This window comes from Arthrobacter sp. AB6, assembly GCF_031844545.1.
Classification (GTDB): domain Bacteria; phylum Actinomycetota; class Actinomycetes; order Actinomycetales; family Micrococcaceae; genus Arthrobacter.
In genome coordinates, this window is record NZ_JAUZVL010000007.1 from 112,767 (window position 1) to 202,832 (window position 90,066).

Annotated in this window: 92 protein-coding genes and 3 tRNA genes; 35 read left to right on the forward strand and 60 right to left on the reverse strand. The window is 66.8% G+C overall.

Annotated elements, in window-relative coordinates; genetic code table 11:
- Positions 1–146: 146 nt before the first annotated feature.
- Complete coding sequence (locus Q9R30_RS07995; protein ID WP_396136711.1) at positions 147–1,262, reverse strand: M14 family zinc carboxypeptidase; 1,116 nt, start codon at positions 1,260–1,262, stop codon at positions 147–149.
- Between the two features lie 303 nt (positions 1,263–1,565).
- On the opposite strand from Q9R30_RS07995, the gene Q9R30_RS08000 reads away from it, so the two are divergent.
- On the forward strand, positions 1,566–2,207 hold the full coding sequence (locus Q9R30_RS08000; RefSeq protein ID WP_104999593.1) for a uracil-DNA glycosylase: 642 nt from the start codon (positions 1,566–1,568) through the stop codon (positions 2,205–2,207).
- 189 nt (positions 2,208–2,396) lie between these two features.
- On the opposite strand, the gene Q9R30_RS08005 is transcribed toward Q9R30_RS08000, so the two are convergent.
- From Q9R30_RS08005 to Q9R30_RS08015, 3 genes are all read right to left on the reverse strand, one after another.
- Entirely contained in the window at positions 2,397–2,819 is a 423-nt protein-coding gene (locus Q9R30_RS08005; RefSeq protein ID WP_104996682.1) for a DUF3151 domain-containing protein, read from the reverse strand.
- A 2-nt stretch (positions 2,820–2,821) separates the two neighbouring features.
- Positions 2,822–3,841: a class II fructose-bisphosphate aldolase gene (fbaA, locus tag Q9R30_RS08010; protein WP_104996681.1), complete on the reverse strand. Its 1,020-nt coding sequence runs from the start codon at positions 3,839–3,841 to the stop codon at positions 2,822–2,824.
- Positions 3,842–3,983: 142 nt separating this feature from the next.
- On the reverse strand, positions 3,984–4,643 hold the full coding sequence (locus tag Q9R30_RS08015; RefSeq protein ID WP_234005638.1) for a TrmH family RNA methyltransferase: 660 nt from the start codon (positions 4,641–4,643) through the stop codon (positions 3,984–3,986).
- An 80-nt stretch (positions 4,644–4,723) separates the two neighbouring features.
- Between Q9R30_RS08015 and Q9R30_RS08020 the strand changes: the two genes are divergently transcribed.
- Complete coding sequence (locus tag Q9R30_RS08020) at positions 4,724–5,554, forward strand: HAD-IIA family hydrolase (protein ID WP_104996679.1); 831 nt, start codon at positions 4,724–4,726, stop codon at positions 5,552–5,554.
- On the opposite strand, the gene Q9R30_RS08025 is transcribed toward Q9R30_RS08020, so the two are convergent.
- The 4 genes from Q9R30_RS08025 to pyrE all read right to left on the reverse strand — a co-directional run bounded on the left by Q9R30_RS08025 (position 5,551) and on the right by pyrE (position 8,883).
- Complete coding sequence (locus tag Q9R30_RS08025; protein ID WP_311217264.1) at positions 5,551–6,591, reverse strand: alpha/beta fold hydrolase; 1,041 nt, start codon at positions 6,589–6,591, stop codon at positions 5,551–5,553. The genes Q9R30_RS08020 and Q9R30_RS08025 overlap by 4 nt on opposite strands.
- An 82-nt stretch (positions 6,592–6,673) precedes the next feature.
- Positions 6,674–7,297, reverse strand: coding sequence for a hypothetical protein (locus tag Q9R30_RS08030; protein ID WP_311217265.1), 624 nt, complete (start codon positions 7,295–7,297; stop codon positions 6,674–6,676).
- A gap of 103 nt (positions 7,298–7,400) precedes the next feature.
- The gene (locus tag Q9R30_RS08035) at positions 7,401–8,168 is read right to left on the reverse strand and encodes a GAF and ANTAR domain-containing protein (RefSeq protein WP_104996676.1); all 768 of its coding nucleotides are present in this window, start codon (positions 8,166–8,168) and stop codon (positions 7,401–7,403) included.
- Positions 8,169–8,298: 130 nt separating this feature from the next.
- Positions 8,299–8,883 (reverse strand): orotate phosphoribosyltransferase, encoded by a 585-nt coding sequence (pyrE, locus tag Q9R30_RS08040; RefSeq protein WP_104996675.1) that lies wholly within the window; start codon positions 8,881–8,883, stop codon positions 8,299–8,301.
- 74 nt (positions 8,884–8,957) lie between these two features.
- On the opposite strand from pyrE, the gene nadE reads away from it, so the two are divergent.
- A complete protein-coding gene (gene nadE / locus Q9R30_RS08045; protein WP_104996674.1) occupies positions 8,958–9,812 on the forward strand; it encodes an ammonia-dependent NAD(+) synthetase in 855 nt (284 codons plus the stop codon).
- A 101-nt stretch (positions 9,813–9,913) separates the two neighbouring features.
- Here the strand turns inward: nadE and Q9R30_RS08050 are convergent, their stop codons facing one another.
- Complete coding sequence (locus Q9R30_RS08050) at positions 9,914–10,705, reverse strand: IclR family transcriptional regulator (RefSeq protein ID WP_311217266.1); 792 nt, start codon at positions 10,703–10,705, stop codon at positions 9,914–9,916.
- Between the two features lie 180 nt (positions 10,706–10,885).
- Here Q9R30_RS08050 and Q9R30_RS08055 point away from each other — a divergent pair, with 180 nt between their 5' ends.
- From Q9R30_RS08055 to Q9R30_RS08070, 4 genes are all read left to right on the forward strand, one after another.
- Positions 10,886–11,602 (forward strand): CoA transferase subunit A, encoded by a 717-nt coding sequence (locus tag Q9R30_RS08055; protein ID WP_311217267.1) that lies wholly within the window; start codon positions 10,886–10,888, stop codon positions 11,600–11,602.
- A 47-nt stretch (positions 11,603–11,649) separates the two neighbouring features.
- Complete coding sequence (locus Q9R30_RS08060; protein WP_104996671.1) at positions 11,650–13,089, forward strand: short-chain fatty acid transporter; 1,440 nt, start codon at positions 11,650–11,652, stop codon at positions 13,087–13,089.
- A 70-nt stretch (positions 13,090–13,159) separates the two neighbouring features.
- Positions 13,160–13,849, forward strand: a complete 690-nt coding sequence (locus tag Q9R30_RS08065; RefSeq protein ID WP_104996670.1) for a CoA transferase subunit B — start codon at positions 13,160–13,162, stop codon at positions 13,847–13,849.
- Complete coding sequence (locus Q9R30_RS08070; RefSeq protein ID WP_104996669.1) at positions 13,846–15,036, forward strand: acetyl-CoA acetyltransferase; 1,191 nt, start codon at positions 13,846–13,848, stop codon at positions 15,034–15,036. Before Q9R30_RS08065 ends, Q9R30_RS08070 begins: the two co-directional genes overlap by 4 nt.
- A gap of 69 nt (positions 15,037–15,105) precedes the next feature.
- On the opposite strand, the gene Q9R30_RS08075 is transcribed toward Q9R30_RS08070, so the two are convergent.
- Entirely contained in the window at positions 15,106–15,789 is a 684-nt protein-coding gene (locus tag Q9R30_RS08075; protein WP_311217268.1) for an ankyrin repeat domain-containing protein, read from the reverse strand.
- A gap of 15 nt (positions 15,790–15,804) precedes the next feature.
- The gene (locus Q9R30_RS08080; RefSeq protein ID WP_311217269.1) at positions 15,805–16,368 is read right to left on the reverse strand and encodes a heme-binding protein; all 564 of its coding nucleotides are present in this window, start codon (positions 16,366–16,368) and stop codon (positions 15,805–15,807) included.
- 192 nt (positions 16,369–16,560) lie between these two features.
- Here Q9R30_RS08080 and Q9R30_RS08085 point away from each other — a divergent pair, with 192 nt between their 5' ends.
- The 5 genes from Q9R30_RS08085 (at position 16,561) to Q9R30_RS08105 (ending at position 20,086) form a co-directional block, all read left to right on the forward strand.
- Positions 16,561–17,805: a histidine kinase gene (locus Q9R30_RS08085; RefSeq protein WP_311217270.1), complete on the forward strand. Its 1,245-nt coding sequence runs from the start codon at positions 16,561–16,563 to the stop codon at positions 17,803–17,805.
- Positions 17,802–18,428, forward strand: a complete 627-nt coding sequence (locus Q9R30_RS08090) for a response regulator transcription factor (protein WP_311217271.1) — start codon at positions 17,802–17,804, stop codon at positions 18,426–18,428. Before Q9R30_RS08085 ends, Q9R30_RS08090 begins: the two co-directional genes overlap by 4 nt.
- Before the next feature lie 133 nt (positions 18,429–18,561).
- The gene (locus Q9R30_RS08095) at positions 18,562–18,765 is read left to right on the forward strand and encodes a cold-shock protein (RefSeq protein ID WP_013599688.1); all 204 of its coding nucleotides are present in this window, start codon (positions 18,562–18,564) and stop codon (positions 18,763–18,765) included.
- Between the two features lie 145 nt (positions 18,766–18,910).
- Positions 18,911–19,267 carry a hypothetical protein gene (locus tag Q9R30_RS08100; protein ID WP_311217272.1) on the forward strand — a complete coding sequence of 119 codons (357 nt, stop codon included), beginning with the start codon at positions 18,911–18,913 and terminating at the stop codon, positions 19,265–19,267.
- A gap of 33 nt (positions 19,268–19,300) precedes the next feature.
- Entirely contained in the window at positions 19,301–20,086 is a 786-nt protein-coding gene (locus Q9R30_RS08105) for a TipAS antibiotic-recognition domain-containing protein (RefSeq protein WP_311217273.1), read from the forward strand.
- Between the two features lie 30 nt (positions 20,087–20,116).
- On the opposite strand, the gene Q9R30_RS08110 is transcribed toward Q9R30_RS08105, so the two are convergent.
- Positions 20,117–21,325 (reverse strand): acyl-CoA dehydrogenase family protein, encoded by a 1,209-nt coding sequence (locus tag Q9R30_RS08110; protein WP_311217274.1) that lies wholly within the window; start codon positions 21,323–21,325, stop codon positions 20,117–20,119.
- Between the two features lie 90 nt (positions 21,326–21,415).
- Here Q9R30_RS08110 and Q9R30_RS08115 point away from each other — a divergent pair, with 90 nt between their 5' ends.
- Positions 21,416–21,922 carry a MarR family transcriptional regulator gene (locus Q9R30_RS08115; protein WP_311217275.1) on the forward strand — a complete coding sequence of 169 codons (507 nt, stop codon included), beginning with the start codon at positions 21,416–21,418 and terminating at the stop codon, positions 21,920–21,922.
- A gap of 29 nt (positions 21,923–21,951) precedes the next feature.
- Here the strand turns inward: Q9R30_RS08115 and Q9R30_RS08120 are convergent, their stop codons facing one another.
- The 5 genes from Q9R30_RS08120 to Q9R30_RS08140 form a co-directional block, all read right to left on the reverse strand.
- Positions 21,952–22,605, reverse strand: coding sequence for a DedA family protein (locus tag Q9R30_RS08120; protein ID WP_311217276.1), 654 nt, complete (start codon positions 22,603–22,605; stop codon positions 21,952–21,954).
- Positions 22,606–22,680: 75 nt separating this feature from the next.
- Positions 22,681–23,457, reverse strand: a complete 777-nt coding sequence (locus Q9R30_RS08125) for an enoyl-CoA hydratase (RefSeq protein WP_104996660.1) — start codon at positions 23,455–23,457, stop codon at positions 22,681–22,683.
- On the reverse strand, positions 23,454–24,479 hold the full coding sequence (gene mmsB / locus Q9R30_RS08130) for a 3-hydroxyisobutyrate dehydrogenase (protein WP_104996659.1): 1,026 nt from the start codon (positions 24,477–24,479) through the stop codon (positions 23,454–23,456). The genes Q9R30_RS08125 and mmsB overlap by 4 nt, the downstream gene beginning before the upstream one ends.
- Entirely contained in the window at positions 24,472–25,602 is a 1,131-nt protein-coding gene (locus Q9R30_RS08135) for an enoyl-CoA hydratase/isomerase family protein (protein ID WP_396136706.1), read from the reverse strand. Before Q9R30_RS08135 ends, mmsB begins: the two co-directional genes overlap by 8 nt.
- Entirely contained in the window at positions 25,602–27,101 is a 1,500-nt protein-coding gene (locus Q9R30_RS08140) for a CoA-acylating methylmalonate-semialdehyde dehydrogenase (protein WP_311217277.1), read from the reverse strand. The genes Q9R30_RS08135 and Q9R30_RS08140 overlap by 1 nt, the downstream gene beginning before the upstream one ends.
- A 242-nt stretch (positions 27,102–27,343) precedes the next feature.
- Between Q9R30_RS08140 and Q9R30_RS08145 the strand changes: the two genes are divergently transcribed.
- Together Q9R30_RS08145 and Q9R30_RS08150 are read left to right on the forward strand one after the other, a co-directional pair.
- Positions 27,344–28,150: an exodeoxyribonuclease III gene (locus Q9R30_RS08145; protein WP_311217278.1), complete on the forward strand. Its 807-nt coding sequence runs from the start codon at positions 27,344–27,346 to the stop codon at positions 28,148–28,150.
- Positions 28,151–28,184: 34 nt separating this feature from the next.
- A complete protein-coding gene (locus tag Q9R30_RS08150) occupies positions 28,185–29,081 on the forward strand; it encodes a hypothetical protein (protein ID WP_311217279.1) in 897 nt (298 codons plus the stop codon).
- A gap of 24 nt (positions 29,082–29,105) precedes the next feature.
- Here Q9R30_RS08150 and Q9R30_RS08155 read toward each other — a convergent pair whose 3' ends face one another.
- The 5 genes from Q9R30_RS08155 to Q9R30_RS08175 all read right to left on the reverse strand — a co-directional run bounded on the left by Q9R30_RS08155 (position 29,106) and on the right by Q9R30_RS08175 (position 33,765).
- A complete protein-coding gene (locus Q9R30_RS08155; RefSeq protein ID WP_104996654.1) occupies positions 29,106–30,158 on the reverse strand; it encodes a LacI family DNA-binding transcriptional regulator in 1,053 nt (350 codons plus the stop codon).
- A 134-nt stretch (positions 30,159–30,292) separates the two neighbouring features.
- A complete protein-coding gene (locus Q9R30_RS08160; protein ID WP_104996653.1) occupies positions 30,293–30,541 on the reverse strand; it encodes a hypothetical protein in 249 nt (82 codons plus the stop codon).
- Positions 30,538–31,434 carry a carbohydrate ABC transporter permease gene (locus Q9R30_RS08165; RefSeq protein ID WP_104996652.1) on the reverse strand — a complete coding sequence of 299 codons (897 nt, stop codon included), beginning with the start codon at positions 31,432–31,434 and terminating at the stop codon, positions 30,538–30,540. The genes Q9R30_RS08160 and Q9R30_RS08165 overlap by 4 nt, the downstream gene beginning before the upstream one ends.
- A complete protein-coding gene (locus tag Q9R30_RS08170) occupies positions 31,431–32,465 on the reverse strand; it encodes a carbohydrate ABC transporter permease (protein ID WP_104996651.1) in 1,035 nt (344 codons plus the stop codon). The genes Q9R30_RS08165 and Q9R30_RS08170 overlap by 4 nt, the downstream gene beginning before the upstream one ends.
- A 7-nt stretch (positions 32,466–32,472) precedes the next feature.
- Positions 32,473–33,765, reverse strand: coding sequence for an ABC transporter substrate-binding protein (locus tag Q9R30_RS08175; RefSeq protein WP_104996650.1), 1,293 nt, complete (start codon positions 33,763–33,765; stop codon positions 32,473–32,475).
- Positions 33,766–33,903: 138 nt separating this feature from the next.
- On the opposite strand from Q9R30_RS08175, the gene Q9R30_RS08180 reads away from it, so the two are divergent.
- On the forward strand, positions 33,904–35,721 hold the full coding sequence (locus Q9R30_RS08180) for a glycoside hydrolase family 13 protein (protein WP_311217280.1): 1,818 nt from the start codon (positions 33,904–33,906) through the stop codon (positions 35,719–35,721).
- A gap of 4 nt (positions 35,722–35,725) precedes the next feature.
- On the opposite strand, the gene Q9R30_RS08185 is transcribed toward Q9R30_RS08180, so the two are convergent.
- The 8 genes from Q9R30_RS08185 to Q9R30_RS08220 all read right to left on the reverse strand — a co-directional run bounded on the left by Q9R30_RS08185 (position 35,726) and on the right by Q9R30_RS08220 (position 38,556).
- Entirely contained in the window at positions 35,726–36,337 is a 612-nt protein-coding gene (locus Q9R30_RS08185) for a hypothetical protein (RefSeq protein ID WP_311217281.1), read from the reverse strand.
- Complete coding sequence (locus Q9R30_RS08190) at positions 36,334–36,990, reverse strand: hypothetical protein (protein WP_396136707.1); 657 nt, start codon at positions 36,988–36,990, stop codon at positions 36,334–36,336. Before Q9R30_RS08190 ends, Q9R30_RS08185 begins: the two co-directional genes overlap by 4 nt.
- On the reverse strand, positions 36,987–37,367 hold the full coding sequence (locus Q9R30_RS08195) for a hypothetical protein (protein WP_104996646.1): 381 nt from the start codon (positions 37,365–37,367) through the stop codon (positions 36,987–36,989). The genes Q9R30_RS08190 and Q9R30_RS08195 overlap by 4 nt, the downstream gene beginning before the upstream one ends.
- Positions 37,364–37,555, reverse strand: coding sequence for a hypothetical protein (locus Q9R30_RS08200; protein WP_104996645.1), 192 nt, complete (start codon positions 37,553–37,555; stop codon positions 37,364–37,366). Before Q9R30_RS08200 ends, Q9R30_RS08195 begins: the two co-directional genes overlap by 4 nt.
- The gene (locus Q9R30_RS08205) at positions 37,552–38,007 is read right to left on the reverse strand and encodes an Asp23/Gls24 family envelope stress response protein (protein WP_311217282.1); all 456 of its coding nucleotides are present in this window, start codon (positions 38,005–38,007) and stop codon (positions 37,552–37,554) included. The genes Q9R30_RS08200 and Q9R30_RS08205 overlap by 4 nt, the downstream gene beginning before the upstream one ends.
- Positions 38,008–38,194: 187 nt before the next feature.
- A tRNA-Phe gene (locus Q9R30_RS08210) sits at positions 38,195–38,270 on the reverse strand.
- Positions 38,271–38,318: 48 nt separating this feature from the next.
- Positions 38,319–38,392: transfer RNA gene (locus Q9R30_RS08215), tRNA-Asp, on the reverse strand.
- A gap of 91 nt (positions 38,393–38,483) precedes the next feature.
- Positions 38,484–38,556, reverse strand: a tRNA-Glu gene (locus tag Q9R30_RS08220).
- 164 nt (positions 38,557–38,720) lie between these two features.
- On the opposite strand from Q9R30_RS08220, the gene Q9R30_RS08225 reads away from it, so the two are divergent.
- Entirely contained in the window at positions 38,721–39,767 is a 1,047-nt protein-coding gene (locus Q9R30_RS08225) for a PHP domain-containing protein (RefSeq protein WP_311217283.1), read from the forward strand.
- 19 nt (positions 39,768–39,786) lie between these two features.
- Here Q9R30_RS08225 and Q9R30_RS08230 read toward each other — a convergent pair whose 3' ends face one another.
- Positions 39,787–40,470, reverse strand: a complete 684-nt coding sequence (locus tag Q9R30_RS08230) for a thioredoxin domain-containing protein (protein ID WP_311217284.1) — start codon at positions 40,468–40,470, stop codon at positions 39,787–39,789.
- Positions 40,471–40,596: 126 nt separating this feature from the next.
- Here Q9R30_RS08230 and Q9R30_RS08235 point away from each other — a divergent pair, with 126 nt between their 5' ends.
- The 4 genes from Q9R30_RS08235 to Q9R30_RS08250 all read left to right on the forward strand — a co-directional run bounded on the left by Q9R30_RS08235 (position 40,597) and on the right by Q9R30_RS08250 (position 44,625).
- The gene (locus Q9R30_RS08235) at positions 40,597–41,580 is read left to right on the forward strand and encodes a DMT family transporter (protein WP_311217285.1); all 984 of its coding nucleotides are present in this window, start codon (positions 40,597–40,599) and stop codon (positions 41,578–41,580) included.
- A 9-nt stretch (positions 41,581–41,589) separates the two neighbouring features.
- Positions 41,590–42,018: a metallopeptidase family protein gene (locus Q9R30_RS08240; protein WP_104996641.1), complete on the forward strand. Its 429-nt coding sequence runs from the start codon at positions 41,590–41,592 to the stop codon at positions 42,016–42,018.
- 10 nt (positions 42,019–42,028) lie between these two features.
- Positions 42,029–42,949, forward strand: coding sequence for a cation diffusion facilitator family transporter (locus Q9R30_RS08245; protein WP_104996640.1), 921 nt, complete (start codon positions 42,029–42,031; stop codon positions 42,947–42,949).
- Between the two features lie 209 nt (positions 42,950–43,158).
- A complete protein-coding gene (locus tag Q9R30_RS08250; protein WP_311217286.1) occupies positions 43,159–44,625 on the forward strand; it encodes a C40 family peptidase in 1,467 nt (488 codons plus the stop codon).
- A 40-nt stretch (positions 44,626–44,665) separates the two neighbouring features.
- Here the strand turns inward: Q9R30_RS08250 and Q9R30_RS08255 are convergent, their stop codons facing one another.
- From Q9R30_RS08255 to Q9R30_RS08275, 5 genes are read right to left on the reverse strand one after another with little or no spacing between them, the layout of a single operon-like run.
- Complete coding sequence (locus Q9R30_RS08255) at positions 44,666–45,550, reverse strand: ABC transporter permease (protein WP_396136708.1); 885 nt, start codon at positions 45,548–45,550, stop codon at positions 44,666–44,668.
- Positions 45,537–46,535, reverse strand: a complete 999-nt coding sequence (locus tag Q9R30_RS08260; protein WP_311217287.1) for an ABC transporter ATP-binding protein — start codon at positions 46,533–46,535, stop codon at positions 45,537–45,539. Before Q9R30_RS08260 ends, Q9R30_RS08255 begins: the two co-directional genes overlap by 14 nt.
- A complete protein-coding gene (locus Q9R30_RS08265) occupies positions 46,532–47,803 on the reverse strand; it encodes a hypothetical protein (protein ID WP_311217288.1) in 1,272 nt (423 codons plus the stop codon). Before Q9R30_RS08265 ends, Q9R30_RS08260 begins: the two co-directional genes overlap by 4 nt.
- Positions 47,804–47,862: 59 nt before the next feature.
- The gene (locus Q9R30_RS08270) at positions 47,863–50,649 is read right to left on the reverse strand and encodes a PEP/pyruvate-binding domain-containing protein (protein ID WP_396136709.1); all 2,787 of its coding nucleotides are present in this window, start codon (positions 50,647–50,649) and stop codon (positions 47,863–47,865) included.
- A 27-nt stretch (positions 50,650–50,676) separates the two neighbouring features.
- On the reverse strand, positions 50,677–51,708 hold the full coding sequence (locus tag Q9R30_RS08275) for a universal stress protein (RefSeq protein WP_104996636.1): 1,032 nt from the start codon (positions 51,706–51,708) through the stop codon (positions 50,677–50,679).
- Positions 51,709–52,132: 424 nt separating this feature from the next.
- Here Q9R30_RS08275 and Q9R30_RS08280 point away from each other — a divergent pair, with 424 nt between their 5' ends.
- A complete protein-coding gene (locus tag Q9R30_RS08280; protein WP_104996635.1) occupies positions 52,133–52,759 on the forward strand; it encodes an FAD-dependent monooxygenase in 627 nt (208 codons plus the stop codon).
- A 28-nt stretch (positions 52,760–52,787) separates the two neighbouring features.
- Here Q9R30_RS08280 and Q9R30_RS08285 read toward each other — a convergent pair whose 3' ends face one another.
- The gene (locus Q9R30_RS08285) at positions 52,788–53,426 is read right to left on the reverse strand and encodes a copper resistance CopC family protein (protein ID WP_104996634.1); all 639 of its coding nucleotides are present in this window, start codon (positions 53,424–53,426) and stop codon (positions 52,788–52,790) included.
- Positions 53,427–53,537: 111 nt separating this feature from the next.
- On the opposite strand from Q9R30_RS08285, the gene Q9R30_RS08290 reads away from it, so the two are divergent.
- Positions 53,538–54,977, forward strand: coding sequence for an NCS2 family permease (locus Q9R30_RS08290; protein WP_311217289.1), 1,440 nt, complete (start codon positions 53,538–53,540; stop codon positions 54,975–54,977).
- A gap of 49 nt (positions 54,978–55,026) precedes the next feature.
- Here Q9R30_RS08290 and Q9R30_RS08295 read toward each other — a convergent pair whose 3' ends face one another.
- Positions 55,027–56,331, reverse strand: coding sequence for a cation:proton antiporter (locus Q9R30_RS08295; RefSeq protein ID WP_311217290.1), 1,305 nt, complete (start codon positions 56,329–56,331; stop codon positions 55,027–55,029).
- A 179-nt stretch (positions 56,332–56,510) separates the two neighbouring features.
- Here Q9R30_RS08295 and hutG point away from each other — a divergent pair, with 179 nt between their 5' ends.
- The gene (gene hutG, locus Q9R30_RS08300; protein WP_104996631.1) at positions 56,511–57,485 is read left to right on the forward strand and encodes a formimidoylglutamase; all 975 of its coding nucleotides are present in this window, start codon (positions 56,511–56,513) and stop codon (positions 57,483–57,485) included.
- A 19-nt stretch (positions 57,486–57,504) separates the two neighbouring features.
- Here hutG and Q9R30_RS08305 read toward each other — a convergent pair whose 3' ends face one another.
- Complete coding sequence (locus Q9R30_RS08305) at positions 57,505–58,173, reverse strand: response regulator (RefSeq protein ID WP_104996630.1); 669 nt, start codon at positions 58,171–58,173, stop codon at positions 57,505–57,507.
- Positions 58,170–59,747, reverse strand: a complete 1,578-nt coding sequence (locus Q9R30_RS08310; protein ID WP_311217319.1) for a sensor histidine kinase — start codon at positions 59,745–59,747, stop codon at positions 58,170–58,172. The genes Q9R30_RS08305 and Q9R30_RS08310 overlap by 4 nt, the downstream gene beginning before the upstream one ends.
- A gap of 362 nt (positions 59,748–60,109) precedes the next feature.
- On the opposite strand from Q9R30_RS08310, the gene Q9R30_RS08315 reads away from it, so the two are divergent.
- The 4 genes from Q9R30_RS08315 to Q9R30_RS08330 are packed head-to-tail and all read left to right on the forward strand — an operon-like array spanning position 60,110 to position 63,671.
- On the forward strand, positions 60,110–61,120 hold the full coding sequence (locus Q9R30_RS08315; RefSeq protein ID WP_104996628.1) for a tripartite tricarboxylate transporter substrate binding protein: 1,011 nt from the start codon (positions 60,110–60,112) through the stop codon (positions 61,118–61,120).
- Positions 61,117–61,620, forward strand: coding sequence for a tripartite tricarboxylate transporter TctB family protein (locus tag Q9R30_RS08320; protein WP_311217291.1), 504 nt, complete (start codon positions 61,117–61,119; stop codon positions 61,618–61,620). The genes Q9R30_RS08315 and Q9R30_RS08320 overlap by 4 nt, the downstream gene beginning before the upstream one ends.
- Entirely contained in the window at positions 61,620–63,221 is a 1,602-nt protein-coding gene (locus Q9R30_RS08325) for a tripartite tricarboxylate transporter permease (protein ID WP_104996626.1), read from the forward strand. Before Q9R30_RS08320 ends, Q9R30_RS08325 begins: the two co-directional genes overlap by 1 nt.
- 57 nt (positions 63,222–63,278) lie before the next feature.
- Positions 63,279–63,671, forward strand: coding sequence for a universal stress protein (locus Q9R30_RS08330; protein ID WP_104996625.1), 393 nt, complete (start codon positions 63,279–63,281; stop codon positions 63,669–63,671).
- 69 nt (positions 63,672–63,740) lie between these two features.
- Here Q9R30_RS08330 and Q9R30_RS08335 read toward each other — a convergent pair whose 3' ends face one another.
- Positions 63,741–64,082 (reverse strand): hypothetical protein, encoded by a 342-nt coding sequence (locus Q9R30_RS08335; protein WP_311217292.1) that lies wholly within the window; start codon positions 64,080–64,082, stop codon positions 63,741–63,743.
- Positions 64,083–64,146: 64 nt separating this feature from the next.
- Here Q9R30_RS08335 and Q9R30_RS08340 point away from each other — a divergent pair, with 64 nt between their 5' ends.
- Both Q9R30_RS08340 and Q9R30_RS08345 read left to right on the forward strand, forming a co-directional pair.
- Entirely contained in the window at positions 64,147–64,272 is a 126-nt protein-coding gene (locus Q9R30_RS08340) for a hypothetical protein (RefSeq protein ID WP_311217293.1), read from the forward strand.
- A gap of 114 nt (positions 64,273–64,386) precedes the next feature.
- Positions 64,387–64,647 (forward strand): hypothetical protein, encoded by a 261-nt coding sequence (locus Q9R30_RS08345; protein ID WP_104996624.1) that lies wholly within the window; start codon positions 64,387–64,389, stop codon positions 64,645–64,647.
- A 96-nt stretch (positions 64,648–64,743) separates the two neighbouring features.
- On the opposite strand, the gene Q9R30_RS08350 is transcribed toward Q9R30_RS08345, so the two are convergent.
- From Q9R30_RS08350 to Q9R30_RS08370, 5 genes are all read right to left on the reverse strand, one after another.
- Positions 64,744–64,980 (reverse strand): hypothetical protein, encoded by a 237-nt coding sequence (locus Q9R30_RS08350; RefSeq protein WP_104996623.1) that lies wholly within the window; start codon positions 64,978–64,980, stop codon positions 64,744–64,746.
- 162 nt (positions 64,981–65,142) lie between these two features.
- Entirely contained in the window at positions 65,143–66,735 is a 1,593-nt protein-coding gene (hutH, locus tag Q9R30_RS08355; protein WP_311217294.1) for a histidine ammonia-lyase, read from the reverse strand.
- Positions 66,736–66,737: 2 nt separating this feature from the next.
- On the reverse strand, positions 66,738–68,435 hold the full coding sequence (locus Q9R30_RS08360; RefSeq protein ID WP_311217295.1) for a urocanate hydratase: 1,698 nt from the start codon (positions 68,433–68,435) through the stop codon (positions 66,738–66,740).
- A 217-nt stretch (positions 68,436–68,652) separates the two neighbouring features.
- Entirely contained in the window at positions 68,653–69,459 is an 807-nt protein-coding gene (locus Q9R30_RS08365; protein WP_311217320.1) for an IclR family transcriptional regulator, read from the reverse strand.
- Positions 69,460–69,860: 401 nt separating this feature from the next.
- A complete protein-coding gene (locus Q9R30_RS08370) occupies positions 69,861–70,730 on the reverse strand; it encodes an SDR family oxidoreductase (RefSeq protein ID WP_104996620.1) in 870 nt (289 codons plus the stop codon).
- 99 nt (positions 70,731–70,829) lie between these two features.
- On the opposite strand from Q9R30_RS08370, the gene Q9R30_RS08375 reads away from it, so the two are divergent.
- Entirely contained in the window at positions 70,830–71,222 is a 393-nt protein-coding gene (locus Q9R30_RS08375) for a helix-turn-helix domain-containing protein (RefSeq protein WP_311217296.1), read from the forward strand.
- A 191-nt stretch (positions 71,223–71,413) separates the two neighbouring features.
- A complete protein-coding gene (locus Q9R30_RS08380; RefSeq protein WP_104996618.1) occupies positions 71,414–71,677 on the forward strand; it encodes a hypothetical protein in 264 nt (87 codons plus the stop codon).
- A gap of 44 nt (positions 71,678–71,721) precedes the next feature.
- On the opposite strand, the gene Q9R30_RS08385 is transcribed toward Q9R30_RS08380, so the two are convergent.
- On the reverse strand, positions 71,722–72,471 hold the full coding sequence (locus tag Q9R30_RS08385) for a 3-hydroxybutyrate dehydrogenase (protein WP_104996617.1): 750 nt from the start codon (positions 72,469–72,471) through the stop codon (positions 71,722–71,724).
- A gap of 79 nt (positions 72,472–72,550) precedes the next feature.
- Positions 72,551–73,933, reverse strand: a complete 1,383-nt coding sequence (locus tag Q9R30_RS08390) for an MFS transporter (RefSeq protein ID WP_311217297.1) — start codon at positions 73,931–73,933, stop codon at positions 72,551–72,553.
- A 132-nt stretch (positions 73,934–74,065) separates the two neighbouring features.
- On the opposite strand from Q9R30_RS08390, the gene Q9R30_RS08395 reads away from it, so the two are divergent.
- Positions 74,066–74,983: a LysR family transcriptional regulator gene (locus Q9R30_RS08395; RefSeq protein ID WP_104996615.1), complete on the forward strand. Its 918-nt coding sequence runs from the start codon at positions 74,066–74,068 to the stop codon at positions 74,981–74,983.
- Positions 74,984–75,011: 28 nt separating this feature from the next.
- On the opposite strand, the gene Q9R30_RS08400 is transcribed toward Q9R30_RS08395, so the two are convergent.
- From Q9R30_RS08400 to Q9R30_RS08450, 11 genes are all read right to left on the reverse strand, one after another.
- The gene (locus tag Q9R30_RS08400) at positions 75,012–75,947 is read right to left on the reverse strand and encodes a fused MFS/spermidine synthase (protein WP_311217298.1); all 936 of its coding nucleotides are present in this window, start codon (positions 75,945–75,947) and stop codon (positions 75,012–75,014) included.
- A 47-nt stretch (positions 75,948–75,994) separates the two neighbouring features.
- Entirely contained in the window at positions 75,995–77,533 is a 1,539-nt protein-coding gene (gene rfaE2 / locus Q9R30_RS08405) for a D-glycero-beta-D-manno-heptose 1-phosphate adenylyltransferase (protein ID WP_311217299.1), read from the reverse strand.
- Positions 77,530–78,945 carry an aldehyde dehydrogenase family protein gene (locus Q9R30_RS08410; RefSeq protein ID WP_311217300.1) on the reverse strand — a complete coding sequence of 472 codons (1,416 nt, stop codon included), beginning with the start codon at positions 78,943–78,945 and terminating at the stop codon, positions 77,530–77,532. The genes rfaE2 and Q9R30_RS08410 overlap by 4 nt, the downstream gene beginning before the upstream one ends.
- 41 nt (positions 78,946–78,986) lie before the next feature.
- The gene (locus tag Q9R30_RS08415; RefSeq protein WP_104996611.1) at positions 78,987–79,703 is read right to left on the reverse strand and encodes an SDR family oxidoreductase; all 717 of its coding nucleotides are present in this window, start codon (positions 79,701–79,703) and stop codon (positions 78,987–78,989) included.
- 56 nt (positions 79,704–79,759) lie between these two features.
- On the reverse strand, positions 79,760–81,280 hold the full coding sequence (locus Q9R30_RS08420) for a PfkB family carbohydrate kinase (RefSeq protein ID WP_311217301.1): 1,521 nt from the start codon (positions 81,278–81,280) through the stop codon (positions 79,760–79,762).
- A complete protein-coding gene (locus tag Q9R30_RS08425; RefSeq protein ID WP_311217302.1) occupies positions 81,277–81,987 on the reverse strand; it encodes an SIS domain-containing protein in 711 nt (236 codons plus the stop codon). The genes Q9R30_RS08420 and Q9R30_RS08425 overlap by 4 nt, the downstream gene beginning before the upstream one ends.
- Positions 81,984–83,237, reverse strand: a complete 1,254-nt coding sequence (locus Q9R30_RS08430) for a glycosyltransferase (protein ID WP_311217303.1) — start codon at positions 83,235–83,237, stop codon at positions 81,984–81,986. The genes Q9R30_RS08425 and Q9R30_RS08430 overlap by 4 nt, the downstream gene beginning before the upstream one ends.
- Complete coding sequence (locus Q9R30_RS08435) at positions 83,234–84,268, reverse strand: glycosyltransferase (protein ID WP_311217304.1); 1,035 nt, start codon at positions 84,266–84,268, stop codon at positions 83,234–83,236. The genes Q9R30_RS08430 and Q9R30_RS08435 overlap by 4 nt, the downstream gene beginning before the upstream one ends.
- Positions 84,265–85,353: a glycosyltransferase family 9 protein gene (locus Q9R30_RS08440; protein ID WP_311217305.1), complete on the reverse strand. Its 1,089-nt coding sequence runs from the start codon at positions 85,351–85,353 to the stop codon at positions 84,265–84,267. Before Q9R30_RS08440 ends, Q9R30_RS08435 begins: the two co-directional genes overlap by 4 nt.
- Entirely contained in the window at positions 85,353–85,889 is a 537-nt protein-coding gene (locus tag Q9R30_RS08445; RefSeq protein ID WP_104996605.1) for an HAD-IIIA family hydrolase, read from the reverse strand. The genes Q9R30_RS08440 and Q9R30_RS08445 overlap by 1 nt, the downstream gene beginning before the upstream one ends.
- Positions 85,890–86,066: 177 nt before the next feature.
- Positions 86,067–87,032, reverse strand: coding sequence for a sigma-70 family RNA polymerase sigma factor (locus Q9R30_RS08450; protein ID WP_311217306.1), 966 nt, complete (start codon positions 87,030–87,032; stop codon positions 86,067–86,069).
- Between the two features lie 148 nt (positions 87,033–87,180).
- Between Q9R30_RS08450 and Q9R30_RS08455 the strand changes: the two genes are divergently transcribed.
- On the forward strand, positions 87,181–88,236 hold the full coding sequence (locus tag Q9R30_RS08455) for an NAD-dependent epimerase/dehydratase family protein (RefSeq protein ID WP_311217307.1): 1,056 nt from the start codon (positions 87,181–87,183) through the stop codon (positions 88,234–88,236).
- On the opposite strand, the gene Q9R30_RS08460 is transcribed toward Q9R30_RS08455, so the two are convergent.
- Positions 88,233–88,889, reverse strand: a complete 657-nt coding sequence (locus Q9R30_RS08460) for a hypothetical protein (protein WP_311217308.1) — start codon at positions 88,887–88,889, stop codon at positions 88,233–88,235. The two genes, Q9R30_RS08455 and Q9R30_RS08460, sit on opposite strands and share 4 nt — an antisense overlap.
- A gap of 187 nt (positions 88,890–89,076) precedes the next feature.
- Here Q9R30_RS08460 and Q9R30_RS08465 point away from each other — a divergent pair, with 187 nt between their 5' ends.
- On the forward strand, positions 89,077–90,066 hold the full coding sequence (locus Q9R30_RS08465; RefSeq protein ID WP_311217309.1) for a hypothetical protein: 990 nt from the start codon (positions 89,077–89,079) through the stop codon (positions 90,064–90,066).

Genomic DNA, 90,066 nt, shown 5'->3' on the forward strand with positions numbered 1-90,066 from the left:
CGGCGCAACGACGCAAGAGTTCCGGGGCTCTTACCACCCAAGTTTAGCCGATGAGGGACTTTGTCCACTCGTTGGCCGCCGCGGTCCTTCCTGCAGGGTAAAGGGCTCCCGCAGGGAGGACCGCGGCGCACTGTCAGCGCGGGCTGCTACTCGTCGTCGGCTTCCTCTCCCGGGCGGGAGGTCTGGGTGGCGAGGCTGTCCCAGAAGGAGGTGTCGGCGTCGGCAATTGAACCGTCAGCAATGGCAGCGGCGGTGGCGGTCAGCGTGGTCACCGTCTGCTTGATCAGGTAGCCGTTGCTCCGGAGCCCCAGGGCGTAGCCGTCCAGGTAGTGGTCGGACATGCCGCGCATCTCGAACAGGAGCGTTGCGATGCCGTATTCCACTGCGATGCCATTGCGGCTGATGGTTTCGGCGCTGCCGCCCAAGTACTTGCCCAGGTGGCCCCAGCCCGTGGAGTCAACGTTGTGGAACACCACGGCGCCCAGCTGCTTGGACTTTTCCACCACGGCCGGATCAGCGTTGGGGGTGGTGGGGTACAGGATGGACCCCGACACCAGTTCACCGTCCCGCTGGCTGCGGGTGCCCTGGTGGTGCAGGTCGATCATGTAGTCCACGTTGTACTTGCGCATCACGTTGTTGTGCAGCGCCTGGGTCTCAGGCTGGACCTTGGCCACGTGGTCCCGGTTGAGGTCAACCTCCTCCGCGTTGTAGCGGGTCATGTTCCGGTCGCCCTTGGCCAGGTAGTCGTCCAGCGGGAAGTTCACATCGCCCATGGCGCCGTCCGCATTAAGCATGGGCACGATGAGGATGTTCACGCCGTCCAGGACATCCTGCGATTTGCCGGTGCCAAGGTGCTTGACGAATTCCAGCGCACCTTCGGTGGTGAGCTGCTCGTTGCCGTGCTGCTGCGTCAGGTAGAGGATGGTGGGCTTGGCCGGGTCTGAAATGTACTTGACCAGGTGGATGTCCCGGCCCTTCACCGTTTGGCCGATGACTTCAAGCTCCATGGCCGACTGGCGGGCGTCCTGGTCTTTGAGGAACGAGACCATCTGGTCATAGGTGGCAAGCTTCGATGTGGTGATCTGGCCGTTGCCGTCATAGTTGGGGCCTTCGCCGACGGCGAGCGCGGGTGCGGGCGCAGCTATTGCTGCAAGGGCCAGGGCCCCCGATACTGCCAGGGTCCTGAAGGTTGCCAGGGTATTTCTCACGGTGCTGTACCTCTTCCGGTGCAATTGGGTGCGACCAGCCCGCCATGTCCCCATCACGGGCTGTGACAAAAGCCAACCAAGCTGGATTAATCCTGTCAATGGACGTGACTGGATCCTGCAGGCAGTTATTACGTTCTGAAAGATACGCGCCTGAAGCCGTCCCCAGGGGCTCCGGCGACCTGTCCATGCGTTTTGGGTCCGGGCGACCGGCGTTTCGTTTGGCGGGGCTTGCTAAACTGGCAAAGGCCGACCAGGAATCGGCCCACCCCAAATAACCGCCGTTGATGAGCCATGCCGCCGTGCGCCCATTTCCACCGGCGGAAGCACCATCAATCCCCGCAGGAGATCAAGCACTTCATGACAGCCCTGGCACCCGAATCCTTCCATGAGCAACTCCTGAGCCGCCGCTACGAACCCAACGTTGCTGCCGTTAACGAACTGTGCGATTCCCTGCAGGACGCCAAGCCCGGCACTATGGTGCCCTACGTCGATCCCATGCACGATGTGGACGAGTGCCGCATCATCAGCCTGTACTCGAACATCGGGGAGGCAGACAAGTCAGGCTTCATCACACCCGGGGACGACGACGCCGCCACCCGGATGCTGGGTATCCAGTGGAAGCTGGGCCTGCGTCCCGAGTTCGTGATGCCGTGGAATGTCCACCCCTGGCACATCCCCGGCGAGGCAAACGGCAAATTCACCCCGGACCAGATCTCGGCAGGCCTCAAGCCGCTGCTCAAGTTCCTGGCGGTGGTTCCCCGCGCCTCGGTCATCGTTGCCCACGGCACTGAAGCCAACCGCCTGGCCAACCTGCTCCTGAAGACCGAAGTCCCGCTGCTCTGGCGCCGTGGCCTGAAGACGTACAAGGTGCGCTCCCTCAGCGGCCGTGCCTTCGCCGGTTCGCCTGCCCGCCAGGAGGAATACCTCGAGGACATGCGGGTCGCCTATGCGGACGCGATGGCGCGGACAGGGCTGCAGAAGTCCCCATCCGCCCCCTAACCTCGCAAGCTCGGCCAGGGAACCCTGGGGACGTGGGCCCATACCACCAGAATCACCGCTTACGACGGCGGGCGGTCACCTTTGGCGAAAAAGGTGACCGCCCGCCGTCGTTCGTTAAACCAACGCGGGGTCACTAAACGCCGTCTCCGAGTCCCGGAAAGGGCGTTAAGTGACCCCGCGTTGCTGTTGCTAGGAAGCTTCGATGGCTGCCTTGGCCGCAGGGTCGGAATCATTGAGGAACTTCTCGATCCGTGCCGGCTCTTCCGCTTCGCCAATCGCAGCCGAGGCGCGGCCGAGCGAGTACAGCGCCCGCAGGAAGCCGCGGTTGGGCTCGTGCTCCCACGGGATCGGACCCACACCGCGCCAGCCGTTGCGGCGCAGCGAGTCCAGGCCGCGGTGGTATCCGACCCGCGAGTAGGCGTAGGAATCGATGGTGCGTCCCTCTGCCCATGCCTCTTCGGCAAGCACGGCCCACAGCAGCGAAGATGTGGGGTGCTTCTCCACGAGGTCCAGTGCTTCCCGGCCCGCTTCCAGCTGCTCGTAAACCTCTGTCTCGGCGGGCAGGAGCGTGGGCTCCGGGCCCATCAGGTTCCTGCGGAACTCGTCGGACATTCCTAGAAGGTCTTTCCGGCGGAGCCGAGCTGCTTGGTGGCTTCCACAACGCGGGCTGCCAGTCCGGCTTCGGCGGCTGCGCCCCAGACGCGGGGATCGTAGGTCTTCTTGTTGCCCACTTCGCCGTCCACCTTCAGGACGCCGTCGTAGTTCTTGAACATGTGGTCCGCCACGGGACGCGTGTAGGCGTACTGGGTGTCGGTGTCGATGTTCATCTTGATGGTGCCGTAGGAGACGGCGTCGGCGATTTCCTGGTCCGAGGAGCCGGAACCGCCGTGGAAGACGAGGTCGAACGGGCTGTCCTTGCCGATCCTGGCGCCCACCTGGGCCTGGATGTCCTTGAGGATCTCCGGGCGCAGCTTGACGCCGCCGGGCTTGTAGACGCCGTGGACGTTGCCGAACGTCAGTGCGGTGATGTAGCGGCCGTTCTCGCCGGCGCCCAGCGCCTCGACGGTGGCCAGGGCGTCTTCGACGGTGGTGTAGAGCTTCTCGTTGATCTCGTTCTCAACCCCGTCCTCTTCGCCGCCCACGGTGCCGATCTCCACCTCGAGGATCATCTTGGCGGCAGCGGTGCGCTCCAGCAGTTCACGGGCGATGCGCAGGTTCTCCTGCAGGGTCTCGGCGGAGCCGTCCCACATGTGGGAGTTGAACAGCGGGTTGCGGCCGGCCTTGACCTCAGCCTCGGACGCCGCAAGCAGGGGCAGGACAAAACCGTCCAGCTTGTCCTTCGGGCAGTGGTCGGTGTGCAGCGCGATGTTGACGTTGTAGCTCTTCGCCACTTCGCGGGCGAAGGCCGCGAAGCCCAGCGAACCGGCAACCATGTCCTTGGTGGACGCGCCGGACCAGTACGCTGCGCCGCCGGTGGAGACCTGGACGATGCCGTCGGACTCAGCCTCGGCGAAGCCGCGGAGAGCGGCGTTCAACGTCTGCGAGGACGTCACGTTCACGGCCGGGAATGCGAAGCCGCCCGCCTTTGCGCGGTCGATCATCTCGGAGTAGATCTCTGGGGTTGCAATGGGCATGCTGACTCCTATGCTGAGGTTCGTCTGTGGGCTGGTAACCCTGGAGTACCGCTTACGGCTAGCACCATCCTAGTCATTTCCGTCCAGCCTGTGCTCTGGGTTACGCCCGCCCCTCCCCCTGGCCCCGCAGGCTCGGCGTCCGCTACACGTGCTGGTTGAACACGTGCCGGCGCACCCAGGCGTGCATGGCGATGGCCGCGGCGGACGCTGCGTTGATGGACCGGGTGGAGCCGAACTGCTCGATGGACAGGGTGGCCACGGCAGCCTCATGGACCTCCGGCGTCAGCCCGGGTCCCTCCTGTCCGAACACCAGCACGCAGTCCCTGGGCAGTTCATAGGTCTCCAGCGGCACCGAGTCCGGGAAAATGTCGATCCCGATGATCGCCAGCCCCTCTCCCTGTGCCCAGGCCACGAAGTCCGCCACAGTTGGGTGGTGCCGGACATGCTGGTAGCGGTCGGTGACCATGGCGCCCCGCCGGTTCCACCGCCGTCGTCCGATGATATGCACTTCCTTGGCGAGGAACGCGTTGGCAGTGCGCACCACGGTGCCGATGTTGAGGTCGTGCTGCCAGTTCTCGATGGCGACGTGGAAGTTGTGGCGCCTGGAGTCCAGCTCCGCCACAATCGCCTCGTGCTTCCAGTAGCGGTACTTGTCAAGCACGTTGCGGCGGTCGCCGTCGGCGAGGAGATCGGGGTCCCAGTGGTCGCCTTCGGGCAGTTCACCCTCCCAGGGCCCGACGCCGACCTCCGGCTTTTCAGGGGCAGCCTCCTCAGGTTCGGGCTGCTGGGGGTGGGACGTCATGCCGGGCGTTTGGTTCACCCCTCAACACTAGACTGGACCTTTCGGGCTTTTCATCACAGTCATCACAGGCGGAGGTAGGCATGGCAGACGAGGACAAGGTCAAGGGATCACCGGCGGTATACCGCAGCGGCCAGGAGATTGAATGCTGGCTGACGGACATGGACGGCGTGCTGGTCCATGAGAACCAGCCGATCCCCGGCGCCGCTGAGCTCATCCAGCGCTGGGTGGATACCTCCAAGCGCTTCCTGGTGCTGACCAATAACTCCATCTTCACGCCGCGGGACCTTGCTGCGCGCCTGCGCTCCTCCGGCCTGGAAATCCCCGAAGAGAACATCTGGACCTCCGCCCTGGCCACCGCGCAGTTCCTCAAGGACCAGGTGCGGGGCTCGGATTCCGGAAACCGCGCGTACACCATCGGCGAGGCAGGACTGACGACCGCGCTGCACGAGGCAGGTTTCATCCTCACCGACCAGAACCCTGACTTCGTGGTGCTCGGCGAGACGCGCACATACTCTTTTGAAGCCATCACCATGGCCATCCGCCTGATCCTCGCGGGCGCCCGCTTCATCGCCACCAACCCGGATGCCACCGGCCCTTCCAAAGACGGCCCCATGCCTGCCACCGGAGCAATCGCCGCCCTGATCACCAAGGCCACCGGCCGTGAGCCGTACATCGTGGGCAAGCCGAACCCCATGATGTTCCGCTCGGCGATGAACCAGATCGACGCCCATTCCGAAACCACCGCCATGATCGGGGACCGGATGGACACGGACATCATTGCCGGCATGGAGGCGGGCCTTCACACCGTCCTGGTCCTCAGCGGCATCACCCAAAAGGACGACATCGCAGCGTTTCCCTTCCGGCCGAACCAGGTCCTGAACTCCGTGGCTGACCTGAAGAACCAGATCTAGAACACCGTCACCCGGGAGCCGCCGCGGGGCAGCGGGAAGTGCTCATCCAGCAGTTCCTCCAGGACCGGCCGGTAGACGTTGGGGTTCCAGCCCGGGCTCGCATGCGCCGGCCTGGCGCCTTCGGTTTGAAGGGAGCTCGACACCATGTTCGCCTTGTAGGCTACGGCCCAGGCCTCCGCCGCCGTCTGGTAGCGGACAGTGCGGTCGCCGGGGTTGCCGATGTAGGCCATCTTGGCGCCGCCCAGTTTGTCCGCGAACCTGCTGCCCTCGAAGTGGTAGATGTACGCGGACTCGGACTGGATGAGCACGCTGGACGGGGCGATTGGCGACAGCTGCTCCAGGGTCTGGTCAAGGATTTGGCGCCAGCTCCGTTCGTCCTTGTGGATGACCCGTTCCCCCAGCTCGTAACCGCCGCGGAGGGTGGACGGGAACCGGAACCCGCGCTCATAAAGGAACACCACGCCGTCGAACCAGCTCTGGTCCAGGACGTCATGCTTACTGTAGGGGCTGGAATCGAGAACGATGAACTGCACCTCCACGCCGTGGATCTCCAGCAGGCGCGCGGCCACTTGGGTAGCCACCATCCCGCCGAAGCTATGGCCGTAGAAGAACAGCTTGGTGAGCTTCTGCGCCCGTACATGTTCGATGACCGCAATCACGATCTCGTCAATGTCCAGGCCCTGGTTTGAATACCCGACGGCGGAAAGCCGGGCGCGCTTGTTCAGCGCCCCGCGGAGGGAGTTGAGGATCCACTGGGCTTCCTCCCAGCTCGTCTTGTAGCCGGGAAACAGGAACCAACTGGCATCGGGGTAGTAGACATCGGCGAAGCCGTCATCAACGGGCAGGATCCGATTGATCCGCCGCTGTGACTGCACCTGGCGGGTCAGCAGCATGTCCGCGGCCAGCAGTCCCGACGCGCCGGCTCCCGACAGGAACCCGCGCCGGGAGAACTGCTTGAGGGCAGCACCTTCCGCCAGCAGCCGGGCCCCTTGGACCTCGGGCCGGTCCTGCGGACTTACCTCCCCCTCATACGGCACGCCTCTACCGTAGGCACACCTGAACTTACCGCCGCAAGAAGGCTGCGGTAACCATTGAGTGACGCCCGGCCAGCGGCAACGCTCAGCTGGCCGCCTGCCCCTCCGAGGCGGGAAGAGGTGCGCCGGCCTCATGCTGGCGCCGCCGCAGCTCGTCTCCGATGTCGTTGTAGCGGCCCAGCAGGTCCGAGCCCGGGAACGCTTTCGGGCTGTCCAGCAGGGCAAAGATGGAGTCGCTCGCGGCCAGCAGTTCCGCGTCCGAATACTCTGCCAGCGGCTGGCCGCACAACTCATCGAGGCGGCCGGCGGGCACCAGCGCAAAACCCTCGGCAAGGTCCCCGGCGTCCCCGCAGCCGTCGGCTAGCCCGTCGATGAGTGCAAGCCCAGGTCCATCTAGGTCGTGGCCCGCGGCCCGCTCCCCTGTGCCGCGGGAGAACTCCAGGGAAACGCCGCCGCCATAGATTCCGGGCAGCGTACCGGTGTCGATGGCATTCAGGTCGCTCCGCAGGCCGGCGAGGGCGGTCGACTCCACGAGTACAGCCCCGGAAAGGTCAATACGGACATGGGAGCGGATGCCCATCCGCCTGATCCGCCGGATAATGTGGGCGAGTTCGGGCCTGGAGACCTGGTTGAGGCTTCCCCGGACATCGATCCGGACAACATCGGCGGGAACGTCGAGGTTAACAAAGGCATTTAAGGCGCGGTCCATAGGTACTCCAAAAGAGGTGTCTATGGCCGACGGCTCAACCTCCGTAAGCGTAACCTCCCCCCAAGCCCCTGCACAACCCGCCAGTAACAAGGAAGGGAGCCTACTAAGCGCTCTGGTCCGCCTCGACCTTCCCCGGTTCCTGGAAGTGGGTCCGGGTGCCAACACCGCCCACCGAATCAACCAGGGACTTGGCGATGTCCCTCAGCTTGGTGTTCGTGTTGCTGGACGCCTCTGTCAGGATGGCGACTGCAGCCTCCTGGCTGCACCTGTTCTGAGCCATCACAATGCCGATGGCGATATCGATGATGGTGCGGGATTCCAAGGTGGCCCGGAGGTTTGCCGCGCTGTCGGTGTGGAGCGAGAACCGTACGGCCAGCCGCAGCGCCTGGGAGATCTCCCGGGTGAATTCACGGGCCCTGGCAGTCGCACGCTCATCGAACTTGCGCGGGGCGTCGGAATACAGGTTCAGGGCCGCTTTTGCTTCCCCCTGCAGGTTGAAAGGCAGGGACAGCACGGACCGCAGGCCGTGGGAAGCCACGGCTGTTGCGTAGTCCGGACCCCAGCGGTTCTCCTCGAACAGGTCCGGAACGTGGACCTCGCGCTCCTCTTGGGCAGCAGTGAGGCACGGTCCCTGCGAGAGCGAATACTGGATCTGGTCCACTTCCCGGGCCGAATCGCTGCTCCAGCCGATGGTGGCAGCCTTGCGGTCCCGGAGCAGCGTGATGCCGCAGAGCGCGTCGTCGCCGCCGCCGGCCATCTGGTGCGCGGAAAAGCGGGCAAGCTCGTTGAGGAAGTCCTCGAAGTCGGCACTTTCCAGGATCAGGTTCTGGACCTGATCGGTGGTGCTCAAAGGCTGTTCAGGGGGGAGCATGTGCACGTTCTCCGTACGGGATAGAGGGTTACCGCAAATGATAGAGCAGCCCCACGGCCCGGTCCACACCGCCACCGGCCACCGCGGGCGGCCCAAGGCCGGCCCGCGATGGCGAATGGACCGCGAAGGACTAGGAAAGCCCCAGCTCATCCTTGCCGAAGGCGAACAGGTAAGGCACACCCGTTTCCGCTTCGATCTTTTCCTTGGCGCCCGTATCGCGGTCCACAATGACGGCCACAGCCACTACGTTGCCGCCTGCCTTCCGGACGCCCTCCACGGCGGTCAGGGCCGAGCCGCCGGTAGTGGACGTGTCCTCCAGGACCAGGACTTTCCGTCCTTCAACAGACGGGCCCTCCACCTGGCGGCCCATGCCATAGGACTTCTGCGCCTTGCGGACCACAAATGCGTCGACGGTCCGTCCGGCATCCACTGCCGCGTGCATGACCGCGGTGCCCACCGGGTCCGCGCCCATGGTGAGTCCGCCGGCGCACTCAAAATCGATTCCGGCGTCGTCCGCAAGCGCCAGCATCACCTGGCCCACCAGCTTGGAGGCCTCGTGGTGCAGCGTGATGCGGCGCAGGTCGATGTAGTAGTCAGCCTCGGCTCCGCTGGAGAGGATCACCTTGCCGCGGACCACGGCGAGTTCCTTGATCAGTTCCAGCAGTCGGGCGCGGGCGGCTGCAGTATCCACTGCAGCGTCACTGGGGGAAGTCATGGACTCCAGTTTAGTGGGGGCGGCCCGGTGTGGATGCTTGAGCGTTGTTGACACTGCTGGCTAGGCTGGTGCACATGCGCGAACTCCAGGCCAGCATCATCAGGGAAATGGGCGTACAGCCCCGGATCGATCCTGCCGGGGAGGTGCGCAAGCGCGTCACATTCCTGAAGGACTACCTGAAGGCCACCCATACCAAGGGCTTTGTCCTGGGCATTTCCGGCGGGCTGGACTCTTCCCTGGCGGGAAGGCTGGCCCAGCTCGCAGTCGAGGAGCTTGAGGCTGAAGGGGTGGCAGCCGACTTTGTGGCAGTGCGTCTGCCCTACGGTGTCCAGCATGACGAGGAAGACGCCCGGGCTGCCCTCGACTTCATCAAGCCCAAGACGGAGTGGACGTTTAACATCTCCGCGGCGGTTGACGGTTTCGAGGATGAGTTCGAAAAAACCGTTGGAACGGAAATTTCCGACTTCCACAAGGGCAATACCAAGGCGCGGACCCGCATGATTGCCCAGTACGCCCTGGCGGGAGAACACAATTACCTGGTAATTGGCACGGACCACGGCGCCGAGTCCGTAACGGGCTTCTTCACCAAGTACGGCGACGGCGGGGCGGACATCCTCCCGCTGTTCGGCCTGAACAAGCGGCAGAACCGGGCCCTGCTGGCCGAGCTCGGCGCCCCGGCCCGTGTCTGGGAAAAAGTGCCCACCGCGGACCTGCTGGACGACAAACCGGGCCGCACCGATGAGGACGAGCTGGGCCTGAGCTACGACCAGATCGACGACTACCTCGAAGGCCGGGATGTTCCCGAGTCCGTCGCCGAGTCGATCGAACAGAAGTACCTGCGCACCCGGCACAAGCGCACGGTCCCCGTGACCATTTTTGACACCTGGTGGAAGAGCGAGGGCCCGGAGGAGCCGCGGGCGGGGCTGTAGCGGCTCCCGTGGCATCACCCACGTCAGGGGAAGCATGACGGCGCGCCGACCCGCCGAGGGACGGCGCGCCGTCGTGCTTTGCCCTGCAAAGCAGCAGTGGCTCAGCGGGGCAGGCGGGCCTTCTCGCCGCCCAACTGCTGCGTGATCCGGTGGGCCTCCGCCATCAGCAGGCTGCCCAGTTCTTCCTGCCGGTCCGGCTTGAAGCGTGGCTCGATTCCGGTGAGTGAGAGGGCCCAGGCCGGCCGGCCGGACGGGTCGAACACCGCCGCGCCCATGCCCCAGCTGCCTTCCAGGACCAGCCCGGGATTCACCGAGTAGCCCGCCAGCCGGGTCCGGGCAAGGTTGGCCCGGACCAGTGCCTCCGTGTGTGCGGCGGCGAAATCGCCGGCGTGTTCCACCCAGTGGCTGAACAGCTCCTCCTGCTCGGCCCCGGGCAGGAAGGCCATGATTGCCGTGCCCGCGGAGGCCACACCGAGGGGGAACCGCACGCCCTCGTGCAGCACGAAGGACCGGACCGGAAAGCTGCCTTCCTCACGCAGCAGGCACACCGTTTCGGAACCACGCCGTATTGAGAAGAACGCACTCTCGCCGGTGGCTTCGGCAAGCCGGCGAAGGCTCGGCCTGGCGATGTCCTCAAGCGGAAACCGGGCCGACGCCACTGATCCCATCAGGAGGATCTCGGGCCCTAAAACCCAGTTGCCGCTTCCGGCATCGTGGTCCAGCAGCCCCTCGGAAGCAAGGGAGGAGAGAAGCCTGTGGACCGTGGGCCGGGTGAGGCCTGATTCCCGCACCAGTGCGGCCAGGGCCATCCCCTCCGCGCTGCGCCCGACCAGCCGCAGCAATCCGGCGATGCGGCTTACCACCTGGGCTCCCTGCACAGGCAATTGGCTCATGTCACTCTCCTAAGTGTCCATAATATGGATACCGATTACAGTACCGTCCACACTATAAAACAAGCCAATTTGCACGGCTTCTATACTTCTTGACACCCCCTAAAACTCCCCGTACTGTCCCTTTTCAGACCTTTTGTCCACAAAGTGGATGACTTGCCGGACACTCAACGAGGAGACGCCATGACCAAACTCCAGCCAACTGCCGCCGCCGCACTGGAAGGGGGCCTGCGGGACGGCATAACCCTGGCTGTGGGCGGATTTGGCCTCAGCGGCATACCCGCAGACCTGATTGAAGCGGTCCGCGATTCCGGGGTGAAGGACCTGACGGTGGTCTCGAACAACATGGGGGTGGACGGCAAGGGCCTGGGCATCCTGATCGAGGCGGGCCAGGTCCGCAAGGTCATCGCAAGCTATGTGGGCGAAAACAAGCTCTTTGCGGAGCAGTACCTCGCCGGACGCCTCGAGGTTGAGTTCACGCCGCAGGGAACCCTGGCCGAACGCCTGCGGGCAGGGGGCGCCGGCATCCCTGCCTTCTACACCCGGACCGGAGTGGGAACCCTGGTTGCCGAAGGCAAGCCGCACGAGGTGTTCGACGGCGAAACGTACGTCCAGGAGCGCGCCATCCGGGCCGACGTCGCACTTGTCCACGCCCACACCGCGGACACCGACGGTAATCTCACCTACCGCTACACCGCCCGGAACTTCAACCCGGTGGTTGCCACGGCGGGACACCTCACCATCGCCGAAGCGGAAGTGATCGTGGCGCCCGGGGCACTCGACCCGAACCATATCGTCACCCCCGGCGTCTTCGTCCAGCAGCTGGTCCAGGCCACGGCACGGGTGAAGGACATCGAGCAGCGGACTGTCCGGCCGCGCGCCGGCGTCGTTTCTGCCTGAGCCCGCCTGACGCGCCGCATCCCACTCAACGGAGAACAAGACCAGTTATGAATTCAGTGCAGCTTCAAGACCAGGACGTCCGCCAGAAGGGCCTTGCCCGGATGGCGGAAAGCCTGGCCGGATGGACCCAGAAGTGGTTCCCGGACGCCTATATTTTTGCCCTGGCCGGGGTGGTCCTCGTGGCCGCCGCAGCGCTTGCCATCGGGGCTCCGCCCAAGGCCGTGGTGGATTCGTTCGGTAACGGATTCTGGGATTTGACGGCCTTCACCCTGCAGATGGCCATGGTGGTGCTGACGGGCTACGTCGTGGCCACGTCGCCGCCCGTTGCCCGGCTGATCGAACGCCTGGCGCAAATTCCCGGGTCGTCCCGCACGGCGGTGAGCTTTGTCGCCGTCATGGCCATGTCCGTGTCGTTCATCAACTGGGGCCTGAGCCTCATCTTCGGCGGACTCCTGGCCCGGGCCATCGCCCGACGCACAGACCTCGCCGTGGACTACCGGGCCCTGGGCGCGGCCGCCTTCATGGGGCTCGGTGCCGTGTGGGCACTCGGGCTCTCTTCCTCGGCGGCGCAGCTGCAGGCAACCAAGGCCTCCCTTCCTCCGGCCCTGCTGGAAATCACCGGCGTCCTCGACTTCGGCACCACCATTTTCACGTGGCAGTCACTGCTGACGCTGGTGATCCTGATGCTCCTGACGACGGTCATTGCCCATTTCTCCGCCCCCACCGGCGGGGCCATCAGGACGGCCGCCGACCTGGGCGTTGACCTGGATGACCAGCCCGAGGCTCCGGCTGAGAAGTCGCGCCCGGGTGAGTGGCTGGAGTACAGCCGGATCCTCCCCGTTATCGCCGGAGTCCTGACGCTGGGCTGGCTGGTTTCCCAGCTGCTCACGCTGCCGCTCCTCACCGTAGTCAGCTCCCTCAACGGGTATCTGCTGGTCTTCCTGATGCTTGGGCTGGTGCTGCACGGCACCCCGCGCAAGTTCCTCCAGGCAGTCACCAAGGCGGTCCCCGCCACCGCAGGCATCCTGGTGCAGTTCCCGCTCTACGCCGCGATGGCCGCCATCCTGACGAAAGCCGCCGGCGCAGGCGGCCTCACCGTTTCCGAGCACCTGGCCCACTTCTTCACCAGCATCGGTGGCAACGGCGCCTTCGCAATCGTCATTGCCATCTACACCGCCTTCCTCGGCATGTTCGTTCCGTCCGGCGGCGGAAAGTGGCTGGTTGAGGCGCCGTATGTGATGCAGTCCGCCACTGACGTGAACATGAACCTCGGCTGGACTGTGCAGATCTACAACATGGCCGAGGCGCTGCCCAACCTCATCAATCCCTTCTTCATGCTGCCCCTCCTGGCCGTGCTGGGGTTGCGTGCCCGGGACCTGGTGGGCTTCACCTTCCAACAGTTCCTGTTCCACCTGCCCGTGGTTCTACTGCTCGCCTGGCTTCTGGGGATGACCTTCGAATACGTTCCGCCGGTGATACCCAAGTAGCCCGGCCACCGGGCCTGCGCGGGCCGCCCAAACAATGACAACTGTGCAGTGAGATGTGAAGGAGAAAACCATGGCTTGGACCAGGGATGAAATGGCTGCCATCGCAGCCGAAGAACTGAACGACGGCGACTACGTCAACCTGGGCATCGGCATCCCCACGCTGGTGGCCAACAACCTGCCCGCAGGCGTGCGGGTTGTGCTGCAGAGCGAAAACGGCCTGCTGGGCATGGGCCCGTTCCCCTACGAGGGCGAGGAGGACGCCGACCTCATCAACGCCGGCAAGCAGACCGTCACCGTACTGCCGGGCGGAAGCATCTTTGACTCAGCCACGTCCTTCGGCATGATCCGTGGCGGCCACGTGAAGGTCGCCATCCTCGGCGCCATGCAGGTTTCCGGCAGCGGCGACCTTGCCAACTGGACGATCCCCGGCAAGATGGTCAAGGGCATGGGCGGGGCCATGGACCTCGTCGCCGGCACACCCCGCGTGGTGGTGCTAACCGAACACAACGCCAAGGACGGCGCCGCCAAGATCGTCACCGAATGCACCCTGCCGCTCACCGGCCTGAGCTGCGTGGACCGGATCATCAGCGACCTCGCAGTGTTTGACCTTGTGAAGAACAAGCAGGCACCAGGAGGCGGTCGGCAGCTCACGCTGACCCGCCTCGCGCCAGGGGTCACCGTGGAGGAGATCCGCGACAGGACGGAAGCGGAGTTCGCTGTCGCGCTGGAAGAAGCAGCCCTGGAAGGAGCCTCAGCATGAGCCTCAAGGAACAGTTCGGCAAGGATGTCCTGCTCACGGGCTGGGGCCACAGCCGCTTCGGCAAGCTGACGGACGAGACCCTGGAATCCCTGATCGTCCAGGTGTCCAGCGAGGCCATCAGCAATGCCGGCATCGAGCCCGGCCAGATCGACGAGATCTACCTCGGGCAGTTCAACTCCGGCATGATGCCGCTGGCGTTCCCGTCGTCGCTGGCGCTGCAGGTCTCCCCCGACCTGGCGAACGTCGCCGCCACGCGCGTGGAGAACGCCTGCGCCTCTGGTTCCGCTGCCTTCCAGCAGGGCACCAAGGCGCTGCTGGCAGGAACGGCGAAGACGGTGCTGGTGATCGGCGCGGAAAAGATGACCCATGCGGGCGCCGAGGTTGTGGGGGCGGGCCTGCTGGGCGCCGATTATGACATGGCCGGCAAGGCGTCCACCACTGGATTCACCGGGCTCTTTGCCGAGGTGGCCAAGCACTACGGGAAGCGGTACGGCGACGCGAACCTGGGCTACGTCCTGGGCAGTATCGCCGCCAAGAACCACCGCAACGGCGTGGACAATCCCTACGCCCAGCTCCGCAAGGACCTCGGCGAGGACTTCTGCCGCACCGTCTCGGACAAGAACCCCATGGTGGCCGATCCCCTGCGCCGCACGGACTGCTCCCCCGTGTCCGACGGCGCCGCCGCCGTCGTGCTGTCAACCTCCCCAACCGGCGGTGCCACTGCGCCCGTGCGGCTCGCAGGCTTCGGCCACGCGAACGATTTCTTCCCCGCGGCCCGCCGTGACCCCGTGGCCTTCGAGGCCACCCGCGCCTCGTGGCAGCGCGCGCTGGCGATGGCCGGCGTCGGGCTGGCAGACCTGGACTTCGCGGAGGTGCACGACTGCTTCACTATCGCAGAACTGCTGATGTACGAGGCCATGGGCTTGACCGAGCCCGGCCAGGGCGCCCGCGCCATCGAAGAAGGCTGGGTGTACAAGGACGGCAAGCTGCCCGTCAACGTCTCTGGCGGCCTCAAGGCGAAGGGCCACCCCGTGGGCGCAACCGGAGTCTCCCAGCACGTCATCGCCGCCATGCAGCTCGCGGGGACTGCGGGTGACATGCAGCTTCCCGCCCCCCGCCGGGCTGCCGTCCAGAACATGGGCGGCGTGGGCATCGCCAACTACGTCAGCGTGCTCGAGGCCTCCTAACAGCAACGCGGGGTCACTTTAGGCCCTTGCCGGTCGGATTATCGGGCCGAATCTGACCCCGCGTTGAATTTATTTCCGGATCAGGGCCGCAATCTCCGCGAAGCCCAGGCGTTCCGCGTTCTGGAAGGCGGTCCGGCCCTCGGGATCGCGGATTTCCGGGTCGGCGCCGGCTTCCAGGAGCAGCCGAACCACCTCCTGCTGGCGGGGACCGCCGTTGTTCAGCAGGATGGCCTCCTGCATGGCGGTCCAGCCCAGGTTGTTGACGTGGTTGACAGGCACGCCGGCGCCGATCAGGATCCGGACTGTTTCCACATGGCCGTGCTCGCTGGCCGGGATCAGGGCGGTGCCGCCGTAGCGGTTGGTGCTGTCCACGTCGGCTCCGGCCGCCAGCGTCAACCCGAGCACCTCGTTGAATCCTTCGGCCCCCGCGTACAGGAAGGCCGAGTCCTGGAGGGCGTCCCTGGCGTTGACGTTCCCCCCGCGGCTAATCAGCTCCCTGACCAACGGGACGTTGTTGGCCTTGGCGGCAGCGACGAGGTCCTGGTCGAGTTGCGCCTGTTCCCCGGCGGACAGGGCCGGCGGGGATGACGCCTCGGGCGCCGTAGCAGGAGGCCCCCCTTTCGTGCTTTCAGCGGACGACGGCGGAGCAGCCTGCGGCGGCCGGGCCTCCTTCGGCCCCGCCTGGCACGCCGTTAGGAACAGGGGTAGGGAAAGCACCAGGACAAGCGCCCCGGACCTTAGAACCGGCATCATCCCGCGCGGCCCAGCCTACTGGCCGGCAGCAGCGATGGCATCAGCGCCGGCTGCGGCACAGGCTTCATCCAGGGCACCATCCGGAGCACCGCCGACGCCGATGCCGGCGACCGAAGCACCGTTAACCTTCAGCGGGACGCCGCCGGCCAGGAACAGCGTGCCCGGAAGGTCCGCGATGCTGGGGCCCGTTCCATTGATCCGCTTGGCGAGCTCGCTGGTGGGGATACCGAAGGCTGCCGCCGTATACGCCTTCTCCCGGGCGGCCTCAATGGTGTGTTCTGCCGCATTGTCGCCGCGCAGGAGTGCCTGCACGGTCCCGAAGCGGTCCACCACCGCCACCGTCACGAACGGCAGCTTGTCCGCCTGGCACTTCGCCAGCGCCGCCTGGACAGCCTTGGCCGAGGCGCCCACCGAAATGCGGTTCTGCTGCACCACGTTGTCGGGCACAGGCTGGATGTCGGCGGCGGGGACGGCCGCGGGTGCCGGGCCGGTCCCGGCATTGGCTGCCGCGGTTGCGCCAGCGGTAAGGACGAGTGCGCCGGCGGCTGCGGCGGCAAATGCTTGGTGTGACTTCTTCACGGTGTCTCCTTGGACGGGCAGGATGGGTACGCATCAATCCTTCCGGGGGCAGCCGCACAGGGCATCGGGCCTTCGTCTGCTCCCTGCTCCACCACAAGGCCAGCCGTATCAGCCAAAAGGCTGAGGGACCAGCAAGGGCGGGGGCAATAGCATGGAAGGCAGCGTTGCCTACCACCCAGAACGGGACATCCCATGCCTACCCCAGTCCCCGGCACTGCGCCGGTCACAGCTGCCGCCGGTGGCAGCGGACCTCGCCTGCCTGCAGCCCGCACCGGCTTGGGCAGCATCGACACGGCGGTGCACCTGGGCTTTGCGGTGCTCCTGGTGGCTTCCTTAGTCCGGTACGTCATGCGCCACAGCCCAGCCGACAACCTGCTGGTCCTCGGACTGGCCGCCGTCGCCTGCCTGTTGTACGCCGTCGTGGCCGTGCTGGCCCGGCGCGGGCGTCCCGGGGCTCCATGGATGTTCGCCCTGGTGGCAGTCTGGGCAGTCCTGGTGGTCGCTGCGCCGAGTTTTGCCTGGTGCTCGTTTGCGCTCTTCTTCCTCAGCCGCAGCGCCCTGGCCGGCGCCGCAGCGTACGCCGCGGCTGGTATCACCGCCGCTGCCACCGCTGCCGGCCTGTTCCGGATGAGCGCCGGCACGGACCTGGCCATGCTCCTTGGCCCGCTGGCCGTGGGCGCCATGCTGACGCTCATCTATGACCGGATCCAGCAGGATGCTGAGGAGCAGCGCCGCCTGCACGCCGAGGTTTCCGTGGCCCAGGAACAACTGGCAGCCAGCGAGCGGCGCGCGGGCACCATTGCCGAGCGGGAACGGGTCTCCCGGGAGATCCACGACACCGTCACCCAAGGGCTGGCCAGCAGCCTGCTCCTGCTCGAGGCCGCCGGGCGGGCCTGGCCAAGTGACGCGGCGCGGACAGGTCTCCGCGAGGCCACGGTGCTGCTGCGGGGCAATCTGTCCGAAACCCGCAGCCTGGTGCACGAGCTCGCCTCCCCGGGCCTGGACGGCTGTCCGCTGCCTGAGGCCCTCCTCCTCGCGGCCAGGCAATATGTCCCGGCGGCCAGGCTCCTGGTCACCGGGGAGCCCCGTCCTGTGCCCCCGGAGGTCCGCCATGCGCTGCTGCGGGTAATGCAGAGCGCCGCCTCCAACATCCGGCTGCACGCCTCCGCGGCCGGAGTAGCCGTGACCCTCGGCTTCCTTCCGGAGGCGGTCACCCTGGATATTTACGACGACGGCGCAGGCTTCGACCCGGCGGCGGCGGCCCCGCCGTCGGACGCCGGCGGTTATGGGCTGCGGGCCATGCGGCAACGGGTGGAGCAACTGGGTGGCGTTTTTTCGGTGCAAAGCGCAGCCGGCGAAGGAACCATCGTGGCCGCCCAGTTGCCTTTGCCCTCCGCGGGGCGGGGCACTCCCGGCACTGCGGGGGTGCAGGCATGAGCACGATCACCGTCCTGCTGGTGGACGACCACCTGGTGGTGAGGAGCGGGCTGCGGGCGCTCCTGGGGACGCAGCCCGACCTGGAGGTCGTCGGAGAGGCGGCATCCGGGGAAGAAGCGGTGGAGCGGGTGCGGGAGCACTCCCCTGCCGTGGTGGTCATGGACCTCGCCATGGGCTCCGGAATGGACGGGATTGAGGCCATCAGGAAGATCCGCCAGCGCAACAGCGGCCAGGCGATCCTCGTCTTCACCACATACGACTCCGACGCGGATATTGTGCGCGCAGTCGATGCCGGCGCCATGGGATACCTCCTGAAGGATGCAGCTCCGGAGGAAATCTTCGCCGCTATCCGCGGCGCGGTGCAGGGCAAGAGCGTCATGAGCCCGCCCGTGGCGTCGCGGCTGTTCCAGCAACTGCGGAATCCGGAGGAAATCCTCACCCCGCGGGAGGCCGAACTGCTGAGCCTCCTCACTGAGGGGCTGAGCAACCGCGAACTCGGCAGGCGCCTTTTTATCTCGGAAGCCACGGTGAAAACGCACCTGGCCCACATCTACGCGAAGCTCGGGGTGGACACCAGGGCGGCCGCAATTGCCACCGCCATCCGGCGCGAAGGGATGCGCTGACCTCGCCAAATGTTGCCCAACCCTTGCAAGCGCGGCTTCCGCCCCGTACGTTGGGGACTGCGGGGGACGTTCTCCGCGCACTTCGGGCCTATTGCCCGGGGAGAGAATCAGAGTCACACGAAGGAATGCAGCCATGGCAACAGGCACAGTTAAATGGTTCAACGCCGAAAAGGGTTTTGGCTTCATTGCCCCCGATGACGGGTCCGCTGACGTTTTCGCCCACTACTCGGCAATCGCCAGCAGCGGATACCGTTCACTCGATGAGAACCAGAAGGTTGAATTCGATGTGACGCAGGGCCCCAAGGGCCCGCAGGCAGAGAACATCCGCCCGCTCTAAGGCTTAGGTGACCTCCGGCTCTGCCGGGGGAACCCCGTACCAGGCAGCGGCCCCTTCAGCATCATGCTGGAGGGGCCGCTGTTTTGCTCCCAGCTCCGTCGCTACTCCCCCGGTGCCGATTGGGTTTTGGGACAATTGGAGGGTGATGGGACAGGACCAGGGCCAGGATCCCTGGGATGAGTTCGACAGGCTGGGACCGGCGGCGCCCGACCGCGTTCCCGGGCGCCCCGGCGGGGAACCCCTCGGCTTCGGTTTCCGTACCGGCGTGCGCAGCGCACGCGTCGCCATCGGATTTGCCGTCTACACCCTCGCGCTGGGGACCATCCTGGCCCTGACGGGATGCATCTTTTTCGCTGCCCGCGGGCAATGGCTTCTCGTGGGACTGATGCTGGCCATCGAGGCAGTCTTCATTTTCGCGTTCAGAAGGCTTGTGGCGCAGGCCCGGAACCGGTCAGCACGTCACCGGCCGCGCGGCCATGGTTTTCCCGAAAAACCTGCTTGACCTTGACGCAGCGTCAACCCCTACGCTCGAAGCATGGATGCAGCGGAAGGTAGGGCCGGCCCGGACTGGGCCATCCAGGACATCGCCAGGATGGCCGGAACCACCAGCCGTACGCTGCGCCATTACGACGACATTGGGCTGCTAAAGCCCAGCCGCGTGGGCAGCAACGGCTACCGGTACTACGATGCCGCCGCCCTCTTGCAGCTGCAGCGGATCCTCCTCCTGCGGGAGCTTGGGCTGGGCCTGCCGGCCATTGCCGAGGTGTTCCGCCGGCAGACAGACGCGGTCGAGGCGCTCAGCCACCACCTGGAGTGGCTGGGCCAGGAACAGGACCGGCTTGCGCGGCAGATGGCGTCCGTCCGGCAAACAATCGAAACAATGAAAGGAGGAGGCGAGGTGGCGGCGGAAAAGATGTTCGACGGTTTCGACCACACACAGTACAAGGACGAGGTGGAAGAGCGCTGGGGCAAGGATGCCTACGCAAAGAGCGACGCCTGGTGGCGGGACATGGATGCAGCAAGGAAACAGGAGTGGAAGTCCGCTGCTGAAAGGCTCGGCAGCGACTGGATCGCCGCGGCAGGTTCAGGGGCCGCCCCGGATGGAGCTGAGGCGCAGGACTTGGCCAGGCGGCATGTCGATTGGCTGTCAGCAATTCCCGGGACACCCGCAGCCGAGCAAGGCGGGGACCTCAAGGGGTACGTGACCGGACTGGCGGAAATGTATGTGGCCGATGCCAGGTTCGCCGCCAATTACGGGGGTGATGCGGGGGCGGCGTTTGTTCGTGCCGCACTGCTGGTCTACGCCGACAGGAACCTCTAGTACCCGGCCCCGCCAAACAGGAGGGCCCCGCTAGACGAAGGCCGACTTCCCGGTGACGGCACGCCCCACAATGAGGGAATTGATCTCGTAGCTGCCCTCGTAGGTGTAGAGGATTTCAGCGTCACCGAAGAGCTTGCCCATCTCATAATCGGCGCTGATTCCGTTGCCGCCCAGCAAGGACCGCCCCATGGCCACTGATGCCCGGGCAAGCCTGGTGGTGGTGGCCTTCGCCATGGCAGCCTGCGCCATCTCCAGCTTCCCCTCCTCCTGGACGCGGGCCAGCTGCACCATGAGTGCCAGCGAGGCGGTGGCATTGCCCAGGATGTCCGCGAGCTGTTGCTGGACCAGCTGGAACCGCGCCAGTTCCCGGCCGAACTGCCGGCGGCTCAGCGAGTAGGCCCGCGCAACGTCGAACGCGGCAAGCTGGATTCCGGCGGCCTGCCAGCCCACCCACGCGCGGGAGTCCCGGAGAAGGTCGTTCGCCTTGGCGAAGCCGGTGGCCCCGGGCAGCAGGTTGGCAGCCGGGATGCGGACGTCGCGCAGGGTGATGTCTGCGTTCTGCATGATCCGCAGGCCTATCTTGTTGCAGATCTTGGTGGCTGCATAGCCGGGCCGGTCCGTCTCTACAATGAAGGCCTTGACCTGCTGGTCAGCCATGTCCCGCGCCCACACCAGGGCAAAGTCGGCGATGGTGCCGGCACCGATCCAGCGCTTGGCGCCGTTGAGGATCCACTCATCTCCGTCCAGCCTGGCGGACGTCTCCAGCCCTCCGGAAATGTCGGAACCATGGGCGGGTTCCGTCAGGGCAAAGGCCCCCAGGCTGGTAAAGGCTTCCAGTCCCGGCAGCCAGCGGTGCTTCTGCTCCTGGGATCCCAACTCGTTGAGGGTGCCCACGATCAGTTCGTTGTGGATCCCGGCCAGGGCCGAGAGGGACACATCCGCCCGGGCCATTTCCACGTACATGAGCCCCTTGAAGAGAACCGAACTGCCGTCCACCTGAAGCGCGCCAAGGCCATGCCTGCCCAGCTCCGCCAGCAGGCCGAAGGGGAACTCTTCACGGTTCCAATACTGGATGGACTGTTGGCGCACCCGTGCCTGCAGGAATTCGCGGACACTGAGGTACCGCTCGCGTTCGTGGTGGGGCAGGAGGTCCGCCACGTACATCAGGTCCGCGTCAGGAAAAGGCAGTGCATCGGCGGCACCTTGCGGCTGCACTGGCTGCACTTGCTGCACGGGCATAAGTCCCTTCCGCTCACGTAACCGTTGGATGTCCTAGTATATTCACAAGGCTAGGAAAAGTGAGCCACGTCACCACGAGGAAAGGCATCCATGGCTGCGCCGCTGCCCCGCGATCCCATTGCCGAAGCCCAGCGGAACTGGGAAGAACACGGCTGGGGGGATGTGGCCGCTCCAATGGCGGCCATAACGGCCATTATGCGCACCCAGCAGATCCTGCTGGCCAGGATCGAGTCCATCCTCAAACCCTTCGGCCTCACGTTTGCCCGGTATGAACTCCTGGCGCTGCTGAGTTTCACCAGGAAGGGTTCGCTTCCCATGAACAAGGCGAGCGCCCTGTTGCAGGTCCATCCCACGTCAGTCACCAATGCAGTGGACAGGCTTGAACGCGCCGGCCTGGTGGCCCGCTTCCCGCACCCCACGGACGGCCGGACCACGCTGATCGGACTCACCACCGAGGGACGCACCCTGGCCAAGCGTTCGACGGCGGCCCTCAATACCGAAGTGTTCAGCGCACCCGGGTTTGATCCCGGCGACGTGGAGCACCTGATCCGGATCCTCCGCGACTTCCGCCGTAACGCCGGCGATTTTGAGGATTGAAGACTGTGCGGGCCCAGGGGAAGTCCGGGTCAGCGGCGGTATTTCTCCCGCTTGAACCGCCGGACCACGAGGGCGGCCACGGCAATCCCCAGGGCAGCGTAGACCGCGTAGTTCAGGAATTTGGAGTACTGCTCGATGAGCTGGTACTGGGTGCCCAGGAGGTATCCCAGGCCAATCAGTGCTCCGTTCCACAGGCCGCTGCCGGCCAGGGTGAACAGGCTGAAGGTGCCCATGGGCATGCGGGATGCCCCTGCCGGGAGCGAGATCAGGCTGCGGATGCCGGGGAGCAGCCTGCCGAAAAAGATCGATGACCTGCCGTGGCGGCGGAACCATCCTGCCGCGTGTTCAAAATCCTCCCGGTCCACCAACGGAAGCCTGGACAACCCCCGGATGGAACGCTCCAGGCCCAGCCTGGCGCCAAGCCAGTAGAGGAACAGGGCACCGAGGTAGGCCCCAAGCGTGCTTGCCACGAACACCAGCACCAGGTTCAGGGACCCCTGCTTGGCAAGGTAGCCGGCCAGGGGCAGGATCACCTCACTGGGGATGGGCGGCACCACAGTTTCCGCAAGGGTAAAAGCACCTACGCCCCACTCGCCAAGCTGCTCTATGGCGCGGGCTGCCACACCTACCAGGCCGGTGAGGTTATCTGTCGAGCCGCCCGTGTCCGCCAACGTTGCCCACATACAACTCCCCCATCCGGTTCAAGGTTGCCCTGCCTTGTCTACCTTACGTACCTGTAAACAAGCTGGGACGCATCCTTACCGGTGCCTGAACTCCGGCTGGCGCTTCTCGCTGAATGCCGCCATGCCTTCCTTCTGGTCCTCGGTGGCGAAGAGGGAATGGAACAGCCTGCGCTCGAACAGGACACCCTGGGCCAGCCCGGTCTCGAAGGCGGCGTTTACGGCTTCCTTCGCCACCATGGCCGCGGGCTTGGACTTCGACGCGATCACTTCTGCGGCCTTGAGGGCCTCCTCCACAACATCCTCGGCAGGCACCACCCGGGACACCAGGCCGCAGCGGTCAGCCTCCTCCGCTCCAATGAACCGCCCGGTAAGGATCAGGTCCATTGCCTTGGCCTTGCCCACCGCGCGGGTCAGCCGCTGCGAACCGCCCATGCCCGGCAGGACGCCCAGGTTGATTTCCGGCTGGCCGAACTTGGCGTTATCCCCGGCGATGATGAGATCGCACATCATGGCCAGCTCGCAGCCGCCGCCCAGTGCGAATCCGGAGACGGCGGCAATGGTGGGAATGCGGAGCCTGGTGAAATCCTCCCAGCCGCGGAACCAGTCGGCTGCATACATATCGATGTAGCCCTGGGCCGCCATCTCCTTGATGTCCGCCCCGGCGGCAAAGGCCTTGCCGGAACCCGTGATGACCACGGCTCCCACGCCCGGATCGGCGTCCATGATCCTCACGGCGGACACGAGTTCCTCCATGGTGGCCTTGTTGAGGGCATTAAGCGCCTGCGGCCGGTTCAGCGTCACAAGGCCTACGCGGCCCCGCTGTTCCACGAGGATGTTCGTGTATTCCGTCATTCCGGGCTCCCGTCGTCCTGCGCTGCTCTGCGTGATGCGCCTGGTGGTGCACCACCTGACGCGTCCTGTGGTGCACTGGTTCTTGAGTTGTCTGGTTCCGCGCCGTCCGGCCCCGCGGACTTGTTGCGGATGTCCGTGATGATGCCCGAGAAGTCCCGGCCGGCGCCCTCCCCCGCGGCAAACGTATCGTAGATTTCTGCTGCGAGCGGGCCCATCCGCGCCGCCACCCCGGTGCTTTTCAGCGCGTTGAGGGCGAGGTTGAGGTCCTTTGCCATGAGGGCTCCGGCAAAACCGGGCTGGTAGTCGCGGTTGGCAGGGCTCGAGGGAACGGGGCCGGGGACCGGGCAGTTGGTGGTGAGCGCCCAGCACTGCCCGGACGCCGCGGACGCCACATCGAACAGCGCCTGATGGCTCAGTCCGAGCTTCTCCCCGAGGACGAAGGCCTCGCTGACGGCGATCATGGAAACACCGAGGATCAGGTTGTTGCAGATTTTGGCAGCCTGGCCCGCGCCGTGCGCCCCGCAGTGCACCGCGCGCTTGCCCATGATCTCCAGCAGCGGACGGACGTATTCGAAGCCTTCGGCCTCCCCGCCAACCATGAACGTCAGGGTGCCGGCTTCCGCGCCCACCACCCCGCCCGAGACCGGAGCGTCAACTGACCGGTGGCCTGCGCCCACAGCGAGGGCTGCTGCTTCGCGGGCCTCATCGACGTTGATGGTGGAGCAGTCCAGGAACATGGTTCCGGGCTTCGCCGCCGCCAGCAGCCCCCGTTGTCCGGCGTTCCCGCGGTAGGCATCCAAGACATGCCGGCCGCCGGGGAACATCGTGAGGACCACATCCGCGCCGGATACCGCTTCCTCCGCGCTCGCCGCAGTGGGGACGCCGGCGGCTTTGGCGGCGTCAAGGGCTGCCGGCACCACGTCGAAGCCGGTCACGGGGTAGCCGGCCCTGACCAGGTTCACGGCCATGGGCCCGCCCATATGGCCGAGGCCCAGGAACGCGACAGTGTACTTTTCAGGCATGGTCAGGCTCCTTTAGCTGCAGGTCCACGCCGTTGAGGTCCAATTCCCTGTTCCCCAGCGGCTCAAAAAAGCGGTCCACCAGGCCCGGTTCCACCTCGGCCAGGGTGGGTGGTTTCCAGCGGGGGTTCCGGTCCTTGTCCACCACCTGCGCCCGGATGCCCTCACGGAAGTCCGGCGCAGACAGGAACCGGAGGCCCACGCGGTATTCCTGGACCAGGGCCTCATCCAGTGTCCGGCCCTTGACCCTGCGCAGGGAGGCCAGCGTGACCTTGACCGACGTGGGCGACTTCGCCTCGATGGTATCGGCTGCGGCAGCGGCTTCAACGCCGCCGTGTGCCCTAAGCCGCCGGACAATCTCCTCGGCGTCGTCCGAGGCGTAGCAGCTGTCGATCCAGTCCCGCTGCCCCGCCAGCACGGAGGGCGGGGCCTCCTCCCGGTAACGCTCGACGGCGGCGTCCGCCGTTTCGTCGTCCAGCGCCGCCACCAGGGCAGGCAGCTTTTCGGACGGGACAAAGTGGCTGGCCAGGCCAAGGAACAGGGCGTCCGCCGCGGTCAGGTGCGCGCCCGTCAGTGCGGCATGGGTTCCGGTTTCCCCGGGGGCGCGGGACAGGAGGAAGGTCCCGCCCACGTCGGGGGCAAAGCCGATGGTTGTTTCGGGCATCCCCGTCCGGGTGCGTTCGGTGACCACCCGGACGGACCCGTGGGCGGAAATTCCAACACCCCCGCCCAGCACCAGCCCGTCCATCAATGCCACGTAGGGCTTGGGATACCGGGCAATGAGGGAATTGACCTGATACTCCGTCTCCCAGAAATGCGCCGTCCTGTCACCGCCCGCCAGCATGTCTTCGTAGATCGCCACAATGTCGCCGCCGGCACAGAGGCCACGGCTGCCGGCGCCCTGCACCAGGACCGTGGCAACGCCGTCGTCGTCCGCCCACAGGGTGAGCTGCTCCAAGAGCGCGCCAACCATCCCCGCCGTGAGCGCATTCACCGCCTTGGGCCGGTTGAGGGTCACCACCCCCAGCCGGCCTCGGCGCTCGAACAGCACCTCCGCGTTGCTGCCTGCAGCTCCAGAGGGGCTCCCCGCGCCGTTCACTGCGTTATTTGCCATGTTGGCAGTCATCAGCTTCCTTCCGGCATCACGAAGTTGGCTCCGTGCCGTATTCCTGAGGGCCACCGCGTGGTCACCGTCTTGGTCTTGGTATAGAAGCGGAACGCGTCCGCGCCGTGTTGATTGAGGTCGCCAAATCCTGACGCCTTCCAGCCGCCGAACGTGTAGTACGCGATGGGCACGGGGATGGGAACGTTGATGCCCACCATGCCCACGTCCACCCGGGTGGCGAAATCCCTGGCGGCGTCACCATCGCGGGTGAAGATCGCCACGCCGTTGCCGAACTCGTTTTCAGTGCACAGCCGCAGGGCTTCGTCGTAATCAGCCGCCCTGACAACGCTGAGGACGGGACCGAAGATCTCATTGCGGTAGATGGCCATGTCCTTGCTGACGTGGTCGAAAAGGGTAGGCCCTATCCAGAAGCCGCCTTCGTGTCCCCGCACGCTGAAGCCCCGGCCGTCGGCCAGGAGCGTGGCGCCCTCATCCACCCCGGCCTTAATGTAGCCCTCGATGCGTTCCTTGGCGGCAGCCGTGACTACCGGGCCAAAGTCCGTTTCCTTGTCCAAACTTGGGCCCACCTTAAGCGCCGCGACCCGTTCCTGGAGCCTGGCCACTAGCCGGTTGGCCGTCTCCTCCCCTACCGGCACGGCCACCGAAACAGCCATGCAGCGCTCTCCGGCTGACCCGTATCCCGCGCCGATGAGGGCGTCGGCCGCCTGGTCCAGGTCCGCATCAGGCATGACCACCATGTGGTTCTTGGCGCCGCCGAAGCACTGCGCCCGCTTTCCGTTAGCCGCCGCCGTGGCGTAGATGTACCGGGCCACCGGGGTGGAGCCCACGAACCCGACGGCTTTGACCCGGTGGTCCTCAAGCAGCGCGTCCACTGCTTCCTTGTCTCCGTTCACCACATTGAACACCCCGTCCGGAACGCCCGCCTCGGTGTACAACTCAGCCAGGCGGAGGGGCACCGAGGGATCGCGTTCGGAGGGTTTCAGGATGAACGCGTTGCCGGCCGCCAGGGCGGGGCCTGACTTCCACAGCGGAATCATGGCGGGAAAATTGAACGGCGTGATGCCCGCCACCACGCCAAGGGGCTGGCGCAGTGAGTGGATGTCAATCCCCTGGCCCGCGTCGCTGGAGAACTCGCCCTTGAGCAGGTGCGGCGCGCCGGCAGCGAACTCCACCACCTCGAGGCCGCGCTGGATGTCGCCTTTGGAATCGGCGAGGGTCTTCCCATGCTCTGAGGAGAGCAGCCGGGCGAGCCCATCGATGTCCCGGTTGACCAGGTCCACGAACCGCAGCATGATCCTGCCGCGCCGCTGGGGGTTCATGGCCGCCCACTCCACCTGCGCCTTCTCGGCAACGGCTATTGCGTTCTGCACCTCGTCCCGGCCGGCGAGCGGCATCCGGGCCTGGACCTCGCCGGTACACGGATCAAAGACGTCGCCAAATCGGCCTGACAGTCCGGCAGCATGGTGGCCGCCGACAAAATGGGACAGTTCGCGGACCATGGCTGCAGGCTCCTTCGCATGTGATCCAAGTCATTCCTGGTTGCGAATATACTCGGACTTCCTACTAAGTTCCATACGCGCTGCCCCGGCAATGTGGCACTGTGGCGGACGCCGCCGTCGTGCCGCACATTGATGCCCTGTTCCGCGGAACCGGGCTAACGGCTGGGCGTGTCCGCGCCGTTGTGCCCCGTTTCGGAGCCCGCCCCCGCCGCATTTCCGGCGCTCAAGGTAGGTTAGGAACTGTGAAGATTGCTACCTGGAACGTGAACTCCCTCCGTGCCCGCGCCGACCGCGTCGAAGCCTGGCTTCAGCGCAGCGACTGCGATGTCCTGGCCATCCAGGAGACGAAGTGCAAGGACGACAACTTCCCGTGGGAACTCTTTGAGCGGATGGGCTACGAGGTTGCCCACTTCGGCGTCAGCCAGTGGAACGGGGTGGCCATCGCTTCCCGCGTGGGGCTGGACGACGTGGAGCGCACCTTCCTGGACCAGCCCTCGTTCGGCAAGGCCGGCAAGGACCCCGTGCAGGAAGCCCGTGCCATGGCTGCCACCTGCGCCGGTATCCGCATCTGGAGCCTCTATGTCCCCAACGGCCGTTCCCTGGACGACGAACACATGCCGTACAAGCTCAAATGGCTGGAGAGCCTGAAGACGCACGCCCAGGAACTGGTCACGCAGAACCCCGAAGCCCAGGTGGCGCTGATGGGCGATTGGAACATCGCCCCGTTCGACGAGGACGTCTGGGACATCGACCTCTTCGTCAACAACCGGTACACCCACGTCAGCCCACCCGAGCGTGCTGCCTTCCATGCCTTCGAGTCGGCAGGCTTCACCGACGTGGCGCGCCCGTACACCCCGGGCCCGGGCGTCTACACGTACTGGGATTACACCCAGCTGCGCTTTCCCAAAAAAGAGGGGATGCGGATCGACTTCGTACTGGCCAGCCCGGCCCTGGCGGCGCGCGTGACCGGCGCTTCGATCGACCGCGAGGAGCGCAAGGGCAAGGGCGCCTCGGACCACGCCCCCGTGCTGGTGGAACTGGCGGACTAATGTCAGCATCCTGGACCCACAATAGGAGGCCGAGATGACCGGAAACCTCTACCGGGGACAGGCCGGCCTGCCTTTCTCGTCCACCCTGCGCGTCTACGAGCCGCTGGAAGCCTTCCCGGAGGAGCAGCGCCAGGCAATCCAGGCGGAGGGGGCGCGCTCGGCCTCCCGCGCCGCCGTCGAAAACGCCGAACTCCTGGCCTCGCTGGGGCGCATCACGCGCTCCGGCGGTGATCCCTTCCCCACGGGACGAACGGACCTGGTCCGTGTCACCACTGCCCCGGCGTCATCCGGCGGAACTGCCGGCGAAGCATCCGACGACGGTGCTGACGCGGAGCCGGTGCTGCTGTACTGCCCCAGCCAGCTGGTGCTGCGGGCCGGACTGGCGGCCAACGCCCTGATGGAGGGCATCCACGGTCCGCTGGCCGAACTGCTGATCCCCGAGGAGCAGCGGGACAAGCATCAGGAACGGATAGACCAGGTCAAAGCCCGCGACGGATCCGTCCGGGTGCACACCCGTGCGTCCACCTGGGGGATCCCCTTCAGCTGGTTCTCCCTGTTCATGGAGTCGGACCACAAGGACGTGGTGGAGGCGGGCGGCCGGATCGTCACCGTCCGGGTGTGGGCGCCCATTACCGACGCGTTGGAGCGGGCACGCTACGCCGTGGCGAACCTGGCCCTGGCCGCGCCGGACCTGGACATGCTGGACGACCTCGCCCAGCTCACCGAATGGCTCGAACTGTTCCACGTTAATTCGATGGTGGAACTTGATTACGGGGCTGTTGCCGACAAGGTGTACCCGGACGATTCGCCCATGGACATCCGGCTGGGCATTGAGTGCCTCGCCGAGGGGGACATGACCGGCGCCGCGGCAGCCTACCGCCGCCTGGCGTCCCGCTGGATCCCCATCCGCCAGCTGGCCCGCGCTTCCTGACGACGGCCCGCTTAGGCCAGGCGTTCAGGACTGGGGCGGCGCCGTGGTCCTTCGGACAATCAGTTCATGGGACGCCACGGCGGACCGTACGGAGCCGATCTGCCCGTCCAGTTCGTCCAACAGCATCTTGGTGGCCAGCTCTGCCTGCTCGTCGGGCCGCTGGCCGACGGTGGTCAGCCCCATGGCGTCGGCGAAATCGTGGTTATCGATGCCCACCACGGAAAGTTCCTCCGGAACCCGTACGCCAATGCGGGCGGCTTCAAAAATGACGCCCATGGCCATCTCGTCCGAGGCGCAGAAGATGGCAGTCGGCTTTTTCCCCGGCTTGGACCAAAGACGGCGCAGGGCTTCCTGGCCGCTGCGGACCGTGAAGTCACCCCATTCATCCCATTCGGGGCGGGTACGGAGGCCGGCCGCCGTCATGACGTCCTTGAACGCAAGGATACGAACACGGGGAACATCAAAGTTCAGGTCTGTCTCGTCGTCTCCGTGCAGCAGGGCAATATCCCGGTGGCCCAAGTCGATCAGGTGGCGGACGGCAGCAGATGCCGCGGCATAGTCGTCAATGCCGATGTAGGCGCATTCCTCGACATGGCCGCCCACTACCACCAGCGGAATGTCGATCTTCTGCAGATGGTCCAGCTCTTCGTGGGTCAGCGCCATACACAACACCAGCAGGGCGTCGATCTGCTTATAGACCATGGTCTTGCTGAAAAGCCGCTCCCTGTTGCTCCCGTGTCCGCCAAGGTTGAAAAGCGAAAGATTGTAGTTGCGGGCGTGCAGCTCGCGGTCCGCGCCCTCGATGGCCTTGGAAAAGAACCAGCGGCTCACGAACGGGGCAAGCACCCCGATGGTCCTGGTGCGTCCGGTGGCCAGGCCGGACGCAGAGGAGGAGGCAACGTAGCCCAGGTTTCCGGCGACCTCCAGGATCTTCTGCCGGGTGGCCGGCGATACCCGGGGCAGCCCCCGGACTGCCCGGGAGACGGTGGCAGTGGACACTCCTGCTGCTGCTGCCACATCCTCGATGCTGACACCGCTGTGGCCTCCCCGTTGAGACCTTTCAGTTGTGCGTGCCACGGCGTCCCCTCATGTACTCCCTGCAGGTGTCAGCCCTGCTTGAAGCGATACCACCGTGCCAATCGTATTTTGAACACAGTCGTGCATCGCAGTGTTACCGCGCCGGATAGACTCCGGCAGCGGATCCAGCCGTGCTACCTCCGGCCCGGCAGCCGCCGCCGCAGCCGCACCATTCCGTACAGCGCCAAAAGCGTTGCCAGCAGGCCCAGTGCCCAGCCGAGGGCGGGCTGCGCAGTCACCTCCATCCATACGGTGACCACAAGAAGGACCAGTGCCCAGAAGCCGAGGAACCCGATGATGATGTCGAAATCCTCGCCGGACCTCAGGAGCCGGCGGCTGCCCCCCGCCCCCGGAGTCCGGGAGCGGGAAGCGTCGCGTGTCACTTGACCGCACCAGCCGTCAGGCCGGCAACGATCTTGCGCTGGAAGACAAGCACCAGGATCACCAGAGGAATGGTGACAATGGTGCCCGCGGCCATGATGGCGGTGTAGGGGATCTGGTTGGGCTGCGCGCCGGCGAAGCTGGCGATGGCAACCGTGACAGGCTTCGTTGCCTCATTCGACAACTGGCTGGCGATAAGGAATTCATTCCAGGAGGAGATGAAGGCCAGGATCGCCGTGGTGAAGATGGCCGGGGCCGCCAGCGGCATGATCACTTTCCGGAACGCCTGGCCCTGCGTGCAGCCGTCAACACGGGCTGATTCCTCAAGCTCCCACGGCATCTCGCGGAAGAAGGAGGTCAGGGTGTAGACGGTAAGCGGCAGGACGAAGGAGATGTTCGGGATGATCAGGGCCTGGTAGGTGCCCATCCAGCCGATGTTGGTGAACAGCTGGAACAACGGGGTAATCAGGGCAACGCCCGGGAACATGGACGCACCCAGGATGAATCCCAGTACCAGGTACTTGAACCGGAAGTTCAGGCGTGCCAGTGCATAGGCGGCGAAGACGCCGATCACCAGGGAAATCACCGTGACGGTCACGCCAATGAAGATGCTGTTGATGAGCGCCTGGCCGAACTTGTTGCCAAAGGAAGTATCGAAAGCCGTGATGAAGTTGTCCATGGTCACGTGCGTCGGCCAAGGCGTTGTGTCGTAGGTGAAGCCGACCTCGCGGAACGCCGTCACCACCATCCAGTAAGCCGGTGCAAGGCACCAGATCAGGATCACGGCGGCGCTGATGTAAGTACGGGCGCTCGCCCATTTTTCCCGGGTCTGGGCAGCCTTGCGGCCTTTGTCCTGCTGCGCCCGCAATGCCGTGGAGGCAGTTGTGGTTGTCATTTCTTCCCCTTACCGGTGGCTCCGCTTTGTTCCACGACGTTCGCCCCAAGGAACCGGACGAAGATGAATGCGACCAGGAAAATGATGATGAACGTAATGGTGGACAAGGCAGCTGCCGAGTTGAACCCTTGCCTGATCTGGTTGATCACCAGGATGGACAGCGTTGTGGTGTTGTTGGCACCGCCGGTCAGGATGTAGGGAAGGTCGAACATACGCAGGGCGTCCAGGGTACGGAACAGGATTGCCACCATCAGCGCGGGCTTTACCAGCGGAAGCGTGATAAGGCGGAAGCGCTGCCAGGCGCTCGCTCCATCGACCTTTGCAGCCTCATAAACCTCCGCCGGAATCATCTGCAGGCCGGCCAGGATCAGCAACGCCATGAACGGCGTGGTTTTCCAGGTGTCTGCGATGATGACTGCCCACTTCGCCGGCCATTCGCTGCCGGTCCACAGAATGGAGACGTTGAACAGCTTGTTGATGATGCCGTTGAAGTCGAACATGAAGAGCCACAGCTGGGCCGTGACGGCGGTGGGGATGGCCCACGGAACGAGGACGGCTGCGCGGACCAGGCCGCGGCCCTTGAACGTCCGCGCCATGATCATGGCCATCCAGAAGCCAAGCACTGTCTCAAAGGCCACGGTGATGACCGTGAAGAGGAAGGTGGTCCCGGTGGCGGTCCAGAACTGGCCGCCTAGGGTGCCCGGCGGGCAAGCGACGGTACCACCGCCCGGGGCGGCACACTGCTGCCCCAGCCAGTTGACGTAGTTTTGGATACCTGCCGGGCCCCCGGCCGTGAACAGGCCGGTGACCGGGTCCAGGCCCGCGTCCTTCTGGAAGGACATCACAATTGCGCTGATGATGGGGTAAACAATGACGATGCCCAGGGCAATGATGGTGGGAGCCAACAGCCAGGAGGCCCATTTGCCTTGGCTGAGGATCGCGTTGTCTTCGCCTACGCCCTTGGGACCGTGGTGTACATCGGGGGCGCCCGACGCCGGCTTTACCGGCGTCGGGCCCAATTCGGTTGCCATAGCTAAACTACGATCCTGCGCCAGCGGACTCGATGGACTTCTGCATGTCAGACAGCGCGTCCTTGGCAGGCTTCTCACCCTTCAGTGCAGCGTAGGCGTTTTCCTGGATCGCCTGCGTGACAGCCGGGTAGAACGGGGTTACCGGACGCGGAACAGCGTTCTCGATGGAGGTCTTCAGCACCGGCAGGTACGGCAGCTTGGCAACCAGTTCCTGGTCTTCATAGAGTGCGCTGAAGACCGGAGCCAGCGAGCCCTGCGTGGCGAAGAACTTCTGCTGCTCTTCCTCGATCAGGAACTTCACGAAGTCCAGGGAAGTGGCCTTGTGGTCCGAGTAGACGCTGATGGCCGCGCTGTGGCCGCCGAGGGAGGAGGCACCGGGGCCGTCCTTGCCCGGCAGGGCAGCCATGCCCAGCACGTCCTTCACCTTGGAGGAACCCTCAGTGGTGGCCAGGTTGTAGACGTAGGGCCAGTTGCGGAGGAAGAGCAGCTTGCCTTCCTGGAAGGCCCGGCGGCTTTCCTCTTCCTGGTAGGTGATGGCCTCGGCCGGGATGTTCCCGTTCTTGAAGGCTTCAACCAGGTTGTTCAGGCCTTTTTCTGCCTCAGGGGTGTTCAGGTTCGGCTTGCCTTGGTCATTAAGGACGGATCCGCCGGCCGAGTTGATGGCCTCGGAGGCGTTGACCGTAAGGCCTTCATACTGCTTGAACTGTCCTGAGTAGCAGCCCATGTTGTTCTGCTTTGCGATGGAGCACATCCCCATCATCTCGTCCCATGTTTTGGGTGCTTCCGGCACGAGGTCCTTGCGGTAGTAGAGAATGCCGCCATCGGAGGACACCGGGGCTGCGTAAAGAGTGCCCTTGTACGAACCGGCTTCTACCGTGGGCTCAAGCATCCCCTTGGTTTCTACGGCCATCTTGTCCTTGAGGGGCTGCAGCCATCCCTTGGCTGCGAACTCGGCGGTCCATACGACGTCAACGCTCGCTACGTCGTAATCGGCGTTCTTGGCCTGGAAGTTCTGTACCAGGTCGTCATGCTGCTGGTCCGCCTGGTCGGTCTGCTCCTTGAACGTGACCTTCTCGTCCGGGTGGGCTGCATTCCACTTGTCGATCAGCGGACGCACCACGTTGCTGTTGTCTTTGCCTTGGACGTACGTAATGGGGCCCCGGCTGTCCAGGTTTTTTTCGGCATCGCCGCCGCCGCCACCACCAGTGGTCCCGCCGCCGCCCCCGCCACCGCATGCGGTCAGGGAAAGGGCCAGGACGCCGGCGGTCGCAGCCGGAAGTAGGAATCTAGGGGTTTTCATGCTTGAGGCTCCTCGCTGAGTGACAAGTAAGTCGGCAGTGCGTTATCTAGGTGAGGTTGATGTGGTGACCATCACACTAGTAAGGTTGCTCGTGGTTATGCAAGCGTTTACATCAAAAAGTTATCTGAGAGGAACCAAATGTCCAACCCGGCCGTTCCTGCCTCCGACGCTTCCCGTGAATGGTGGACTGACGCCGTCGTCTACCAGATCTATCCCCGGTCCTTCGCAGACGGCAACGGCGACGGCATGGGCGACCTGCCCGGGGTCATGGACCGCTTGCCCTATCTGGAACGGCTGGGCGTGGATGCCATCTGGCTCTCCCCGTTCTACAAGTCGCCCCAGGCCGACGGTGGCTATGACGTGGCCGATTACCGCCAGGTTGACCCCCTGTTCGGGTCCCTGGCTGACTTCGATGCGATGTTGCAGGAAGCTCACCGCCGTGGCATGAAGGTCATTGTTGACCTGGTCCCCAACCACACTTCTGACGAGCACGCATGGTTCCGGGAGGCCCTTGCGGCGCCGCCGGGGTCCCCTAAACGCGACCGCTACATCTTCCGCCCCGGGAAGGATGGGGTACCCGGATCCGGCGACGGCAACCGGGCACCAAACAACTGGAAATCGATTTTCGGAGGACCGGCCTGGACCCGGATCACGGAAGCGGACGGCTCCCCCGGCGAGTGGTACCTCCACCTGTTCGACACGAAGCAACCGGACCTGAACTGGGACAACCAGGAAGTACAGGAGGAGATGCGCTCCGTACTCCGCTTCTGGCTGGACCGCGGAGCGGATGGTTTCCGGGTGGACGTTGCCCACGGCATGGTCAAGGAGGCCGGCCTGCCCGACTGGGACGGGGTGGCGGCAATGGTTGAAGGCACCTCGGTTGAGGGCAAAGTGGAGGTGCACAGGGAACCGTCCCTTCCCGGTGACGCGCCCGGCGCACACACCGATGCGGAGGAACCGCACCGCGCCGTCTCCCCCGTTTATCCGCCGTCGCCCTTTTTCGACCAGGACGGCGTGCATGCGATCTACCGTGACTGGCACCGCGTCCTGTCGGAGTACGGCGGCGACCGGATGATGGTGGCCGAAGCCTGGGTGGAACCAGCGGAGCGGCTGGCCCTTTACGTCCGGCCGGACGAAATGCAGCAGGCTTTCAACTTCGACTTCCTGATGGCCGGGTGGGATGCGGAACGGATGTCCGAGGCAATCGACGCGTCCCTGAAGGCCGCCGCAGCCGTGGGGGCACCGTGTACCTGGGTGCTGAGCAACCATGACACCGTCCGCCATTCCACCCGCTTCGGCCTCAAGGATCCCACCACCTTTCCCAAGGGCATCGCGGCGGACGATGAGCAGCCGGACGCCGCCCTGGGACTGGCCCGGGCCCGGGCCGCCACCATGGTGGAGCTGGCGCTGCCGGGTTCCGCCTACCTGTACCAGGGCGAGGAACTGGGGCTCCCTGAGCACACCACGCTTCCGGCAGAAGCCCGCCAGGACCCTACCTTTTTCCGGACGCAGGGGGCAGAAACCGGCCGGGACGGTTGCCGGGTCCCGCTGCCCTGGGCGGCGGAACAACCCGGCTATGGCTTCTCAGGATCCTTCCAGGGCGAAGCGGCTCCGCCCTGGCTTCCGCAGCCCGAAAGCTTCGGTCCGCTTGCTGTCGACCAGCAGGAAATCGAGGAGGGGTCCACCCTGGAACTGTACCGGGCTGCATTGGCGTTCCGGTCCGCCCGGAGCCTGGGCAAGGGTTCCCTTGAATGGGCCGAGGTCCACGCACCGGAAAGCGGGCTGCTGGGATTCCACAACGGAGATGTGCTGGTCCTGTCCAACATGGGCTTTGCCTCCGCCCCTATCCCTGAGGGCTATTCCGTGCAGCTGTCCAGCGGCACGGCGCCTGCCTCGGAATGGGGAGAAATGCATGAGGTGCCCGTGGACTGCGCCGTCTACCTCACCCGGAACTAGGCGTTCAGCGGACGCGCTCGGCCCTGCCGAAGCGCGTCCGCGCCCCGGCGCCGATGTGGATGAGTACAGGAATTTTCCTGCCCACTACAGCTTCAAGGGAATCGAGCAGCTCGGCCACCTCGGCGGCGAGCAGGTGCGGCGCCACGCCCTGCCGGGGCAGGAGCCGCACCTTCAAGGCCGGGGACCCCTTGACGTCATAGGTGACCACAGTGGCACCGGCCAGGTCCGGCCGGCCGGCGAGGGCCTGCTTTAGGGCTTGCTCCGCCACTCCCCCGCTGATCCGGACGTCCCCGGGAACGTCGCCGGGATCGTACTCGGCTGCCAGCAGGTTGGAGCGGCCCTTGCCCTGCTGCGCGATCCAGGCGACCATGAGGCCGATCAGCAGCAACAGGGCCAAGGCCACCACAATCCATAGCCAGCTCTCCGAACGGCCAGGGAACCGGGTGGCGTTGAAGGCGCTGTTGGCTGCGTCCCAAAGGCCCGCGGACCAGGAATGCCACCACGGCCTGACCGCCGGCACCGCTGCCAGCAGCATCAACAGCACTCCTATTGCCAGCAGCTTGAGGCCCAGGACAGCGAGCAGGACCCGGTTGAGGAGGCGCGGCGTGCTGTTCATGCCCCGATCACCCCGGAGGGCGCCACGTTGATGCGGACCCCGGGTGCGGGCTCGAGCCCCATCTCGTTGAGCTCGTCCTGGACAGCGGCGAGCACGTTTTCCTCCCGGACGGGCACGCCGGACGTTGGCCGGACATTCACCACCACCTGCCGCTGGGAGACCACCACCATCACCTGTTCGGGCGTGACGTTGGCGGCCAGCCGGGCACGCCTGGCAAGCGAGGATGCGATGACCTCATCATCCACCACCACAGCCGGCCCGGCCCCGCCGCGTCCGCCGGGCGTAAGAAGGTGCCGGGCGCGCCGTCCGGGCAGTACACCGTTGAGGAAGAAAAGCAGGCCAACCATCGCCAGCACGGCACCGATCGCGCCCAGCAGCAGCGGGGAAATCCCTGCGGGCAGGGCCACGATGCGCTGTGCCGCCGCTTGGGGATCGATGAGCCACGGAGGTTCGCCGATGGCGTGCACGGCCGCTTCCAGGAGGCCGTACGCGGCAAGCACCATGACGACGACGGCGGCGACAGTCGACATTACTGCCCGTGATGAATGGGTTTCCCGCCGCAAAATGCGGTCCATGTCAGGCCCATCCGCCCTGCGGACGCGGGCCTGCGGGCTCGAAGCTTCCGCGCTGCTGCCCTGCCGGGTGCGGCTCACTGGACCCTCCCCGCATGGCTGATCCTGACGCCGCTGATCCTGATATCCACCCGGCTCAGCTGTGCGCCGCTTAGCTCTGCCACGGTAGTAAGGATGTGGGCTTTGGCGCTGACGCCGCGGTCCCAGATGGAGCCTCCGAAAGCCTCCAGCCGGTTGGGGTCGAGGGCTGCCGCCCGCAGTGGCGGTGCGCTGATCGGCGCGACGAGGGACAGTGCCAGCAGGCCGTCGTCGTCAGTCCAGTCCGCCCTGACGTCCTGGGCGTCGACGCCCAGTGCCTGGGCGGCGGCCGCCTTCGCGAGGCTCGTCAGCGCCTGCGTACTGATCCGGTTATGGCCGTTGAGCACCTGCGCCCGCACGGCCGGCGCAGGCGAACTCATGAGGATGAGCGCCGGCCGATGATGGCATCCAGCACGCCGCGCAGGTCCAGTTTGCCCTCCGCGGCACGGCCCAGCAACGCCCCGACCGCCATGAAGAGCAGGGATATAAGGAAGCCCCACAGGCCGAACTGCAGGGACATAAAGGCGACGAACGCGCCCATGGCCATACCGGCTACGGTGAGGTTCACAGCAGTGCCTCCCTTTCGGTGGGGCCGGGCGTTGTTGCCTTTACGGGAGGCGGCACGTAGACGTCAGTGACCTCCACGTTGACCTCGATGACCTGGAGTCCCACCAGTTCCTCCACCGCACGGTAGACGGCGGCCCGGACCTGGTCTGCGAGGGAGTGGAGGGGGGTCCCGTAGCTTGCCACCAGGCTGATGTCCACGGCCACCTGGGTTTCGCCGACTTCCGCATGCACTCCGGCAGCATGGTCCGAATTGCCGACGGCGTCCCGGATGGCGCCCAGTGCGCGTGATGGTCCGGACCCCAGGGAATAGACCCCGGGGACAGCGCGGGCGGCGATCCCCGCCACCTTGGCCACTGCTGTTTCGGAGATCACGGTGCGGCCCAGCGCGGAAGCCGGGACCGGCACGGCGCGGGCCTGGATGGCCGCCTCGGGTTGTGGGTTCTGGTATTCCATCAGGCACTCCCCCTTCTGTTGCTCCCAACCCTATCCCTTGGCCGAGGGTTACGGCAGAAGGCAGGAGCCGCGGGGAGGTCCGCGGACAGGCGGGGCACGTCAGGTCAAGGCTGGAACAGCGGGGCAAGCGTAAAGGGGCAGCCGTTAAGCAGAAAAGCACCAGTTCCGAAGAACTGATGCTTCCCAGTGGTGGCTCCGACCGGCGTCGATCCGGTGACCTTTCGATTTTCAGTCGAACGCTCTACCAACTGAGCTACAGAGCCTAGGTGACTAGTCACCATGAGAGCCGGAATTGCTTCCAACAATCAGAGCGACCCTGACGGGACTTGAACCCGCGACCTCCGCCGTGACAGGGCGGCGCGCTAACCAACTGCGCTACAGGGCCTTGCGTTTCTTGCTTTCGCGGTATCTCTACCGCTTTTTTCAAGGCTTCCAGCCTACCAGACATTTTCTGCCTGCCTGACCAGTTCCTTGCGTACCCCCAACGGGATTCGAACCCGTGCCGCCGCCGTGAAAGGGCGGTGTCCTAGGCCGCTAGACGATGGGGGCCAGAACCCGTTCGGAACAAAATAAAAGGCGTCAAGCGATGCTTTCCGTCTTTGTCCTTTGCGTTTCTCCGAACTGGACTCTAAAACTATAGGGCCTAGGCAGGAATTATCCAAAATCGGCCAAAACACCGCCACAGGGCAGGCTGGACGGGTCAAGATGGACGGATGGATGCCGTAGCAGCGCTCAATGAGATCGCCTTCTGGCTGGAGCGCGGACGCGCTGCCACCTTCAAGGTCCAGGCGTTCCGCAAGGCGGCGGCTGCCATCAGCCCGCTGCCGCCGGAGGAATTGGCTGCCCGTGCACGGAACGGCCGGCTGAAGTCAATGAAGGGCATCGGCGACCGGACGTACCAGGTGATCCGGCAGGCAGTGGAGGGAGAGGTCCCGGATTACCTCGCCGACCTCCGCGAGAAGGGCGTCCAGCCGCTGGCTTCCGGCGGGGCTACCATCCGGGAGGTCCTGAGGGGCGACCTGCACAGTCACAGTGAATGGTCCGACGGCGGCTCCCCCATCGAGCTGATGGTGGCGGCCGCCGGGGTGCTGGGCAGGGAATACCTTGCACTGACGGACCACTCCCCCAACCTCACCATCGCGAACGGGCTCTCGGCGGAACGCCTCCTGCAGCAACTGGATGTGGTGGACGCGATCAACGACGGCACCCACCCCGCGATCGAAGCTGCCCGGGCTGCCAACCCTGTGCGGCTGCTGGCCGGCATCGAGGTGGACATCCTGGAGTCCGGGGACCTGGACCAGGAACCGGAACTGCTGGACCGCCTGGACATTGTGGTGGCCAGTGTCCATTCAAAGCTCCGCTCGGACGGCAGGACCATGACCCGGCGGATGCTCGGCGGCATCCAGGACGCGCACACAAATGTCCTTGGCCACTGCACCGGACGCCTCGTGGAGGGATCCCGGGGTACGCGCCCGCCGTCGGATTTCGATGCCAAGGAGGTGTTCGCCGCCTGCGCCGAACACAACGTGGCAGTGGAGATCAACTCCCGCCCGGAACGGCAGGATCCGCCGGACGCGCTGATCCAGCTGGCGCTCGATGCCGGCTGCTTGTTCTCGATCGACAGCGACGCCCATGCACCGGGCCAGCTGGATTTCCTGCAGTACGGGGCGGAGCGTGCCGAACGGAACGGGGTCCCCGCTGACCGCATCATCACCACCTGGCCGGTGGAACGCCTGCTGGAATGGGCGAACGCCCGGTAGCCCCGGCTGAAACCCGGTCCTACTTGGCGGCGTCCGCGAGCTTCTGCCGGAAATCGGCCTTGCTAGTGAGCGTGAGCTTTTCGCCGTCCAGGAAAAAGGTGGGCGTTCCAGTCACGCCCAGCGCCTTGCCGTCCGCAACGTCGGCAAGGATGCGCTCCTCCGTCCTGGGATCGGCGACGGCGGCATCGAAGCGGGAAAGGTCCAGCCCCAACTGCTCGGCAAAGGTGCGGAACAGCGGGGCCTGGGATGCCTGGTTCCCGGCCCACTGGGACTGGGTTTCGAACAGCTTGTTGGCCATCTGCTGGTACTGCCCCTGCTGGCCCGCGGCCTCGGCAGCCAGGGCCGCCTGCCCCGAGTTCGGGTGGGCCGACAAGGGGAAGTGCCGGTGGACGAACGTGATCCTGTCGCCGAACTCCGCCTTGAATTCCTCCACCACCGGATGAATGGAGCCACAGGACGGGCATTCGAAGTCAAGGAACTCCACCAGCTGCGCCTTCTCCACCGCCGGGCTGGTCAACCGGTGGCTGTCTGTCCGGACAAGCTGCTCGGCGCCGCCTGGCTGGGAGGCAGGATCCGCTGACTTCCCCAGCGTCAGTACCGCGTACCAGGCAACAAAACCCGCCACGACCAGCGCGAGGATGATCCAGATGACTTTCCTTGTAAGGCGTGCAGAATCGCGGGGTGCAGCCGGGTTTGAGACCATAAACCGCATCCTAGCCGAGGAGCCTGTTCCCGGGGCTGCACGGAGGCCCGCCTTTTGGCAGGAACTTGACCAGACATGGCTGATTTCCGCCAGCCAGTGCTGCCGGCCCGCAGCTAGATTTGCTTCATGCCTTCAACCAGCCCCGCCAGCCGGACCGCCTCCGCACCTCCCCAAGCAGCCGCCAGCCGGGTGAAGGCGCTCGGAGTGGCCGCCATGGTGGTGACAGTGGTCCTTTGGGCATCGGCCTTTGTGGGTATCCGGGCGATAGGCCCGCACTTTTCCCCCGGCCCCCTGACGCTCGGCCGGTTGGCGATTGCCGCCGTCGTCCTGGCCCTGCTGGTCCTCCCCCAACTGCTGAAGAGCAGGCTGCTGCCGCGGGGACGGGAATGGTGGCCCATCCTCGCCTACGGAGTGATGTGGTTCGGCGGGTACAACGTGGCGCTGAACGCCGCAGAGCACGTGCTTGACGCCGGCACCAGTGCCTTGCTGATCAATGTCAACCCCATCCTTGTGGCCATCATGGCCGGCGTCTTCCTCAAGGAGGGCTTTCCGCGGTGGCTGATCATCGGGAGCCTGGTTGCCTTCGCCGGGGTGGCGTTGATCGCCTTCGGGTCCGGCCAGGCTTCCACGCCAGGGGAACGCACGACGGCGGACGTGGCAGGGGTGCTGCTATGCCTCCTTGCCGCCGTGCTCGCCGCAGTCAGCGTCATCATCCAGAAGCCGGTGCTGCGGAAGTTTCCCGCCGCGCAGGCCACGTGGTTCGGGATACTTGTGGGCGCGGCGTGCTGCCTGCCCTTTGCCGGCCAGCTCATGGCCGAGGTCCAGGCCGCGCCGCCGCAGGCAACCTGGGGCCTCGCCTACCTTGGCGTCTTTCCAACAGCGATCGCCTTCACCACCTGGGCCTACGCGCTCTCACTGGTGGATGCGGGGAAGCTGGCCGCCACCACGTACCTGGTGCCCGGAACCACCATCCTGATCTCCTGGCTGCTGCTCGGTGAAATTCCCGGCGCCTTGGGCCTGGCTGGCGGACTGGTGTGCCTGGTTGGCGTGGGGCTGACCCGGCGCAGGAGCAAGGCTGCGCGCGGGGCCGGGCCGTCCGCTTCCCGCTAGAATCCAGGTATGCCAGCCAGCCTGCCGCCGGGACTGCCGACCGTTCCTGAAGGCCCCAGCGAGCCCCTTCGCTTCACCATGCCCGAGGACGAGTTCGAGGCCGCCGTCCAGGACGCCCTGGACAGCATCCCGGAAAAACTGGCCGGTGCCATGGACAACGTGGCGGTCTTCATCGAGGACGACTACGTGCCAAAACCCGGAGAGGACCCGGATACGGTCCTGCTGGGGCTTTACGAGGGCGTGCCCCTGACTGAACGTGATTCCTGGTGGGACGCCGGCTCGCTGCCGGACAGGATCACCATCTACCGCGAACCCATCCTGGAAATCTGCTCCTCACGTGAGGACGTCATCCACGAAGTTGCGGTGACAGTGGTGCACGAAATCGCCCACCACTTCGGGATAGATGACCACAGGCTGCACGAGCTCGGCTGGGGCTAGCCTTGTAGGCATGGGACACGACCACAGCCATACCCACGGAATCACCGCGACCGGCCGGCACCGGAAACGGCTGGTGGCCGTCCTGGTGATCACGCTTACCGTGGTCCTGGTCCAGGTGGTGGGCGCCGTCCTTTCCGGATCGTTGTCCCTGCTGGCAGATGCAGGCCATATGCTCTCCGACGCCGCGGGGGTGACCATTGCCCTGCTGGCCGCGTGGATAGCGGGACGGCCTGCCAGCGACCAGAGAACCTATGGCTACCAGCGCGCAGAGGTGCTTGCCGCGCTGGCCAACGCATTGATCCTGGTGGTGATCTCCGTGGTCATCTTCACCGAAGCGGTGCGCCGGATCGGTGCGGCGCCGGAAGTGCAGACCAACATCATGCTGTTCGCCGCCGTCCTTGGCGCGGCAGCGAACGTGGTGTCGCTCCTGATCCTGCGCGGCGCCCACCAGGAGAGCCTCAACGTGCGCGGCGCCTACCTGGAAGTGCTGGGTGACCTGCTGGGTTCCTTCGCCGTCATAGCTGCCGCCGTGGTGATCATGGTGACCGGCTTCCAGGCCGCGGACACCATCGCGTCCGTGGTGATCGCCCTGCTGATCCTGCCGCGGGCCTGGTCGCTGCTCCGCGACGTGGTGGATGTTCTGCTGGAGGCCAGCCCCAAGGGGGTGGAAGTACAAATGATCCGCGAGCACATCCTGTCGGTCGAGGGCGTCACGGACGTGCACGACATCCACATCTGGACCATCACATCCGGTGTTCCGGTCTTTTCCGCGCATGTGGTGGTGGAGGACGGGGTGCTCAACGCCCGCGGCGCGGACCAGCTGCTGGACAAGCTGATCACCTGCCTGGGCTCGCACTTCGACACGGACCACTGCACCTTCCAGCTGGAACCAGCCAGCCATTCCGAACACGAGGCCCATCAGCACGCCTAGCCAGGCCGCGCCGGACTGTCCTGTACAGCCAGGGCGACACGCCGTTCCGCTGGTCCAGCAAATGACACTGTTGTGTTTTATGTTATTGATGTGGCTCTTGTTGCCAAAGTGCAAGAGGTCACGTAACCTCGGACTGCTGGCGGGCATCAGAGGGGCACTGTTGTGCCTCCACCAGGACCTCCAGCCCTACCGCTTCGAGGTTCCCGCAGATGGTTTCAGACAATTCCTTGCGCAAGTCACTGCGCACTTCCCTTGGCAAGTCCGCTGTGGTGTGTGCCGCCGTCGTGATGATGGGGACTGCCGCAGCGCCCGCAGCCGCCCTGTCCGCGCCGCAACGGCCCTCCTTTTCCGTGCCGGCCTCGCCGGAAGTCCCCTCGGCAGAGGACATCGCCGCCGCCAAATCCAGCGAGGCCGCTGCCGCGGACCAGGTGGCCGCGATCGAACAGATCCTTGGCTCCGCGGCAGAGTCCCGGCAGGCCGCGTTTGCCGCGGCCATGCAGGCCAACAACGCCTACAGCGAAGCCCTGGTGGAGCTGCAGCAGCGCAGCTCCACAGCGGCCGCGGCCTCAGCCAGGGCTGCGACGGCGCACGAGCGGCAGGACAAGACCCGCCGGCAGGTGGGGCAGCTGGCCGGCGACCTCTACCGTAACGGCGGCCTGAACCCCACGCTGGGCACGTTTGCCAGTGGCGGCGGCGAAACCCTTCAGCAGGCAGCCACCCTCCAGGCGCTCTCGGCCGGCCGGAGCCGGGCCTTTGAGGCTGCAGACGCCGCCGCTGAGGCAACACGTTCCCTCACCGCGGCAGCCGGGGAGGCCACCAAGGCCGCGGATGAGGCAGCACGAACTGCCGAAATCCGGAAGTCCCAGGCGGACGAAGCCAACGCAGCCTCCGCCAAGGCCGTAGCGGACGCCAAGGCACAGCGCACCGTCCTGGTGGACCAGCTGGCCCAGCTGCGGAACACCACCGTGGCACTGGAATCGGCCCGGGTGGACGCCCTGGACCGGCAACGGGAAGAGGCCCGGCTGGCGGCGCTGGCGGTTGCGGCCGATAAACCGGCGGCAGCTGCGGCAGCCCGGGAGCAGCGGACCACGGCGGGCGACCGGCCCGCCGCTGCAACACCGGCGGCGCCGGCAGTCCCCGCTCCCGCGGCTCCCCCGCCCGCAGCTGCCCCAGCCCCTGCGCCCGCCCCGCCTGCTGCCGCGGCTCCGGCACCGGTTCCAGCACCGGCGCCCGCCCCCGCTCCGGCGCCCGCCCCGGCACCGGCACCAGTCCCCGCTCCGGCGCCCGCCCCGCCCTTGGGCGGAGGAACCTATGAGGCAGCCATCTCTGCGGCCCTGGGGAAGGTAGGCGCGCCCTACTACTACCAATGGGGCGGAACCGGCCCCTACGGTTTTGACTGCTCGGGCCTGGTGCAGGCGGCGTTCGCGGCCGCCGGAAAGAACCTTCCGCGCACGGCCGCACAGCAGTACGCCTCCGCCTCCACGCACGTACCCCTCTCCCAGGCACGGCGCGGGGACCTGCTGGTGTGGGGCTCGCCGTCGAACTTCTACCATGTAGCCATTTACCTGGGGAACGGGCAGGTGGTCCACGCGCTGAACCCGCAGGAGGGCATCGGGGTGACCCGGCTCAGCGCCATGGCCGGGATGCAGCTCTACCCTTACGCCGCACGCTACTAGGCGGACGGCTACTAGGCCGGCCGCCTAGTAGGCGCGCAGTTCAGCTCAGGACGTCCTTAGTGACAAACCGGCCGTAGGCGAGCGCGCCGAACACGGCCACGTATCCCGCCTGCAGCAGGGCGTTGCTGGCGAACGAATCCCACAGGACGGGCTGGCGGAGCAGGTCCCCGAAGCCCAGCCAGTAGTGGCTGAACAACCACGGGTGCAGCCATTCGAGCTGTGGCAGTTGGTCGAGGACCTGGGACACCACGGAGAGCACTACCGTGGCGGCCATGGCACCCACCGGAACCACGGTGAGGGTGGACAGGAACAGCCCAATCGCGGACAGCCCGGCCAAGGAGACGGCCAGGTATGCGGCGATCAGGAGGACGCGGAGCGCGGCCTCCGGAGGCTGGATGACGTCCCCTGACAGCAGGGTGACCGGCCCCACGGGGAAAAGCGCGGCCCCGATGGCGGCCCCTGCAAGGGCCACCGTGACCGGCGCAGCCACGCAAAAGGCCAGCGCTCCTGCGTACTTCACCAGGAGCAGCCGGACACGGCCCGTCGGCGCAACCAGCAGGTACCTGAGCGTTCCCAGGTTTGCCTCGCCCGCGATGGTGTCCCCCGCCACCACCCCCACCGTGAGCGGCAGGAATAGCGGGACGGACACCAGCATGGCGGTGAACGCCACGAACAGCCCGTTCTGCGTAATGCGGTCCAGGAAGGCCGGCCCCCGCCCGGGAGGAACGGCAGAGGAGACCCGGACGGCCACCGCAATCAGGACCGGGATAGCGGCCAGTGCCAGCAGCAGGGCCCAGGTTCGCCGGCGCCGGAACAATACCGCCATTTCCGAGCACAAAAGGGACCAGCCGGCTCCGCGCGGGGGCGCCGCTGCCCTGCCGGCGGATGTTTCCAGGTCCTGCTCCGGAACGCTACTGGGCAACATCGAACCCCTCCCCCGTCAAGGCGACAAACCGCTCCTCGAGGCTCTCCCGTTCCACCGCAAAGCCGCGGACCCGGACGCCCGCCTGCACCAGCTCGGCCACCAGCTCCTCCGGGGAAGGGTGTCCCGCCCCGGGGCCGTGGCGGGCAAGGTCGGCGGTCAGCACCTGCCCGTCCGGACGGGCCGGTCCTTCCTCCGGCGCCAGCCCCAGCCGGGCCAGGACAGTGGACGCCTGGCCCGGATCCGGGGTCACCAGGCGGATGCGCGAACTGCCGGACCGGCGCAGGTCCGAAAGGGGACCCTGGGCAACGAGCCTGCCCGCACTCATGACGGCGGCGTGGGTGCAGATTTGTTCCACCTCGGCCAGCAGGTGGCTGGAGACGAAAACGGTGGTTCCGTCTGCTGCCAGGGACCGTACCAGGTTCCGCACTTCCCGCGTGCCCTGAGGGTCCAGGCCGTTGGTGGGCTCATCCAGCACCAGCAGTTCGCGGGGCGACAGCAGGGCGTTGGCGATCCCCAGCCGTTGTTTCATGCCCAGCGAATAGGCATGGACACGCTTGCCGGCGGCGTGGCTGAGCCCTACCCGTTCCAGCGCCGTGCCCACCCTTGCCTTTCGCGTTGCGGGATCGGCGTGCCTGCCCGCGGCATCGAGCCGGTGCAGGTTCGCCGTTCCGGACAGGAACGGGTAGAAGGCCGGCCCCTCAACGAGCGCCCCCACGCGCGGCAGGACATCCTGGAAGCTGCCCGGCATCTCCTTTCCGAGCAGCCTGACCGTCCCGGCGGAAGCAGCCGCGAGGCCCAGCAGCATCCGGATGGTGGTTGTCTTTCCGGAGCCATTGGGCCCCAGGAAGCCAAAGACGGCGCCGGGCGGCACGGCAAGGTCCAGGCTGTCCACGGCCACCTGCCGGCCGAAATGCTTTGTCAGTCCCCGTGTTTCGATGGTCAGGCCGTACGCCCAGGGTCCGCGAAGCCCTGCTGCGCCCGTCACGGGGCCGAGGAGGCGGCTTGCAGCGTGCCCGCCGGGACCATGCCCGCATAGATGCGGCCGTCGTCGGTGAACAGGACGGTGAACAGTGCAGTGGAGAGCACCCGCCCGCCAGGAACAACGACGGCGGCCTGGGCCAGCGCCGGATTCTGCGCCAGCGCCTGGTTAAGGGCTGTTCCGGCTTCGGTTCCTGCCGGAAGTTCCACGACGGTCTCCCAGCCTGACCCTGTCAGGTAGGGCCGGGCCTTGCCTTGGACATCGGCGGCGAGCTGGTCCGGGGTGATGCGCATTCCGGGGTTGCCGGGCAACCCGGAGCTGAGCGGCCAGCGCGTGGGATGTTGGGGCTGCAGTTCCTTTACCGTGCTGCCGGGCGGCGGGACGAAGCTGAAGAGGGAGTCGTCAGGGGCTTCCAGGGACAGGCTGGTGAATCCGGCGCTGAACGCCGGCGCGTCCGCGCCGCGCGCGGTGACCTTCACGGAGAGCGGCATGCCGTTCTCCCCGTCGACGGCGATGGCCACCTTGCCAACAAGTGTTCCCTCCGTGCGGGGCTCAAGGACGAGGTTGTATGCGGGGCGGCCTGCGACGTTGAGGCCAGGGCCGATCGTCACGGCCGTCGAGCTGTCCGCCGCGGCAAGGAACTTCCCTGCCAGTTCCTGGGGTGTTCTCGGGACGGGCATCCCGTCCGGGACGTGATCAGTTGGGGGATCGCCAGGAAGCTGATGCCCGGGGTCCGTCAGCGGCAGGTCGCTGGCGTGGGCCGGCAGTGCCAGGTGCGCTGCAGTGTTGTCCCTGGACGAGTAGAACCAGACGTCACCGCCGCGTCGGATGATGTCCCGTTCCGCGAGCCGGTCCATTACCTGGATGCGTGCTTTGTCCTTGCCGTCCACGAAGATCCGCGCAGTGTGGCTGCCGGTAAGGAGCTCGATCGCCGACGCTGCCCCGCCGGACGAGGCCGGACCGGATGTAGGACCGGTTGCCGGCAACTCCGGCAGCCCCAGGTCCGAGGACTGTTCCACGGTGCCTGAAAAGGTGTGCGCGGTGTGGGAAGCGAGCAGCGCGACCACTTCAGCCGGGGTCTTCTCAGGAAGGGGATCGCCGGCCCGTGCCGGGATGGACCCCACCAGCACCCCAGCTGCGATCACTGCGGGAACGGCCGCTGCAGGTACCCACCGGAGAACGGACCGGTTCATCCCGCGTCCCGCGATTTCGCCGCGTCCCGGTAGCACATCCGGGCCGCTCATTGTCCCGCTGCCTCCGTCGTTGGAGCCCATATTCCAAGGGTACGCCTCGGGAACGCTCCCTACACCTGCCCGGCCCGGCCCGCAGGGGGCTAGTCGGGCACAACGGTTCCAGCTCCGCCGTCGACCGTTATTCTTTGCCCGGTGGCAAGCCGCGAGGTGGCCTCCGGAACCCCCACCACGGCGGGAATGCCGTACTCCCGGGCCACCACGGCACCGTGCGAGTTGGGGCCGCCCATTTCCATCACCAGGCCGCCGGCAGTCAGGAACAAGGGGGTCCATCCGGGATCGGTGGACGGCGCCACCAGGATCTCCCCGGGTTCAAGGCGCGCCCCCACCGGGTCCAGGATTACCCGGGCGGGACCGGTAACCGAGCCCGCTGATGCGGGGCTGCCGGACAGCGTGCCGTTCCCGGCCCCGGCGGCCATTCCGGCGGCCGCAGCATGGAGCAGTTCGGGTTCGGTTCCGTCTGAAAGCAGGATTCTTGGGATCCGCCGCCGGCCAAGTTCGCTGGCGTAGGCGGCGCGCCGTTCCAGGACGAGTTCGCGCAGCTTTCCCGGCTGGCTGGTGGCATTCGCGTCCCCGCTGTCCAGGGCATGCCGGGCTTCCTCGAAGTCGAGGAAGAAGATGTCCTCCGGGTGCTCCAACTGGCCGGTGGATGCCAGCGCAGCTCCCACGTGGGCCACCTGCCTGCGTACTTCGGCGAGGCCCAGGACCAGCTGGTACTTGGGCAGTTCCCGCAGCCCGGCGAAGATCCTGGTGCGGCGCAGTGCGGCAGCAACCAGCAGCGCACGCACCCTGCCGCGGAGCCGGGCCTCGGCAACCAGTCGCTCCACTTCAGCCTCCGCCTCTGCGTTCGCCCTGCTGAACTGCACGTCCGGCGCCATGGCGGGATCAGTGAGGCGAAGGTAGTTGGCAAGGACACCCAGGATGTGCGTGGGGTCATCCGACCACCGGGGCATGCCCACATCGATTTCGGCCACGGCCCGCTGCCCGTAGCGGTCGAGGAACCGTACCAGGCCCGCGTGCAGGACGGCAGGGAGGTTGCCGGCCTTGAACTCCGCCGCCAGTTTGGATGGCTGCCCTTCCGCCAAGGCCGTTCGTGACCCGCGGTCGTCCCTGACTGCTGATGCAAGCCGCCACAGGTCCAGGTCCATCTCGGTGGTCACGTTCCGCGGCAGGCCCCGGAGCACCTTCTCCAGGTCCTTCCAGCGGTCCCGGCCGCCGAGGAGCTTTCCGGCCAGCCACAGCGTGGCGAATCCCAGCGCGGGCAAGGGCAGGATGGCGGGAACCACAGCAAAGATCCGGCTGCCCAGGAGACGCTCCGCATGGTCGAGCCGCTGAACGGGTCCCGCCCCGGCCTCCAGTTCGAGGTCCTCGGCGAATTCCCGGGTGAAGCGGTCCAGCCGGCGCAGCGCCGCCTTGGGCCGGAACAGTCCCCGGAGCACGGTCTCGGGGACGCGGGCCCGGACCGCTGCCGGCAGGACATGGCGCAGGAGTCCGAGCGGGGTCTTGCGGGTCACCGAAAACCGGGGGTCCGCAAAAACCTGTCGCAGCACCATGGCGGATCTGGCTTCCATGACGTCGAAGACCCGTGGAAGGAGCCGCCGCCCCACGCTGCTCCGGACCGGCGTTGTGAGGTCGAAGTAGAGGCGCTGGGCTGCCTCCGCGTACGGTGGTGGACCGCGCCGGGGGTCCGGGACTGCGAACCCGGCGGCTTTGGCCACGGAGGAGCCCGCGAGCCGCAGTGATGCCAGGCCCATGGGAGTGAGGGGGCGGGTGAGGCCCTGGGCGAGGCTGAAGCACAGGTACACTCTCGTCCCTTCGGCTCCGGACTGGCGTTCCGGCACCGGGAACAGCGTGGTGATGGGCCTCGACTGCGTCAGCCAGAGTGCCCCGCCGGTGTCGATGGCCCATTCGGTGTCCTGCGGGGAACCGAAGTGCTTTTCAGCCTGCATGCCCAGGGCTGCAAGCCCAATGGCCTGTTCGTCTGAAAGGCTGGCGGCGTCTGCTTGGCCTGGCATGTCCCGTACCTCGGTTCCGCCGCCGGGCAGGGGCCGCGCTATGACGCGTTTGTCCCCAATTTTGAGCTCGAGGACCCTGGATTCTTCGGTGTCCACCACGTAGTGGTCCGGATTGACCGCTCCGGAAACCACCGCCTCCCCGAGCCCCGGGGCAGCATCGATGACAGCTTCCCGGCGCCTGCCGGTCAGTGGATTGGCTGTGAACATCACTCCGGCGGCCTGGGCGTCAACCATCCGCTGAACCACGACGGCGAGGGCTACTTCGTGCGGTTTGATCGCCAGCGCGGCCCGGTAGGCCACTGCCCGGTCCGTCCAGAGGGATGCCCAGCAGTCGCGCACGGCCTCAAGGACAGCGCCGATGCCTATGACATTCAGGTAGGTGTCCTGCTGGCCGGCGAAGCTCGCGAACGGAAGGTCCTCTGCCGTGGCGGAGGACCTTACCGCCACCGGAGCCGCTTTGCCCAGCGCCGCGTAGGCCTGCTCAACTGCGGCAACAATCCGCGGCGGAACCGGGGCGGCGCGAACGGACTCCCGTGCCCTGCCGGCCATCCCAGCCAGTTCCGTGTTCCCGCCGGGCGTTCCCGTGCGCAGGGCTGCCTGGAATTTGCCGAGCTCTGCGAGCACGCCGTCCTGCACGGTCCGGGTAGCCTCCCTGTAGGCCGCCGTGGTCAGGCAGAACCCTTCCGGCACCGGCAATCCGGCCCGTATCAGCTCGCCGAGGCTGGCCGCCTTGCCGCCCACCAGCGGAAGCATGCTGCCGCCCACCTGGCTGAGGTCAAGAATCAAGGCAGGGGCGGTGTGCCCGGGCTGTTGGCGGGGGCCCTGCCCGGCCGTTCCTGGCGGGTCGGCAGCCATCGCGAAGCTCCTGGCAGCAGGATCTCGTCAGGATGAACCGAGAACCGGGCCGAACTTGGCACGGTCCGCCAGGCGGCGGTCCTCACGGTCCGGAACCACCATCACGGGGCCCTTGGCATGGTGGAGTATGCCGTCGGACGTTGAGCCCAGGAGCATTCCCGTGAAGCCGCCCCGGCCGCGGGTACCCACAACCACGAGTTCCACATGCCGGCTTTCCTCGACGAGGACGTCAACGGGCGAGCCGTCCTTCAGCTCCGATTCGGCGTGGAGGTTGGGGAAGTGGCTGCGCAGCCACGCCATGCCGGCGTCCAGGGTCAGCTGGATGTCGGCGAAGAGGGCCTTGCGGTCCATGGGGGCCGGCACCCATGCCAGCGAGCCGCTGTACTGCGGGACGGCGCAGACAACGCGCAGCGTGGCGCCCATGCGTTCTGCTTCCTCTGCGGCCTCCAGGACGGCCACCCGTGCCTGCTCCGAGCCGTCAACGCCCACCACCACCACGTTCTCCACGCGCTGGTGCCCGGCTTTGGCCTGCTCGGCTTTGATGCGCCTGTCCTCGGTGGTTTCGCCGAGCCTGTCCGCGCAGATCAGCGGGACCGTCACGGTGGGGCATTTGGCGTGGGCGGGCAGGGCGCTGCTCACCGAGCCGAGGAGCCTGCCCACAAATCCGCCACGTCCGCGGGTGCCAAACACCAGGAGCTCGGCAGTCCGGGACATCTCGAGCAGCACGCCGGAGGCATCGCCGTTCTCCACGGACGCGGTGACATCGATGTCGTAGGTGGATATCTTGTCCAGGGCCTGCTTGACCACCGCCTCGGCGCCTTCGCGGATCACGGAGTCGTCCACGGTTGCATAGCCGCCGTCGAGGCCCGATGCGGCGAAGATCGGCACGGAGTACGCAGTGACGATATGCAGCGGACGGCGCCGGCGCCGGGCCTCGCGCGCGGCCCATACAAGCGCGCACTGGCCGTGGTCCGAACCGTCCACGCCAACCACGATCCCCTCGGGAGCAGCAGTGCTGCCGCCGTCCTGGGGGTCCGGATGCAACTCTGGTGCGCCCATGGGGCCGCCTCCTCGCGATACTGCCTGATGTTGCGCCTATTCTGCCAGAAGCCGGACCATTCCCCGTGCACCCGTACCCCCGTCTGAGCTGGGAAGAAAGGCCTGCTTCCGCTTCCCACTATTCTCCGTCGCCCCTGCCTTAGCAAGCCTGCACAGGCCCGGAAAGTCCGGTTGTCCACAGGCCTTCCGGGGTGTCCGGGAAAGCGCCTTCAACGGGGAGGCAAGTGTTTTCGGCTTGGGCTATCCACCGCCGGAAATGTTCTGTAGTCTTCAGGACATTGTTGGTCCGGGACGCCTACTGCCTCTTTCCGTCAGGGGTGCCCGCCAATGTACTGCGGCCGGACTTTGGGGGTAACGGGACGCGCGCCGGCGAGGACGCCTGCACCTGCCGAAACTTCGAAGGAGGGAACCTGTAGTGTCAAGCATGCCTGGGAATGCCGGGACCGAGCAGACCACCACTGTGATCATTGGCACCGGCCTGTCCGGCCTTGCCGTGGCCGCCGAGCTGTGCCGCCGCGGAGTGGACTCGATAGTGGTGGACGGACTGGACATCCTTGGCGCCGCGCAGCCGGCCAACACAGCTTCCCTTCAACGCTGCGACGCGGCCGATTCCGTCACCCTTCGTGAACGGAACGAGATCCTGCGGCACCTGCGCAACTACGCCGCCAGCCACGCCGTGGACGTGCGGCACACTACCCGCGCCGTCCAGTTGACCATGCTGGCCGGGACTGCGCCGGGAACCGCCGCTCCGCAGTGGGAAGTCCACACGCCTACGGGCATCCTGGTGGCGGACCATATTGTCCTGACCCGGTGCGCCCACAGCCAGTTGCGGCGCATGATCAACGATTTCGGGATCGCCGTGGGCCGCAACCTCACCGCTGCCATGCGGGCAATCGGCATCTACCTGGTGGGCGTGGGCGAGCTCATCACCCCGTCGCCCAAAGAGGTACTGCGCCAGGCCAAGACCGTGGGCCAGGCGATTTCCGCCAAAGTACATCCGGACAGCGTTGCTTTTCCGGGAACCGGAAGCTTCGCGGCCCTGCCCTGCTAGCGTCCGTCAATGCACCCGCCGGCGCCCGTCAGCCCTCCTCGTCCGGGCCTGCCGTGAGCCTGCGCCGGGCGAGGACGGCAAGGGTGGCCAGCAGCCCCGCCGCGACGGCGGCGAAAATGACGATGCTCCACTGGAACGGCTGCGCCGCGTCAGCCGGGTCCGCGGGTTCGGCGGTGGTTCCGGGCCGGGCGGTCCCCATGGCGGGGGCGCTGCCAACGGCCGGGGCGGTGGCAGGAACCGTACCGGCCGCCGTCGGGCTTGCCGCCTGCGACGTGCCCGGCGCAGCGGAAGCGGCCGCAAAAACAAATGTCCCCTCGATGGGATGCGAGTCCGAACTGACCACGCGCCAGGCAACGGTGTACTGCCCGGCGGGGGCTCCCGCCCTGACCTTCCGGGACGCCACGTTGTCCACGATCTCCACCGCGCCTTCTGCCCACTCGGCGCCGGCGGCGTCCTTGATGGAGATGGAAGCGCCCATCCCAAGCGGGTTCTTGTTGAACGTGACCGAGACCTGTTCCGGGGGCGCCGGGACCGAGGCGCCCTGGGCGGGGCTGGTGGATTCGGCTGCATCATGCGCGGCTGCGGGACCGGCAAGGCCCAGCACGGCGGCGGCGAAAACGAGGAATCCGAGCCCAAGGGCCAGGATCTGGCGGCGGATGGGACGCATGCTGGGGCGGCTCCTTGTGTTGGCTTCCTTACAGACTAGGCGAAATTGCCTGCCGCCCCGCCGCCGTCCCCATAGGATTCAGGTATCCCCACAGACTTCCCCGGAGGACTAATGCTTAAGCAAGGCTCTGCCCTGGACCGGTACTTCATGGTCACCGAACGCGGTTCCAACCTTTCCCGCGAGATCCGCGGCGGGTTCGCCACATTCTTCGCCATGAGCTACATCGTGGTGCTCAACCCCCTGATCCTCTCCGGCCCGGACTCCAGCGGCGCCACGCTGGGGTTCACGGCAGTCGCCGCCGTGACGGCCTTCGTGGCGGGCCTCCTCACCATCCTGATGGGCGCCTGGGCAAAGCACCCCTTCGCGCTGGCCACGGGCCTGGGCGTCAACGCCTTCGTCGCCGTCACCGTTGCCACCAATCCGGGACTGACCTGGCCGGACATGATGGGCCTGGTGGTCCTGTCCGGCGTCACCATGCTCATCCTGGTCCTCACCGGGTTCCGCACTGCCGTCTTCAAGGCAGTACCGGACGGGCTCAAGACGGCCATCGTGGTGGGCATCGGGCTGTTCATCGCGCTGATCGGGCTGGTCAATGCGGGCTTCGTCCGCCGCATCCCCGATGTGGCCGGCACCACCGTGCCCGTTGGACTTGGCTTCGACGGAAAGCTCCTGGGCTGGCCCACGGCAGTGTTCGTGTTCGGCCTGGTCCTGACCATCGCCCTGGTGGTCCGCAAGGTCAAGGGCGCCATCCTGATCGGCATTATCACCTCCACCGTCATCTCCGTGCTCCTGGAGATGACCCTGCACATCGGACCAAGCTTCGACGGCAAGACCTTCAACCCGCAGGGCTGGTCCCTGGTGGCGCCCAAATTCACGGGATGGGCCGCCCCGGACCTGTCGCTGATTGGCAAGGCGAACCCCTTCGGCGCCTTTGAGCACCTCGGCTTCGTGGCAGCCACGCTGCTGGCGTTCGTGATCCTGCTCAGCATCTTCTTCGACGCCATGGGAACCATGGTGGGCCTGGCCAACGAGGCAGGCACCGTGGACGAACACGGCAACATCCCGGACGTGGACCGCGTCCTCCAGGTGGACGCCCTCGGCGCGATCGTGGGCGGCGGCGCCTCGGTGTCCTCCAACCAGATCTACGTGGAAGCCGGCGCCGGCATTGGCGAAGGCGCGCGGACGGGCATTGCCTCGATCGTTACCGGCCTGCTGTTCCTGGTGGCGATGTTCTTCACCCCGCTGATCAACCTGGTGCCCTTCGAGGCCGTTGCCCCGGCACTGGTGGTGGTGGGCTTCATGATGGTGTCCCAGGTGGGCAAGATCGACTGGCAGGACTGGGGCATTGCGATCCCGGCGTTCCTGACCTTCACGCTGATGCCGTTCACCTACTCCATCGCCAACGGCCTGGGCGCCGGGTTCATCGCCTTTGTGCTGATCCGCACCGTCCAGGGACGCGTCAAGGAGATCCACCCGCTGATGTGGGCGGTGGCCGCTGCTTTCCTGCTGTTCTTCGCCGTCGGCCCCATCGAGGCCGCCCTGGGGATGTAGCGCGGCGGCCTGGACAGGAACCCACACCCCCGCACGGCACTGCGCCGACCTACACGGGCGTGTTGGGGGCCAGCCCCTCATCACCGGACACTGCGCGGGCCTTTTTCTCGCGGAGCCTGTCCAGCCGGTTCATCAGCGGTGAGGTGGTGGCGCCGTGGACCACGATCGACAGCGCCACCACCAGCCCCACGAATGCCCAGAGCCACTCCGCCTGGTCAGCGAACTTTCCTTTGCCCAGCGCATAGGAAAGGTAGTAGAGCGAGCCGATCCCCCGGATCCCGAAAAAGGAGAGCGCAATCCGCTCCCGCGGGCCGGTCTTGCCGCCCAGCAGCCCCACCCAGCCGGCCAGCGGGCGGATCACCAGCAGGAATGCCAGCGCCACCAGCACCTCGGCCCAGCCGATCCCTTCCAGCAGCCCTCGGGCAATCGCACCGCCCAGCAGGACCAGGATCACCACCGTCAGGAGCCGCTCCAGTTGCTCCACGTAGGAGTGCAGCACCCGGTGGTAGCCGTGGGTATGCTCGGCGGCCCGGATGGTCACAGCGCAGACAAAGACCGCGATGAAGCCATAACCCTCCACCATCTCCGTGGCACCGTAGGTCAGGAACGTGGCGGCGAGGGCCACGAAGCCCTCGGAATGGTTGGACAGCCGCAGGCTGTCTGCGCGGGCAGAGAAGAAAATCCGCGCCAGCAACTTCCCGGTCAGGAAGCCCAGCAGCAGCCCGACCGCCAGCCGCCACAGGACGTCCACGCCGAACCATTCCGGGAACCACGCCGACGGGGATGACCCGACGATGCTGATGGCGATAGCCAGGTAGACAAAGGGAAACGCCAGCCCGTCATTGAGGCCTGCTTCCGACGTGAGGCCAAAACGCACCTCGTCCTCTTTGTCGGTGCCGTCGTCGTGGTCCGCCGGTTCACCCACCTGCACCTCGGAGGCGAGGACGGGATCCGTGGGCGCAAGGCTCGAGGCCACCAGCAGTGCTGCACCGAGGCCCAGGCCCAGGAACCACAGCCCCAGCAGCGTGAGCCCAATGATGCAGAGGGGCATGGCGATTCCCAGCAGCCGCCAGGTGGTGGCCCAGCGTTGGCGTCCCACCGGCCGGTCCAGCGCCAGCCCGGCGCCCATCAGCGAGATGATCACGCACACTTCAGAGAGATGAAGGGCAAAGTCGCTGTGCGCCATGGGGTCCGGATCGGGAAGGGTGGGGATCAGGGCAAAAGCAGCCATACCCGCTCCGAGGAAGACCATCGGCATGGAAAAGGGCATGTTGCGCAGCAGCTTGGGGAGTACTGCGGCCACGAACACTGCGACGCCGGCGGCGGCAAACAGGATGTTGGGGGCTTCAAACATAAAGCTGTTCTCCGGCCTGTTTTTTGCGCCCGTTCGGCGCAGGCAAGGTGGTACGGCCCCCGGGGAGGGACTGATCCACAATAGCCCCTGCTGCCGGCAGGCGCCGATGATCTTCGATTCCAGACAGGTCGACGGCGGCGATGCTGGTTTTCGCTGTCCAGTTACGGTGAGCTTGGGGTATGACCCCTCGGATACCTGCCGTCGATGTCCCGCCCCAGCCTTGGACGGGCAGGTTCGACGGCGACGACGCCAGCCACCGCCGCTGGTGGCAGGCGGTGGTTCCCTACGACGGCGGGGCGCAGGAGGGTGCGGGCGGCGAGGGCGCGGTCCGCACAGCAAAACCCGCTGCCCTGCTTGGCTTCGCCAGCGATGAGGGCGTGCGCCGGAACAAGGGCCGCACCGGCGCGGCGGCCGCGCCGGCCGCCATCCGGCATGCCCTGGGCCCCCTGGCGTTCCACCTCGGCCGGACCGTGGCCGACGCGGGGGATGTTGTGGTGTCCGGCGGCGCCCTTGAAGCCGGCCAGGAACGCGCCGGGAGGGCTGTCGCTGCGCTGCTCGACGCCGGGCAGCTTCCCGCGGTGCTGGGCGGCGGCCATGAAACCGCGTATGCCAGTTACCTTGGGGTCAGCTCCTCCGCGGCGGTGCAGGGCGGGCAGCGGCTCGGGATCCTGAACCTGGACGCCCATTTCGACCTCCGCGACGAGCCAGCGCCCAGCTCGGGGACGCCGTTCCTCCAGATGGCCCGCGCGGAAGCAGCCGCCGGGCGCGACTTCCGGTACGCCGTCGTCGGAATTTCCGAACCCAACAACACGCGCGCCCTCTTCGATACTGCCCGGAAGCTGGGCGTGCAGTACCTGCTGGACGAGGACTGCGGCGCAGAGCGCGTCCGGGAGTTCGTGGCGGGCTTCCTGGCCGGCATCGACGTGCTTTACCTGACCATCGACCTTGACGTGCTGCCTGCAGCGGTGGCGCCGGGCGTGAGTGCACCCGCAGCGTATGGCGTGCCGCTGCCGGTCATCAGCGCAGTGTGCCGGCAGGTGGCGGGGTCGGGGAAGCTGCTGCACCTCGACATCGCCGAGCTGAACCCGGAGTTTGATATCGATGGCAGGACCGCCCGGGTTGCCGCCCGGCTGCTGGACACCCTGCTGCGCTGAACCGGGCCCCGGGGCGGGGCTACCTGCCCTTGAGCACGTAGCGGCGCTCCGGGCGGCCCACGCCGTACTTAAGCCTGACCTCCAGCGTCCCCTCATCGTGCAGGTACTCAAGGTAGCGGCGGGCGCTGACCCGGGAGGTTCCCAGCTGCTCCGCGACCTCGGCCGCGGAAAGATCACCTTCGGCGGCGTTGAGGGTGGCCTCCACGAGCTTGAGCGTTTCGATGCTGCAGCCCTTGGGAAGCGGACGCTCGGTGCGGTCCAGTCCGAAGACGCGGTTGACGTCCGACTGCTCGGCCACATCCTTGGCCGAGTCCAGGCCATGGTAGGCGCTCCGGTAGTGCTCCAGCCGCTCCTGGAGGTCCGACTGGGAAAACGGCTTGATGAGGTAGTGCACAATGCCCCCGCGGAGGGCCTTGCGGACGGTCTCCACTTCCCGGGCGGCGCTGATCACCAGCACGTCGAGCTCGGGGGCCACCTCCCGCAGCCGGTGCATGAGCTCCAGCCCGTTGATGTCCGGCAGGTGGATGTCCAGCAGCACCAGGTCCGGCTGCAGCCGCTCCGTTTCGAGCACTGCCCGGGCACCGGTGTGGGCCACGCCCACCACGGCGAAGCCCGGCGTCCGCTGGATGAAGCCGGCGTGGACCTTGGCCACCATAAAGTCGTCATCGACGATCAGCACGTTGATCATGGCTTCATTGCCCCTTTCCCCAGCCGTGCGGTGAAGACTGCTCCGTTGTCATTGGCCACCGTGAGGTCCCCGCCGGAGCGCCGGCAGACCACCCTCGAGAGGGCCAGCCCGAATCCGCGGCCCTCGGCCGGGCCTGCCTCCTTGGTGGAAAACCCCTGGCGGAAGATGTCCTCCACGGACTCGCCCGGAACGCCCGGTCCGGTGTCCCGCACCGTGACGGTGACGTGGTCCCTGCCGTCCTCCACTAGCACCCTGACGGCGGCCTCCGGAAGTCCCGTCACGGCGTCGAACGCGTTGTCCACCAGGTTCCCCACCACCGTGGTGAGATCGCGGGACAGTTCGTCGCTGACCGGGCCCAGGGCGGACGCCGGGTCAAGCTGCAGCGCCACGCCGCGTTCAGTGGCGAGGCTGGACTTGGCAATCAGCAGTGCGGCGAGCGCAGGGTCCTGGATCCGGCTGGTTACCTCGTCGTTCAGCCTGGTCCGGTCCACCGTGGCGCCGTTGACGAACTGCACCACGGAATCGTATTCGCCGATCTGGATCAGGCCGGAGATGACATGCAGCTGGTTGGCAAACTCGTGGGCCTGGGCGCGCAGCGTGTCCGTGGCAGTCCGGGTGGCGCCAAGCTCACGTTCGAGGGAGGACAGCTCCGTCCGGTCCCTGAGGGTAGTGACCGAGCCGATGTCCCGGCCGCGGGACCGGATGGGAACACGGTTGAGCACCACAAGCCGCTCCCCCACCAGGACCAGCTGGTCCGGGTCCGGCTGTTCGCGGGTCAGGACCACCTTGAGCGCCGGGTCCACGGGAAGGGATCCGAGCTTCCTGCCCACGCAGTCCGGCGGCAGTCCGAGGAGCTCCCGCGCACTGTCGTTCGCTACCGTGATGCGCTCATTGGGGTCCAGCGCCACCACGCCTTCCTTCAGCCCGTGCAGCATCGCCTCCCGGTTTTCCACCAGCCCGGTGATCTCGCTGGGCTCCATGCCGAGGGTCTGCCGCTTGACCCGGCGGGAGAGCAGCAGGGATCCCGCCACTCCCAGGACGCTGGCTACGCCGAGGTACGTCAGGAGGTTGGGGACGGCGTCGCCCAGCCTTTCAAGGGTGGACGGGTAGTTGCGGCCAATGGCTGCGATCCCGATCATCTTTCCAGCATCGTCAAGGACTGGAACGTGCGCGGACAGGACGGCGTTGCCGCCTTGGTCCACCACACCGGTCCAGGCGCGCCCTTCCATGACCCTGCTGGCGCCCAGTTCCAGCGGCTCGCCCAGCAGGCCCGGGTCCGACGCCGCAACCACCGTGCGGTCCAGCTTCGCGAGGGTGACGTGGGACGAGCCAGAGACGGTGCGGACCGACTCGGCTACGGCGGGAAGCGCTGAACCGACACGTGGCTCGGCGTCCGGCAGCAGCGCCCGCACCGCAGGATTGTTGCCGAGCGCTTCCGCGGCCGAGAGGGCCCTGCGGCCCTCCGTCCGTTCAAAGGCGGCAGCGGACTGGGCAAGCGAGATGGCCACCACCGCCACCAGCACGGCCAGGACAATCAGCAACTGCAGCACAAGGTACTGCCCGGCGAGGGACATTCCTCTTCGTCGAGTCACTGCGGTGGTTCCTTTTGTTTCTTGATGCCTGTTCCTGGTGCCGTGCCTGTTCCTGGCGCCGTGCCTGTTCCTGGCGCGTGGGCCGGCCCTGCGGCAGTACCGGGAACTATATCCCACCGCCGCCCGTGCTCCGGCAGGAGGCTTCCACGTGCCGGCCTTGTACGGGTACCTGGTGGGTCGCGGTGCGGGTGCCCGGTGGGGCGCCGGAAACGTGAACGCAATGAACTTAACTTTCTCTGCGTACACAAGAGTGAGGTCCGTCACGGCGGGCCCTAGCATCGGAAGCACAGATCAGGTCCGCTGATCATCCTGTAGAGAATTGCATTACTGAGAAGAGGAACACCATGCGCCAGATCCGCGCATTGCGAGTCGCCGCCGTCGCTGCCGGCATCGCCCTGATGGCCACCGGCTGCGGTGCCACCGGCAAGAGCTCCACCGGTTCGGAAAGCTCCAGCGCTGCAGCCGGGCCCATCACCGGGCTGCAGATCATGGTCCCCAACACCCCGGGCGGCGGCTACGACACCACCGCACGCGCCGCAGCCAAGGTCCTCGACGACGAGAAGATCTCCACCAACACCGAGGTCTTCAACCTCGCCGGTGCCGGCGGCACGGTGGGCCTTGCCCGCGTTGTCAACGAGAAGGGCAACGGCGACCTCGCCATGCTCATGGGCCTTGGCGTGGTGGGCGCCAGCTACACCAACAAGTCCGAGTCCAAGCTGACCGAGACCACCCCGCTTGCGCGGCTCATCGAAGAGCCCGGGGCCATCATGGTCGGCAAGGATTCCCCGTACAAGACCATCGACGACCTGGTGAAGGCCTGGAAGGCTGACCCGGGCTCCATCTCCGTAGGCGGCGGCTCCTCCCCCGGCGGCCCGGACCACCTGCTGCCCATGCAGCTTGCAGGCGCCGTGGGAATTGACGCCACCAAGGTGAACTTCGTTTCCTACGACGGCGGCGGGGACCTCCTGCCCGCGATCCTGGGCAACAAGCTTGGCTTTGCAGCCTCCGGCGCCGGCGAATACCTGCAGCAGATCCAGTCCGGCGAAGTCCGGGTCCTTGCCACCAGCGGCGAAAAGCGGCTCGAGGGCGTCGACGCCCCGACGCTGAAGGAATCAGGCATCGACCTGGTGTTCACCAACTGGCGCGGCATCGTGGCCCCTCCGGGCATCAGCGACCAGGACAAGGCATCCCTGATCGCCGCCCTTGAAAAGATGCACGCCACCGAGGGCTGGAAGGAAGCACTGAAGACCCACAGCTGGACCGACGCCTTCATCACCGGCGAGAAGTTCGAAACGTTCCTTACCGAGCAGGACAAGCGGGTGGCGGACGTCCTCACCAAGCTTGGGTTGGCGTGAGCCCTCTGACCACAGGCCTTAAGGGCCGCGCCGAGCTGGGAGTCTCCCTCCTGCTCGGCGCGGCCGGCGTCCTTGTCTTCCTGGACGCCAACGGCCTGGTGACCCCGTATTCCCAGTCGGACCCCGTGGGTCCCAAAACAGTCCCGTACATCGTGGCCGGCTTGCTGGTTGCATGCGCGGTCCTGCTGGCCATCAACGTGATGCGGGGCGGCCAGGGCGAGGCGGAAGGCGGCGAGGATGTTGACCTCACCCACCCCGCGGACTGGAAAACCATCCTGCCCCTGGCCGGAGCCTTCATCCTGAACATCCTGCTTATCGACTGGGCCGGGTGGGTCATCTCCGGCACCGTCCTGTTCTGGGGCAGCGTCCTGGCACTGGGCAGCCGGCACTACTTCCGCGACGGGCTCATCTCCGTAGCCCTGTCCCTGCTGACCTTCTACGGCTTCTACCTCGGCCTCGGCATCGCACTGCCCGCCGGACTCCTGGAAGGAATCCTCTGATGGACGTCTGGTCCTCACTGATGGACGGTTTCGCCACCGCCCTCACCCCCATGAATTTCCTCTACGCCGTGATCGGCGTGGTCCTGGGCACCGCCGTCGGCGTCCTCCCCGGGCTCGGCCCGGCCATGACCGTGGCCCTGCTGCTGCCCGTCACCTACGCCCTTGAGCCCACCAGCGCCTTCATCATGTTCGCCGGCATCTACTACGGCGGCATGTACGGCGGCTCCACCACGTCCATCCTGCTCAATACGCCGGGAGAATCGTCGTCCGTAGTGACGGCAATCGAGGGCAACAAAATGGCCAAGGCGGGGCGGGCGGCGCAGGCGCTTGCGACGGCGGCCATCGGCTCGTTCGTTGCCGGCACCATCGGCACCGCACTGCTGGCCGTCTTCGCCCCGATCGTGGTCAAGTTCGCCGTGAGCCTGGGTGCACCCAGCTACTTCGCCATCATGGTCCTGGCCCTGCTGGCCGTCACCGCAGTCCTTGGTTCGTCCCGGCTCCGCGGCTTTGCCTCGCTGGCACTTGGCCTGGCCATCGGCCTGGTGGGCATGGACTCGGTCACCGGCCAGCGCCGCCTGACCTTCGGCCAGCCGCTGCTCGCGGACGGCCTGGACATCGTGGTGGTGGCCGTGGCCATCTTCGCCGTCGGTGAAGCCCTGTGGGTTGCCGCCCACCTGCGCCGCACCCCGCTGCATGTGATTCCGGTGGGCCGGCCCTGGATGGGCAAGAAGGACTGGAGCCGCTCCTGGAAGCCGTGGCTGCGCGGGACCGCCTTCGGCTTCCCGTTCGGCGCCCTCCCCGCCGGCGGCGCCGAGATCCCCACGTTCCTTTCCTACGTCACCGAGAAGCGCCTCAGCAAGCACCCGGAAGAGTTCGGCAAGGGCGCCATCGAGGGCGTCGCCGGGCCGGAAGCGGCCAACAACGCTGCCGCCGCCGGCACCCTGACGCCAATGCTGGCCCTGGGCCTGCCCACCAACGCCACGGCCGCCGTCATGCTGGCAGCCTTCACCTCGTACGGCATCCAGCCGGGCCCGCAGCTGTTTTCCAGCCAGGGACCGCTGGTGTGGGCGCTGATCGCAAGCCTCTTCATCGGCAACCTGCTGCTCCTGCTGATCAACCTGCCGCTGGCACCCCTGTGGGCCAAGCTCCTGCAGCTCCCCCGGCCGTACCTGTACGCGGGCATCCTCTTTTTTGCCACGCTCGGCGCCTACTCGGTGAACCTGCAGGCGTTCGACCTGGTGATCCTGCTGGTGCTCGGCGCCCTCGGGTTCATGATGCGCCGGTTCGGGCTGCCCGTCCTGCCGCTCATCCTCGGCGTCATCCTGGGCCCGCGCATCGAAGGCCAGCTCCGCAAGACCCTGCAGCTCAGCGCAGGCGATCCGGCAGGGCTCTTCAGTGAGCCGATCGCCGTCGTAATTTACATCATTGTGGGGCTCATCCTGCTGTGGCCGCTGCTGTTCAAGCTGGTCCGGCGGAACCGGCCGGCACGCACGGTGGTTCCCGCCAACTCCGGCGCGACCGTGCCGCTGGAAGCGCGCGGAAGCGTAAGTCACGGCAGCCACCGCGCGGACGGAACGGCCGACGGCGGCAGTGACGGCTAAGGCGCCACAGGCACCGGACGCACAACTCACCGACAACCAGCAGAACAAGGAGACACCATGACGATCGTGGTGGGATACGTCCCGACCCCCGAGGGCGAAGCAGCCCTGACCCAGGCCATCACCGAAGCCCGGAAGAGCAACTCGAGGCTGCTGGTCATCAACTCGTCCAAGGGCGATGCCCTGGTGGACAACCGCTACGCCCAGGAGCCGGAGATCCAGAGCATTGAGGACCGGCTGGCCACCCAGGGCATCGACCACGTGATCAAGCAGCCGGTGCGCGGCCATGACGCCGCCGCCGAGGTCCTGGATGCGGCGGAGGAGAACAATGCAGAGCTGATAGTGATCGGGCTGCGCCGGCGGACACCGGTGGGCAAGCTGATCATGGGCAGCGTGTCACAGCGCATCCTCCTCGAAGCGGACTGTCCTGTGCTGGCTGTGAAAGCCGGTTAGATCCACTTAATTACAGCAGGCCCGGTTTAACCTGATGGTTAAACCGGGCCTGCCGCGTGGTCCGTGCGATCAGCGGACGATCTTGAAGTTGAAGGCCGGCGTGCCGAGTGCGCCCCAGAGGCGGAGCCAGACAGGCAGGAGCATTTCCGTGCCCCGCGCGGTCGTAAAGTCGCCGAGGTCGATGACGTCCTGATGGCCGAACTCCGTGAGCAGTTCCGTGACCGTCTGCTTGGCTTCGGCATCATTCCCGGAGACGAAGACCGTGCTGGCCTCGGGAAGGCTGTCCGGGCGGGCCACGAGGTCGGTGTTAAGTGTGTCGAGCGACTTGACCACACGGGCGGCGGGGAAAGCGCGCTGGATCTGCTCGCCGAGGGAATCAGAGTCCTTGGCATACCCGTCCCCCCGGGACAAAATCCTCGCAGTCTTTGAGGTACTCGCCGGGGATACTGCCGGACCCTCCTACCGCGGGTGCCCGATGCTGAACACCAACACCGAGTTCCCGGAAGGCCAGCACCCGGCCCACCTCGCGGCCACGGGGCACAAGCAGCAAGTGCGGGACTGGTTCCTCTCCGTGGCCGTCGACGCCTGCCCGCGCCCTTGACCCCGAATGGCGCCCCTGCCGGACAAGCCTCCCATTGGACAGTCATCTGACATATCTCCGGCGTCCGGTAGAATGGGAAGGCCCTTGGGGGACAAGACACAGAAAGTTCAGTAGATGACTACAGCCACCCTGGAACGAATTCCGGCTGCTTCCGACCTTGTGGAAGCACCGGCGAACCGGACCATCGACCTGCAGTTTTCCAGCGCCCGCGAAGTGCACGCTGGCCTGGAAGAAGCAGTCGCAGAATTGATTGAAGTGGCCGCGCAGGAGGCCTCCTGCGGCATCCTGGTCACCAGGCTGCATCCGGGCCGCTACACCGTAGCCTTGGACGAATCGGTACCGTTCGGCGAGACCTACGAGGCCATCGCCGCCTGACCAGCAATCCTGCCGGGGCAAGCCCCGGACAAATCGAAATCCCCGCCCTGCGTCAACAGTAGGCGGGGATTTCTGTTGTTGTGCCTCCTGGGGCTGCTACCCGCGGCGCACCTGCACGCCGTCGGATTTCAGGAAGAGCTGCTTCTCTGACGGACCGGCCGGCACCAGCCACAGAACGTTTCCGCTCTGGGACACCTCCTCCACCTCCCCGGCGGCAACCACATGCGCATGCTTGATGATCTCCACGCGGTCCCCGGCCTTGAGGGTTCTCCAGTCGGAAACAGCGGCGGAATGGGCGTTGCGCCTTGATAGGACTGCCCCACGTGCTTTCATTTGAACTTCTACCCCTTTGTATACGTTCGGCGCCACAGCCTCTTTGATGTGACTTTCACTACACCTTCAGTTCTACTACACTCGGCGCCCCTCGGAGGAACGTGTCGGATGAAATTCCATTAGGTGGACGCCTCGTGCGCATGCGCTGAAGATTCTTCGGATTCAGTAGAGGGTTCCGACGGCGGATTCGGCCGCCCTGCGAACCTCCCCGGAGGCCACGAGCTTGTCCGCGGCCTCCAGTTCGGGTGACAGGAAGCGGTCCGTCCCCGGCCCTTCCACCACGCCGCGCAAAGCGGAGACGACGGCGGCGCCCGCGGGCCCCGGCGTCAAGACCCCACCGGAGAGCCCGGTGCGGATGTCCAGGGCGCGTGCCGACGTCACCAGCTCGATCGCCAGGACCCGGCGCAGGTTCTCCACCGCCTTCCGCAGCTTGCGTGCGGCATGCCAGCCCATCGAGACATGGTCTTCCTGCATGGCGGAACTGGGGATGGAGTCCACGGAGGCGGGGACAGCAAGCCGCTTGTTGTCCGAGACCAGCCCGGCCTGGGTGTACTGGGCAATCATCAGCCCTGAATCCACGCCGGGGTCGGCCGCGAGGAAGGCCGGCAGGCCGTGGGAGCGGGCCGGATCCAGCATCCTGTCCGTCCGGCGTTCCGCTATGGAGCTCAGGTCCGCGACGGCGATGGCCAGGAAGTCCAGGACGTAGGCCACCGGCGCACCGTGGAAGTTGCCGTTGGAGCTGACCGTTCCGTCTGGCAGCACCACCGGGTTATCGATGGCGGCCGCCAGTTCGCGGGATGCCACCAGCGCTGCGTGGTCCACCGTGTCCCTCACGGCACCGGCAACCTGCGGGGCGCAGCGGAGCGAGTAGGCGTCCTGGACCCGGGAGTCGCCAACCTTGTGGGAAGCGACGATGGGCGAGCCGGACAGGACACGCAGCATGTTGTCGGCACTTGCAGCCTGCCCCGGGTGCGGACGAAGCGCGGCATGCAGCTCCGGCAGGAAAACCTGGTCCGTGCCCAGCAATGCCTCAACGCTCATCGCCGCGGTGATGTCCGCCGTCGTCAGCAATTGGCGAAGGTCCGCGATGGCCATGAGGAGCATGCCCAGCATGCCTTCGGTGCCGTTGACCAGGGCCAGGCCTTCCTTTTCGGCGAGGGTGACCGGTTCGATGCCGTGTTCGGCAAGCAGTACGGCGACAGGCTGTTCGCCGCGCCCGCCGTACGTCACGCCGTCGGGCCCTTCCGCCTCGCCCTCGCCCATGAGCACCAGGGCGCAGTGGGACAGCGGTGCGAGGTCGCCCGAACAGCCGAGCGAACCGAACTCGCGGACCAGCGGCGTGATGCCGGCGTTGAGCACATCCACCATGGTCTGCAGGACCACTGGCCGGACGCCGGTGCGGCCGGACGCCAGGGTCTTGGCGCGCAGGAACATGATGCCGCGCACCACTTCGCGTTCCACCGCCGGGCCCATGCCGGCGGCGTGGCTGCGGATCAGGCTCTTTTGCAGCTGGGTGCGCAACTCATTGGGGATGTGCCGGTTGGCCAGGGCGCCGAAGCCGGTGGAGATGCCGTACGCCGGGACGTCGCTGGCTGCGAGCTCGTCGATGTGGGCGCGGACTTTTGCCACCGTTTCCAGGGCTTGCGGGGAAATGGTCACCTTCGCGTTGTGGCGCGCGACGGCGAGCACGTCCTCAGGCGTGACCCCGCTGGATCCGAGGGTAACGGTCAGCGGTTCGTGGGTAATGGCGGTCATGATTACTTGCTTTCTTTCATGGGAACTCTTACGCCGCGTTCCCTGGCGATGTCGAGGGCGCGCTCGTAGCCGGCGTCGGCGTGCCGGATGACGCCCATGCCGGGGTCGTTCGTGAGGAGGCGTTCGAGCTTCTGGGCGGCGAGGTCGGTGCCGTCCGCGACGGAGACCTGGCCGGCGTGGATGGAGCGGCCGATGCCTACACCTCCGCCGTGGTGGATCGACACCCAGGTGGCGCCGGAGGCGGTGTTGAGCAGGGCGTTGAGCAGCGGCCAGTCGGCGATCGCGTCGGAGCCGTCCGCCATGGACTCGGTCTCCCGGTAGGGGGAGGCGACGGAGCCGGAGTCCAGGTGGTCGCGGCCGATCACGATGGGTGCCTTGACCTTGCCGTCCTTGACCAGCTGGTTGAACAGCAGCCCGGCCTTGGCGCGGTCGCCGTAGCCGAGCCAGCAGATCCGTGCCGGCAGGCCTTCGAACTCGACGCGCTCCGCGGCGGCGTCGATCCAGCGGTGCAGGTGCTTGTTCTCCGGGAACAGTTCCTTGATGGCCTCGTCCGTGACGCGGATGTCCTCGGGGTCACCGGACAGGGCAACCCAGCGGAACGGGCCGAGTCCCTCGCAGAACAGCGGGCGGATGTAGGCCGGAACGAACCCGGGGAACTCGAAGGCGCGGGTGTAGCCGCCCTTGCGGGCTTCGTCGCGGATGGAGTTGCCATAGTCGAAGACCTCGGCGCCGGCGTCCTGGAATTCCACCATCGCCTGGACGTGCCGGGCCATTGAGGCCTGGGCCTTCTTGGTGAAGCCCTCCGGATCGGCCTCGGCCTCGCGGTGCCATTCCTGCACGGAGATGCCCTCGGGAAGGTAGGACAACGGATCGTGGGCGGAAGTCTGGTCGGTGACGATGTCCACGGTGAGCTCGCCGGCGTTGTGCCGGCGCAGGATCTCCGGGAACACTTCGGCGGCGTTGCCCACGTAGCCCACGGACCAGCCGCGGCGCTCCTCCTTGGCCCTGAGCACCTTGGCGATGGCGGCGTCGAGGTCGGTTTCCACCTCGTCGAGGTAGCGCTTGCCGGCGCGGCGGCGCAGGCGGGTCTCATCGACGTCGACGATCAGGCACGCGCCCTCATTGAGAGTGACGGCCAGCGGCTGTGCGCCGCCCATGCCGCCGCAGCCGCCGGTCAGGGTCAGGGTCCCGGCAAGGGTGCCGTTCTCATCCCCGGTGAGTTTCCGGGCAACGGCCGCGAAAGTCTCGAACGTGCCCTGCAGGATGCCCTGGGTGCCGATGTAGATCCACGATCCCGCCGTCATCTGCCCGTACATCATCAGGCCCTCGGCCTCGAGCCGGCGGAATTCGGGCCAGGTGGCCCAGTCACCCACCAGGTTGGAGTTGGCCAGCAGCACGCGCGGGGCCCACTCGTTGGTGCGGAACACGCCCACGGGCTTGCCGGACTGGACCAGGAGGGTCTCGTCCTTTTCCATGGTTTCCAGGGTGCGGGTGATGGCATCGAAGGCAGCCCAGGAGCGGACGGCGCGGCCGGTGCCGCCGTAGACCACCAGGTCATCGGGGCGTTCGGCCACTTCGGGATCCAGATTGTTCATGAGCATGCGCAGCGGCGCTTCGGTTTGCCAGGACTTGGCGGTGAGCCCGGTGCCGCGGGCTGCTTTGACCGGGCGGGCACCGGTGGTGAAATCGGCGGGTGCCATGGTGGCTCCTTTCGTCTCGTGTCTGTGGTGTGGAAGAAGTTCTGTATCAACTAAAGCCCGTTGCGGAACGGCTTTATAGGGGTTTCGGTAGGGCCATGTCCGGCATTCCAGACCCGTGCCCCCACCGCTCAACTAAGTAGCGCTAAGTGTCGTTTTGGCAGCTCAAAACGACACTTAGCGCTACTTAGTTGGGTTGGGCTGGGTGGCTGGCGTGTGGCTACTTTGCGGGGCGGCCGTGGATCCGGACCGAGAGTTCGTCGGCGACCTTCTGGACGCGCCCGGCCAGCACCGGCCACTGCTCCGCCGGCACTTTGTCCTCGAGGAACGTCACGGCGACTGCCGCCGTCGGCCATCCCAGGTGGTCCGTGACCGCGGCTGCGATGGAGCCGAAGCCGGGCGTGACCTCGCCGTGTTCGGTGGCGTAGCCGCGCTGCCTGACCTGGTCCAGGTGGGAAGACAGTGCCGAGTACTTCATGATGGCGCCTTCCACCTCATGCCTGGCAGTAAAAGCGGCGGCATTGGGGTAGAGCGCACGCACCTGGGACTTGGGCAGCGCCGCAAGGATGGCACGCCCGCTGGCGGTGAGGTGGCTGGGAAGCCGGACGCCGACGTCGGTCACCAGGGAGGGGCGGTTCTTGGCCCTCTCCTCCACGATATACAGCACATCCCGGCCGTGGAGCACGGCCAGGTGGGAACTCTCGCCGACCGCATCCACCAGGGAGGCAAGCAGCGGACGGCCCAGCCTCGACAAGGGCTCCTGCCTCGAGTAAGCGGAGCTGAGCTCAAAGGCGCTGATGCCCAGCCCGTAGCGTTGCTCCTCATGCAGGTGGAGCACAAACCCGTTCGCCTCCATCACTCCCAGCAGGTGGTAAACACTGGAGCGCGGCAGGCCCAGTGATGAAGCGATTTGCGACGCCGCCATCGGCCCCCGCCGTGAAGCCAGCAGTTTGAGGATGCGTAGCGTGTTCTCTGCGGCGGGGACCTTGGACGTCACCTTTGAGGCCGCCTTTGGCGCTGCTTTCACGTCGCCGCCGGCCTCCCGCCCTGCTTCCGTAGCCAACAACGGATCCTCCTCATTACTTGCTGGAACATCCCGGCGTTATCCGGGATCCCGTACTCAAGCTTGCGCCCTCCTGGTCAATGGCAGTGACACCCCGATACTTCTCCTGTCCGGGATGACAGACAAGGCCATCGAGCCCTGCCGAAGAGACCGGCGGGCGGGAGCCCCTGGATGAAGCCTCTCCGCCGCCGGTGGTTGCCGCGCCCTACAAGGAACCGCGTTCAGCTCCGAACAACCACCGACGCTCTCTCACTTAATGTCGGTTATGAACCAACGCTCGCTCACTCGCTTGGGGAAAGTGAGAGAGCGTCGGCCCAGATGGCGCATCAAGTGAGAGAGCGTCGGCGTTGCGCTGGGGGATGCGGTCAGGCAGCCACGGCAGCAGCGGCCGCGCGCACGGCCTCGGACAGCGACGTTGCCGGGCGGCCGATCAGCCTGCGCAGGTCCCCGGTGCTGACAAGGAGGTCGCCGCGGGCAATGCCGAGATCGGAATCCGCCAGTATTTCCGCGAATGCGTCCGGCACTCCGAACCCGGCCAGCATTCCGGCGTATTCCGGCGCAGGAAGGTCCTGGTAGGTGATGGCCTTGCCGGTGGCAGCGGTGATTTCGGCTGCAAGGTCCGCCATGCTGAAGGCGTTGTCACCGCCCAGTTCATAGACCTTGCCTGCCTGCTCTTCAGCGACGAGCACAGCAGCAGCGGCATGGGCATAGTCAGCACGGGACGCTGCGCTGACCCTGCCGTCTCCGGCGCTGCCGGCCAGGCCACCCTGTGCCAGCGTGCCGGGCAGCTGGTCCGTGTAGTTCTCCAGGTACCAGCCGTTACGCAGGAGGACGAAAGGAACACCGGACTCCCGCAGGATGGCTTCAGTGGCCCGGTGCTCAGCCGCCAGCAGCATGGCGGTGGTGTCGGCATTGGCGATGCTGGTGTAGGCCAGCAGCTCAACGCCCTCAGCCTTTGCCGCCTCGATGACTGTGCGGTGCTGCTCCACCCGCTGGCCGACCTCACTGCCGGAGATGAGGAGTACCTTCCGGGCGCCTTTCAGTGCCGCCGCCACTGACTGGGCATCTGCGTAGTCCATGGCTTTGACCCGAACGCCCCTCCCGGCGAAGCCGGCCAGCTTTTCCACGGAGCGGCCCGCAGCCACGATGTCCTCCGCGTGAACGTTGCGCTCCAGCAGGGCTTCGACGGCGTGGCGGCCCAGCTGGCCCGTTGCTCCGGTGATGACGATGCTCATGAAAATTCCTTCCGATGGGGTGTCTGTCATGGGTCACAACCGCACCCATACGGGAATACTTCCCGAAAGAGAGTACGCACTTTGAGGTAAGGTACTGACATGAAAGTTAGTACCGCCCAGACCGCTGTGCAGGCGGCGCCCCTTCCCGTGGCCCTTGCCGACGGCGTATTCCCGGCGGGGTGCCCCAGCAGGACAGTGCTGGACCACATCACCAGCAAGTGGGGCGTCCTTATCCTGCTCGCCCTGTCCGAGGGTGAGCAGCGGTGGAGCGACCTGCGGCGCCGGGCCGAGGGAATCAGCGAGAAGATGCTGGCCCAGACGCTCAAGACGCTGGAGCGGGACGGCCTGGTCCGCCGGGAGGCGCAGCCGGTCATTCCGCCGCGGGTGGACTACAGCCTCACCGAACGCGGCTACGAATTGAGTGCCCTGCTGGTTCCGCTGGTGGCCTGGGCCTTCGAGAACGCCGACGACATTGTCAACGGCCAACCCTGAAAAAGGGATCCGCAAGCAAGTGTCTGTGCCGTCACGAAATGAGTACTTGTTACTGGTGTGACTGATGTGAATAGCGCCTAGCCTTGGCGTAAGGTGCTCAGCCGGAATGGGAGGGCCGCCCTCTGCTGGGAGCGTTCCGGCAACCTGCACCGCGGGTTAGCGGCCTGTGCCGCTTTCGAGGAGTGGTACGCATGGTCAAAGCCGTCATCCAGGACCCGTCCAGCCTGGGCCGGCCTGTGAGCCTGAGCAAAGTACTGGTGCAGGCATGGAACCGCGTCACAAGGTCCTTCGCCCCACGGTCCCCCTACAAAATCGGTGATGCCGTCGTGGCGGATGACCCCTTCAAAGGGCGCCGCGAGGGATTGGTGGTGTTCCTGCAGGGCACGTCCGTGGGTGTGGACACCGTCCACGGCGTGTTCTTCTACGACCACCGGCAGCTCAAAAAGCTGGACTAGCCCCTTGGGACCGGTCCAGCTTTTTGGGTGCCGCCCGCAACCTGCTAGCGCGCCGACCAGCCGCCGTCCATGGTGTAGCTGGCGCCGGTCACCATGCCGGCGTGGTCGGACGCCAGCCAGGCAACCAGGGAGGCCACTTCCTCCGGCTCCACGAGGCGCTTGATGGCGGACTCGGTCAGCATGATCTTCGCCAGCACCTCGGCTTCGGGGATGCCGTGGACCTTGGCCTGGTCTGCTATCTGCGACTCCACCAGCGGGGTGCGCACGTAGCCCGGGTTGATGCAGTTGGAGGTGACGCCGTGGGCCCCGCCCTCAAGCGCCGTCACCTTGCTGAGCCCTTCCAGCCCGTGCTTGGCGGAAACGTACGCGCTCTTGAACGGAGACGCCCTGATTCCATGCACCGAAGAAAGGTTGATGATCCGGCCGAAATTGTTGGCATACATGTGCGGCAGCGCCGCCCGGATCAGCAGGAAGGGTGCCTCGAGCATGAGGGTGACAATACGGCGGAAATCGGCCGGCTCGAACTCTTCAATGGGGCTGATGCGCTGGATTCCTGCATTGTTCACCAGGATGTCGCAGTCCAGGCTGAGGGCCGAAAGGGCATCCACGTCCAGCAGGTCGACGGCCCAGGAGGTGCCCCCCACCTCGTCCGCGAGCGCTGCCGCGGCTTCCTCGTCAACGTCCGCGATCGTTACCTTGGCCCCCCGTGCGGCGAGAGCGCGCACACTGGCAGCGCCGATCCCGCCTGCTCCTCCGGTGACCAGTGCCTTGCGGCCGTTCAGCGTGTCTTCCATTAACCCAGCCTTCCAGTTCAAAGATTGTCAACGAACCGGCCTGCTCCGGTATGACTGGAGCAGGCCGAACCCAAGCAGCTCAGCGTGTGGTGGCTGCTACCGCCAGGCCTTCGCGTTCGGCGTCGGCCCTGTCCACGTCCTCAAGGGCTATGCCCTTGGTTTCCTTGAGGCTCAACACGGCCGCGGTGGTAACGGCGCAGGCCACCACCAGGTAGAGGGCGGTGGGAACCCATGAGCCCGTGTCCTTGAGCCACTGGGTTGCCAGGAGCGGCGCCAGCGAGCCGGCGACGATCGAGGTGACCTGTGAGCCCAGCGACACCCCTGCATAGCGCATCCGGGTGGGAAAGAGCTCGGCCATGATGGCCGGCTGCCCGGCATACATGAACGCGTGCAGGCACAGGCCGATGGTCACGGCGAGGACAATGATGACCGCATTCTTCGTGTCGAACATGGGGAAGGCGAAGAAGGGCCAGGTGGCACCTGCGATGGCGCCGGTGAGGTAGACCGGCTTCCTGCCCCAGCTGTCCACAAGCCGCCCCACCTGAGGGATCACCAGGAAGTGGATGACGTGGGCAATCAGCAGGGCGAACAGGAGCGAGGAAGTGTCGTACTTGTGGACGCTCTTGAGGTAGACGATCGCGAAGCTGACCACCAGGTAGTACATGATGTTCTCCGCGAAGCGCAGCCCCATGGCCTGCAGGATGCCCTTCGGGTACTTGCGGACCACCTCAAAGACGCCGTAGCTGACGGCCTGCTCCTGCTCCACCAGTTCCTTGGCCTTCAGGAAGATGGGCGCCTCGGTGACGTGGGTGCGGATGTAGTAGCCGACGAAGACGATCACGGCTGAGAGCCAGAAGGCCACCCGCCAGCCCCAGCCCAGGAATGCCTCCTGGCTGAGGGTGGAGGACATGATGTACAGCACCAGGGTTGCCAGCAGGTTGCCCACCGGAACGGCGGACTGGGGCCAGCTGGACCAGAAACCCCGGGACTCGTTGGGGCTGTGCTCTGCGACGAGAAGCACGGCGCCACCCCATTCGCCGCCCAGCGCGAAGCCCTGGATAAAGCGGAGGAACACCAGCAGCGCCGGTGCGAGGTACCCGATCTCGGCGAAGCCCGGGAGGCAGCCCATCAGGAAGGTGGACACACCGATGATCACGATGGTGAGCTGCAGGGTGGGCTTGCGGCCCAGCTTGTCGCCGATCTGGCCAAAGACGATGCCGCCGAGCGGCCGTGCGACGAAGCCCACGGCGTACGTGATGAAGGCCTGGATGATGCCGTCCAGCTCGTTGCCGGTTGCAGGGAAGAAGTACTTGCCAAAGACAAGGGTTGCTGCGGTTGCGTAGAGGAAGAACTCATACCATTCCACGACGGTGCCCACCATGGAGGCTGCGACGATCTTCTTGAGGCCGGCGCCCTTTGGGGCGGACTCGGCCGTTGATGCAGAGCGTTGTCCTACGCTCATATGGTTTCTCCTTAGTGTCCGCGTCGACACGCGCCGTGATCCACAGCACTCGATGGGCTCAGATGAGTATTGCCGCAGAAAGTCTGCGATTCAATGGCCAAACGGGCACCCTTTGTGTGCAGAATTGCAGATATGGAAATCAACCCGGACGACCTGCTGGTCCTGCTGGCCGTCTCACGGTCAGCAAAATTCACGACGGCGGCACAATCCTTGGGATTGAACCACACCACGGTGTCCCGCCGGATAGCCGCGTTGGAGAAGGCGCTGGGCGGAAGGGTGCTGGCACGGGCGGCGGGGGGCTGGGAACTGACCGACCTGGGCACCCAGGCGGTACGGGTAGCCGAACAGGTGGAGGCGGCGGTGGGCTCGCTGGGACCTGCCGGCAAGGAACCTGACCCGATTACCGGCGTGGTACGCATGACCGCGACGGACGGGTTCAGCGCCTACATCGCGGCTCCTGCCGTGGCACGGCTGCGGCGGAACCACCCGGGGCTGTGCGTGGAGGTGGTCACCATGACCAGGCGGGCTCTGCAGCAGCGCTCGGGGCTGGACATTGAAGTGGTGGTGGGCGAACCGCAGGTGCACAGGGCCGAAGCGGTGCGGCTGGGCGACTACATGCTGGGGATGTACGCTTCGCGGGCGTACCTGGCCGAGCACGGAACCCCGGCCAGCGTGGCCGAACTCAACGAGCACCCGCTGGTCTATTTCGTGGATTCGATGCTGCAGGTGGACGACCTGGACGCGCCGCGCCGGCTGGTGCCCGGGATGCGGGACGGCGTGACGTCCACCAACGTCTTTGTCCACGTGGAGGCGACCCGGGCCGGAGCGGGCATCGGCTTCCTGCCCTGCTTCATGGGCGACCTCCATGACGACCTGGTCCGCCTCCTGCCCACCGAAATCGCCGAACTGCTGCCCTACTGGATGGTGCTTCGGCCGGACTCGCTGCGCAGGCCTGCGGTGGCGGCAGTAGTCCAGGCGCTCCGGGAACAGGTGGCCGCGCACCGGGAGAAACTGCTAGGCCGGGGCAAACCCTCCTCCGTTGCTCCGTAGCTGCCGTTTTCAGGCGTGAAAACGGCGGCTACGGAGCAATGGACGGTGCAAGCGGGTCGTGGCGGACCGGGGCTCCGGCCGCGAAGGCCCGGACCTGCGCATCGTCCCACAGGTGCGCCGGGACAGCACCGCCCAGAAGCCGCCGGGCCAGCTTCGGATCGTCGCCGAACGGTGTATCGCTGCCGGCCATCACCATGTTGCCGTAGCGCCGGCCCTTGAGCATGGCCGGGTCGGCGATGATGACGGTGTGCTCGAAGGAGGCCGCGATGGTGGCGGCATCCTCCCGGGCGTTTTTCAGGTCCGGCGCGTCACCGGAGTTCACCACATACAGCCCGCCGGGAGCCAGGACGCGCTTAATGTGCTGTGTGAATTCCGCAGTGGTCAGGGCGCGCGGGGTCACGGCCCCGGCAAAAACGTCCCGGATGATGAAGTCGCGGGTATCCGCCGTCAAGGTTTCGGTCACTTCCCGGGCCTCCCCCACGCGAAGGCGCAGCAGCGGCGCCTTGGGCAGGTCGAACCAGCCGCGCACGTACTCCGCCAGCTTGCCGTCCAGTTCCACCACCACCTGCCGGGCGTCCGGGTAGACGGCATGGAAGTAGCGGGCCAGCGAGCAGGCACCGCCGCCCAGGTGCAGGCCGCGCAGCTTTGGGGCTTCACGATTCTGCACGCCACCGGAGGAAGCGCCCGACGGCGGCCAACGGGACTCGATGAGCGCAGCCATCCAGCGCATGTACTCAAAGTCCAGGAAGAGCGGGTCCGCCAGGTCGATGTGCGAACTCATGACGCCATTGATCTTCAGGAGCCAGCCGGTGGAGTTGTCCTGGTCTGCGATCAGCTCGCAGTCCCCGGTGTCGATGTAGTACACACCCTCCACCGGACCGTTCGGACGGGTCCCCTTCGGCATTTCCACCACGCCCGCCGCAGGACGGCTGCCGCGGCCCCCCGGCTTTCCGCGTTTCGCCATTGCCCGTGCCCCGCTTCAGTCTGCCCAACCAGTTCGAATATCCCACCCTAGTTGGTCTGCACCGCCCCTTCACCTTCGCGGATCCGGTTCACCACGGCAGTGGTAGAGCGCTCTGCCACGTAATCCAGGATGGCCACGCGGCCGCCGTACTCCTCCACGGCCGGGGTTTCGGCCAGCATCTCCGGGGTGTAGTCCCCTCCCTTGGCGTACACCTCGGGCCGCAGCTGCCGGATCAGCGGGGCCGCGGTAGGGGTATCGAAGACGGTCACGTAGTCCACGCAGCTCAAGGCCGCCACCACGGCGGCCCGGTCCGCCACCGCGTTGATGGGCCGTCCCGTGCCCTTGAGCCGCCGCACGGAGCCGTCACTGTTGAGCGCCACCACCAGGATGTCGCCCAGCTGCTTGGCCTGGTTGAGGTACCGGGTGTGGCCGCTGTGCAGTACGTCGAAGCAGCCGTTGGTCAGCACGATCCGCTGGCCCTCGGCCCGGTGCAGTTCCAGCTGCCGTTCCAGTTCATCGGCACCCAGGGCGGTGTCCGCGAACGCCTTCAGGTAGCGGCTGAGCTGTGCCGTGCTGCAGACCGACGTGCCGGGCTGGTGCACCACCACGTCCGCAGCCGACTGGGCCAGGTCCAGGCTCGCCGTCAACGGCAGGCCTGCTGAACGGGCCAGGGTCAGGGCCGCCACAAAAGTGTCGCCGGCTCCCGAGGCCTGCTTCTCAGCCGCCGGACGGGCCCACGTCCGGTGCGTGACGCCGTCGGGCCTTAAGAGGACGGTGCCGTCGCGGTCCAGCGTGACCACCACGGCCCTTGCGCCCGTGGCCTGCAGCAGCGCATCCGACTGCCTGCCCACCTCGGCCACCCTGTCCTGCCCCTCGGGCAGCCGCGCCTGCAGCATGCGCGCCGTTTCCATCGCGTTGGGCGTCACCAGGTCCGGACGGAGCGGCGCCCAGGGGCGCGGATCGTGCGAATCAACCACCAGCAGGGGGCGCCCTTCGGCATCGCCGCGCCCCCTGCCCGCCAGCGCCTCGTCCAGTCCACGGCGGACAGGGCTGGCCAGGACGCCGGTGCCGTAATCGCAGACCAACACCGAGTCCTGGTGTTCGACGGCGGCCCGCACCGAAGCGGCCAGCTCCGCCAGCGCCTCGGCGGGCACGGATTTGGCCGCGTCGTCGATCCGCAGCATCACCTGTCCGCCGCTGCTGATCCGGATCTTGGTGGTGGTGACCATGTCCGGGTGGTCCAGCAGGTAGGTGACGTCGATCCCCGCCGCCACCAGCTGGTTCCGGAGGTCCACGCCGGCGTCGTCCGTTCCAATGATGCCGGCAACGGACACCCGTGCTCCCAGCGCGGCCAGGTTCATTGCAGTGTTGGCGGCCCCGCCTGGCACTGACTGGCGGGACTGGAGGTCCACCACCGGTGCGGGTGCCTCACGGCAGAGCCGCTCGATGCTGCCGCTCCACCAGCCGTCCAGCATCACGTCACCGATCACCAGGATGGCCGGATTTTCCGCCGCCAGCCGCCCGGGCAGCCACTCGGCGAGTGCCCGCTGCTGCGAAAGGTCCCCGGCTTCCGGCAACGTGTTCACGACCGGTCCTGACGGGGGTCCGCGGCCGGCGGCGCCGCGATGTGCACCACTTTCACCCGGCTGAACTCATCCAGCAGTTCCGGGCCGTAGCCGAAACCGGCGCCGCTGATGCCCCGGGGCTGGGCCGCGCCGCCGGGGGCACCGCCGAACACCTCGTTGATCTTCACCGTGCCCACGGGAAGTGCGGCCACCGCCTGCTGGATGTGGGCGATATTGCCTGACAGGACCGTGGCGGCGAGTCCATACCTGCCGCTGCACGCGAGCCGGAGACCGTCGTCGAACGTTTCCACCACCTGCACCGGGGCAACCGGCCCGAACGTTTCTTCCCTCATGACCTCCATCGCTTCGGTGCATCCGGTCAGCACCGTGGCTGGGTAGAAAGAGCCCGGACCGTCGGGAAGGACGCCGCCCTCCACGGCATGGGCGCCCTGCTGCAGCGCGTCGGCCACGTGGGCGTGGACCGTGTCCCGCATCCGCCCGTCCACCAGCGGGGCCACCGTGCCGTTGCCGTTGCGGAGTGCTGCTTCCGCTTCCAGTGCGGCGCAGAACTGCCTCGCGATGGCCTCGTGGACGTAGATCCGTTCAACCGCCACGCAGATCTGGCCGCTGTTGCTGAAGGCGCCGATTGCCGCCTGCTCTGCCGCCCAGACGGGATCGACGTCGCGGTCCACCAGCAGGGGATCGTTCCCCCCGTTTTCCCGGATGACATGCGCGCCGGCCGTGGCAATGCGGGCACCGGCAGCGCTGGAGCCCACGTGCGCGATGACGTCCACTTCAGCCTGTGCCAGTAGCGCGCCAACGCCGGCTCCACCGGAAATTGTCCGGAAGACACCCGGCGGGAATGCCGGTGCCAGGACCTCCCCGAGGGCTTCGCCGAGCCGCGGGCAGCGTTCGCTGGGTTTGTGGATCACCGTGTTGCCGGTGACCAGCGCGGCGCCGATCAGTCCGCACGCCACCGCCACGGGATCATTCCACGGTGTAAGGAGCGCTGCCACTCCCCGCGGCTCCGCCACCGTGTAATCCGAGGCCAGCGCGTTGCCACGGAGGCTGAGGCCGCGGTGGACCGGGCCGAGTTCTGCATACTGCTCCAGGGTGGAAACTCCGGCAGCAATCCCCGCCAGCGACTCATCCACCGGCCGGCCCGTTTCGCTGGCATTCAATCCAGCCAGTTCCCGGGCGGCAGCGTCGAGCGCCCGGGCGGCTGCCTTGAGCGCGGACCCCCGCAGGGCCGGGGCGGTGGACGCCCAGTCCGGCGAAGCGCCGCGGGCTGCCTCCACCGTCCGGGCAACGGCGTCCGGTTTGGCCTCGGGCACGGTCCAGAGGACCTCACCGGTGCGCGGGTTGTGGATGGTGATTCCGGCGAGCCCGGCCTGTTGTTGGTCCGTTGTTGTTTCGATGGCAGTGGTAGGCATGGTGTTCCTCCCGTTGTTTCCGGTCTGGTGGTCTGGTGCCTTTAGGGCCAGGAGCCTTCTTCCTCGTGGCAGATCAGCATTTCGCGGACCTCGCAGCCGGCGGGCTGGTTCAGCGCGAACAGAATGGCCTGCGCCGTGTTGGCCGGGTCGTTGAGGCGGGAATCGTCCTGGGGCTTGTACTGCTCGGTGCGGTCATCGAAGAAGCGCGTCTTCATGCCGCCGGGGATCATGGTGGTCACGCCAATCTCTCCACCGGTCTCGGCGGCGAGCGCGTGGCTGAAGCCCACCACGCCGAACTTCGAGGCGCAGTAGGCCGTTGCGTCGGCCACCGCGCGCTTGCCCAGGGTGGAGGCAACGGTCACCACCCGGCCGTGGGTGGCCTTGAGGTAGGGCAGGGCAGCCCGGACGACGGACACCGTGCCCATCAGGTTTACGCCGATCACTTTTTCCCACTCAGTGGCGTCGACGTCGGCGAGCTTGCCGCAGCGGTCGATGCCCGCTGCGGTGACGACGGCTTCCAGACCGCCCAGTGATTCGGCGGCGTCCTTCACGGCGGCCTCCACGGCGGCGCGGTCCGAGACGTCCACTTCGAAGGCCTTCACGCCGGAGACGCTGCTGATGTCCCGGTCCAGCACCACGGGCGTGCCGCCCGCCTTGAGGACGGCGTCGACGACGGCGGCCCCCAGTCCGGAGGCACCTCCCGTTACGAGCACGCGGCCGGGGGTGTTCGGGGCGGGCACGTTCATTTCTGCAGTCATGGTGTTCCTTTCACTGGGAAATACAAAACTTTGGGGGCGGGTGGGCGGCCAGCTGGTCAGCTCACCTTGGCGAGGGCGTCGGCCAGTCCGGTGGTGGAACGGGCCGGGTGGTAGGGGACGGTAAGGCAACGCCCGCCCCATTTCTCCACGAGGCCGGCCTCCGGGAGGCGGGCGCCCTTGTAGTCGCCGCCCTTGACCCAGACGTCGGGGCGAAGGCGTTCCAGGGCCGCTTCCGGGGTGTCTTCATCGAAGATCAGCACGGCGTCCACGCATTCCATGGCCAGCAGCAGCTCTGCCCTGTCCTGCTGGCCGATGATGGGCCGCTCCGGGCCCTTGAGCCGGCGTACAGAATCATCAGAGTTGAGGCAGACGATCAGGCAGTCCCCCAGCTCGCGCGCCGCCGCAAGGGACCTGACATGGCCTGCATGCAGGAGGTCGAAGCAGCCGCCGGTAGCCACTACCTTGCCCCCGTTGTCCCGCACCACCCGGGCCAGCAGGAGCGGTTCGCTGATGCGCCGCTTGCCGCCCACGGGGATCGGGGGCCTCAACGGAGCCGCAGTCGAGGCGTCGAAACCGGCTTCGGCGTCGGAGGCGGCTCCCGCGTCGCGGCCGGAATCGGGGTCCGGCAGGGCGGACACTCCCCCGCTCGCCAGGAAGTCGGCGGCATCATGGACTGCGAGCCTGGCGGCCTCCCCGAGGTCCCTGCCCGCCAGGAGGTGCACGGCCAGGCTGGCCGCGAGCCGGTCGCCCGCACCGCAGGGATCGCCCCCTTCCACCCGGGGCGCCGGCACTGCCTCAGGAGAACTCCCGCCCTCCCGCAGCAGCACCGCGCCGTGTTCGCCCTTGGTCACCAGGACGGCGCGGCTTTGCCAGTGCTCCAGCAGGATCCTGCCGGCCTGGACAGCCGGGTCCTCCGGCTGGTGCTCTGGCGAATGCGCTTCCGACCCGTGGAGGTCCCGGCGGGGGCCGCCGGGCACCGGGGCCTGCCGGCGTTCCCCGGCCAACGCCTGGGCCGCTTTGCCGGCCTCGGCGAGGTTGGGGGTCACCACGGCGACGCCCGGCACGGGATCCGGGCCGGCGGGATGCGGGTCCCAGATAATGGGGATAGTGCCGGCCAGCCGGGCGAGGAGTTCCCGTAGCTGGGGGTTCGCCGCCAGGCCCCTGCCGTAGTCGGCCACGATAATCACGCCGGCCTTCTCGACGGCGCGGAGCATGGCCGGGCTGGCGTCCGGGACGGGGGCCTTCCCGCAGCCCTGGTCGAAACGGACCACGGGATGCGATCCCGCCCGGACCCGGGTCTTGACCGGCGAGGAGCATCCGCTGGGACCGGAAACCAGCCGCATTCCGGTGAGGTGGGATTCCAGCTGCCGGCCGGCGTCGTCATCGCCCAGGACCGTTACCAGCGTCACGGGCCAGCCGTCCTGGGCGAGCATCCGCGCCACCAGGCCGGCGCCGCCGGCACGCCGCTTCATGCCGGAAACGTCCACCACGGGAACAGGCGCATCAGGGCTGAGGCGGGTGGCGTCGCCGGACAGGTCCACGTCCAGCATGACGTCGCCCACCACGACGATCCTCATGGCCGGCCTCCCCGCAGTGACAGGCCCGCATCGGCACCGCTGCGCCGGCCCACTTCCAGGTCGAAGGCGCGGCACATCGCGTGCAGGGCGATGAGGTGCCCTTCCTGGGCGTTGGCGTTGAGGGCGTCAACCATCACGGCTTCATCGCAGGCATCCGCCAAGGGATTGGGGCCGACGCCGGTCAGCGCCCAGGTGGCGATGTTCAGCCGGGCGGCAACCTCCGCCGCGCGCAGCAGGTTGGCGCTCTTGCCGCTGGTGGACAGCAGCATGAGCACGTCGCCGGACCGGCCGTGCGCACGCACCTGCCGCGCGAAGACGTCATCGAAGCCGTAGTCGTTGGCGATCGCCGTTACTGCCGAGGATTCGGCATGCAGCGAGATCGCGGAAAACGGGACGCGTTCGCCGTCGAACCTGCCCACCAGCTCGGCAGTCAGGTGCTGTGCCTCAGCCGCTGAACCGCCGTTCCCGGCTGCGAGCAGCCGCTGCCCGCGCAGCAGGCGCTGGGCCAGCTCCGCGCCCCAGGCGGCAAGGCGGCTGGACTGGCTCCGCAGCGAATCCAGCGCCGGCATCACGTTGTCCAGGTGCGTCAAGACGATGTCCGAGCTGACCGGGTCCGCAAAGCCGGATCCGGGCAGGGCTGCGGGCAGGGGCGGCGGGGCGGCTAACATCCGCAGGTCGGTTTCACGAAGGGACCATTCTGCCGTCACAGTGCCGCTCCTTCCATCTGGGCAACGCCGGCGGGAGCCCCCGCCACTGCCAGCTGATAGGCCTTTTCGGTCTCGGCGGCCACCCGGTCCCATGAGTACCTGGTGCGGGCCCGGAGCTTGCCCGCATTTCCGAGCTCCGCCCGCAGCGTGGGGTTATCCAGCAGCATGGCAAGGGCGGACGCGATGGCCTCGGGATCCCGCGGCGGCACGTGCAGCCCGGTCCCGTGGTCCACCACGGTGTCACGGAGGCCGCCCACGGCCGCGGCGACCACCGGGACGCCGCAGGCCATGGCCTCCAGCGGAACGATGCCGAAGGGCTCATACCACGGGGCGCACACCACGGCATCGGCACTGCGGAATATCCCCGGCATGGCCCCCCGCGGCACCTGGCCCTGCAGCCTCACCTGCTCCGAGACCCCCAGTTCGGCGGCAAGGTCCATCAGGCGGCGCACTTCGGGGTCGGCATGGAGCGCCCCGGAGTCCCCGCCGCCGCCCACTATCAGGAGCTCGACGTCGTCGAACCCTGCCTCGCGCAGGTACGGCAGCGCCTTGATCACCAAATCCACGCCCTTGCGCGGCACCAGGCGCCCCACCGACAGAATGCGGTGCCGGCGTGCCCGGACATCCGCGGGTCCCTCAGCAGAGAAAAAGCCCAGGTCCACACCGCAGGGGGCAATGGAGATCTTGGCGGTGCTGATGCCCATGGCCTTGAGCTCAAACACCTCGTCCGAGCAGGTGGCAATGATCCGGTCCGCGGACCGCCCCACACCTGGTTCAAGCCAGCGGCGTTCCTGCGGGCTGGTGTCCTCTGCGCCCTGGTGCCGCCGCTTGACGGTGCCGAGGGCATGGAAGGTCTGGATGACGGGAACGCGGCACCCGTCATCCGGGCGCCTTGCTGCGTCGAGTGCGGCCAGGCCGGACATCCAGAAGTGGCCGTGCACCACATCCGGCGGCCGCTGGCTCCAGTCCCTGGCCACGCCGTCGGCCAGCTCGCCCATGAAGGGCAGCAGTTCGTCCTTGGGGACGTGTCGCGGGGGTCCCGCATCCACATGGACCACCTCAAGGCGGCGGCCCACCCGGACCCTGGCGGGAAGCTCCGTTGCATCCCTGCGCGTGTAGACGGTGACGTGGTGGCCCCGCCTGGCGAGGGCTTCGGACAGTGCCGCGACGTGCACGTTCTGTCCGCCGGCGTCCACTCCGCCCAGCGCCGCCAAGGGACTGGCGTGCTCGGAAATCATCGAGATTCTCATGGGGCCTTCCTCTCCCGCGCCGGAACAAGGATCCGCTCGTCCAGGCGTTCATTGTGGCGGTGGATGGACTGGGTGCCGAGGTCCGCCAGGACCTCATCCCAGCGGTCGTGGAACTTGCCCAGGCCGTAGCGTTCCAGTGCCGCCTCGCGGGCGGCGACGCCCCGCCGTCGTGCTTCCTCCGGATTGGCCACCAGCCGCTGCGCGCAGCGGAGCAGTTCGTCGATGTCGGCGGAGACGGCGCCGGCCTCCGGCGGCACGGCGCGGGGCGTTTCGGTAGTGGCCAGGGCAACCACCGGCATGCCCAGGTGCATGGCCTCCAGGAGGGACAATCCCAGGGAGGTCCAGCGCATCGGGTGGATGTACACCCGGCACCTGGCCAGTTCACGGTGCAGTTCCCGGGTCTTCAGGTCGCCCCGCGGGGTCAGCCGGGACTCTGCGATCCCGGTGGCGGCGGCCAGTCCGGCAGTCTTCATGCCAAAGACCTGCAGCGGCGCCACCGACGCGAAAGCGGGCAACAGGTCCGTTCCGGTAACGCGTCCGCGCCGGATGGGTTCATTCACCACCACCCCCAGTTCGGGCAGTTCCCCCGTGTAGAGCTGTCCGGGGTCCGGGATTCCGTGCTCGATCACCGTTGCAACCGCAGAGCCGTTGTCCCAGGCCAGCCTGTTGAAGTGCGTCACGTGGACCAGCGGGATGCTGCGCTGGTCCGCAAGGGGGTGGCGGGTATTGGGGAAATCGCCTTTGGGGGTGTTGTGCTCCACATACACGGCAGGCAGGTCCGCGCCCGGCCGCCGGCCCAGCAGCCGGGCAACTTCATCGATTTCATCCGGGCGTTGAAGGACGACGGCGTCAACCTCCTCCGCGTCCAGCGCCGCGAGGTCCACCTCCCGCACAGATGCCGGCCAGTCCCTGCCGGCACGGCCAAGCCCCCAGGGCCCACCCCCCGGCAGGACAGGAAGGAGGTACTCATGACGGCCGCGCACAAAGGCGTCCGTCCAGGAACCGTGGACATGCCAGAGCAGGATCTTCATCTGTTACGGGCCTTTCTACGGGTACTGACGTGGGTACTGAAAGAGCTCACTCCGCCCATCAAGCGCTCCACAGCCGCCACCACGTCTTCGGGGGAAACGGAGTCCAGGCAGGGGTGGCCCGGGACCGGGCAGACGCGGGCGCGGGTCATCCTGCAGGCTGCGTTCTGGTCCCCGAGGAGCTCCAACGGAACCCCGTACGGCGCCCAGCGGATGGCCGGCACCACCGGCGAAAAAAGGCAGGCAACGGGCGTGCCCACGGCGGCCGCGAGGTGTGCCGGACCGGTGTTGCCGGTGACCACCGCCTCCGCCCCGGCCATGACGCCCGCCAGCGTGTGCAGGTCCGTCCGGCCGCCGAGGTCCAGCGCCGAGGGCCCTGCCACCGTTGCGGTCAGCGACGTTTCCCCGGGACCGCCCGTCACCACCACGCGGTGCCCTGCGCCTTGGAGGAGTTCGACGGCGGCCGCGTGATGCAGCGGCGGCCAGGCCCTCGCGGGAACCGCTGCGCCGGGGTGGACCACCACATAAGGCTCCTCGCCCACCAGGTCCCGGACATCCGGCACGGACGCCAGGCGGAGCTTGCCGTCGTCGCTGGCCGGGAGCCTGAACCCGGCGGCCTCGGCGATGCCCAGGGCGCGTTCCGCCTCGGGCTGGTCCTCGGGGAAGTCCTCCCCCGGTTTGAGCCTGACGTCCAGGAGGGATCCCGCGTAGTCGGTGGAAGCCCCGGTGATGCGCTCAACGCCCGCCAGCCGCAGCAAAAGCGCCAGCGGCAGGGGCGACTGATGGAAGGAGGTGAGGATGACGGCTTCGGTAATCCTGGAGTTCCGGACATAGTCGATCAGCCTGTCGGCGTGCGGTCCGGTCATCTTTGGTGCCGGATTCATGATCCACGGGCTGTCCCAGCTGTAGACCTCCGCGGCTCCCGGCAGCACGCCGGCCGCCGCTTCCCCCTGCCTGCCGCACAGCAAGACGACGTGGTTGGGCCTGCTGCCGTCCGGGATCCTGCCGTTGGCCACGGCCCTGACTGCAGGACCGGCCAGCAGGACATCACCCATGCTGTCCAGGCGGGCCACCAGGACGCGCCCCATTACCGCCCCTCCTGCAGCAGGAGCACGGCGCCCGCCAGGTCCTGCGCCACCAGGCGGGCTTCAGCCACTTCCCCGGCAAGGGTCACGGGCGTAGGGACCAGCACTCCCGTGGCGCCGGCTGCCTCCGCGGCGCGGACGTCCGCGCCGATGTCACCGATCAGCGCTGCCTCAGCTTCGCGGATGCCGAGCTTCCGGCATGCGCTGTGGACCATGCCCGGCGCCGGCTTCCGGCAAGGGCAGCCATCCTGCTCGGCGTGGGGACAGACCTCCCACACGTCAAAGGGGCCCAGCAGTTCATCCACCCGTGCATTGACACTGGCAACATCGGCGGCAGTGATCATGCCCCGGGCAATGCCTGACTGGTTGCTGACCACGCCGGTGGCAATGCCCTCGGACCGCAGGGCGTCCAGCACGGCTTTGGCGCCAGGCACTGGCCGGACAAGGTCGGGGTTCCCGTTGTAGGGGACATCGACCACCAGGGTCCCGTCCCGGTCGAAAAGGACAGCCCTGAGCCTGGATGTTTCGGTGCTTCCCATGTCCTCCCTGTTCCCCGCTGCCGCTGCTCCTAAACGGGGCCGGACGGTTTTCTCACCTGTCGGCCGTTACTGGCGCCAAGCCCCTGAGCAGGCAAGATAGCGCTCGGATTGCCTGCTGCCGCTTCTCCCCCCCGTCCCGGGACGGGCTGCTCCGGTGCTCCGGCGGGAGCGGGGCAGCTACTTCTTCCTTGCCCGGGCTGTGCCCCTGCGGGCCGGGTTCCCACCCGGCGTGGCAGGATTGTCCGGCCCGTGGACGGACCGCAAGGACGCTTGGGACGCCGCTGCACTGCCTGCGCCATGGCCTCCGGTTCCGTGGACTGTGTTCCCTCGGACTGCGTCCAGTTCCCGCGTGTGCGAGCTGCCCTCAAGCCTTCGCTGGAGCTCCACCAGGACTTTGGCAAGGCGCCGTGAAACCTGCATCTGGGACATGCCCAGCCGCTTCCCCAGCTGCACCTGGGTCTCCTCGCAGAAGTAACGGCGGTAGAGGAGCTCCCGGTCCGCTGTGTCCAGGTCCTGGATCGCGTCGCGCAGGCAGGCGAGCTCCTCCAGGCGCTCGAGCGGTGTTTCGGGACATGCCAGCACTTCACCGATGGACGGCGCGTCCGAATGCGGGTTGACGGCGTCCAGGGAGTCCGGGTGCATGCTGCTGGAGGCCGAGATTGCCTCCTGCACTGCGGCGGGATCCTCATCGAGCACCCCGGCAAGCTCGGCCACGCTGGGGTTCCGTCCCAGCGACTGGGTCAGCTCCGGCTCTGCCCGGAACATCCGGGAGCGCAAGTCCTGGATGTTCCTGGGCGGCCGGACCACCCACGTGCGGTCGCGAAGGTACCGCTTGAGTTCCCCGGTGATGGTGGGGGCAGCATAGGCGGGGAAGCTCTCGCCCTTTGCCTGGTCGAAGCCACGGGCCGCCTTGACCAGGCCCAGATAGGCCACCTGGTTCAGGTCGGCCCGTTCGCGTCCGCGGGCTTCGAAGCGGGCGGCCAAGGCCTCGGCCAGGTCAAGGTAGCCGAGCACAAGATCGTTTTCGAAGGTCTGGCGCAGCCGTCCCGTTGTGGCGCGGGAAGGGCTGTTGCCCATGAGTTCGGGCTGGTGCTGGTGGGCGGCCGTAGTATCCACGGCAAGTGCGGGAAAGTACTCGGGCATTGTCGTTGGTTCCCTCGGGTCGGGGGTCCGAAAGCCTGCGGCAAGACTTAGAAGAAGGAAATCATAAGGTTGCTTATAAAACAATCCCTCGCGGTTATAGGCTCGCCCTGTAACCGGTACCGACCGTCCACGCCAAGGAGTCCCTGCCATGCACATCGCCATCACCGGAGCCAGCGGAAACGCGGGAACGGCACTGCTGCGCAAACTGCAGGCCGAGCTGGCCCAAAAACCGGGAAGCCTGCAGCTGACGGGGATCAGCAGGCGCCGTCCGGACACCAGCCGGGCACCCTATTCAGGAGTGGAGTGGCACACCCTTGACGTCGGCCTGGAAAGCGACCGGCCCCTACTGGACGCGGCGCTGGCAGGAGTGGACGCCGTAGTTCACCTGGCATGGCAGATCCAGCCCAACCGGGACCTGGAGCAGCTGTACCGGACCAACGTCACCGGCACCAGGAACGTCCTCGCAGCAGCCGGGAAGGCCGGCGTCAAACAGGTGGTCTGCGCGTCGTCCGTGGGCGCCTACAGCAAGGCTCCCAAGGATCGGAGGACGGATGAGTCGTGGCCGGTCCGGGGCATGCCGGGTTCACACTACAGCCGGCACAAGGCGGAGCAGGAAGAAGCCCTGGACGCTTTCATGTCGGCGGAGCCGGGCATCTCCGTAGCCAGGCTCCGCCCGGCCCTGATCTTCCAGCGCAACGCGGGGAGCGAGATCGGGAGATATTTCCTGGGGCCGCTCATACCAAGGCTCCTGCCGGAGAGGCTGCGACTGCCACTTCTGCCGGTCCCGGAGGACCTCATCTTCCAGGCGGTCCATGCCGACGATGTCGCTGATGCCTATTGGCGCGTTATTGAACAGCGCGCCTCCGGAGCATTCAACGTGGCAGCGGAACCCGTACTGACACCCCGGGAACTTGCCCGCATCCTCGGGGCCCGAAGGATCCTCCCCATCCCCATGGGACTGCTCCACGCAGTCGTTGGTGCGGCATGGAGGCTGCGGCTTCAGCCCACGGACTCCGGGTGGATTGAGATGGCAGCCGGAGCCCCGGTCATGGACACCGGCCGGGCACGCCGAATACTTGGCTGGGAGCCCAGGTTCTCGGCCGCCGAGGCAGTCGTCGAAGTGCTGGCGGGCATGGGAACGGGGGAAGGAGTCGCCCCCTCCCCCGTCCTGAAACCAAGGAATGTTCCTTCGCCCGCTGACTAGATGCCGGGGCGTGGATTGTCCCTGTCCCCGTGGGCACCCCCCGCAGGAGCGGGGCCCTCGTTGCGCCGGCCGTTCCGGTCAACGTCGGTGCGGTCCGCGTCGGTGCGGTCCGCGTCGGTGCCGGCTTCTTCTCGTGCAGCCGGTCCCCCGGCAGTGCCGGCCCGGCCGCCTGCGGCACCCTCACTACTGGCCCCCTCGCGGCCGGCGTGGCGGGCAGCTCCACGGTCGGTGTACTCACGGTTTGCATGACCGGCACCGTCGCGGTTGTCATGGCCGCGCCGCTCGCCACTGCCGTTGGGGTCCAAGGTGACGTCGGGGTCGAGTTCGTCGGCTTTGCGTGTCCGTTCGTTCACGTCGTCGCGGAGCGCCTTGGCCTCCGTGGCCTGCTGGTCCGCCTGCTGGCGCAACCGCGCTGCATCCACCTGCGCCTGCTCCGCATCCGCCCTGGCCCGGATCGCCTTCGCTTCCCGCTCGCGGGCATCGAGCTCCTTCGCCTCGGCCTCGCGGCGTATTTCAGCCGCCTTTTCCCGGTGCGCGTCGTCGCGCTTCTGCTGCATCGCCTTGCGGCGCCGCCCGCTTGCCAGCAACAGCAGCACGATCAGCACCACCACAACGATGGCAACCAGCACCCAAATCCATGGAGCTGTTTCCAAGCTACCCACCACTTTCCACATCGATGTACCCGGCAGGCCATCGCCTTTCCGGCTGATTCTTTTGGAACCTAATGCAACTCACTTAGCAAGGGTACTTACCTTTTATTAGTAATCATGCTTATTATTTTACGGCCAGTGTTGCTGGTTCTTGATCAACAACCGGCCTTCTTGGAAAGAGAGAGCGAAGATGACAGAGAACCAATGGCCCGCGGACCCCGACTACACGGTTCCGTCGGCCTCCACAGGAATTCCGGGTGAGCGGTCCGCCGCCACCTTCCCATCCGCCGCCACTCCCGCATATGGCCAGACCCGGGCCGGCGACACCTCCGCGGCGTCCACCAAGGAAGCGGCTAAGGAAGAAGCAGCAGATGTAGCACGCACGGCCAAGGATTCTGCCCAGGGCGTTGCCCAGACGGCGAAGGAGGAAGCCGCGCATGTGGCCTCCGAGGCGAAGTCCAGTGCGCAGGATCTTTTGCACCAGGCAAAGTCGGGCCTGACAAGCCAGGCCGGGACCCAGCAGCAGAAGGCTGCGGAGGGCATCCGCACCATCTCAAGCCAGCTGCGGAGCATGGCCGACGCACCCGACCAGCAGGGCGTCGCCAGTGACCTGGTCCGGCAGGCAGCCGAACGCACCTCTTCCATGGCGTCCTGGCTGGAGAACAGGCAGCCGGGAGACCTGCTCGGCGAAGTAGAGAGGTTCGCCCGGAACCGTCCCGGCACGTTCCTGCTGATCGCCGCCGGCGCTGGTGTCCTGGCAGGACGCCTCACCCGCGGCCTGACCGCAGGGACCGCCGAAAGCTCTTACGGGACAGGCACCACCACAGCCGGCCTTGCCGGCGGCCAGTACCCGGGCGCAGGGAACTCCGGTACCCCTTACGGGGACCAATACACCGGGTCCTATGCTCCGGCAGGCGGCACAGTGCCGCCTCCGCCGGTCCAGCTTCCGGGACCGGCCACCACCACCGCAGGGTACGACGGCGGCGCGCCCGGCAGCAGCTACGGGGAACCAACGCGTCCGGCCAGCGCACTGGACAGCCCGCAGCTGGTTGAAGAACCGTGGTCCGGAAACCGGATTGCCGACGATCCGCTTGGCAACCAAAACCTCGCCGACGATCCTATGGCAGGCGATCCCCTCACGCGGGACCGTTCCAGGGATGGTCAGTCTGGCGGGCTGTGA

Bases quoted from the DNA above. Each gene is read 5' to 3' on its own strand.
- Q9R30_RS08195 (WP_104996646.1), bottom strand. From the start codon at position 37,367: ATGAGTTCGCCTGCGCCGGCCGTGCGGGCGCAGGTGCTCAACGGCCAT.
- Q9R30_RS08090 (WP_311217271.1), top strand. From the start codon at position 17,802: ATGAGCACGATCACCGTCCTGCTGGTGGACGACCACCTGGTGGTGAGG.
- Q9R30_RS08280 (WP_104996635.1), top strand. From the start codon at position 52,133: ATGCCTGGGAATGCCGGGACCGAGCAGACCACCACTGTGATCATTGGC.
- Q9R30_RS08070 (WP_104996669.1), top strand. From the start codon at position 13,846: ATGAGCCTCAAGGAACAGTTCGGCAAGGATGTCCTGCTCACGGGCTGG.
- Q9R30_RS08465 (WP_311217309.1), top strand. From the start codon at position 89,077: ATGACAGAGAACCAATGGCCCGCGGACCCCGACTACACGGTTCCGTCG.
- Q9R30_RS08105 (WP_311217273.1), top strand. From the start codon at position 19,301: ATGGATGCAGCGGAAGGTAGGGCCGGCCCGGACTGGGCCATCCAGGAC.
- Q9R30_RS08275 (WP_104996636.1), bottom strand. From the start codon at position 51,708: ATGGGCGCACCAGAGTTGCATCCGGACCCCCAGGACGGCGGCAGCACT.
- Q9R30_RS08110 (WP_311217274.1), bottom strand. From the start codon at position 21,325: ATGCCCGTGCAGCAAGTGCAGCCAGTGCAGCCGCAAGGTGCCGCCGAT.
- Q9R30_RS08440 (WP_311217305.1), bottom strand. From the start codon at position 85,353: ATGGGGCGCGTCCTGGTGGCCCGCCTGGACAGCATGGGTGATGTCCTG.
- Q9R30_RS08360 (WP_311217295.1), bottom strand. From the start codon at position 68,435: ATGGCACCCGCCGATTTCACCACCGGTGCCCGCCCGGTCAAAGCAGCC.
- Q9R30_RS08455 (WP_311217307.1), top strand. From the start codon at position 87,181: ATGCACATCGCCATCACCGGAGCCAGCGGAAACGCGGGAACGGCACTG.
- Q9R30_RS08290 (WP_311217289.1), top strand. From the start codon at position 53,538: ATGCTTAAGCAAGGCTCTGCCCTGGACCGGTACTTCATGGTCACCGAA.
- Q9R30_RS08340 (WP_311217293.1), top strand. From the start codon at position 64,147: ATGCTGAACACCAACACCGAGTTCCCGGAAGGCCAGCACCCGGCCCAC.
- Q9R30_RS08005 (WP_104996682.1), bottom strand. From the start codon at position 2,819: ATGTCCGACGAGTTCCGCAGGAACCTGATGGGCCCGGAGCCCACGCTC.
- Q9R30_RS08350 (WP_104996623.1), bottom strand. From the start codon at position 64,980: ATGAAAGCACGTGGGGCAGTCCTATCAAGGCGCAACGCCCATTCCGCC.
- Q9R30_RS08385 (WP_104996617.1), bottom strand. From the start codon at position 72,471: ATGGAAGACACGCTGAACGGCCGCAAGGCACTGGTCACCGGAGGAGCA.
- Q9R30_RS08345 (WP_104996624.1), top strand. From the start codon at position 64,387: ATGACTACAGCCACCCTGGAACGAATTCCGGCTGCTTCCGACCTTGTG.
- Q9R30_RS08255 (WP_396136708.1), bottom strand. From the start codon at position 45,550: ATGTTGCCCAGTAGCGTTCCGGAGCAGGACCTGGAAACATCCGCCGGC.
- Q9R30_RS08245 (WP_104996640.1), top strand. From the start codon at position 42,029: ATGGGACACGACCACAGCCATACCCACGGAATCACCGCGACCGGCCGG.
- Q9R30_RS08435 (WP_311217304.1), bottom strand. From the start codon at position 84,268: ATGAAGATCCTGCTCTGGCATGTCCACGGTTCCTGGACGGACGCCTTT.
- pyrE (WP_104996675.1), bottom strand. From the start codon at position 8,883: ATGACTTCCCCCAGTGACGCTGCAGTGGATACTGCAGCCGCCCGCGCC.
- Q9R30_RS08085 (WP_311217270.1), top strand. From the start codon at position 16,561: ATGCCTACCCCAGTCCCCGGCACTGCGCCGGTCACAGCTGCCGCCGGT.
- Q9R30_RS08150 (WP_311217279.1), top strand. From the start codon at position 28,185: ATGACCGGAAACCTCTACCGGGGACAGGCCGGCCTGCCTTTCTCGTCC.
- Q9R30_RS08175 (WP_104996650.1), bottom strand. From the start codon at position 33,765: ATGAAAACCCCTAGATTCCTACTTCCGGCTGCGACCGCCGGCGTCCTG.
- mmsB (WP_104996659.1), bottom strand. From the start codon at position 24,479: ATGCCTGAAAAGTACACTGTCGCGTTCCTGGGCCTCGGCCATATGGGC.
- Q9R30_RS08055 (WP_311217267.1), top strand. From the start codon at position 10,886: ATGACCAAACTCCAGCCAACTGCCGCCGCCGCACTGGAAGGGGGCCTG.
- nadE (WP_104996674.1), top strand. From the start codon at position 8,958: ATGCGCGAACTCCAGGCCAGCATCATCAGGGAAATGGGCGTACAGCCC.
- Q9R30_RS08445 (WP_104996605.1), bottom strand. From the start codon at position 85,889: ATGGGAAGCACCGAAACATCCAGGCTCAGGGCTGTCCTTTTCGACCGG.
- Q9R30_RS08065 (WP_104996670.1), top strand. From the start codon at position 13,160: ATGGCTTGGACCAGGGATGAAATGGCTGCCATCGCAGCCGAAGAACTG.
- Q9R30_RS08235 (WP_311217285.1), top strand. From the start codon at position 40,597: ATGCCTTCAACCAGCCCCGCCAGCCGGACCGCCTCCGCACCTCCCCAA.
- Q9R30_RS08095 (WP_013599688.1), top strand. From the start codon at position 18,562: ATGGCAACAGGCACAGTTAAATGGTTCAACGCCGAAAAGGGTTTTGGC.
- Q9R30_RS08450 (WP_311217306.1), bottom strand. From the start codon at position 87,032: ATGCCCGAGTACTTTCCCGCACTTGCCGTGGATACTACGGCCGCCCAC.
- Q9R30_RS08285 (WP_104996634.1), bottom strand. From the start codon at position 53,426: ATGCGTCCCATCCGCCGCCAGATCCTGGCCCTTGGGCTCGGATTCCTC.
- Q9R30_RS08000 (WP_104999593.1), top strand. From the start codon at position 1,566: ATGACAGCCCTGGCACCCGAATCCTTCCATGAGCAACTCCTGAGCCGC.
- Q9R30_RS08035 (WP_104996676.1), bottom strand. From the start codon at position 8,168: ATGCTCCCCCCTGAACAGCCTTTGAGCACCACCGATCAGGTCCAGAAC.
- Q9R30_RS08140 (WP_311217277.1), bottom strand. From the start codon at position 27,101: ATGGTCCGCGAACTGTCCCATTTTGTCGGCGGCCACCATGCTGCCGGA.
- Q9R30_RS08380 (WP_104996618.1), top strand. From the start codon at position 71,414: ATGGTCAAAGCCGTCATCCAGGACCCGTCCAGCCTGGGCCGGCCTGTG.
- Q9R30_RS08410 (WP_311217300.1), bottom strand. From the start codon at position 78,945: ATGCCTACCACTGCCATCGAAACAACAACGGACCAACAACAGGCCGGG.
- Q9R30_RS08310 (WP_311217319.1), bottom strand. From the start codon at position 59,747: ATGTCCCTCGCCGGGCAGTACCTTGTGCTGCAGTTGCTGATTGTCCTG.
- Q9R30_RS08270 (WP_396136709.1), bottom strand. From the start codon at position 50,649: ATGGCTGCCGACCCGCCAGGAACGGCCGGGCAGGGCCCCCGCCAACAG.
- Q9R30_RS08205 (WP_311217282.1), bottom strand. From the start codon at position 38,007: ATGGAATACCAGAACCCACAACCCGAGGCGGCCATCCAGGCCCGCGCC.
- Q9R30_RS08030 (WP_311217265.1), bottom strand. From the start codon at position 7,297: ATGGACCGCGCCTTAAATGCCTTTGTTAACCTCGACGTTCCCGCCGAT.
- Q9R30_RS08390 (WP_311217297.1), bottom strand. From the start codon at position 73,933: ATGAGCGTAGGACAACGCTCTGCATCAACGGCCGAGTCCGCCCCAAAG.
- Q9R30_RS08430 (WP_311217303.1), bottom strand. From the start codon at position 83,237: ATGAGAATCTCGATGATTTCCGAGCACGCCAGTCCCTTGGCGGCGCTG.
- Q9R30_RS08100 (WP_311217272.1), top strand. From the start codon at position 18,911: ATGGGACAGGACCAGGGCCAGGATCCCTGGGATGAGTTCGACAGGCTG.
- hutG (WP_104996631.1), top strand. From the start codon at position 56,511: ATGACCCCTCGGATACCTGCCGTCGATGTCCCGCCCCAGCCTTGGACG.
- Q9R30_RS07995 (WP_396136711.1), bottom strand. From the start codon at position 1,262: ATGGGGACATGGCGGGCTGGTCGCACCCAATTGCACCGGAAGAGGTAC.
- Q9R30_RS08020 (WP_104996679.1), top strand. From the start codon at position 4,724: ATGGCAGACGAGGACAAGGTCAAGGGATCACCGGCGGTATACCGCAGC.
- Q9R30_RS08015 (WP_234005638.1), bottom strand. From the start codon at position 4,643: ATGACGTCCCACCCCCAGCAGCCCGAACCTGAGGAGGCTGCCCCTGAA.
- Q9R30_RS08420 (WP_311217301.1), bottom strand. From the start codon at position 81,280: ATGAGGATCGTCGTGGTGGGCGACGTCATGCTGGACGTGGACCTGTCC.
- Q9R30_RS08075 (WP_311217268.1), bottom strand. From the start codon at position 15,789: ATGATGCCGGTTCTAAGGTCCGGGGCGCTTGTCCTGGTGCTTTCCCTA.
- Q9R30_RS08250 (WP_311217286.1), top strand. From the start codon at position 43,159: ATGGTTTCAGACAATTCCTTGCGCAAGTCACTGCGCACTTCCCTTGGC.
- Q9R30_RS08315 (WP_104996628.1), top strand. From the start codon at position 60,110: ATGCGCCAGATCCGCGCATTGCGAGTCGCCGCCGTCGCTGCCGGCATC.
- Q9R30_RS08375 (WP_311217296.1), top strand. From the start codon at position 70,830: ATGAAAGTTAGTACCGCCCAGACCGCTGTGCAGGCGGCGCCCCTTCCC.
- Q9R30_RS08395 (WP_104996615.1), top strand. From the start codon at position 74,066: ATGGAAATCAACCCGGACGACCTGCTGGTCCTGCTGGCCGTCTCACGG.
- Q9R30_RS08265 (WP_311217288.1), bottom strand. From the start codon at position 47,803: ATGGGCTCCAACGACGGAGGCAGCGGGACAATGAGCGGCCCGGATGTG.
- Q9R30_RS08240 (WP_104996641.1), top strand. From the start codon at position 41,590: ATGCCAGCCAGCCTGCCGCCGGGACTGCCGACCGTTCCTGAAGGCCCC.
- Q9R30_RS08050 (WP_311217266.1), bottom strand. From the start codon at position 10,705: ATGAGCCAATTGCCTGTGCAGGGAGCCCAGGTGGTAAGCCGCATCGCC.
- Q9R30_RS08135 (WP_396136706.1), bottom strand. From the start codon at position 25,602: ATGACTGCCAACATGGCAAATAACGCAGTGAACGGCGCGGGGAGCCCC.
- Q9R30_RS08180 (WP_311217280.1), top strand. From the start codon at position 33,904: ATGTCCAACCCGGCCGTTCCTGCCTCCGACGCTTCCCGTGAATGGTGG.
- Q9R30_RS08325 (WP_104996626.1), top strand. From the start codon at position 61,620: ATGGACGTCTGGTCCTCACTGATGGACGGTTTCGCCACCGCCCTCACC.
- Q9R30_RS08400 (WP_311217298.1), bottom strand. From the start codon at position 75,947: ATGGCGAAACGCGGAAAGCCGGGGGGCCGCGGCAGCCGTCCTGCGGCG.
- Q9R30_RS08225 (WP_311217283.1), top strand. From the start codon at position 38,721: ATGGATGCCGTAGCAGCGCTCAATGAGATCGCCTTCTGGCTGGAGCGC.
- Q9R30_RS08230 (WP_311217284.1), bottom strand. From the start codon at position 40,470: ATGGTCTCAAACCCGGCTGCACCCCGCGATTCTGCACGCCTTACAAGG.
- Q9R30_RS08060 (WP_104996671.1), top strand. From the start codon at position 11,650: ATGAATTCAGTGCAGCTTCAAGACCAGGACGTCCGCCAGAAGGGCCTT.
- Q9R30_RS08125 (WP_104996660.1), bottom strand. From the start codon at position 23,457: ATGACGGAATACACGAACATCCTCGTGGAACAGCGGGGCCGCGTAGGC.
- Q9R30_RS08370 (WP_104996620.1), bottom strand. From the start codon at position 70,730: ATGAGCATCGTCATCACCGGAGCAACGGGCCAGCTGGGCCGCCACGCC.
- Q9R30_RS08115 (WP_311217275.1), top strand. From the start codon at position 21,416: ATGGCTGCGCCGCTGCCCCGCGATCCCATTGCCGAAGCCCAGCGGAAC.
- Q9R30_RS08415 (WP_104996611.1), bottom strand. From the start codon at position 79,703: ATGACTGCAGAAATGAACGTGCCCGCCCCGAACACCCCCGGCCGCGTG.
- Q9R30_RS08120 (WP_311217276.1), bottom strand. From the start codon at position 22,605: ATGTGGGCAACGTTGGCGGACACGGGCGGCTCGACAGATAACCTCACC.
- Q9R30_RS08305 (WP_104996630.1), bottom strand. From the start codon at position 58,173: ATGATCAACGTGCTGATCGTCGATGACGACTTTATGGTGGCCAAGGTC.
- Q9R30_RS08330 (WP_104996625.1), top strand. From the start codon at position 63,279: ATGACGATCGTGGTGGGATACGTCCCGACCCCCGAGGGCGAAGCAGCC.
- hutH (WP_311217294.1), bottom strand. From the start codon at position 66,735: ATGACCGCCATTACCCACGAACCGCTGACCGTTACCCTCGGATCCAGC.
- Q9R30_RS08165 (WP_104996652.1), bottom strand. From the start codon at position 31,434: ATGACAACCACAACTGCCTCCACGGCATTGCGGGCGCAGCAGGACAAA.
- Q9R30_RS08185 (WP_311217281.1), bottom strand. From the start codon at position 36,337: ATGAACAGCACGCCGCGCCTCCTCAACCGGGTCCTGCTCGCTGTCCTG.
- Q9R30_RS08295 (WP_311217290.1), bottom strand. From the start codon at position 56,331: ATGTTTGAAGCCCCCAACATCCTGTTTGCCGCCGCCGGCGTCGCAGTG.
- Q9R30_RS08170 (WP_104996651.1), bottom strand. From the start codon at position 32,465: ATGGCAACCGAATTGGGCCCGACGCCGGTAAAGCCGGCGTCGGGCGCC.
- fbaA (WP_104996681.1), bottom strand. From the start codon at position 3,841: ATGCCCATTGCAACCCCAGAGATCTACTCCGAGATGATCGACCGCGCA.